115 protein-coding genes and 5 pseudogenes (2 of these 120 running past the window's edge) are annotated in these 113,675 nt (G+C 63.6%); 83 read left to right on the top strand and 37 right to left on the bottom strand.

Going from position 1 to position 113,675, the window contains the following annotated elements; all coding sequences use genetic code 11:
• Together IPP91_20005 and IPP91_20000 are read left to right on the top strand one after the other, a co-directional pair.
• Positions 1-495, top strand: the end of a protein-coding gene (locus IPP91_20005; GenBank protein ID MBL0144320.1) for a site-specific DNA-methyltransferase. It extends 786 nt beyond the left edge of the window; the window shows 495 of its 1,281 coding nt (coding positions 787-1,281); its start codon lies beyond the left edge, outside the window; it ends in the stop codon at positions 493-495.
• Positions 492-734 carry a hypothetical protein gene (locus tag IPP91_20000; protein MBL0144319.1) on the top strand — a complete coding sequence of 81 codons (243 nt, stop codon included), beginning with the start codon at positions 492-494 and terminating at the stop codon, positions 732-734. The genes IPP91_20005 and IPP91_20000 overlap by 4 nt, the downstream gene beginning before the upstream one ends.
• A 293-nt stretch (positions 735-1,027) precedes the next feature.
• On the opposite strand, the gene IPP91_19995 is transcribed toward IPP91_20000, so the two are convergent.
• Complete coding sequence (locus tag IPP91_19995) at positions 1,028-1,936, bottom strand: LysR family transcriptional regulator (protein ID MBL0144318.1); 909 nt, start codon at positions 1,934-1,936, stop codon at positions 1,028-1,030.
• Between the two features lie 100 nt (positions 1,937-2,036).
• On the opposite strand from IPP91_19995, the gene ttdA reads away from it, so the two are divergent.
• The 4 genes from ttdA (at position 2,037) to IPP91_19975 (ending at position 6,020) form a co-directional block, all read left to right on the top strand.
• On the top strand, positions 2,037-2,936 hold the full coding sequence (ttdA, locus tag IPP91_19990) for a L(+)-tartrate dehydratase subunit alpha (protein MBL0144317.1): 900 nt from the start codon (positions 2,037-2,039) through the stop codon (positions 2,934-2,936).
• Positions 2,855-3,544, top strand: a complete 690-nt coding sequence (gene ttdB / locus IPP91_19985) for a L(+)-tartrate dehydratase subunit beta (GenBank protein ID MBL0144316.1) — start codon at positions 2,855-2,857, stop codon at positions 3,542-3,544. The genes ttdA and ttdB overlap by 82 nt, the downstream gene beginning before the upstream one ends.
• Positions 3,545-3,553: 9 nt before the next feature.
• Complete coding sequence (locus IPP91_19980) at positions 3,554-4,981, top strand: anion permease (protein MBL0144315.1); 1,428 nt, start codon at positions 3,554-3,556, stop codon at positions 4,979-4,981.
• 61 nt (positions 4,982-5,042) lie between these two features.
• Positions 5,043-6,020: a tripartite tricarboxylate transporter substrate binding protein gene (locus IPP91_19975; GenBank protein MBL0144314.1), complete on the top strand. Its 978-nt coding sequence runs from the start codon at positions 5,043-5,045 to the stop codon at positions 6,018-6,020.
• 265 nt (positions 6,021-6,285) lie between these two features.
• On the opposite strand, the gene IPP91_19970 is transcribed toward IPP91_19975, so the two are convergent.
• The 3 genes from IPP91_19970 to IPP91_19960 form a co-directional block, all read right to left on the bottom strand.
• Complete coding sequence (locus tag IPP91_19970; protein MBL0144313.1) at positions 6,286-7,254, bottom strand: tripartite tricarboxylate transporter substrate binding protein; 969 nt, start codon at positions 7,252-7,254, stop codon at positions 6,286-6,288.
• An 11-nt stretch (positions 7,255-7,265) separates the two neighbouring features.
• On the bottom strand, positions 7,266-8,057 hold the full coding sequence (locus IPP91_19965) for an RraA family protein (protein ID MBL0144312.1): 792 nt from the start codon (positions 8,055-8,057) through the stop codon (positions 7,266-7,268).
• A 76-nt stretch (positions 8,058-8,133) separates the two neighbouring features.
• Complete coding sequence (locus tag IPP91_19960; GenBank protein MBL0144311.1) at positions 8,134-9,216, bottom strand: porin; 1,083 nt, start codon at positions 9,214-9,216, stop codon at positions 8,134-8,136.
• Positions 9,217-9,305: 89 nt separating this feature from the next.
• Here IPP91_19960 and IPP91_19955 point away from each other — a divergent pair, with 89 nt between their 5' ends.
• A complete protein-coding gene (locus IPP91_19955; protein ID MBL0144310.1) occupies positions 9,306-10,223 on the top strand; it encodes a LysR family transcriptional regulator in 918 nt (305 codons plus the stop codon).
• Positions 10,224-10,356: 133 nt separating this feature from the next.
• Here the strand turns inward: IPP91_19955 and IPP91_19950 are convergent, their stop codons facing one another.
• From IPP91_19950 to IPP91_19935, 4 genes and pseudogenes are all read right to left on the bottom strand, one after another.
• Positions 10,357-10,725: a hypothetical protein gene (locus IPP91_19950; protein ID MBL0144309.1), complete on the bottom strand. Its 369-nt coding sequence runs from the start codon at positions 10,723-10,725 to the stop codon at positions 10,357-10,359.
• Between the two features lie 92 nt (positions 10,726-10,817).
• On the bottom strand, positions 10,818-11,111 hold the full coding sequence (locus IPP91_19945) for a hypothetical protein (GenBank protein MBL0144308.1): 294 nt from the start codon (positions 11,109-11,111) through the stop codon (positions 10,818-10,820).
• A gap of 34 nt (positions 11,112-11,145) precedes the next feature.
• Positions 11,146-11,665 (bottom strand): annotated as a pseudogene (locus tag IPP91_19940) (DUF3489 domain-containing protein).
• 77 nt (positions 11,666-11,742) lie between these two features.
• Positions 11,743-11,967, bottom strand: coding sequence for a hypothetical protein (locus IPP91_19935; GenBank protein MBL0144307.1), 225 nt, complete (start codon positions 11,965-11,967; stop codon positions 11,743-11,745).
• Between the two features lie 94 nt (positions 11,968-12,061).
• Between IPP91_19935 and IPP91_19930 the strand changes: the two genes are divergently transcribed.
• The 16 genes and pseudogenes from IPP91_19930 (at position 12,062) to IPP91_19855 (ending at position 22,807) form a co-directional block, all read left to right on the top strand.
• Positions 12,062-12,589 carry an elements of external origin gene (locus IPP91_19930; GenBank protein ID MBL0144306.1) on the top strand — a complete coding sequence of 176 codons (528 nt, stop codon included), beginning with the start codon at positions 12,062-12,064 and terminating at the stop codon, positions 12,587-12,589.
• A 2-nt stretch (positions 12,590-12,591) separates the two neighbouring features.
• A pseudogene (locus tag IPP91_19925) lies at positions 12,592-14,560 on the top strand (phage terminase large subunit family protein).
• A gap of 19 nt (positions 14,561-14,579) precedes the next feature.
• Entirely contained in the window at positions 14,580-15,065 is a 486-nt protein-coding gene (locus IPP91_19920; GenBank protein ID MBL0144305.1) for a hypothetical protein, read from the top strand.
• Complete coding sequence (locus IPP91_19915; GenBank protein MBL0144304.1) at positions 15,065-15,460, top strand: hypothetical protein; 396 nt, start codon at positions 15,065-15,067, stop codon at positions 15,458-15,460. Before IPP91_19920 ends, IPP91_19915 begins: the two co-directional genes overlap by 1 nt.
• Positions 15,460-15,681, top strand: coding sequence for a hypothetical protein (locus IPP91_19910; GenBank protein MBL0144303.1), 222 nt, complete (start codon positions 15,460-15,462; stop codon positions 15,679-15,681). Before IPP91_19915 ends, IPP91_19910 begins: the two co-directional genes overlap by 1 nt.
• Complete coding sequence (locus IPP91_19905; protein ID MBL0144302.1) at positions 15,681-17,168, top strand: phage portal protein; 1,488 nt, start codon at positions 15,681-15,683, stop codon at positions 17,166-17,168. The genes IPP91_19910 and IPP91_19905 overlap by 1 nt, the downstream gene beginning before the upstream one ends.
• Before the next feature lies 1 nt (position 17,169).
• The gene (locus tag IPP91_19900) at positions 17,170-18,465 is read left to right on the top strand and encodes a S49 family peptidase (GenBank protein ID MBL0144301.1); all 1,296 of its coding nucleotides are present in this window, start codon (positions 17,170-17,172) and stop codon (positions 18,463-18,465) included.
• A 3-nt stretch (positions 18,466-18,468) separates the two neighbouring features.
• A complete protein-coding gene (locus IPP91_19895) occupies positions 18,469-18,846 on the top strand; it encodes a head decoration protein (protein ID MBL0144300.1) in 378 nt (125 codons plus the stop codon).
• A gap of 27 nt (positions 18,847-18,873) precedes the next feature.
• Positions 18,874-19,878 carry a major capsid protein gene (locus tag IPP91_19890; protein MBL0144299.1) on the top strand — a complete coding sequence of 335 codons (1,005 nt, stop codon included), beginning with the start codon at positions 18,874-18,876 and terminating at the stop codon, positions 19,876-19,878.
• 3 nt (positions 19,879-19,881) lie between these two features.
• Positions 19,882-20,184 carry a hypothetical protein gene (locus IPP91_19885; protein ID MBL0144298.1) on the top strand — a complete coding sequence of 101 codons (303 nt, stop codon included), beginning with the start codon at positions 19,882-19,884 and terminating at the stop codon, positions 20,182-20,184.
• 5 nt (positions 20,185-20,189) lie between these two features.
• Positions 20,190-20,635, top strand: a pseudogene (locus tag IPP91_19880) (hypothetical protein).
• Between the two features lie 5 nt (positions 20,636-20,640).
• Positions 20,641-20,829, top strand: a complete 189-nt coding sequence (locus IPP91_19875; protein ID MBL0144297.1) for a hypothetical protein — start codon at positions 20,641-20,643, stop codon at positions 20,827-20,829.
• Complete coding sequence (locus IPP91_19870) at positions 20,826-21,578, top strand: hypothetical protein (protein MBL0144296.1); 753 nt, start codon at positions 20,826-20,828, stop codon at positions 21,576-21,578. The genes IPP91_19875 and IPP91_19870 overlap by 4 nt, the downstream gene beginning before the upstream one ends.
• 11 nt (positions 21,579-21,589) lie before the next feature.
• The gene (locus IPP91_19865) at positions 21,590-21,985 is read left to right on the top strand and encodes a hypothetical protein (protein ID MBL0144295.1); all 396 of its coding nucleotides are present in this window, start codon (positions 21,590-21,592) and stop codon (positions 21,983-21,985) included.
• Complete coding sequence (locus IPP91_19860; GenBank protein MBL0144294.1) at positions 21,982-22,191, top strand: hypothetical protein; 210 nt, start codon at positions 21,982-21,984, stop codon at positions 22,189-22,191. The genes IPP91_19865 and IPP91_19860 overlap by 4 nt, the downstream gene beginning before the upstream one ends.
• Positions 22,166-22,807, top strand: coding sequence for a hypothetical protein (locus IPP91_19855; protein ID MBL0144293.1), 642 nt, complete (start codon positions 22,166-22,168; stop codon positions 22,805-22,807). The genes IPP91_19860 and IPP91_19855 overlap by 26 nt, the downstream gene beginning before the upstream one ends.
• A 20-nt stretch (positions 22,808-22,827) precedes the next feature.
• On the opposite strand, the gene IPP91_19850 is transcribed toward IPP91_19855, so the two are convergent.
• A complete protein-coding gene (locus IPP91_19850) occupies positions 22,828-23,190 on the bottom strand; it encodes a MarR family transcriptional regulator (GenBank protein ID MBL0144292.1) in 363 nt (120 codons plus the stop codon).
• Entirely contained in the window at positions 23,187-23,498 is a 312-nt protein-coding gene (locus IPP91_19845) for a transcriptional regulator (GenBank protein MBL0144291.1), read from the bottom strand. Before IPP91_19845 ends, IPP91_19850 begins: the two co-directional genes overlap by 4 nt.
• Positions 23,499-23,560: 62 nt before the next feature.
• Between IPP91_19845 and IPP91_19840 the strand changes: the two genes are divergently transcribed.
• The 12 genes from IPP91_19840 to IPP91_19785 all read left to right on the top strand — a co-directional run bounded on the left by IPP91_19840 (position 23,561) and on the right by IPP91_19785 (position 36,966).
• Positions 23,561-27,655 (top strand): phage tail tape measure protein, encoded by a 4,095-nt coding sequence (locus IPP91_19840; GenBank protein ID MBL0144290.1) that lies wholly within the window; start codon positions 23,561-23,563, stop codon positions 27,653-27,655.
• Positions 27,656-27,667: 12 nt separating this feature from the next.
• On the top strand, positions 27,668-28,075 hold the full coding sequence (locus tag IPP91_19835) for a hypothetical protein (GenBank protein ID MBL0144289.1): 408 nt from the start codon (positions 27,668-27,670) through the stop codon (positions 28,073-28,075).
• 3 nt (positions 28,076-28,078) lie between these two features.
• Positions 28,079-30,535, top strand: coding sequence for a hypothetical protein (locus tag IPP91_19830; GenBank protein MBL0144288.1), 2,457 nt, complete (start codon positions 28,079-28,081; stop codon positions 30,533-30,535).
• An 11-nt stretch (positions 30,536-30,546) separates the two neighbouring features.
• Positions 30,547-31,707 carry a hypothetical protein gene (locus IPP91_19825; protein MBL0144287.1) on the top strand — a complete coding sequence of 387 codons (1,161 nt, stop codon included), beginning with the start codon at positions 30,547-30,549 and terminating at the stop codon, positions 31,705-31,707.
• A 21-nt stretch (positions 31,708-31,728) separates the two neighbouring features.
• Positions 31,729-32,898, top strand: a complete 1,170-nt coding sequence (locus tag IPP91_19820; protein ID MBL0144286.1) for a hypothetical protein — start codon at positions 31,729-31,731, stop codon at positions 32,896-32,898.
• Position 32,899: 1 nt separating this feature from the next.
• Positions 32,900-33,244 carry a hypothetical protein gene (locus IPP91_19815; protein ID MBL0144285.1) on the top strand — a complete coding sequence of 115 codons (345 nt, stop codon included), beginning with the start codon at positions 32,900-32,902 and terminating at the stop codon, positions 33,242-33,244.
• A complete protein-coding gene (locus IPP91_19810; protein ID MBL0144284.1) occupies positions 33,241-33,630 on the top strand; it encodes a hypothetical protein in 390 nt (129 codons plus the stop codon). Before IPP91_19815 ends, IPP91_19810 begins: the two co-directional genes overlap by 4 nt.
• A gap of 3 nt (positions 33,631-33,633) precedes the next feature.
• Positions 33,634-35,439, top strand: coding sequence for a hypothetical protein (locus tag IPP91_19805; protein ID MBL0144283.1), 1,806 nt, complete (start codon positions 33,634-33,636; stop codon positions 35,437-35,439).
• On the top strand, positions 35,432-35,653 hold the full coding sequence (locus tag IPP91_19800) for a hypothetical protein (GenBank protein ID MBL0144282.1): 222 nt from the start codon (positions 35,432-35,434) through the stop codon (positions 35,651-35,653). Before IPP91_19805 ends, IPP91_19800 begins: the two co-directional genes overlap by 8 nt.
• A gap of 85 nt (positions 35,654-35,738) precedes the next feature.
• Positions 35,739-36,041, top strand: a complete 303-nt coding sequence (locus IPP91_19795; protein ID MBL0144281.1) for a hypothetical protein — start codon at positions 35,739-35,741, stop codon at positions 36,039-36,041.
• Complete coding sequence (locus IPP91_19790) at positions 36,038-36,514, top strand: hypothetical protein (protein ID MBL0144280.1); 477 nt, start codon at positions 36,038-36,040, stop codon at positions 36,512-36,514. Before IPP91_19795 ends, IPP91_19790 begins: the two co-directional genes overlap by 4 nt.
• Positions 36,511-36,966, top strand: coding sequence for a lysozyme (locus tag IPP91_19785; GenBank protein ID MBL0144279.1), 456 nt, complete (start codon positions 36,511-36,513; stop codon positions 36,964-36,966). The genes IPP91_19790 and IPP91_19785 overlap by 4 nt, the downstream gene beginning before the upstream one ends.
• Before the next feature lie 75 nt (positions 36,967-37,041).
• On the opposite strand, the gene IPP91_19780 is transcribed toward IPP91_19785, so the two are convergent.
• Positions 37,042-38,103, bottom strand: a complete 1,062-nt coding sequence (locus IPP91_19780; GenBank protein ID MBL0144278.1) for a hypothetical protein — start codon at positions 38,101-38,103, stop codon at positions 37,042-37,044.
• 11 nt (positions 38,104-38,114) lie between these two features.
• The gene (locus IPP91_19775; GenBank protein MBL0144277.1) at positions 38,115-39,017 is read right to left on the bottom strand and encodes a hypothetical protein; all 903 of its coding nucleotides are present in this window, start codon (positions 39,015-39,017) and stop codon (positions 38,115-38,117) included.
• A gap of 203 nt (positions 39,018-39,220) precedes the next feature.
• On the opposite strand from IPP91_19775, the gene IPP91_19770 reads away from it, so the two are divergent.
• On the top strand, positions 39,221-40,054 hold the full coding sequence (locus IPP91_19770; GenBank protein MBL0144276.1) for a hypothetical protein: 834 nt from the start codon (positions 39,221-39,223) through the stop codon (positions 40,052-40,054).
• A 148-nt stretch (positions 40,055-40,202) separates the two neighbouring features.
• Entirely contained in the window at positions 40,203-41,696 is a 1,494-nt protein-coding gene (locus tag IPP91_19765) for a multicopper oxidase family protein (GenBank protein MBL0144275.1), read from the top strand.
• 164 nt (positions 41,697-41,860) lie between these two features.
• Here IPP91_19765 and IPP91_19760 read toward each other — a convergent pair whose 3' ends face one another.
• The 4 genes from IPP91_19760 to IPP91_19745 all read right to left on the bottom strand — a co-directional run bounded on the left by IPP91_19760 (position 41,861) and on the right by IPP91_19745 (position 43,681).
• Entirely contained in the window at positions 41,861-42,178 is a 318-nt protein-coding gene (locus IPP91_19760; protein ID MBL0144274.1) for a hypothetical protein, read from the bottom strand.
• A gap of 22 nt (positions 42,179-42,200) precedes the next feature.
• Entirely contained in the window at positions 42,201-42,401 is a 201-nt protein-coding gene (locus tag IPP91_19755) for a hypothetical protein (protein ID MBL0144273.1), read from the bottom strand.
• 527 nt (positions 42,402-42,928) lie between these two features.
• Positions 42,929-43,135, bottom strand: coding sequence for a DUF2933 domain-containing protein (locus IPP91_19750; GenBank protein ID MBL0144272.1), 207 nt, complete (start codon positions 43,133-43,135; stop codon positions 42,929-42,931).
• A 207-nt stretch (positions 43,136-43,342) separates the two neighbouring features.
• Complete coding sequence (locus tag IPP91_19745) at positions 43,343-43,681, bottom strand: copper-binding protein (protein MBL0144271.1); 339 nt, start codon at positions 43,679-43,681, stop codon at positions 43,343-43,345.
• Positions 43,682-44,189: 508 nt separating this feature from the next.
• Between IPP91_19745 and IPP91_19740 the strand changes: the two genes are divergently transcribed.
• The 9 genes and pseudogenes from IPP91_19740 (at position 44,190) to IPP91_19700 (ending at position 54,300) form a co-directional block, all read left to right on the top strand.
• A complete protein-coding gene (locus IPP91_19740; GenBank protein MBL0144270.1) occupies positions 44,190-44,579 on the top strand; it encodes a hypothetical protein in 390 nt (129 codons plus the stop codon).
• Between the two features lie 111 nt (positions 44,580-44,690).
• Complete coding sequence (locus tag IPP91_19735) at positions 44,691-45,962, top strand: TolC family protein (GenBank protein ID MBL0144269.1); 1,272 nt, start codon at positions 44,691-44,693, stop codon at positions 45,960-45,962.
• Complete coding sequence (locus IPP91_19730) at positions 45,959-47,542, top strand: efflux RND transporter periplasmic adaptor subunit (protein MBL0144268.1); 1,584 nt, start codon at positions 45,959-45,961, stop codon at positions 47,540-47,542. Before IPP91_19735 ends, IPP91_19730 begins: the two co-directional genes overlap by 4 nt.
• A gap of 74 nt (positions 47,543-47,616) precedes the next feature.
• Positions 47,617-50,749: pseudogene (locus IPP91_19725) on the top strand (efflux RND transporter permease subunit).
• Positions 50,746-51,177, top strand: a complete 432-nt coding sequence (locus IPP91_19720; GenBank protein ID MBL0144267.1) for a DUF411 domain-containing protein — start codon at positions 50,746-50,748, stop codon at positions 51,175-51,177. Before IPP91_19725 ends, IPP91_19720 begins: the two are co-directional and overlap by 4 nt.
• Before the next feature lie 192 nt (positions 51,178-51,369).
• Positions 51,370-52,245 carry a patatin-like phospholipase family protein gene (locus tag IPP91_19715; protein ID MBL0144266.1) on the top strand — a complete coding sequence of 292 codons (876 nt, stop codon included), beginning with the start codon at positions 51,370-51,372 and terminating at the stop codon, positions 52,243-52,245.
• A 57-nt stretch (positions 52,246-52,302) separates the two neighbouring features.
• Positions 52,303-52,734 (top strand): disulfide bond formation protein B, encoded by a 432-nt coding sequence (locus IPP91_19710; GenBank protein MBL0144265.1) that lies wholly within the window; start codon positions 52,303-52,305, stop codon positions 52,732-52,734.
• Positions 52,735-52,781: 47 nt separating this feature from the next.
• Positions 52,782-53,468 carry a thioredoxin domain-containing protein gene (locus IPP91_19705; GenBank protein ID MBL0144264.1) on the top strand — a complete coding sequence of 229 codons (687 nt, stop codon included), beginning with the start codon at positions 52,782-52,784 and terminating at the stop codon, positions 53,466-53,468.
• A 49-nt stretch (positions 53,469-53,517) separates the two neighbouring features.
• The gene (locus IPP91_19700; protein MBL0144263.1) at positions 53,518-54,300 is read left to right on the top strand and encodes a thioredoxin domain-containing protein; all 783 of its coding nucleotides are present in this window, start codon (positions 53,518-53,520) and stop codon (positions 54,298-54,300) included.
• A gap of 615 nt (positions 54,301-54,915) precedes the next feature.
• Here IPP91_19700 and IPP91_19695 read toward each other — a convergent pair.
• The 3 genes from IPP91_19695 to IPP91_19685 form a co-directional block, all read right to left on the bottom strand.
• Complete coding sequence (locus tag IPP91_19695) at positions 54,916-55,233, bottom strand: CopK family periplasmic copper-binding protein (protein MBL0144262.1); 318 nt, start codon at positions 55,231-55,233, stop codon at positions 54,916-54,918.
• Between the two features lie 127 nt (positions 55,234-55,360).
• Positions 55,361-56,770: a heavy metal sensor histidine kinase gene (locus tag IPP91_19690; GenBank protein MBL0144261.1), complete on the bottom strand. Its 1,410-nt coding sequence runs from the start codon at positions 56,768-56,770 to the stop codon at positions 55,361-55,363.
• Positions 56,770-57,450: a heavy metal response regulator transcription factor gene (locus IPP91_19685; GenBank protein ID MBL0144260.1), complete on the bottom strand. Its 681-nt coding sequence runs from the start codon at positions 57,448-57,450 to the stop codon at positions 56,770-56,772. The genes IPP91_19690 and IPP91_19685 overlap by 1 nt, the downstream gene beginning before the upstream one ends.
• A 289-nt stretch (positions 57,451-57,739) precedes the next feature.
• Between IPP91_19685 and IPP91_19680 the strand changes: the two genes are divergently transcribed.
• From IPP91_19680 to IPP91_19625, 12 genes are all read left to right on the top strand, one after another.
• Positions 57,740-57,982 carry a hypothetical protein gene (locus IPP91_19680; protein ID MBL0144259.1) on the top strand — a complete coding sequence of 81 codons (243 nt, stop codon included), beginning with the start codon at positions 57,740-57,742 and terminating at the stop codon, positions 57,980-57,982.
• Positions 57,983-57,985: 3 nt separating this feature from the next.
• Positions 57,986-59,410, top strand: a complete 1,425-nt coding sequence (locus tag IPP91_19675; protein MBL0144258.1) for a TolC family protein — start codon at positions 57,986-57,988, stop codon at positions 59,408-59,410.
• A 16-nt stretch (positions 59,411-59,426) separates the two neighbouring features.
• Positions 59,427-60,836: a multicopper oxidase domain-containing protein gene (locus tag IPP91_19670; GenBank protein MBL0144257.1), complete on the top strand. Its 1,410-nt coding sequence runs from the start codon at positions 59,427-59,429 to the stop codon at positions 60,834-60,836.
• A gap of 25 nt (positions 60,837-60,861) precedes the next feature.
• Positions 60,862-61,368, top strand: a complete 507-nt coding sequence (locus IPP91_19665) for a cupredoxin family protein (GenBank protein MBL0144256.1) — start codon at positions 60,862-60,864, stop codon at positions 61,366-61,368.
• Between the two features lie 43 nt (positions 61,369-61,411).
• Positions 61,412-61,753, top strand: a complete 342-nt coding sequence (locus tag IPP91_19660; GenBank protein ID MBL0144255.1) for a copper-binding protein — start codon at positions 61,412-61,414, stop codon at positions 61,751-61,753.
• A gap of 18 nt (positions 61,754-61,771) precedes the next feature.
• On the top strand, positions 61,772-62,314 hold the full coding sequence (locus IPP91_19655) for a hypothetical protein (GenBank protein ID MBL0144254.1): 543 nt from the start codon (positions 61,772-61,774) through the stop codon (positions 62,312-62,314).
• A gap of 118 nt (positions 62,315-62,432) precedes the next feature.
• Positions 62,433-63,038 carry a class I SAM-dependent methyltransferase gene (locus IPP91_19650; protein MBL0144253.1) on the top strand — a complete coding sequence of 202 codons (606 nt, stop codon included), beginning with the start codon at positions 62,433-62,435 and terminating at the stop codon, positions 63,036-63,038.
• A gap of 101 nt (positions 63,039-63,139) precedes the next feature.
• Positions 63,140-63,604: a hypothetical protein gene (locus tag IPP91_19645; GenBank protein MBL0144252.1), complete on the top strand. Its 465-nt coding sequence runs from the start codon at positions 63,140-63,142 to the stop codon at positions 63,602-63,604.
• Positions 63,594-65,966 (top strand): heavy metal translocating P-type ATPase, encoded by a 2,373-nt coding sequence (locus IPP91_19640; protein MBL0144251.1) that lies wholly within the window; start codon positions 63,594-63,596, stop codon positions 65,964-65,966. The genes IPP91_19645 and IPP91_19640 overlap by 11 nt, the downstream gene beginning before the upstream one ends.
• Before the next feature lie 273 nt (positions 65,967-66,239).
• On the top strand, positions 66,240-66,491 hold the full coding sequence (locus IPP91_19635; protein MBL0144250.1) for a heavy-metal-associated domain-containing protein: 252 nt from the start codon (positions 66,240-66,242) through the stop codon (positions 66,489-66,491).
• Between the two features lie 291 nt (positions 66,492-66,782).
• The gene (locus IPP91_19630) at positions 66,783-67,079 is read left to right on the top strand and encodes a hypothetical protein (GenBank protein ID MBL0144249.1); all 297 of its coding nucleotides are present in this window, start codon (positions 66,783-66,785) and stop codon (positions 67,077-67,079) included.
• A gap of 255 nt (positions 67,080-67,334) precedes the next feature.
• Positions 67,335-67,655, top strand: a complete 321-nt coding sequence (locus tag IPP91_19625; GenBank protein MBL0144248.1) for a hypothetical protein — start codon at positions 67,335-67,337, stop codon at positions 67,653-67,655.
• Between the two features lie 42 nt (positions 67,656-67,697).
• Here the strand turns inward: IPP91_19625 and IPP91_19620 are convergent, their stop codons facing one another.
• From IPP91_19620 to IPP91_19605, 4 genes are all read right to left on the bottom strand, one after another.
• Positions 67,698-68,948 carry an HD-GYP domain-containing protein gene (locus tag IPP91_19620; protein MBL0144247.1) on the bottom strand — a complete coding sequence of 417 codons (1,251 nt, stop codon included), beginning with the start codon at positions 68,946-68,948 and terminating at the stop codon, positions 67,698-67,700.
• A 157-nt stretch (positions 68,949-69,105) separates the two neighbouring features.
• Positions 69,106-69,486 carry a hypothetical protein gene (locus IPP91_19615; protein MBL0144246.1) on the bottom strand — a complete coding sequence of 127 codons (381 nt, stop codon included), beginning with the start codon at positions 69,484-69,486 and terminating at the stop codon, positions 69,106-69,108.
• A 371-nt stretch (positions 69,487-69,857) separates the two neighbouring features.
• Positions 69,858-71,051: a porin gene (locus IPP91_19610; GenBank protein ID MBL0144245.1), complete on the bottom strand. Its 1,194-nt coding sequence runs from the start codon at positions 71,049-71,051 to the stop codon at positions 69,858-69,860.
• A 387-nt stretch (positions 71,052-71,438) separates the two neighbouring features.
• Entirely contained in the window at positions 71,439-71,930 is a 492-nt protein-coding gene (locus IPP91_19605) for a hypothetical protein (protein MBL0144244.1), read from the bottom strand.
• Between the two features lie 775 nt (positions 71,931-72,705).
• On the opposite strand from IPP91_19605, the gene IPP91_19600 reads away from it, so the two are divergent.
• Entirely contained in the window at positions 72,706-73,665 is a 960-nt protein-coding gene (locus IPP91_19600) for a hypothetical protein (protein MBL0144243.1), read from the top strand.
• 19 nt (positions 73,666-73,684) lie between these two features.
• On the opposite strand, the gene cadR is transcribed toward IPP91_19600, so the two are convergent.
• The gene (gene cadR, locus IPP91_19595; GenBank protein MBL0144242.1) at positions 73,685-74,149 is read right to left on the bottom strand and encodes a Cd(II)/Pb(II)-responsive transcriptional regulator; all 465 of its coding nucleotides are present in this window, start codon (positions 74,147-74,149) and stop codon (positions 73,685-73,687) included.
• Between the two features lie 114 nt (positions 74,150-74,263).
• On the opposite strand from cadR, the gene IPP91_19590 reads away from it, so the two are divergent.
• From IPP91_19590 to IPP91_19505, 18 genes are all read left to right on the top strand, one after another.
• Complete coding sequence (locus IPP91_19590) at positions 74,264-76,507, top strand: heavy metal translocating P-type ATPase (GenBank protein ID MBL0144241.1); 2,244 nt, start codon at positions 74,264-74,266, stop codon at positions 76,505-76,507.
• A gap of 746 nt (positions 76,508-77,253) precedes the next feature.
• Positions 77,254-77,979 carry a thioredoxin domain-containing protein gene (locus IPP91_19585; protein MBL0144240.1) on the top strand — a complete coding sequence of 242 codons (726 nt, stop codon included), beginning with the start codon at positions 77,254-77,256 and terminating at the stop codon, positions 77,977-77,979.
• A complete protein-coding gene (locus tag IPP91_19580) occupies positions 77,976-79,229 on the top strand; it encodes an NrdH-redoxin (protein ID MBL0144239.1) in 1,254 nt (417 codons plus the stop codon). Before IPP91_19585 ends, IPP91_19580 begins: the two co-directional genes overlap by 4 nt.
• A gap of 67 nt (positions 79,230-79,296) precedes the next feature.
• Positions 79,297-79,827, top strand: a complete 531-nt coding sequence (locus IPP91_19575) for a DsbE family thiol:disulfide interchange protein (GenBank protein ID MBL0144238.1) — start codon at positions 79,297-79,299, stop codon at positions 79,825-79,827.
• A gap of 164 nt (positions 79,828-79,991) precedes the next feature.
• Entirely contained in the window at positions 79,992-80,342 is a 351-nt protein-coding gene (locus tag IPP91_19570; protein MBL0144237.1) for a hypothetical protein, read from the top strand.
• Positions 80,343-80,525: 183 nt separating this feature from the next.
• Complete coding sequence (locus IPP91_19565) at positions 80,526-81,740, top strand: TolC family protein (protein ID MBL0144236.1); 1,215 nt, start codon at positions 80,526-80,528, stop codon at positions 81,738-81,740.
• A gap of 84 nt (positions 81,741-81,824) precedes the next feature.
• On the top strand, positions 81,825-83,030 hold the full coding sequence (locus IPP91_19560) for an efflux RND transporter periplasmic adaptor subunit (protein ID MBL0144235.1): 1,206 nt from the start codon (positions 81,825-81,827) through the stop codon (positions 83,028-83,030).
• Between the two features lie 7 nt (positions 83,031-83,037).
• Positions 83,038-86,145, top strand: a complete 3,108-nt coding sequence (locus tag IPP91_19555; protein ID MBL0144234.1) for an efflux RND transporter permease subunit — start codon at positions 83,038-83,040, stop codon at positions 86,143-86,145.
• Positions 86,142-86,492, top strand: a complete 351-nt coding sequence (locus tag IPP91_19550) for a P-II family nitrogen regulator (GenBank protein MBL0144233.1) — start codon at positions 86,142-86,144, stop codon at positions 86,490-86,492. The genes IPP91_19555 and IPP91_19550 overlap by 4 nt, the downstream gene beginning before the upstream one ends.
• Before the next feature lie 40 nt (positions 86,493-86,532).
• Positions 86,533-86,943, top strand: a complete 411-nt coding sequence (locus tag IPP91_19545) for a hypothetical protein (protein MBL0144232.1) — start codon at positions 86,533-86,535, stop codon at positions 86,941-86,943.
• Between the two features lie 58 nt (positions 86,944-87,001).
• Positions 87,002-87,358: a hypothetical protein gene (locus IPP91_19540; protein MBL0144231.1), complete on the top strand. Its 357-nt coding sequence runs from the start codon at positions 87,002-87,004 to the stop codon at positions 87,356-87,358.
• A gap of 30 nt (positions 87,359-87,388) precedes the next feature.
• Positions 87,389-87,790 carry a disulfide bond formation protein B gene (locus IPP91_19535; GenBank protein ID MBL0144230.1) on the top strand — a complete coding sequence of 134 codons (402 nt, stop codon included), beginning with the start codon at positions 87,389-87,391 and terminating at the stop codon, positions 87,788-87,790.
• Positions 87,787-88,521 (top strand): thioredoxin domain-containing protein, encoded by a 735-nt coding sequence (locus tag IPP91_19530; GenBank protein MBL0144229.1) that lies wholly within the window; start codon positions 87,787-87,789, stop codon positions 88,519-88,521. The genes IPP91_19535 and IPP91_19530 overlap by 4 nt, the downstream gene beginning before the upstream one ends.
• Complete coding sequence (locus IPP91_19525) at positions 88,518-89,165, top strand: SCO family protein (GenBank protein MBL0144228.1); 648 nt, start codon at positions 88,518-88,520, stop codon at positions 89,163-89,165. The genes IPP91_19530 and IPP91_19525 overlap by 4 nt, the downstream gene beginning before the upstream one ends.
• A 353-nt stretch (positions 89,166-89,518) precedes the next feature.
• A complete protein-coding gene (locus IPP91_19520; protein ID MBL0144227.1) occupies positions 89,519-90,742 on the top strand; it encodes a L,D-transpeptidase family protein in 1,224 nt (407 codons plus the stop codon).
• Entirely contained in the window at positions 90,729-91,049 is a 321-nt protein-coding gene (locus tag IPP91_19515) for a cytochrome c oxidase assembly protein (protein MBL0144226.1), read from the top strand. Before IPP91_19520 ends, IPP91_19515 begins: the two co-directional genes overlap by 14 nt.
• 2 nt (positions 91,050-91,051) lie before the next feature.
• A complete protein-coding gene (locus IPP91_19510) occupies positions 91,052-91,279 on the top strand; it encodes a cytochrome c oxidase assembly protein (protein ID MBL0144225.1) in 228 nt (75 codons plus the stop codon).
• A gap of 75 nt (positions 91,280-91,354) precedes the next feature.
• Positions 91,355-91,726, top strand: a complete 372-nt coding sequence (locus IPP91_19505; protein ID MBL0144224.1) for a hypothetical protein — start codon at positions 91,355-91,357, stop codon at positions 91,724-91,726.
• 820 nt (positions 91,727-92,546) lie between these two features.
• Here the strand turns inward: IPP91_19505 and IPP91_19500 are convergent.
• A pseudogene (locus IPP91_19500) lies at positions 92,547-92,684 on the bottom strand (helix-turn-helix domain-containing protein).
• Positions 92,685-93,736: 1,052 nt separating this feature from the next.
• Positions 93,737-93,922 carry a hypothetical protein gene (locus IPP91_19495; protein MBL0144223.1) on the bottom strand — a complete coding sequence of 62 codons (186 nt, stop codon included), beginning with the start codon at positions 93,920-93,922 and terminating at the stop codon, positions 93,737-93,739.
• A gap of 444 nt (positions 93,923-94,366) precedes the next feature.
• Between IPP91_19495 and IPP91_19490 the strand changes: the two genes are divergently transcribed.
• From IPP91_19490 to IPP91_19480, 3 genes are all read left to right on the top strand, one after another.
• Positions 94,367-95,212, top strand: coding sequence for a 23S rRNA (adenine(2030)-N(6))-methyltransferase RlmJ (locus tag IPP91_19490; GenBank protein ID MBL0144222.1), 846 nt, complete (start codon positions 94,367-94,369; stop codon positions 95,210-95,212).
• Positions 95,213-95,596: 384 nt separating this feature from the next.
• The gene (locus tag IPP91_19485) at positions 95,597-96,181 is read left to right on the top strand and encodes a hypothetical protein (protein MBL0144221.1); all 585 of its coding nucleotides are present in this window, start codon (positions 95,597-95,599) and stop codon (positions 96,179-96,181) included.
• A 212-nt stretch (positions 96,182-96,393) separates the two neighbouring features.
• Positions 96,394-99,156, top strand: a complete 2,763-nt coding sequence (locus tag IPP91_19480) for a hypothetical protein (protein MBL0144220.1) — start codon at positions 96,394-96,396, stop codon at positions 99,154-99,156.
• Positions 99,157-99,181: 25 nt separating this feature from the next.
• Here the strand turns inward: IPP91_19480 and IPP91_19475 are convergent, their stop codons facing one another.
• The 3 genes from IPP91_19475 to IPP91_19465 all read right to left on the bottom strand — a co-directional run bounded on the left by IPP91_19475 (position 99,182) and on the right by IPP91_19465 (position 104,914).
• Positions 99,182-100,195: a PrsW family intramembrane metalloprotease gene (locus IPP91_19475; protein ID MBL0144219.1), complete on the bottom strand. Its 1,014-nt coding sequence runs from the start codon at positions 100,193-100,195 to the stop codon at positions 99,182-99,184.
• Between the two features lie 19 nt (positions 100,196-100,214).
• On the bottom strand, positions 100,215-103,190 hold the full coding sequence (locus tag IPP91_19470; GenBank protein MBL0144218.1) for a hypothetical protein: 2,976 nt from the start codon (positions 103,188-103,190) through the stop codon (positions 100,215-100,217).
• A 113-nt stretch (positions 103,191-103,303) separates the two neighbouring features.
• Entirely contained in the window at positions 103,304-104,914 is a 1,611-nt protein-coding gene (locus IPP91_19465) for a hypothetical protein (GenBank protein ID MBL0144217.1), read from the bottom strand.
• Between the two features lie 120 nt (positions 104,915-105,034).
• Between IPP91_19465 and IPP91_19460 the strand changes: the two genes are divergently transcribed.
• Positions 105,035-105,307: a hypothetical protein gene (locus tag IPP91_19460; protein MBL0144216.1), complete on the top strand. Its 273-nt coding sequence runs from the start codon at positions 105,035-105,037 to the stop codon at positions 105,305-105,307.
• Here IPP91_19460 and IPP91_19455 read toward each other — a convergent pair.
• Genes IPP91_19455 through IPP91_19440 form a run of 4 tightly spaced genes read right to left on the bottom strand, consistent with a single transcriptional unit; the run spans position 105,285 to position 107,890 of the window.
• On the bottom strand, positions 105,285-105,833 hold the full coding sequence (locus tag IPP91_19455) for a sigma-70 family RNA polymerase sigma factor (protein ID MBL0144215.1): 549 nt from the start codon (positions 105,831-105,833) through the stop codon (positions 105,285-105,287). The two genes, IPP91_19460 and IPP91_19455, sit on opposite strands and share 23 nt — an antisense overlap.
• A 37-nt stretch (positions 105,834-105,870) precedes the next feature.
• Complete coding sequence (locus IPP91_19450) at positions 105,871-106,164, bottom strand: STAS domain-containing protein (protein ID MBL0144214.1); 294 nt, start codon at positions 106,162-106,164, stop codon at positions 105,871-105,873.
• Positions 106,164-106,625, bottom strand: a complete 462-nt coding sequence (locus IPP91_19445) for an ATP-binding protein (protein ID MBL0144213.1) — start codon at positions 106,623-106,625, stop codon at positions 106,164-106,166. Before IPP91_19445 ends, IPP91_19450 begins: the two co-directional genes overlap by 1 nt.
• Positions 106,622-107,890, bottom strand: a complete 1,269-nt coding sequence (locus IPP91_19440) for a SpoIIE family protein phosphatase (protein ID MBL0144212.1) — start codon at positions 107,888-107,890, stop codon at positions 106,622-106,624. The genes IPP91_19445 and IPP91_19440 overlap by 4 nt, the downstream gene beginning before the upstream one ends.
• A 63-nt stretch (positions 107,891-107,953) precedes the next feature.
• Here IPP91_19440 and IPP91_19435 point away from each other — a divergent pair, with 63 nt between their 5' ends.
• Positions 107,954-108,874 carry a GGDEF domain-containing protein gene (locus IPP91_19435; GenBank protein ID MBL0144211.1) on the top strand — a complete coding sequence of 307 codons (921 nt, stop codon included), beginning with the start codon at positions 107,954-107,956 and terminating at the stop codon, positions 108,872-108,874.
• 12 nt (positions 108,875-108,886) lie between these two features.
• On the opposite strand, the gene IPP91_19430 is transcribed toward IPP91_19435, so the two are convergent.
• From IPP91_19430 to IPP91_19415, 4 genes are all read right to left on the bottom strand, one after another.
• A complete protein-coding gene (locus tag IPP91_19430; protein ID MBL0144210.1) occupies positions 108,887-109,855 on the bottom strand; it encodes a tripartite tricarboxylate transporter substrate binding protein in 969 nt (322 codons plus the stop codon).
• A gap of 31 nt (positions 109,856-109,886) precedes the next feature.
• A complete protein-coding gene (locus IPP91_19425; GenBank protein MBL0144209.1) occupies positions 109,887-110,741 on the bottom strand; it encodes an isocitrate lyase/PEP mutase family protein in 855 nt (284 codons plus the stop codon).
• 4 nt (positions 110,742-110,745) lie between these two features.
• Complete coding sequence (locus tag IPP91_19420) at positions 110,746-112,347, bottom strand: gamma-glutamyltransferase family protein (GenBank protein ID MBL0144208.1); 1,602 nt, start codon at positions 112,345-112,347, stop codon at positions 110,746-110,748.
• A gap of 211 nt (positions 112,348-112,558) precedes the next feature.
• On the bottom strand, positions 112,559-113,482 hold the full coding sequence (locus IPP91_19415) for an aldo/keto reductase (protein ID MBL0144207.1): 924 nt from the start codon (positions 113,480-113,482) through the stop codon (positions 112,559-112,561).
• Between the two features lie 82 nt (positions 113,483-113,564).
• Between IPP91_19415 and IPP91_19410 the strand changes: the two genes are divergently transcribed.
• Positions 113,565-113,675 carry the 5' end (the start) of a CBS domain-containing protein gene (locus IPP91_19410; GenBank protein ID MBL0144206.1) on the top strand. Its footprint extends 369 nt past the window's final position, so only the first 111 of its 480 coding nucleotides appear in the window; its start codon is at positions 113,565-113,567; its stop codon lies beyond the right edge, outside the window.

The raw sequence follows: 113,675 nt of genomic DNA, 5'->3' as shown, positions 1-113,675 counted from the left end.
CTGCAGGCAGCCTTTCGCGCCGCGGGCGGCCATTGGTCCACCTTCATCATCTGGGCCAAGAACACCTTCACCATGGGTCGCGCCGACTACCAGCGCCAGTACGAACCGATCCTCTACGGCTGGCCGGACGGATCCCAGCGCCATTGGTGCGGCGACCGGGACCAGGGCGACGTGTGGCAGATCAAGAAGCCGCAGAAGAACGACCTGCACCCGACCATGAAGCCGGTCGAGCTGGTCGAGCGTGCCGTCCGGAACTCAAGCCGGCCAGGGCAACTCGTGCTCGATCCCTTTGGCGGATCCGGCACCACCCTCATTACGGCAGAGAAGGCGCAACGGCGGGCGGCGCTGATCGAACTCGATCCGCAGTACGTCGATGTAATCGTGCGCCGGTGGCAGGAATGGTCTGGAAAGCAGGCTACTCGGGAGAGCGATGGCGCGGCATTTGATAGTCTCACTGGCGACGGCAAGTCTCGGCCCTCGGAAGAATCGCCTTGATGCAGACCCGTTGGATGTCCCTGATGGAATCAATCGCCAACGTGATTGTCGGCTTCGTGGTGGCAGTCATTGCCCAGATCCTGGTGTTCCCGCTCTTCGGCATGCACCCGACTGTTTCGCAGAATCTCTGGATCGGGTTGATCTTCACGGCTGTGTCCCTCGTGCGCAGCTACTTGCTGCGCCGGGGCTTCGAGGTACTGCGGACTCGCCAGGCTGCCCGGCAACCCGCGCAGACCTAAATTTGTCGACGAGTTCGGCCAGCGCTGAGGGGCTGGACAGAGAAGCTCGTGCATCGCGAATGGCCGGTGCGCAGATGCGCCTGAAAGCAGTTATTCAAAGGCAGATCGTGAGCGGTCACGATCGACCCAAAACGGAAGTTCCAGGCTTCCACTGGACGCCGACTGCATGCACACAGGTTGATGATTAAGGCCACGCAGCACCGTAACTCCGGACTAGTCACAAATTGCTGCCGAACGGATTCGCTCGCCTGCCCGCTCGTGCCTTCAGGAATGCGATCGAGGCGAGATCGGGGTCACCACTGAATTCGCTCCTTCCCCGACCCTTGCCCAAAGTGCGCCACCAGGAATTCGACGAACACGCGCACCTTCGCGGCGAGGTTCTGCTTCTGCGGATACAGGGCATAGATGTCGGCCGGCGGTAGCCCATATTCGTCCAGCAGCACTTCCAGTTGCCCACTTCGAACGAATGGCGCCGCATCCCACTCAGAGCGCATCAGGATTCCCCGCCCCTTCAACGCCCAGACCAGGACCGCCGCGCCGTCGTTGCTGCTGAGGTTCCCGCGGACTTTGATCGTCTCGGACTTCCGCCCCTTGGTGAAGTGCCATTGCCCGTACGCTACGTCGTCCTGTCGCACGATGAGGCAGTTGTGATGCGTGAGGTCGTGCGGCACCTGGGGCCGGCCGCGTTCCTTGAGATAGCTGGGTGAAGCGAAGATCCGGCGTCGATGGTTTGCGATCTTGCGAGCCGTCACGCGGGCGTCGGGAGGCTCGCCGAAGCGAATGCCGATGTCGGCCGCCCCTTCGGCAAGGCTCAGCGGGCGGGAGGTCAGGAGAAGCTGGATCTCCAGGTGCGGGTATTGCGCCGAGAACTTCGAGATGGCCGGCGCGATGAAACTGCGCCCGAAGCCCAGCGTCGCATTCACTCTCAGAAGGCCAACGGGCGCCGCTTTGCTGCTCGCGATGGTTCTCTCGAGGTCATCAATCTCGGCCAAGATCCGCCGGCCTTCGGTCAGGTAGACCTCGCCCTCGTTCGTCAGGCTGATGCGGCGGGTGTTGCGCGCGATCAGCCTCACGCCTAGACGGGACTCGAGTTGCGCGAGCCATTTGCTCACGGCCGATGGCGTGACATCGAACTCCCTGGCCGCAGCGGTCAGGCTTCCGCTCTTGACCAACGTCGAGAAGAACGCAAGATCCGTCCGCATTTTGATTGTTTCCTAAATGGCACAAATAGCTTGCCTGATGGATGATTATATCTCCCAGGGAACGCGCTAGCATCCTTCTATCCCCAAGAGGAGGTCGCTAGTGGAAAACCAGGCAGCTGTCCGAAACCTCACCGACACGATGGCGAAGTTCACCGCCTACATCGGCAAACACCTACCCACCGACGTGGAGTCGAAGCTGGCGGAGCTTCGCGCGAAGGAAACGAAGCCGCTCGCCAAGGCGATCTACCTTTCGATGGCGGAGAACCAGGACGCGGCCAGCAAGCTCGATCGCCCGAGCTGCCAGGACACCGGCGTCATCCAGTACTTCATCACCGCCGGCGCGAAGTTCCCGCTGCTGGGCGAGCTCGAGGATGTCCTGCGCAATGCAACGCTTGAAGCCACGCGCAATTCGCCGCTTCGGCACAACGCCGTGGAGACGTTTGTCGAGAAGAACACCGGCACCAATACCGGCACCAAGGCTCCCTGGCTCGACTGGGAAATCGTCCCGAAGGACGACGGCGTGACCATCGACGTATACATGGCCGGCGGTGGCTGCACGTTGCCGGGGTCGGCTAAGGTGCTGATGCCCGGGGAAGGCTACGAAGGCGTGGCCAAGTTCGTGTTCGATGTGATCACGGCCCGCGGCGTCAACGCGTGCCCACCGCTCCTGGTCGGCGTCGGCGTGTCCACGGCCGTCGAAACGGCGGCCCGCCTGTCGAAGAAGGCGCTGATGCGCTCCGTGGCTTCGCATCATGCGGACCCTGGCGCGGCCAAGATGGAAACACTTCTCGAAGAAGGGCTGAACGAGTTGGGAATCGGCCCGCAGGGCCTGACCGGCAGCGCGAGCGTGATGGGCGTGAACATCGAGTCGTCCGCGCGCCACCCCTCGACGATCGGCGTGGCCGTGTCCACCGGCTGCTGGTCCCACCGGCGCGGCCGCATCCGCCTGCACGCCGATGGCCGCTACGACATCGTCTCGCACAAGGGAGCAGTGCTGTGAACAAGAAAATACTCACCACGCCCATCAAGGACGAAGACCTGGCCGACCTGAACGTGGGCGACGTCGTCTACCTGACCGGCCACCTCGTCACCTGCCGCGACGTCGCGCATCGGCGCCTGATCGAACAGAAGCGCGAGTTGCCCGTGGATGTCCGCGGCGGCGCCATCTTCCACGCCGGCCCCATCGTCCGGAAGAAGGACGACGGCAAGTTCGAGATGGTGTCCATCGGCCCGACGACCAGCATGCGCATGGAGAAGTTCGAGAAGGACTTCATCGCGCAGACCGGCGTGAAGCTGATCATCGGCAAGGGTGGCATGGGACCGGAGACCGTGGAAGGCTGCAAGCAGTACGGCGCCGTGCACGCCATCTTTCCCGGCGGCTGCGCCGTGCTGGCCGCCACGCAGGTCGAGGAGATCGAGGCCGCCGAATGGCAGGACCTCGGCATGCCCGAAACCCTGTGGGTGAACCGGGTCAAGGAATTCGGACCCCTGATCATCTCCATCGACACCAAGGGCAACAACCTGATCGAGAAGAACAAGGCGCAGTTCAATTCGAAGAAGGAAGCCATCCTCGAGCGGATCAACGGCCAGATTGGCTTCATCAAATAGGCACCGATCATGGACAAGAAGCGATTCGCGAGCATCCTGATTCCCCTGGCGGTATGGGCGGTTCTGATCCTGATTCCCGTGCCAGCGGGACTCGCCCCGACCGCCTGGTACTACTTCGCGCTGTTCGCCACCGTCATTGTGGCGCTCATCACGGAGCCGATCCCGGGCTCCGTCATCGGCCTGCTTGGCGTGTCCGTGGCGGCAATGCTCAACCTCATCAGCGGCAAGCCCTCCGAATCGATCAAGTGGGCGCTGTCCGGGTTCTCCAACAACGTGATCTGGCTGATCTTCGTGGCCTACATCTTCGGTCTGGGATACGAGAAGAGCGGGCTGGGCAAGCGCATCGCGCTGAACCTCGTGAAGCTGCTCGGGAAGAAGACCCTGGGCCTGGGCTACGCAGTGGCCTTGTCGGACCTGTTCCTCGCGCCCTTCATGCCGTCGAACACCGCGCGCAGCGGCGGCACGATCTTCCCGATCGTCAAGAACATCCCGGCGCTCTTCGACTCCCACCCGGGCGAGAGCGCGCGCAAGATGGGCGCGTACCTGATGTGGACGGGGCTCGCGGCCTGCGCCGTCACCAGCACCATGTTCCTGACTGCCAACGCGCCCAATCTACTGGGGCTGGAACTGGTCGCGAAGACACTCAAGCTGAACATCTCCTGGCGCGACTGGTTCCTCGGGATCGCTCCGCTGGGAGTCCTGCTGTTCCTCATGGTTCCGCTACTCAGCTATTGGCTGTATCCGCCCGAGATCAAGTCGAGCGAAGGAGCGGACACGTGGGCCGGTGATGCGCTGGTCAAGATGGGGCGGATCACTGGCAAGGAACTGCTGATGGCGGCGCTCGCGATCGCGGCGCTGCTCCTGTGGATCTTCGCCGACAAGTGGATCAATGCGACGATGGTTGCCATCGTCGTCTTCGTCGCCATGCTGCTCACCCGCGTCATCGACTGGGAAGACGTGCTCGAATACAAGCAGGCCTGGAACATGCTGATCTGGTTCGGCACGCTGGTCGCGCTTGCCGATGGCCTGAACAAGGTCGGCTTCCTGAAGTGGTTTGCCGGTTCCACCTCGGCGATGCTCGAGGGCCTGCCGGTCATGGGGATCGTGATCGCCATGGTGGCGGTGTATTTCCTGGTCCACTACATGTTCGCCAGCCTCACGGCCCATGCCACGGCATTGATGCCGGTCTTCCTGGCTGCGGTCGCCACGGTGCCGAACATGCCGCTCATGCTGGTCGCGATGCTGCTTTGCTACACGTCCGGCCTGAGTTGCCTGCTGACTCCCTACGCCAGCGGCCCCAGCGTCATCTACTTCGGCAGCGACTACATCAAGCGAAGCGACTTCTGGCGATTGGGCGCCATTTTCGGATTCATCTTTCTCGCGGCGCTGCTAGCGCTGGGAGTGCCCTACCTGAACTGGTATCTCGGCCTGTCGTGATGGCTTCCTCGAAGAAGGCACGCGCGCGCCGCCCACTTTCCAACCTATCTCCGGAGGAGAAATGAAAAGCATGGCTCGCAACATCGCAGTGGCCCTCGTGGGCCTTGTTGTCACCCTCGCCATTCCGGTTGCGCATGCGCAGGCGTATCCGGCAAAGACCATCACGCTGGTCGTTCCTTTTCCGCCAGGGGGCACGACGGATGTCCTCGCGCGGTCGATCGCCCAGAAGCTGGGCGAGAGCTGGGGCCAGTCGGTCATCGTCGACAACAGGCCCGGAGCGGGCGCCACAATCGGCGCCGCTCAAGTTGCCAAGGCCCCCGCCGACGGGTACACGCTGCTCATGGGGGCGGTGCACCATACGATCGCCACGAGCATCTACGCGAAGCTTCCTTACGACTTCCAGAAGGACCTCGCTCCAGTGACAATCGTGGCGATGGTCCCAAACATCCTTTGCGTGAATCCCGGCGTGCCGGCGAAGAGCGTCAAGGAACTTGTGGCCTACGGAAAGGCGAACCCGGGAAAGCTCAGCTATGGATCGAACGGGCAGGGAACGGCGCAGCACCTCATTGGCGAGCAGTTCAGCGCGCTCACCGGCGTGGACATGCTGCACATCCCGTACAAGGGCAGCGGACCGTTGACGTCGGACCTCATCGCCGGGCAGGTGTCGATGAGCTTCGACACGATTACGCCCGTGTTGCCTCAGATCAAGGCCGGCAAGCTGCGGCCCTTGGCGGTGACGACGGCGGCGCGCAGCCCCGCTCTTCCTGATGTTCCCACCCTTGCCGAAAGTGGCCTGGCTGGTTTCGACCAGGGCACGTGGTTCGGCGTGCTCGCGCCCGCGGCGACGCCGAAGGAGATTGTCGGCAAGCTGAATGCAGAGATCGTGCGCATCCTCAAGCTGCCGGACATCCAGAAGCGCTTTGCGGAAATCGGTGCCCAACCCATCGGGAACTCGCCCACGGAGATGGCCGCGACCATCAAGAGCGACACGGAAAAGTACGCGGTGCTTGCGAAGAAGGCGAACGTGAAGATCGACTAGACGCCTCGGACCCCGCTCAAGGGCGGGGTCCGATGACTGCCCTTGGCCGGACTCGGCTCAAGGGGGAGCGTTGGTCCGCTCTGGAATGTTCTGGGTTGGCCAAGGCAGTCCTGGACCGACCCGAAGCGGACGATGCTGCCGTGCGGTTTCCAACTCATTGCCGCATGCAAAGGTTTATTTCGTTGCCTCCGGCAACGATTCCCGTGCCTCGGTCGCTCCTGGCCGATTGACGAAGGACGCTTCCGACCCGAGGCGGGCCTCAGGGTCACGGCGATTCGGCCGTGATCTTGTTGGATTTGATGATCCCGGCCCACTTCTCGGACTCGGCCTTGAGGAACGCCTGGAATTCCGCACCGACGAGCGGCATCACGTCGCCGCCCAGCGAGCTCACGCGTTCCTTCAGGTCGGGCTGCTGCTGGGCTGCTTGAATGGCCTTCGCTAGCGCGGCGATCACCGCCGGCGGTGTCTTGGCCGGCGCGAACACGCCGAACCAGCCCGACGCCTCGAACCCCTTAAGGCCGCTCTCGTCCATCGTGGGCACGTTCGGAAGCGACGGGACGCGCTTTGCTCCCGTCACCGCCAGCGCCTTGGCCTTCCCGCCCTTCAGCATCGGTGTAACCGTGCTGACGTCGCCGACCATGAAGTCCACCGATCCGCCGATCACGTCGGTGAGCGCGGGGGCCGCACCCTTATAAGGAACGTGCGTGAACTCCGTGCCCGAACGCGCTTGGATGATCTCGGCGACCAGGTGCGCGGTCGTGCCGACGCCCGACGAGGCGTAGTTCATCTTCCCGGGCTCCTTCTTCGCCTGCGCCACCAGCTCCTGGATGTTCTTCGGCGCGAACTTGGTCCCGGCCACGACCACGAACGGCACCTTCGCGATGCCCGCGACCGGCACCAGGTCCTTGGTCGGGTTGTAGGCGAGCTTGGGGTAGAGCGCCGGGTTGATCGAGATGGGCCCGTTGCTGCCCAGCAGGATCGTGTGGCCGTCGGCAGGGGAGGCGATCGCCCCGGTGACGCCGATGATTCCGGCGGCGCCCGGGCGGTTGTCCACCACCACCGGCTTCCCCAGCTCCTTCTGCATGTTCTGGGCGAGGGAGCGCGCGATCGCGTCGGTCGCGCCTCCGGCCGAGAACGGGACGATCAACTTGATCGGAGCCGTGGGAAAGGACGCCGCGTCCTGCGCGCTCAGGACGCCTGCGGTTGCCAGCAAGGCAATGAGTGTGCGTTTCATGTCGGCCTCGATCAGTCGTAACGCTTGCGGAAGAGGGGGCGCAGCTCGCTGATCGGCGCCTTGCGCTTGATGAGGTCGCGCATCACGTCCTCAGCCTGCCCGATCCGCTCGGCCTCGTCGATCAGCTTCTCGACCAGGTCGGCGGGAACCACGCAGATGCCCGAGTCGTCGGCCACCATCAGGTCGCCCGGGTAGACCACGATGTTGTGCACGGTCACGGGACCATTGATCTCGATCGCCTCGATGCGGAACTTGCCGGTGATCGGCGTGACACCCTTCGCCCATACGGGATAGCCGATCTCGCGAATCGCCGGCAGGTCGCGCACGGCGCCGTTCACGATCGAGCCCACGAACCCGTTGGATTGCGCTACCAAGCACGACTGGCCGCCCATGTTGGACGTGTCCGTGTTCCCGCCGTAGTCGGCCACGAGCACGTCGCCCGGCTCGCCCATGTAGTAGACCTCACGCGTCGACATCTTGATCGGATCCTTGTCGATCGAGCCCTGTGTCGGCGTCTTCTGCACCGGCACCGAGCGCAGCGTCACCGCGTTGCCGACGATCTTCTTGCCTTCCTGCAGCGGCGCCACGAACGAGGCCGCGACCGTGCCGTGGATGCCATAGCTGTCGAGCAGGTCGGAGACGCTGGTCGTGAGGTCCGGGAGCGCCAGGTAGCGCTGCTTGATCGCGTCGCTCGTGCGCGGGAACTTGATCTTCTTGATGCGCTCCTTCGGCACCTGGCCCCAGATGCGTCCCGCCTGCTTGTACTCCTCGTAATCGGCCATGACTGTGTTGGCGTCGCTCATGATTCTCTCGAGTGGTAGGTGAACTTGGATCCCGGGCCGTGGTGGCAACTGCCACGCCCGGGATGACGAAACGCGATCAGAAAACGTGCCGCAGGCCGATGCCCATGCCCTGCGGGTCCTGGCCATTCGTGAGGCCCGCCAGCGGGCCGTGGCCGAAGTTGCAGGCGGAGAAGTTGTTGTTGTCGACCTTCGCGACTTCCGCGACGAAGGACGTGCGGCGCGAGAAGTCGTAGCGATAGCCGATGGAGTACACCTTGCAGTCGGGTTGCGCGGCGGCCGTGGCGAGGCCGCCGTCCTGGGAACGCTGGTACGAGACGATGACCACGTTCTTCCCGAAGGTCGCGTCGGCGGCCACCATGTAGCCGACGTTCTTCTTCGTCGCCACTGTGGCGGGGCCGTCGCGCTCATAGACGCCGTACTGGGCCATGAGGCGCGCGGGGCCGAAGGCGACGCGGCCGGCGAGCACGTTGCCCGTCTCGCGCAGGCCGGGGCTCGCGGTGCCGGTGGGCGTGCCCGCGGCGTCGCGATGTTCCTCGTAGGCGTAAGAGAGGAGGACGTTGCCCTTCGCGTAGCTCACCGAGCCGCCGTACGCCGTCGGGTTGGCGGTGGCAGACTTGGGTTCGTTGGCCACGTACATGAGGCGCCCCGAGAAGCCCGCCCAGTTGGGCGACCACCACTGCACGGTGTTGTTCATGCGCTGGTTGAAGTTGCCGCCGGAGCCGTTGGTGCCGATACGGCCGAGCGCCGCTGCCGTGATGTCCCCGAGGCCGATGTCGCCGAAGGGGTCGACCTGGACGCTCACGAACTTCATCGGGGTATCCCAGCGGCCGATGAGCACGCTACCGAAATTGCCCTGGAGGCCCACGCCGCTATTGCGGTTGGCGAAAGCGCTGCCGAGTTGGTCGGCGAGGAACGTGCTCTCGAGCTGGAAGAAGGCCTTGAGCCCGCCACCGAGGTCTTCAGTGCCGCGGATTCCGAAAAGCGACGACCGGTCCTGGACGCGCGTGCGCTGCGGCAGGGACGCGGTGCCGCCCTTGGCCTCCACCGACTCGAGGTTGAGGTAGACCCGGCCGTACAGGGTCACGGGGTTCGCGGTCTGCGCCGCTGCGTACGGAGCGGCGAGGGTAGCGACTGCGAGTGCGAGGGTTCTGACTTTCATGTGCTCCTCCTTAATTACCGCCAAGTTACTGATCCATAAGAGGTACAACAATTAAGCACGGGGGTCGTTCGTTAATGTAGGATTAACGAATGGCGATCGACGAGGAGGTGACGCTGAAGAAGCTCGAGGTGTTCCTCGAGTTCATGCGGCTCGGCAACATGGCCAAGGTTGCCGAGGCCCTGGACCAGAGCACCGTGAGCGTTCATCGGTCGCTCCACTCGCTGCAGGAGGGCCTTCGCTGCCCGCTTTTCAAACGCGATGGTCGAGCCCTTATCCCGCTACCCACGGCGCACGTGTTCGCTGAGTACGCCTCGCGGGCGGTGCGCGAATGCGAGGAGGGGGTGCGAAAGGCGCGGGAGAGCGCCGGGTTCGGCGCCAACCGGATCAAGATTGGCTGCTCGTACTCGCTCACCGTCCGCCCCATCCCGCAGCTCCTTTACGGTCTCAAGAGCCGGCGCTCGCAGCTGGACGTCGACCTCACCGTTGGCTCGACCCGGGAGCTCATACAAAAGCTGAAGGACGACCAGCTCGACGCGCTGATCGTGGTGATGGCCGTGGAATCGACCGACTCCGAGTTGACCGCGCTCACGCTCTTCGAGGATGAGGTCTCCTTCGCCGCACCTCTCGGATCGCGCTACGCCAAGCGCAGGACGATCGACCTGGCCGACGCGATGAACGAGCGCTTCGTGGCTTCCCGGGAGGACTTCCTCGCCGGCCAAGTCCAGCAGCAGACCTTCGAGCGAGCCGGCTTCGTCCCCAACATCGCGATGCGGGCGAGCAACCTCTTTTCGCTCGCCAACCTGGTGGCCCAGGGCGCCGGCTACGCCTTGCTCCCCAACCGAGTGGCCATGTTCACCTCGAACGTGCAGCTGATCCCGCTCGACCCGAAGTACCGCAGCAGCCAGAAGATCACGCTGCTCCTGCCTAAGGCTCGCGAGCGCGATCCCAACCTGCTCGCCCTTACAGCCGAGTGCCGGGCCTTTCAAAGAGCCGTCACCCCCGGATAGGCGCGGCAGCTAACGAGTTCAATCGATCTATCGGCTGACGCCTTCGCGTCCGCTTCTGGCCGTTAGCGCCATTTGGCGGAACGCAGTTGAATGACCGCTTCGACTGCGCAGGGAATTCGCGCGAATGCGCTGGTTAAGCGGCCAGTTCTTCCTCGATGATCTCGCAGTGGATCACGAAGCCCGTGAGGTAGGGCAACCCGCGGGGGATGCCGTACTGCTTGCAGGTCTGGCGCCCGATCTTCCAGCCCATCCACTGCTGGGTGGCGGCGCGGACCGCATCCGCCAGGGCGAGACCGGCGTGCATCTGGTTCAGGACGTCATCCGCAAAGTGGCGTCCGTGGCGGCTGTCGAGGAAGGCTCGAACCGCGTCCGGGGGCTGGCCCGTGGCCTCCGCAATCGCGGTCATGGCCATGGGCCACGCGGCGGCGGCGTTTTCGGTCATCGTTCCCCAAAAGCCCCACGCTTCGTTTTGGGTGGCGGGGATCTGTGTGGTGGTCGTCATCGTGGGCTCCGTTGGTGTCGTCGTGTCGATGAACACATGAACGCGCTGTTCAATCAGGAAGCCAAGCGCTTTCGAGGCGATCGAGCGGGAACTTAGATGCTTACGACGTCCAGGTTCCGGCCCCGAAGGCGCACCGGGACTCGGCCGTCGTATTCCTCGGTGCGCTCCTGGTAGTCGGCAAGCACGGCCTTGAGGACCGCCCGCAGGTAACGCTCGGGGCGTTGGTAGCCGCGCAGGGTCTCAAGTTGACCGGCAACGTCAGTCACTTTGAACCATTCATCTGGCATCACCGTGTCGCAAAGCTCCAGCCACACCGCCATCCCCTGCGTCTCGACAAACTGTTTGGCGCCGGTGAAGACGGTGGGTGTGGAGTCGGGGTAGCGCATCGCGGGTTGGGAAAGGCTTGGCACTCGTACCCCGCTATGCGCCGATCCGGTAGACCCGCTCCCGGCCTTCGACTTTCTCTGAGACGATGTTGAGGCCGAGCTTCTTCTTGAGCGCCCCGGCAAAGGCGCCGCGCACCGTGTGCGCCTGCCAGCCGGTGGCCTCGCAGATCTGCGAGATCGTGGCTCCCTTGGCGCGCTGCAGCATCTTGATGATGGCCGCCTGCTTGCTGTTCTCGCGCGTGCGGAGTCGGGCGGGTGCCATGTTCTTGCCGCTGCGCCGCGACGGGAGGCGCTTCGTTGGCGGTTTCACTGGAGGTGGCGGCAACAGGGGCCAGCGCGGGGCGCGGGCAGCCCAGGGCGTCGTAGCCCTCGGCGGCCGCGAACCAGTCGGTGCCGTCGGTGGTGATAAGGGCGCGATTGAAGAGCCCTTCCAGGACTTTCTTCCGGGCGCCGCCTTTGATGTTGTCCGGGAACCACTCGATCTTGCCGCCGGTGTTCTGGATGGCAGAGGCGAGGATGGCGTGTTGGGCGGGACTCAGGTCGGTCTTGCTCATGTGCGACTCCTTGGTGGTGGTTGATGGTGTGACGTGATGAACGCGCTCCTTCCGATGGAAGCCAAGCGCTTTCTGCTTCATTTCGACGATGTCCTTTGCGTGCCCGCGCGACGCGTTTTCGCGGCCTTGTGGGTGGGCACCCCCTGTTCCGCACCGGCCTTGTAAGCAGCCGCCAGGGCCTCGCGCAGGCTCCAGACCGCGACATCGTGGAAGTCCAGGCTGTCCGAGTTGCGGGTCTCCAGGGTCTGGATCCCGAGGTGGGTTTGGGCGATCTGGGTCAGCAGGGTTTCGATGATGTTCATGGGCGTTTCCGGGGGAGGTGATTGAAGTCGAACGTATGAACGCGCTTCTCTCGATGGAAGACAAGCTGAATCTGCAAGAGGATTGAAGGCTCCGATGGGGATCTCGATTCGCGCTTATGCCAGGCACCGCGGGGTCACCGATACGGCGGTTCACAAGGCGATTCGCGCCGGTCGCATTACCTCCGAGCCGGACGGCACCATCGATCCCGAACGCGCTGATCGGGACTGGTCGCGCAACACGGAGCCGCCGAAGGTCGGGCCGAACAAGACGGCGGCTCGGGCCGCAGTGCCGGACACGTCGGGCGATGCACCCACGGCGCTGCCGGCAGGGGGGACCTCGCTCCTGCAGGCCCGGACGGTGAATGAGGTCGTGAAGGCGCAGACGAACAAGGTGCGCCTCGCTCGGCTCAAGGGGGAGCTGGTCGATCGATCTCAGGCGATCGCCCACGTCTTCAAGCTCGCCCGGTCCGAGCGAGACGCCTGGCTCAATTGGCCGGCGCGGATCTCGGCACAAATGGCCGCCCGGCTCGCGGTCGACGCGCATGCCATGCACGTGGCGTTAGAGGCGGCCGTGCGCGAGCACCTGCAGGAGCTCGGTGACATGCGGCCGCGGGTGGATTGATGGTGGATGTGGATTACGAGGGTGCGATCGAGATCGAGCGCGCCTGGCGCGAGGGGCTCACGCCCGATCCGCTTCTCACAGTCTCGGAGTGGTCGGATCGGCATCGGATGCTCTCGAGCAAGGCCTCCGCCGAGCCGGGGCGATGGCGGACCAGCCGGACGCCCTACCTGAAAGCCATCATGGACTGCCTCTCGCCCACCTCACCGGTGGAGCGGGTGGTGTTCATGAAGGGCGCGCAGCTGGGGGCGACCGAGATGGGCTCCAACTGGATCGGCTACGTGATCCACCACGCCCCGGGACCGATGATGGCGGTCTGGCCAACGGTCGACATGGCGAAGCGCAACTCCAAGCAGCGCATCGACCCGCTGATCGAGGAGTCCGGGGTCCTCGCGGAATTGATCGCGCCAGCCCGTAGCCGGGATTCGGGGAACACCATCCTCGCCAAGGAGTTCCGCGGCGGGGTGCTGGTGATGACCGGGGCCAACAGCGCCGTGGGTCTTCGCTCCATGCCGGTTCGCTACCTCTTCCTCGACGAGGTGGATGGTTACCCGGTGGACGTGGAGGGGGAGGGGGACGCGATCTCGCTTGCAGAGGCTCGCACGCGGACCTTTGCGCGCCGCAAGATCTTCATCGTCTCAACCCCGACCATTTCGGGGGTGAGTTCGATTGAGCGGGAGTTCGAGGCGTCGAATCAGTGCCGCTACTTCGTACCCTGCCCGTACTGCTCGCATCGGCAGTGGCTGCGATTCGAGCAGCTGCGATGGGAAAAGGGGCAACCGGAAACCGCGGCCTACGTCTGCGAATCGTGCGACGTGCCGGTCGCCGAGCACCACAAAGCGTGGATGCTGGAACACGGCGAGTGGCGTGCGATGGCGCCGGAGAACGGAACCAAGACGACGGGGTTTCACCTGTCCTCGCTCTATAGCCCGGTGGGATGGCGCAGCTGGCGGGAGATCGCCACCGCCTGGGAGGCCGCGGTGAACAAGGAGACCGGATCGGCGGCCGCCATCAAGACGTTCAAGAACACCGAACTCGGCGAGACCTGGGTGGAGGAGGGCGAAGCCCCGGATTGGCAGCGGCTCCTGGAGCGCAGGGACAACTACCCGGTTGGCACGGTCCCCGCCGGAGGGCTCCTCCTGGTCGGAGGCGCCGACGTCCAGAAGGATCGGATCGAAGCCTCGATCTGGGCGTTTGGTCGCGGTAAGGCGTCCTGGCTCGTGGAACACCGGATTCTCATGGGCGACACCGCTCGCGAGGCTGTCTGGCGCGAACTTGGCGCACTGCTCGCCGAGCAATGGACGCACGCGTCCGGCGCCACGATGCCGCTGGCTCGTTTTGCGCTGGACACGGGCTTTGCCACCCAGGAGGCCTACGCCTTCGTGCGGGCCTCGCGGGATTCGCGCCTCATGGCCGTGAAGGGTATCGCCCGAGGCGCAGCCCTCATCGGCACGCCCCAGGCGGTGGATGTCTCGCAGGGCGGCAAGAAGCTCCGCCGGGGGATCAAGGTCTTCTCGGTGGCAGGGGGGATCGCGAAGCTCGAGTTCTACAACAACCTGCGCAAGATCGCAGACGTTGAGGAGGACGGGGTCACGATCCGCTACCCCGCGGGCTTCGTGCACCTGCCGCAGGTCGATGCCGAGTTCATTCAGCAGCTCTGTGCCGAGCAACTCGTCACCCGACGCGACCGCAATGGCTTTGCCCACCGCGAGTGGCAAAAGATGCGCGAGCGAAACGAAGCACTCGACTGCTACGTGTACGCCCGGGCTGCCGCGGCGGCTGCCGGGCTCGATCGATTTGAAGAGCGCCATTGGCGCGAACTGGAACGACAGCTGGGAATTGCACCTCCGGACGAGGTGCCGCCCCCGCTTCAAGCATTGGATCCCCACTGAGGCCACCCCTAGCGGTGGCCTCGGTGCTTCTGGGGTCCGCAAATACGGTCGGCGCGTGATCAAGAGCCGCTGGCTTTCCTAACCACGACAAAGGAACAACCATGAGTTTGCAGACCCGCATCGAAAGCCTGGTCGTTCGCATCGCCCAGGAGTTCAACGCCGTCAATACCAAGACGGGGGCTCTCGCCAACCTCACCACGGCCGACAAGTCCAACCTCGTTGCCGCCATCAACGAGCTCAAGACCATGGTGGCCAATGGCATCGACGATGCCAGCATCACGCTCACGAGCACGTATTCGTCGAGCAAGATCGTCTCCCTCCTGGACGCCCTCAAGACCGAGATCTTGGGTGGGGCGGACGCGGCCTACGACACCCTGGTCGAGATCCAGCAGTACCTGCAGAACAACACCTCAGGGCTCGACGCACTCCTTACCGCCGTCAACGTCCGCGTCCGCTTCGATGCGGCGCAAACGCTCACGGTCCTCGAGCAGCAGCAGGCTCGCACCAACATCGGTGCGGTCGCAACCTCAGCGGTTGGCGACACCGATACCGACTTTGTCGCGATCTTCGAAGCGGCGCTCGTCTAATGTCGCTCTCCGATCGCATCGCGGGCCTCGCCGCCCGTATCGGGTTCGAGGTCGGAACCAAGGTCGATGCCACCCACCCCGCGCTTGCGCGGGCGTGGGTGAGCTTTGGCTATGTGGCGGGCCAGACGGTCATTCACCACAGCTACGGCGTGGCCAGTGTCGAGCGCCTGGCGGCCGGCCAGTACCGCGTCCACTTTGCCTCCCCGCTCGCCGACGCCAACTACTGCTGGACCGCCACCGCGCGAAGCCCGAGCACATCGGGATCCCAGCGCCTGGCGGTCGCCGCCACTTCGACGGACGAGCGTGCGGCCGCCCACTTGGATGTGCGCTGCGTCAGCACGCTTGCGGGCTCTTCTGCCGACTCGACCGAAATCAACGTGGTGGTGTTTCGCTGATGGCGTATTCGCAAGCCCAACTTGACGCCCTGGAAGCGGCTCTCGCCAAAGGAGAGCGCCGCGTCACCTTTGGGGACAAGACCGTCGAGTACCGAACCGTCGAGGAGCTTGCGGCCGCCATCAAGGAGGTCAAGCGTGGCCTCTTCGATGATGCGGTGAATACCGGTCTCTGGCCCCGCTCCCCACGCCAGGTCCGCATCACGACCCGAAAGGGCACCTGATGAGCTGGGTGTCCCGAATCCGGCGCGGCCTCTTCGGTGGTGGCACACCAACCTATGACGGGGTGGGATCAGGAAGGCGCGCGATCGCCTGGCAGGTGGCAAACCCCGGCGCAGTCGCCGCGCTGGTCTTCAGCCAGAACGAGCTCCGCGCCAAGAGCCGTGACCTCGTGCGACGAAATGCCTGGGCTGCCGCAGGGGTGGAAGCCTTCGTAGCGAATGCCATCGGCACCGGCATCAAGCCGCAGTCGATGGTGGCGGACCTCACCTTACGTGAGGCGATCCACGCGCTGTGGTGGGATTGGTGCGAGGACGCAGATGCGGCCGGGCTCACCGACTTCTACGGTCTCCAGGCGCTTGCCTGCCGCGCCATGGTGGAAGGTGGCGAGGCGCTGGTGCGCCTTCGCTACCGCCGCCCCGAGGATCGCCTGCCGGTGGCACTCCAACTCCAGGTCCTGGAGCCCGAGCACCTGCCGGCCACCATGAACACGGAACTGCCCTCCGGCAACGTCGTACGCGCCGGCATCGAGTTCGACCGCCTCGGGCGCCGTGTCGCCTATCACCTGTACCGCTCGCATCCCGAGGACGGGGCGCTGGCGCCGATGTCCGGGACGGGCGGCATGCAGACCGTCCGAATCGCTGCCTCGGAGGTCATCCACCTCTTCCGGCCCTTGCGTCCCGGCCAGCTTCGCGGAGAGCCCTGGCTTGCCCGGGCGCTCGTGAAGTTGAACGAACTCGACCAATACGACGACGCGGAACTTGTCCGCAAGAAGACCGCTGCCATGTTCGCGGGATTCGTGACCCGCCTTGCCCCCGAGGACAACCTCCTGGGCGAGGGGCAGTCGGATGCCACAGGCGTGTCCTTCGCCGGACTCGAGCCGGGAACGATGCAGCTCCTCGAACCCGGGGAGGACGTGAAGTTCAGCCAACCCGCGGACGTGGGGGCGAGCTATTCCGAGTTCTTGCGTATGCAGTTCCGGGCCGTGGCGGCCGCCATGGGTATCACCTACGAGATGCTCACGGGCGATCTCACCCAGGTGAACTACTCCTCCATCCGCGCAGGGCTCCTGGAATTCCGGCGCCGTTGTGAGGCCATTCAGCACAGCGTCATCGTTCACCAGCTCTGCCGGCCAGTGTGGCAGGCGTGGCTGGAGCAGGCGGCGCTCGAAGGCGTACTGACGCTTCCCGCGTTTTCCAAGCGGCGCCGGGAGTACCAAGCCGTGAAGTGGATTCCCCAGGGCTGGCAGTGGGTGGATCCCAAGAAGGAGTTCGACGCGATGGTGACCGCCATCCGCGCCGGGCTCCTCTCCCGGTCGGAAGCCATCTCCGCCTTCGGCTACGACGCCGAGGACATCGATCGCGAGATCGCCGCCGACAACGCCCGCGCGGACGCGCTGGGATTGGTGTTCGAGTCGGACCCGAGGCACGACAAGGCCCCCGCGGGCCAGCAGTCGGCGGAAGCACCGCCGCAAGACCAACAGGACAACTGACATGCCGATGGTTCATCTGGCGTCCCGATTGTTTGGGACGCCGCTCCTCATTGCGCGCTCGAAACTGGATGTGATCTTGGCGGTCCTCGGACCCCGACTCGGGCTCCTCGAGTCGGAGGCCAAGGTAGCCCTACCGCCGGCGCGAAGCGCGGCTGCCCCGTCTCCCCTCGGGATTGCCGTGATTCCGGTGCACGGAACGCTGGTGCGCCGCTCCCTAGGAGTCGATGCGGCATCGGGCCTCACTTCCTACAGCGAAATCGGTGCTCGATTTGAGGCGGCGCTCGTCGACCCGCAGGTGGCCGGGATCCTCCTGGACATCGACTCGCCGGGAGGGGAGGCGGGTGGCGTGTTTGAACTTGCCGACCGGATCCGCGCGGCGAATGAACTGAAGCCGGTCTGGGCGCACGCGAACGACTCCGCTTACTCGGCCGCCTATGCGATTGGCGCGGCGGCTTCACGGCTGACACTTTCGCAGACTGGGGGTGTGGGCTCCATCGGCGTCATCGCGCTCCACGTGGATCAGTCCGTAAAGGACGCGAAGGACGGCATCGCCTACACCGCGATCTACGCCGGGAGCCACAAGAACGACTTCTCCCCGCATGCGCCGCTCTCGCCTGAGGCGGCAACCACCCTGCAGGTCGAGGTCGATCGCCTCTACGAGATATTCGTTGGGCATGTGGCCCAAGCGCGAGGGTTGGAGCCTGAAGCCATTCGCGGCCTCGAGGCGGGGCTCGTGTTTGGTGATGCCGCCGTTACGGCAGGACTGGCCGATGCCGTGACGAGCTTCGAGGAAGTGATCAGCGCCTTCGCCTTGACCCTTGAAGCCCGACGTCGCCTCACCGCCAACGGCGCACGCGCCTCGCCCACCGGAGCGAGCACAACCAACCCGGTTCCTCACAACCCAATCTTGGAGACCTCCATGAATCAAACGAGTACCACCGAACTACCGGATACGACGCCCTCGGAATCTGAGCCGAGCGTAGCCGCTCCCCAACCTACTCCCACGGATCCCGGCACGCCGATGGCTGCCGCCACGCCCTCCGCCCCGGCTGGTACGCATGCCCGAAGTGAAGCCCAGGCAATTGCGGAAATCTGCCTTATCGCCGGCTGCCCTGATCGCACAGCGGAATTCCTCGCGTCCAGCGTCTCGGAGGCGCAGGTGCGTCGCGCGCTCCTGGAAGCTCGCGCCCAGCAGTCCGAGATCAGCTCTCACATCACCGCCGATGCGGGTACCACCGCGCAGCCGGCGGTAAGCCCAGTCATCGCTGCCGTCAAAAAACTCATCTCCAAGGAGTAAGACATGCCTTCCATCACTGAACCCAAGAATCTCGGCGACCTTCTCAAGTACGAGGCGCCGAACCTCTACTCCCGCGACCGCGTAACCGTCGCCTCGGGACAGACCCTCGCTCTGGGGACCGTCGTTGGCGTGGTCACCGCCACGTCGAAGTTGAAGGCCCTCGACCCTGCGGCCACCGATGGCACTGAGATCGCCAGGGGCGTTATCGCCAACGACGTCGATGCCGCGCTCGCAGACCGTGACGACGGGCTCCTCATCGCTCGTCACGCTCTCGTCGCGCGCAATGCGCTGGTTTGGCCTTCCGGCATCACCGCAGAGCTCAAGGCCGCCGCGGAGGCACAGCTGAAAGCCATCGGCATCTTGGTTCGCGACGCCGCCTAATCGATTCTCACTTTCCAGGAGCACATCATGCAGAACCCGTTTCAGAATCCCGGCTTCTCGATGGCGAGCCTCACGGCGGCCATCAATCTCATCCCCAACCGCTATGGGCGACTCGAGGCGCTAGATCTCTTCCCGGCCAAACCGGTGCGTACCCGATCGGTCGTGGTGGAAGAACGTAACGGCACCCTGAGTCTCCTGCCGACGCTACCTGTGGGGAGCCCGTCGACCGTCAACGCCCGCGATAAGCGAAAGCTCCACTCCTTCGTGATTCCGCACGTCCCGCTCGATGACGTGGTCCTTCCCGAAGAGGTCCAAGGCGTTCGTGCGTTCGGCTCGGAAACCGAAATGGAGTCGGTCGCCTCCGTCATGGCCCAGCATCTGGAGTCCATGCGCAACAAGCATGCGATCACGCTGGAACACCTGCGGATGGGTGCGTTGAAGGGCGTGATTCTCGATGCCGATGGGTCTGAGCTGCATAACCTCTATACCGTGTTCGGCATCACGCCGGCGGCAGTGAACTTCCAGCTCAACACGGAAGCCACCAATGTGCGCGGCAAGTGCACAGAGGTGGTTTCGCACATTGAGGAGAACTTGCGCGGTGAGTTCATGACGGGTGTGCGCTGCCTCTGCTCCCCGGACTTCTTCGCAAAGCTCGTCGGCCACACCAAGGTCGAGAAGGCCTACGAGAACTACAGCCAGGGCGCCATGCTCCGGGATGACGTCCGCACAGGTTTCGCCTTTGGCGGCATCGTGTTCGAGGAGTACCGGGGGCAAGCGACCAACATCGCTGGCGATGTGCAGCGCTTCATCGCCCCTGGCGAGGCCCACGCCTTCCCGCTCGGCACGATTGATACCTTCGGGACCTACTTCGCACCGGCGGACTTCAACGAAACGGTGAACACGCTGGGTCAGCCGCTCTACGCGAAGCAGGAACCGCGCAAATTCGAGCGCGGCACGGACTTGCATACGCAGTCCAACCCGCTCCCGATGTGCCACCGCCCGGGCGTGCTCGTGAAGCTCACGATGGCCTAAGCCATGGGGCTCGTCGAGCGCATCTATGAGGCGGCGGCCAACGTTGGGTTTCTGAAGTCCTGCCGCTGGACGCCCTCCAGCGGTGGGGCACCGCAGACCTTCGATGTGGGCTTCGCCGCCCCGGACGAGACGATCCTCGAGGGCCTCACCGCAAGTACCGAGTACGTGATGTCCTACCCCGCCACGGTCTTTGCCGGCCTCGCCCCGCGTGAGACGGTCGAGATCGAGGGTGTGGCCTTCCAGGTGCGTGAGATCCGGGCCGTGGGCGATGGCTCGGAACTGCGCGCCAAGCTCACCCGCCTCTAACTCCCATGGCTGGCAACTCGATCCGGGAGCAGATCCTGCTCGCGGCGCTAGCGATCGTGCGGCCAGCAGCTGAAGGCTTGGGAGCAACCGTGCATCGGTCCCCCTCGGTGGCCGTGACGCGCGAGCAATGTCCGGCCCTCGTGGTGTTTCCCGAGTCCGAGGCGATCACCGAGCGGGCAAACGACCGGGTCACCCGGGAACTCACCGTTCGCATCGTGGCACTGGCACGCGCTGTCCTGCCAACCGCCCCGAGACCGAGGCCGACGCGCTCCTAACGGCGGCCCATGCCGCCTTGATGGCCGACGGAACCCTCGGGGGACTCGCGCTCGGCATTCGCGAACAGGAAACCGAGTGGGAGATGGAAGACGCCGATGCCGTGGCGGCGGCGATCCCCGCGCGCTACCGGATCACCTACCGGACGTTTGCCGCTGATCTTTCCATTCAAGGATGAAACCTATGACGCGAGTCGTATTGCTGCGCCCGCATACCCATGCGGGAAAGCTCTATGGGGTCCGCGATCGGATCGAACTGGATAGCGCTACTGCCGACTGGCTCGTAAGCCAAGGCATCGCCGCCCTCGATCCGGTACTCGCCGCGCTCCCCCCTGAACCCAAACCCACCTACCGCAAGGAACCCAAGCCATGAGCACCTATGCCTCCTTCCAGGGCCGCGTCTTTCTGGGCAAGCGTGACACCGCAGGCCTTCCCATCGAAGTGCGCTCGCCCGGCAACGTCGCGGACTTGAAGCTCTCGCTCAAGACCGACGTGCTGGAGCACTACGAGAGCCAGACCGGCCAGCGCTCGCTCGACCACCGCATGGTCAAGCAGAAGTCCGCCACGGTGAACCTCACCATCGAAGAGTTCACCAAGGAAAACCTGGCGCTGGCCCTCTATGGGAACCACGTGACCGGCAGCACCGGCAGCGTGACCGATGAGCCGGTGGGTGGAGCAACCCCTGTGGTGGGGGATCGCTACTTCCTCGCGCATCCCAAGGTGTCCGCCCTCGTGGTGGTGGATTCGGCCGGCACGCCGGCGACTCTCACTCTCGGCACGCACTACACCGCCGTCACCGACTTCGGCGCGATCCAGTTCCTGGATCTGACGGGTTTCACGGCACCCTACAAGGCGAGCTACACCTACGGAGTCGCAACCGAAATCGGCATCTTCACGCAGCCGCTCCCGGAGCGCTACCTCCGCCTCGAAGGGCTCAACACGGCGCAGGCCAATGCCAAGGTGCTGGTGGAGCTCTACCGCGTGGCCTTCGACCCCCTGAAGGAGCTCTCGCTCATTTCGGACGAGTACAACAAGTTCGAGATGGAGGGTTCCCTCCTCGCCGATACGACGAAACCCTACGACGCGCTCCTCGGTCAGTTCGGCCGGATCGTCCAACTGTAAGGCGATGACCCATGAGTGATCTGGAAACGCTCATCCCGCCCGGTGTGCAGATCACCGTGGCGGGCGAGACCCTCACCCTCAAACCGCTCAAGGTGGGGAGCCTGCCGGCGTTCCTGCGCGCCATCTCGCCCGTCATGCAGAGCCTCACCGCGCCGGCCATCGACTGGCTGGCTCTTTTCGGGGAACGGGGTGATGACCTCCTGGCGGCCATTGCGATTGCCGTCGGAAAGCCTCGGGAGTGGGTCGACGACCTCGCGGCCGACGAAGCCATCCTGCTGGCCGCCAAGGTGATCGAGGTGAATGCCGATTTTTTTACCCAGACGGTGATCCCGAAACTGGACGGCCTCTTCGCGCAGATGAAGCAGGCCCCAACGGTGGCTTCTGGTTCGACGCCATCCAGCGGCTGATCCGTCACGGCCACCGGCTCCCCGACGTCCTCGACTACACCCTGGGTCAGGTGCGCGGCTTCCTGGACGCAGTCGCGCGCGCCGAAGCGGCCGAGGAGGCCCGACTTCTCTCGGTGATCGCCATCGGCACCCGAGGCGAATCCCGGCAACTGGACAAGACCCTCGACCGACTGACCGACCGTGCGCATTGCCATCCGGATCGATAGCAAGGCAGCGGGCGCGCAGCTGCGTCGCTGGGGTGGCGAGTACCGCGACAAGGTGAAAAAGGCAGTCTCCCTGGCCATTCGTGGCGAGGCCGCCGAGCTACGTGAGGATGTGCGCAGTCACGTTGGCTCTCGTCTCGCCGTCGTCCGGAAGTCCTTCCTCAAGGGGTTCACGGCCCGCGTCCTCGACAAGGATCCGACGCGCCTGCCGGCGCTCTACGTGGGCTCGCGCATTCCCTGGTCGGGGATCCACGAGAAGGGCGGGGCCGTTGGCGGTCGGATGCTGATTCCGATCCACGGGCGCGTGGGGCGCAAGCGCTTCAAGGCGCAGGTGGCGGCGCTCATGCGCGGCGGTAACGCCTACTTCGTGAAGAACGCCAAGGGGAACATCGTCTTGATGGCCGAGAACATCAAAGAGCACGACCGGCCACTGGCGGGCTTCAAGCGTCGCTACCGCAAGGCCGAAGGGGTGAAGCGCTTGAAGCGCGGCGCCAGCATTCCCATCGCGGTCCTCGTGCCCAAGGTGGTCCTCAAGAAGCGCCTGGACGTCGAGCGGCTGGTCGCGGGCCGAATTCCGCGACTATCGGCGGCAATTGAGAAACAGATCCGGGCGCTATAGAAGTGAAGGCGCGGGATTGATCAGATGGCGAGCAAGACCTGGTCGGCGACCGCCCGGACTTCCTTCTTGCGACCATGTCCCGGGTGGGGGATTTCCTGAACTTCGATGAGACCGGCTCTTTCCAGTTCGTCGATGTCGCGCTTCACCGCGCTACGATCCCGGTGCAGCCGCTCCGACAATTCCGTGATCGAACCGGGGCTCTCGCGCACCGCCCGGAAGAGCGCCAGCTTGGCGGTGGTGATCAGACGAGCCATGTCCTCGGGATCCTCGAAAGCGATGACGCGCTCAAGAGGGATGGCCTTGCCTTGATCCGCGAGCCGCGCAGCCGCGCGGCCCCGTTCGAAGAACTTGGCTGGCTTGTCTACCTTGATGATCGTCTTCATGTCTTGCCCTTTCGGCGTAGCGCCAACCAATCCGCTTCGAATCGCTGCTCAATGTCCTCAAAGCTCGTGAACGGGACGCTTTCGACTTTGCCCTTCATGTGGCGGTGATGCGTCCCGTGCGCGTTGTCATATCCAAGAACCCTTCCGTTGTCCCGCTGGAAGATGTCGTGGTTAATGTAGGCGAGGTTATAGCGCACCACCTTGCCCTTGGCATCGACCCAGATCTCGCGTCGCAGGACTCCATTGCCGTTCTTCTTCGATAGGCGCAGCGAGACGTCCTGGATTTTGAGGTGCTTTGATCCAGCCATGACGCATTTTATCACGGCTGTCGGTCGCGACAGCGCCAGTTCGCCTCTCCACACGTAGCCCCATGGCCTCCAACCGAATCTCCATCCTCGTTGCTCTCGAAGGTGCCGACGAAGGGCTCAAGCGCGCCATCACGTCGGCCGAGCGTAGCCTTGGGGAGCTTGCGACCACGGCCAAGACTGCCGGCGACAAGGCCGCTGCCGGCATGGCCGAAGTGAAGGCAGGGATGTCGGCGTTCAGCGAGCAGGTGGCAAGCGCCAAGACGCAGCTCCTCGCCTTCCTCTCAATCAGCTGGGCAGCCGGCAAGGCGCAGGATGTGATCCAGATTGCGGACGCGTGGGCCATGATGTCCTCGCGCCTGAAGCTTGCCACCGCTGGCCAGCAGGAATTCACCACCGCACAGAAGGAGCTCTTCGCCATCGCCCAGAGGATCGGCGTGCCGATCCAGGAGACCGCCACCCTCTACGGGAGGCTCCAGCAGGCAGTGCGGATGCTGGGCGGCGAGCAGAAGGATGCGCTCGCCATTACCGAGAGCATTTCGCAGGCGCTTCGCCTCTCGGGAGCCTCCGCCACCGAGGCGCAGTCGGCACTCCTGCAGTTCGGGCAGGCGCTCGCCTCCGGGGTGCTCCGCGGGGAGGAGTTCAACTCCGTCGTCGAAAACAGCCCGCGACTGGCGAAAGCCTTGGCGGACGGCCTGAATGTACCGATCGGGCGACTGCGGAAGCTCGCCGAGGAGGGGCGGCTCACGGCCGACGTGGTCGTCAACGCCCTCATGTCCCAGAAGGACGCGCTCGCTACCGAGTACGCGCAGCTTCCGCAAACGGTCAGCCAGTCCTTCGAACGGCTTCGCAACGCCTTCGGCCAATGGGTCAGTCAGGTCGATGCCTCCACGGGCCTCACCCGCAGACTCGCGGAGGCCATGACGTGGCTCTCGCAGAACCTCGACACCGTGATGCAGTGGCTAAAGCGCGTCTCGGAGTTGGGGCTCGCCGTGCTCGCCTATCGCTTGATCCCGGCCGTCATCACCGCCTGGCAAGCCGCAGGTGCTGCAGCGGTGGCCGCCGCCAACGCGACGGTGGCGGCATGGGCCACGGTGAACCAGTCCCTAACGGGAGCGGTGGCCAGTATCGGACTCGTGAAAACTGCCTTTGGCGTCCTGGGGGCCCTCTTTGCTGGCTGGGAGATCGGCACGTGGCTCTCCGAGAAATTCGAGATCGTCCGTAAAGCCGGGATCTTCATGGTCGAGATCCTGATGCGCGGAATCGAAGAGCTGCGCTTTCGGTGGGAGATGTTCGCCGCCCTCTTCACCTCCGACACGCTTGCGCAGGCGACTCAACGCCATCAGGCACGGCTTGCCGAGATGAATCAGGTCTTCGCGCAGATGTATGCAGACGCCGGACGGGGAACGGAGGCCGCAAAAGGGGCGATGAACTCCGCAGCTTCGGCAGCCGAGGAGATCGCCAAGCGCCTGGAGGCCGTCCGGCAGGGCACTCAGGAGGCGGTTGCCCGGGGTGTGGAGGCCGTGCACGGAGCGCTCGAAAAGCTCAAGTCTCGGCTCGGGGAGGTTGAGCAGGCGGTCGGCAAGGCGAACCAGACCGTGGCCGATGCGACAGCCAAGATGGCGGAGGCCTACAAAGGGCTCACCTCGCTCGTGGAGGCAAACCTGCAACAGCAGGTCGAGGCCGTCAAAGCGCGCTACCAGCAGGAAGTCGCCGAACTTGCAGCGCTCCAGACGTCGGAATCCGCGGCGATCACGCGCTCCACACAGCTACTTTCGGAGTCGCTCACCCAGCAAGCACTCCTTCGCCGGCAGGCTTCCGCGGAAGCCCTGAAACTCATCGATGACGAGTCCGGCGCTCGCCTGGCGGCCGCGCAGCACCAGGGCCAGAGCGATGCCGAGCGCTCGGCCAACGTCCAGCGGGTCGAGAACGAGATCCTGGCCGCCAAGCGCCAGACGATGACCCAGGCGATTGCCGAGTACCGCAGCCACGTCGATGCCCTGAATGCCGAGGCGAACCGGCACTTGGCCGAGGTGAATCGGATCGAGCAGGAGAAGCGGCGCCTCTCCATGTCCACGGAGGAGCGGATCCGCGACATCCAGCGCCAGGGGATGAGCGAGTACGAGGCGACCGAGGATCGCAAGAGCCAGATCGCGGAGTACCAGGAGCAAGCGCGCCGGGCGCTGGCCAATGGCTCCTTTGAGGAAGCGCGAAGCCTCGCCCAAAAGTCCATGGACTTGGCCGCCCAGGTTGCGGCTAGTGAAACGAGTGAGGCCCGACGCGCCGAGGATGCCCGCCGCCAGGCGGAGCAGGGTGCCACTCAGATTGTCGCGCTCGAAGCGCGTGCGCGGGAAGCCTCCCGCAATCAGGAGTACGGCAAGTCCGAAGCCCTGATGCGGCAGGCAGATCAGCTGCGAGCCGAGATCTCTCAGCGCACGCAGGAGGCGGACGCCGCGATCGCCCGGGGCAAAGAAGGGGTCAACACGGCGGTCCAGAAGATCAAGTCCTCGGAGGAGATCCTCACTCAGACCCTGGACGCCGAGGCGAACGCGCACCGGACGGCCGCCCAGTCGGCCATGTCCGCCCGCGACCAGATCAAGCAGACCCTTACCGAGACCCAGACCCAGGTCGACCAACTCACGGCGAAGCTTCAGCAGGGCCTCAAGGTCACGATCGACGCCGATGCCTCTCGCTTTACCCAGGCTCTCGCAGATCTGGACAAGGCGCTTGCCGAGAAGAAGCTCCTCGTCTCGATTCAGGCCGACCTGCAGCAGGCGGAAAAGCAGCTGCGTGAGTACGAGCAGCTACTCAAGGAGGGCAAAACCCTTCCCATCAATGCCGATGTCGGCAAGGCGCGCGACGCGCTTGACAAGCTTCGCACCTACGCCGATCAGAACGCGCTCCTGGAATTGCGCGTCACGACCGAGAAGGCCCAAGCCTCGATCACCAACGTCGACGGGATGATTCGTGCCCTCGAGCGGATCCAGACGGAGTCGCGCCACCAGGTGAACGCCAACGTGGACACCGTGCGCTCCCAGATCCAGTCCTTGAACGGCGCGAATACCTCGAGCACCCACACGATCACGGTTCGCCGCGTCGAAGGAAACGCAACCGGCGGCCTCGTCGGCGCTGGCGCACGGCAAGGTGCTGGCGCAAGGCAAGGTGCTGGCGCACGGCAATTTGCTGACGGCGGGAGCGTGGCCTCCGCATTTCCTCGCATGGCGGGCGGCTCGGTGCCCGGATCCGGCCACCACGACACGGTACCGCGCACCCTGGAAGCCGGCGCCTTTGTGCTCCGCAAGGCCGCCGTCCGGAAGTACGGCGGTGGGACGCTCTCGCGGCTTGCCAATGGGGTCGCGCGCTTTGCGCTCGGCGGCCCCGTCGCAAAGTCCTCTGCCGCGAGGAAAGCCAATCGAGAGCGCCCCTCGGAGGATCGCGATCTGGGGCGGCCAACGCCTCCGAAGCGAAATCGCGAAGCGATCGAAGCTCTGAAGCTCATCGAACTGGGCCTCCGGGGGATGGACGAATACACCCTGTGGCTCGAGCGCACTTATAGCGGCGGGGTGAGTCTCGACATGCGCTACAAGACCATGGAGCGCTACCGCGCCGAGGCCGCAAAGGATCGCGACATCGTCCAAACCCTCATGGGTAGGAACCAGCTCACCGGCAATGAGCGTGGACACATGGCCCGCATTCAGCAGACGTGGCGCTCGGCCATGGCGCAGCCGCTGGCCTTCGGCAAAGACCTGGAGCGCGAGCTTGTCTCCTACATGGAGCAGAACGAGGCGCGAGGCTTTGCCGAAGGGGGCCCTGCGGCCTCCGACTCCGTGCCGGCCATGCTCACGCCCGGTGAGTACGTGGTGAACAGGGCCGCAGTCGCGCGCTTTGGATCCGGCTTCTTCGCAGCGCTCAATAGCCTGGCGCTTCCCGCCCGCGCGGTCGCTGCCCGGGTCCAGGGCTACGCCTCGGGGGGCTTGGTGGGACTGGGCCCACCCACGCTTTCACTAACGCGGCCTGTCCTGGAAGCCAACACCGCACCCACGCGCACCGTGCGGGTCGAGTTGGCGGCCGGCGATCGCCGGGTCAACGCCACCATCGACGCCGGAGATGAGTCCCGGCTCTTGCAGATCCTCGAAGTCGCCCGCGCTCGCGCGGCCTGAGTCCAAAACCACATGCAACTCAAAAACCTCACCGATGGGGTGGTGCTGGCGTTGCCAGACGACCTCCTGTGGACCGATGAGCACGCCTGGAGTCCAGTCGTCGCCAACATCTCCTATCTACTCACCGGCGCACTTCTCGTGCAGTCCGGCACCCGGCAGGCAGGCCGCCCGATTACCTTGGTGGGTGCCGCTGACATGGCGTGGGTGACGCGCGCCGTGGTGGAGACCCTCTACGGCTGGGCCGCTGATCCTCTGGCGGTCGACTCCGGGCGCTTCGAGCTCACGCTCGCCGATGCCCGCGTCTTCGTCGTGGCCTTTCGCTTTGGCGATACCGCGATCGAGGCCGAGCCCGTCCTAGGCTTTCCGGCGCGGTCGGGGTCCGACTACTACCGCCTGACACTTCGCCTGATGGAGATCTAGCAGATGGGCATTCTCGCAGGCGACGTAAAGCTCGTCGCATCGCAAGTCATGGACGACGTGGATAACGGCGGCGGCCCTCCGACGTCGAACGTCATCACCGATGGGGCGAGCAACTCCATCTTCAATGACATCAGCGAACTCGACCGCGCCGGCGGCCGGGTCAACTTCCGCAAAGTCTTCGCGAGCATCCAGACACCCACAGTGGATGGCTACTACGGGGGCAACGTCATCGTGGCCGACCCGCCCGACGACCCACGGGTAGCGGTGACGATATTCAAGACGGGCGATGTCTTTGATCAGCGCGAGGACGCGGCAAACCGCGTCGAGGCCTACCTCAACAAGGGATCCCTCTGGGAAGGCTACCTCTTCGAGAACCACATCACCGGCCAGCGCTCGATCCAACTCTTTCAGCGCGAAGGCTCCCCGCTGCCTCCGGTGGGGAAAACCCTCTACCTCGGCATGAACGAGGGGACCGGCACGGAGTTCTCGCAATACGTCCGCGTCACACGCGTTTCCGCAGAAGTTCGCACATTCACCTACTCCCAGAGCGGGACCTACACGGACTACAAGGCGAACGTAGTGACGTGCGAGCTCTCCGATGCGCTGCGCTACGACTTCCCAGGCTCGCCTCCCGATCGCACCTTTCAGCCGGCCACAGGCAAGACGCGCGTGCGCGACACCCTGGTCGCCAATGCCGCGAAGTACTACGGAGCGGTCGCGACTGTCACGCCGATTGACACCGGTGACGTGAGCGCCGAGGTGGAGACAATCTTTGCTCAGATCGTGCCTTCGGCGCAGACCGAGACACCCATTGTGGATGCCCGCTCCAACGGCCTGAGTGTCGCCTACACCCAGAGCGGCTCCCCGATCTCGCGCTCCATCACGCTCGCTTTCACCACCACCCAGGCGCTCTTCGTCGGCGGCGGGACCTTGCCGGGGAGCCTCACGGTCGTCCGCTCGGGCGTCACCCTCACCGATGCCGCTGGGCTTCTCCTCAATGGCTCGACCGAAGTCGGAACCGTCGACTATGAGAACGGGATCCTCCGGCTCGTAACCAACGTCTGGGGAACCTCGGCCGGTACGCAGGTGGTGACCTACACCCCGGCCGACATTCCGCCGCTCATTTCCGATTCCATCGGCATCAACGTCACGGCCGAGAGCCGCAGCATCAGCTACGCCCTCACGCTGCCTGCCATTCCAGCACGGGCCTCCTTAAGCGTGTCCTACCTCTCCGGTGGCACGTGGTACGTCCTTCGTGAGAACGGCACGGGCGCCATCAAGGGAGCGGATGCCGCCTACGGGGTGGGGACACTCTCGTATCTCACCGGCTCCGTCGCGCTCACCCTGGGCGCGCTGCCGGACGTGGGCAGCGCCATCATCCTGCAGTTCTATACGAACGCGGTCGTGGGTGCGGTCCCCAACACCGACCTTGTGAACGGCGCCAAGCTCTTTACCCCACTCAATACCTCCGGTGAGGCGAGCGATGCCCCGGGAGCCACGCGCATCCTCGCAGGCCAGCTCACGGTGTCCTGGACCAACGGCACGGTGAAAACCGCAACCGATGACGGCTACGGGAACCTCACGGGCGATGCGACCGGGGTCGTGAACTACACCAAGGGCGTGGTCTTCTTGAGCCCGAATGCGCTCCCGGCGTCCGGGACCATGTTTCTCCTCGACACGACCGGCGATACCCCGCTGTCGGCCGCTTCCGTCAATGTGTTCGGGGGCTTCATCGGGGCAGCGAATGTGAAGCCCGGCACCGTGTCCTTCACGCTTGCCGCGCAGTTCAACTACTCGACCACTTACCCCTTCGGTGATCTGCGGATCGACCCTGCGCAGAAGTCCAGGGCCATTGCTGTCACCGATGACGGCAATGGAAACCTGAACTTCGAGGACGACGTCCACGGCCGCACCGTCATTGGCACGATCGATTACGCCACGGGCCAGATCAACGTCAGCGCCTCGACCGCCCTCGGCAAGGCCGACGTGCAGGGCCCGGCGATCATCACCACGCCGCTCAACTTCCCGCAGTACTCCCAGACCTTCATCTGGAACGCTTCCCCCATCGGCGGCTGGGGCGGTGCGGGCGACCTGCGTATCCGCACGCTCACCGTCGCCCCGCAGACCGTCGACGGTGGCCTACATCGTCGCGGCGGGGTAGCGCCAATAGCGTCAGCATCCAGGTCAATCAATACGTCGGGCGAGCGGTCCTCGCGCCAAACTACCTACTGCGGGGGACGCGCTTCAAAATTGGGGCCGACATCTACGTCGGGCAGACGGACGGCTCGATCTCTCGCAACCCCGATCCGGCGACCGGTTCGGGCACCCCGGCAGGGGCAATCAGCGCTTCGCTTGGCGACTTCGCGATCACCGCCTGGACAACGAATGCCTCACCCGCGATCACCGAGTGGGCCGGCATCCAGGCACCCCCGACTGCGGGGCTCTCCGCGCCGTTCATGAATTCAGGCGTCATGTTCCGCACAGCCGCCTCTCCCCTTCGCCCGTCTTCCATTAGCGTGCAGGGCACGCTCCAGGACGGCACCGACTTTAATGTCACGGCCGATGCCAATGGCAAGTTCAACGCGACGCGTGTGAAAGGAACGGTCGACTACGAGTACGGCATCGTCCAGCTCTTCTTCGTAAACCCCGCCGGAGACCCGGGCCTCAACATCGACCTGACCCACTTGGGGATTGCAGGTCTCACCGTGCTGCCGGCCGACCTCTGCCGCGTCTCCACCATTCGCTACAACGCCGTTTCCTACTCCTACCTCCCGCTCGACGCCGAGATCCTTGGCCTGGACCCGGTGCGCCTACCCACCGATGGCCGGGTGCCGATCTTCAATCCTGGCGACTTCGCCGTCATCGGCCACGCCGAGACGATCGGCCCGCAGACGGTCTCCAACGCGCAGACGATCAACTGCGGCCGCGTGCGACTTTCGCGCGTTCGGGTCATCGGCAGCGACGGCAACGTCATCGATACCGGCTACTCGGCGAACCTCGAGGCCGGCACCGTCACCTTTTCCGATGTGTCGGGCTACGCGCAGCCGGTGACGATCGAGCATCGGATCGAGGACATGGCGCAGATCGCCGACGTCCAGATCAACGGCGCCATGGCTTTTACGCGGCAGATCTCCCACGACTATCCGGTTGGCTCGGTCGTGTCGTCCGCGTTGGTGGCGGGGGACCTGCGCGCCTACGTCCCGGTGCTCTTTGACCAGGCGACGTGGGCGGGCACTTGGCTCGATGACGTATCGGGGTCCCCCGCGACCGGGACCTACAACGACGTCCTGGCCCCGGTCGAGGTGACGAATGTGGGTGCGAGCACCGAGCGCTGGTCCATCCAGTTCACGAACACCACCGCATTCAACGTGATCGGCGAGCACGTGGGCCTGATTGCCACCGGCAACACCGCAACGGACGTAGCACCCATCAACCCCGCGACCGGCCAGCCCTATTTCACGCTGCGCGCCACCGGTTGGGGCGGCGGGTGGGCGGCTGGCAACGTCCTGCGGTTTAACACCGTCGGCGCCCTCTTTCCCGTCTGGGTGGTTCGCACCATCCAACAGGGGCCGGAGACCGTGCCCAACGACAGCTTCACGCTCCTCATCCGTGGCGATGTCGATCGCCCGTAATCGCCTTCCAGGGATCCGCCCATGACCGACACCACCGTCAAGATCTTCGACTCCTCGATGACGGGAGCGCCGACACTCACGAACGTCGCCGGCAACCTCCTCGCGGTCCTCGATGCCTGTCTCGTAGACGGCTTTGGCCTCAAGACCGTCGACTCGCTCGTCGTGGCGGGAGGACTCGCCACAGCCACCATCGCCACTGGCCACTCCGCGCGGGTGAATACCGTGGTACTGATTGCCGGCGCCACGCCGCCTGAGCTCAATGGCGAGAAGCGCGTCTTGAGCACCACCACCAATACGGTCGTGTTCGACGCGACGGGGATCACGGACCAGACCGCAACGGGAACCATCACCCTCAAACTGGCGCCCGCAGGGTGGGTGAAGGCCTTTACGGGCACGAACAAGGCCGCCTACAAGTCGGGCAACGTGGCCGCGACCGGTCTACACATCCGCATTGACGATGCGGGCACCACGTCGGCGCGCGCATTCGGCGCCGAAGGCATGACGGACGTGGATACCTATACGGCCAAGTTCCCGACCGAAGCGCAGATGGCCGGCGGCGCCTACATCCCCAAGGCGAACAGCGCGACCGCGAAGAAGTGGTGGGTGATCGCAAACGATCGCTTCTGCTACCTGGCCGTCGCGCCGAACTCGTCCTTGGTGGATGCCGTATTCGTGCTCGCCTGGGGCGATGTGGCCTCGAAGAAGAGTCCGGACAATTTCAAGTTCGCCGTGTACCTGAAGAACAGCGACGTTTCCGCGGCCACCCCTGAAGCGTCGAGCTCTCCCGTCGCATCCAACTACTCGGCGGCGATGAATGTCCGCTACATCGCGCGCTCCTACCTCGGCACGGGTGGGTCGCAGGCGATCACCTTTCGCTACGCACTTTCGCCGACTTCCACAGGTGTCCTTTACGAAACCTCTGGGTACTACAGTTCGAACCTGCCGTACCCGAACGCGGCCGACAACGGCCTGATTCTGTCGACCCCTGTGATCTTCGAAGGCGCGACCTACCGCGCGGAACTTCCCGGTGCGTACTTCACTCCGCAAATGACCTCGACCCTGATCACGCAGGACTCCGTCTTCGAAGATACCCCCGTAGCTGGCAAGAAGCTTCTCTACAAGCAGTTGGGCGCAGGCACCGCCTACGCGGGCGGGATGTTCTTCGATATCACCGGACCGTGGGCGAACTAGCATGGCCGCGACCCTGGTGGGACTCGCCCTCTTCTCCATTTTCCAGCCGGTGGGGAGCGGCAAGCTCTCGGCAAAGTACTTCACTGGCGACACGGCATATGGTGGACGCGGACGGATCGAGGGGACCGTCAAAGAGAAGGGCTCCCCCGACGTGCCGGTCGCACGCCAAGTGTGGCTGGTTGCTGAAGTTACCGGCACCGTGATCCGGGAGACGTGGAGCTCGCCTGACGGCGCCTACGCCTTCGACTACATCGACCACCGCTACAAGTACACGGTCGTCGCCTTCGATCACACCGGGAACTACCGGGCGGTGATTGCCGACAACCTTGCCCCCGTCATTCCGTGATTTCTGTTTCCGTCGCTCTCGCCAACGCCCGCCTGGACGCTGTCGTGACCTTCCTAGCGCTGGGCTCTGGGGCGGCGCGGGTAGACATCTTCGGAACGGTGCGTCCAGCAAACGGCGCCGATCCTGGGGGCGCGCCCCTGGTTTCGATCCCGCTCCTGGAGCCAGTCGGGATAGTTGCGGGTGCCGTCCTCACGATTACGCCGCCCGAGTCGGCCATGATCTCGGTTACGGGCACCGCCGTGTGGGCGCGGTTCGTCAATGGCGACGGCGCACCGGCGTGGGATTGCGATGTGTCGGAGGCAGGGGGCCCAGGGGAGGTCTGGCTCGACTCCGTGCAGCTATTCGCGGGCGGGAGGGCCACCATCACGGCCGGCACCCTGGGGTAGTCCGTGGCCGATGCCGATCTGCTTTTCAGCCTGCTGCCAGGGACAGCAAACCTCCTCTTCGGGGAGTCGTCGGTTGCGCCCGATGTGTCGCTTTCGATCTCGGGGATATTTCCGCCCCTCGAGATGGCGATTGAGGCGATCTACCGATCCGACACGGCCCGGCCCACGGTCAACCGCGCCGCCACGGCATGGGACACGGCCGAAAGTACCCGCCAAGGCGCGCAGGAACGGGCCTCCACAGCGCTTCCTGTAGCGGCGGCAGGAATGGCACCTTGGGAACTTGCTGCGCCGCTCACGGCCCGCGTCGCGTCCCTGATCCCCGATTCCTTCGACCCCGCGCCAGTCCGGTGCGCGGCAGGGCACCAGGACGCGGCCCAGGTGGGTGCCGGCGACCGCCGAGTGGTGTCGGAGGAAGCGCTCCGCGATCGTCGGATCTCCAGGGCGTCCCGCTTTGAGGGCGCCGTCGGAATCCGGCATTCCCGGTGCTCGCGCTTCGAGGACGCCGACCGCCGGCCGCGTAGCGGTCCACGCAGCCGTTACCAGCGGGCGGTCAGGATTTCCGCCGGACAAGTGGCGCTTCACGAGACGGCCGCTCCGTTCCCGATCGGCTGGCAGTCATGGTGGGGCGACGCGATTCGGCCGCGTGCAGGGCGGTTCGCGCTACCGCCAGAGCCGCAACATCCCGCTTGCTACACGCCAAGCGGGGTACTGATCTTCAAGGACGCCGTCGCACTGGATGGCGTTCTCATCTTCATCTGCGAGAACGCCGTACCGCCCGGGCCGGGCGATACGGTCATCGTCCCGATTCGGAGGGTCTACGTGGTCGTCAATGACGTTCGCCTAAGGCGGGTGGTCGGGAACATCGATATTCCGACACTCTCCCTGGATCTCAAGATCGACGCCGATTCCTGGACCTGGGGCTTTGATGCCACGGTTCCCGCTGAGGCCTTAGGCGATCTCGAGCCAGACTCGAGCGGTAATCCGGTCGAGCTCGAGGTCACGATCAACGGCACCGCCTATCGGGTCCTGGCCGAGCGCTTGTCTCGCGAGCGCGCCTTCGGGGAAGCTTCCGTGAAAGTCACCGGCCGCGGAAAGGGTGCTGTCCTCGATGCGCCCTATGCGCCGACGAAGAATTTCGCGAACACGGCGAATCGCACCGCGCAGCAACTCATGGCCGACGCCCTGCGGGTCAACGGCGTGCCGATCGGCTGGAGCGTGGACTGGGGCATTACCGATTGGCTCGTTCCCGCAGGTGTCTGGTCCCATCAGGGGACGTACATTTCCGCCCTCAACACCATCGCGGAGGCCGCGGGGTCCTACCTGCAGCCGCATCGCACGGCGCAAACAATTCGCGTCCTGCCGCGCTATCCGGTCCCGCCCTGGGAGTGGGGCTCTGTGGTGCCTGGCTTCGTGCTCCCCTCGGCCGCGACCGCCCGTGAGAGCTTGGAGTGGAAGGACGCAGCCCGCTACAACGGTGTCTACGTATCCGGTGTCTCGGCGGGTGTGCTCGGATGGGTGAAGCGCATCGGGACCGCTGGAGATGAACTGGCGCCGATGGTAGTGGATCCCCTGATCACCGAGGCAGTCGCAGCACGCCAACGGGGGATCGCCATCCTCGCCGATACGGGACGGCAAATCGACGTAACGCTTCGCCTGCCGGTCCTCCCCGAAACGGGCGTCATCGAGCCCGGCGCTTTCGTTGAGTACCAGGACGGCGGCGTGAGCCGGCTGGGACTTGTCCGTAGCACCAGTGTCCAGGCGGGACTACCCGAGGTCTGGCAGACGCTCGGAGTCGAAACCCATGCATAACGTCTACCAGCAGTTTCGCCAGCTGCTACCGGATCCGCCCCTTCAGGCGGGGACCGTCACGGCAGTGGGCGCCGGCGTTGTCACGGTGCAACTCCCCGGTGGCGGGATCCTCACCGCTCGGGGAGATGCCCAGGTCGGCCAAACCGTATTCGTGCGCGACGATGTGATCGAGGGTGTCGCACCCAGTCTCACGCTGGAGGTAATCGAGATTTGATCCACCCGTAGATCAATGCTGTGATTCAACCCAGAACCCGCCCGAGGTCAGCCCCTCGTGGCGGGTTCGCCTTTTTGGAGACCCAATGAACGCCGAACACATCACACCGCCCCCCGAAGACAACGTCCTCACCGTCCGCAAGGAGGATTTCGAGGACCTGCTCGATCGCGCCGCCGAACGTGGCGCCGAGCGCGCGCTCGTTCACCTCGGCCTCGAGGGCCCGCATGCGGCCGAAGACATTCGGGAGCTACGCGATCTGCTCGAAGCCTGGCGCGATGCCCGTCGCACTGCCTGGCGCACCGTGATCCGTGTCGCGACGACCAGCCTCCTGGTGGTGGCGCTTCTGGGTGCGGCGATCAAGTTCAAGTTCATGGGAGGCTCGCAATGATCGAGACCTTGTTGGGTGGTCTGTTGGGTGGCGTCTTCCGCCTAGCGCCTGAAGTCCTGAAATGGTTCGACCGACGTGGCGAGCGCGGCCACGAACTCGCGATGCAGGACAAGGCGCTCGAGTTCGAAAGGCTCCGGGGCGCGCAGAAGATGTCCGAGATCGGCGCGGCAGCCGATGCGGCCTGGAACACCGGTGCCATCGAGGCCCTACGTGATGCAGTTCGCACCCAAGGCGAGAAGACCGGTGTGCGCTGGGCCGACGCGCTCTCAGTGAGCGTTCGACCCGTAATTACCTACTGGTTCATGGCCCTCTACTGCGCGGCCAAGACGGCGGCCTTTGTGGGCGCATTGACCGCCGGGATCGGCTGGAGTGCCGCCGTCCTGCAGGCCTGGACCGAGGCCGACCAGGCCCTCTGGGCCGGGGTGCTCAATTTCTGGTTCCTGGGACGCGTGTTTGACCGGGTGCGGCCGTGATTGCGGTTCCGCCTGCCGCGGTGGAACTCGCAAAGCGGTTCGAGGGATTCCACCGGGTGCCAAAGGAGGACCAGGGGCGAGCGCACCCGTATGTCTGCCCCGCGGGTTACTGGACGATTGGGTACGGCCATCTTTGCCACCCTGATCACCCGCCGATTACGGAAGCTGAGGCAGAGTCCTACCTCTTGCAGGACCTGAAGACAGCGCTTGCGGCCACGCTGCGGTACTGTCCGATATTGGCCACGGAGCCTGCCGGTCGGCTGGCTGCCATTGTGGATTTCACGTTCAACTTGGGGGCGGGGCGGCTACAGACTTCCACTCTGCGAAGGCGGATCAATCAGAGGGATTGGGCTGGTACCACCGCGGAACTGGGAAAGTGGGTTTATGGAGGCGGGAGGGTGTTGCCGGGGTTGGTGACGAGGCGACAGGCTGAAGCAGTGCTTCTAGCCTGAGGCCCCGATTTCAATGCAAGACTTCCTCAATAAAGATTGTCGGGCTTTCCTGATTTGCATGAGTGCCCAAGTCAATTACCAAGGCTGCGGCTGGATAGCGGTCGTGCGCCCACCGGGAAGTCGCACGGTAGCGGATGTTGGTGATGAAAATTCAATAGAGAATGATCCGTCATTTCCAGCTAGGTTTGGTGCCATGTACCCACACGATGCGCATTGACCACCTCGATAGCGGTCCAGCGTTGAGGACATCGTGACGCCAGCGCCCGTGCTAGACAGGCGCCCAGGGGCGTAGTACCAGACGGGATCACCGGCTGAGGTGTAACTGAACATCGCGACAACCATCACGCCGCGTTGAGTCTGCAGGCTATAACCCGTACCCGACTCATTGGGGTTCCACCACATTCCATTGACTGGGGTAAATGGCAGCGCCGCGCTTCCCCCTGCAGGCTGGGCGACCGCACCAGGCATCGTGTAGCCGGAGAGCTTCATAACCTGCGTGCCGTCGTCCATCATGACCATGCCAACGCCGGATGCGTACCAGACGTCGCGCGAAATGCTCGATCCCGACCGCTCGCGGATATGAAGCACGTTGGAGAAGGTGCCTGCCGGTGTCACGACGGTTTCGAGAGCTTGGGCGGAGTAGCTGCTCATGTAGCTCTGCGAGCCCATCGTGCTGCCTGTACCCGCCACCCCCATTGACCACGACTCCGCGTTCGCAAAGCCGCCACCGCCCATCATCGTTCCCGGTGTTACCGGATTCTTCATTACCCACTCAGGCGATGTCAGGGTCATCATGGAGTATTGCGTACCCGTGGGATTCGCCCCCGTTCCCCCGAAATAATGAACGCCATCGGGTCCCATGCCGTAGAAGTGAGTCGCATCGGTCGCACAGGCCGCCCCGATGTTGCATGTGTAGGTGTAGTGCATCGCGTAGAGGCCGGCCTGACCCGCCCACGTCTGCCCGCTCCGCATTACTGCCGCGCTCATGGCTGTCGTACCGCCAGCATGCATGTATTCGTAGCGCGCCCCGTCAACCATCGGAAAGTAACTCGAGGTCGACATCTGTGCCCCCATCATCTGGCTGAATGCGGAGGCCGACACAGCTGCCATTGCCACGGTTGCTAGAAATCTCTTCATGACTATCTGCCCTATTCTAGAAAGCAAGTTGGCCGCTGGATGCACCAAGGCGCGCGATCAGGGACTGCATCATCGATGAGGTTATGCCCGACCTGTTCTGCGCTGAAACGGTGAAGGCGGACATCGCGCCTGCAAGATCCCTGGTGCCGGCGGAAGGGGGACATGGTGGTCCCCATGCCCATACCACCCATCATCACCGGCGATTGGCCCATTCGTCCGTTCATGAATCCGTCCGACGAATCATTCATGAGGGCAGTTACCATGGCGGAGGACGTGGTCATTCCCAGGCTCCTCGCGTACTCGGACATTGCAGCGATGGACATCCCGTAGTTCATCGTGTCCGTGGTGGCGGTACTACCAGAGCCTGCGACAAGCGGATTCATCGGAGACACCCGAAGAATGTCGCTCACCAAGAAGTAGCTGCCAATGGCTGCGTTGGCCGACATGATGTTGGCATCGGTCATTCCACCGGCTTGGTTCTGTGCCAATGTCTGCGCCATCGAGGTCAGTGGCGTGATCTGAATCCCGCTCATCGTGGCGTTTGCCGCGACCGTGGGGAGAACTGCCGTCATCACGTCTCCCGATGCCATGTTCATCGGGGAGCCCGTCGCCTCGTCCGTGTAGGTGCCCCCGGAAAGTTGCAGCATCACGGCCCCGGTGTGGCTCCCGATCGACAGCGTGAATCCTCCGCCAGCATCGGTCGTCGTAGTGCCTATCTGTGCGCCGCGTGATCCACCGCTCACGGCATAGGCAGTAACGGTTGCGCCACTCACCGGACCCTTGAATCCAGTTCCGCCGATCACCCCACCTGATGCCGAAGGGCTCGTTCCGCCGCCGCCGCATGCCGCAAGCGATAGCAGCGCGAAAAGCGCTAACGCATGGGAAAAGATTCCGGAGCAATGTTTACGGGTCATGGGTGAGCCTTGTGTGCTGTCGCATTGAGACTTGCGCGGATCGTGACTGTGGTCAGGTGAGACCTGAGTCAGATTCCCAAAGTTCATTAGGGAATACTGAAATAGGTTCTATGAGGGCACAATACGTGGGAAAATTTCCCACGTCAAGAGTTTCCTGTGCTAGGATCAAACGGCCAATTTCGCAAAGCCAAATCCATCTGCGCATGAGTTTGTTGAACACCACAGCCCCTGCACCGGCGCTTGTACGCGCGATCCGGCGCGCCCTGCGCCCGATGGTTCGCCTGATGCTAGCCAGCGGGGTGACGTATCCACTGATGGCCGAACTCCTCAAGGGCGTTTTCGTTGAATTGGCCGAGCGCGAGTTCCGCCTCGGGGCGCGGAAGATGTCCGACAGCCGTATCAGCCTTTTATCGGGTGTGCACCGCAAGGACGTACGGCGTTTACGCGGGTCGGATACGTCCGCGAAGGAAGTCGTGCCCGAAAGCGTTTCGCTGGGCGGTCGGCTCGTGACAACGTGGCTCTCCGACGAGCGCTTCCTCGATGAAGACGGGAATGCGAGACCACTGCCGCGTGCGCGCACTAACGGCGCACGAGTTTGCTTCGAGGACCTCGTTGCGAGCCGCAGCACCGATATCCGTCCGCGCGTCGTGTTGGATGAGTGGCTTCGCCTTGGGGTGGTTCGAATCGACGAACAGGACCGACTTGTGCTAAACGCCGATGCGTTCGTGCCGCCAGCCGGGCTTGACGAAAAACTCTTCTTTTTCGCGCACAACCTGCACGACCACGCGGCGGCAGCCACGGAAAATCTGCTGGGGAACCGCCCACCGCGGTTCGAGCGAAGCCTTATGTATGAGGGTCTCACGCAGTCCAGCGTCGAGCACGTGGAAAAGCGGGCTCACGGCCTCGGAATGAAGATGCTGACCGATTTGAACCGCGTGGCCACTACGCGCGAGGAGAGTGAAGCCGCGTCTCCTGAACCGCGTCAACGAATTACGTGTGGCATTTACTTCTACAGCGAGCCAGTCGGTCGCGAATGAGTCGACTTAGGCGCAGATCGATAGGCCGAGAGTCGCGATCACCGACGAAAGCTCGCCATATCTGCCTGAGCGCACCTTGACCTCTTCGACCGATAACGGATGTCGCACCATCAAGTACTCGAACCCTTTCATTCCCAAGGAGTAACACATGCGTCGTCGTCAGTTTATTCAAACAGTTGCAGCGGGCACCCTATCGACACTGTTTGCATCTCATAACCTTTCAGCACAAATGCGGGGCATGCCGCGTGTAGGCATGGGAGGCATGTTTGGTGGGACATCTGCCTTTGGATCGACAATTCCCACTGGACTTCCGTTGCGTCGCCTCGATGCACTTGCGAACACCAGTGCCGTCGAGGATGCCTTCCGGGGGGCGCTCACCGCCTCTCCATACCAGACCTCTTTGGTCCCCGGCCGTGTGACCGAGCTATGGGGGTACAACAACCAGTGCCCGGGCCCGGTCATCGAGTTACGCGAGGGACAGAACGTCAAGATTGACTTTGCCAATCGACTGCCCATCGAATCGACCATCCACTGGCACGGCCTTGCGGTTCCCGTGGACCAGGACGGCAGCCCAATGAACCCAGTGGCGTCCGGGGCCAACCAGATCTATTCCTTCGATGTGCCAATTGGCAGTGCCGGCACGTACTGGTATCACCCACACGCGCATCAGACGACAACGCTCCAGGTAGGCCACGGTCTCGCCGCCCCGCTCATCGTACGTGGTGCCGATGACCCGCTGGACGACCTCCCCGAGTTGACCTTGATGATCACGGAACTCGCGCTCGACCAATATGGGCAGGTGGCTTCCGGCTCCGTGTTGATGTCCGGCATGAGCGGGATGATGATGACAGGTGCGGGCACGTTGCTGGTGAACGGGCAAAGGCTACCGGTTCACGCGACAACACCGGGCGCCACCGAGCGTTGGCGGATCATAAATGCGACGGCCGACCGTTACCTGCGTCTCGGTCTCGACGGCCACCAATTTGCTGTCGTCGGGACTGATGGCGGCTTTCTGAGTCAGCCATTGCTAGGGCAGACGGAATGGCTTCTTGCTCCCGCCCAGAGAATTGAAATCGTCGTGACAGTCGAGACGAGACAATCGACACGCTATGTGCTTCGTGACCTTGGTTATGGCGGCGCGATAAATGGCAGGGCAGGTAGCGAATTGATGACGGTTCAGACGAGCAGTGCTGCAGCACTCGTACCTGTTGTTCTGCCGGGGTCACTGCGTCCGATTGCCGATCTTGGACCCGCAAGCATTCGGCAGCAAATTGTGCTTTCCGCCAGCGGCATGGGCATGATGGGCACGTTCCTTATCAACGGCAAGACCTTTGACATGAACCGCGTCGATCTCGAAGCGGTGGTCGGTCGCGTGGAGCTTTGGGACCTGGTGAACACCACGTTTATGGATCACCCAATACACATTCACGGGACTCAATTTCAGGTCGTCAGCCGGACAGCCCGGGGAGTTACCGTTCCAGCTAGCTATCTGGCGTGGTTCGACACCGTGAACGTCCCGGCTGGGGAGACGGTCACAATCAAGACACGGCAAATGCTGCCCGGAAAGCGAATGTTTCACTGCCACATTCTGCCGCATGAAGATGCAGGAATGATGGCTGTGCTGAATGTGCTGCCTTCCTGAATAGCCGGCAACGGTGCACCACCGTTGCCGGTCATCGCCTAAGCGAGACGCGTGGCTCTGGCCACGGGCCGTCGTGCGCATTGAGAGACCGGCCGGAATGGGCCATTCACCGCGTGTTTGCAGTGTAACCGTAGACCTCCCGCCACCGCACCATGTGACGTCCTCTAGTAAGGAATCGTCAGCCGCCGTAGATCAAGGGCGGTCTCGACGTTCATTGCCGGCAACTCGACGTGCAGCAACCCCAGCTCATCGATGAAAGCAATCGGCAGTAGGTCATGCCGCATCGCGATTACCTGGCCTAACTTGAGAAGGACCAGGCCGAGTTCCTCGAAGGCCATGCGCACCTTGCGCGGCGGTGGCCAACACTTCCTTCCGAAAAGAACACCCGCGAAGCCGTGTCGTACAAGCACGCGCAGGATCTGCTCCAGTCGTGGTGTCGTGCGCAGCAGGCCAATCTTCTGCGGCTCGATCCTCATGGCCATGACGTCCTTCTCTCGTCTGCGGTCACTTGTCCTTCTTGGCCACGGCCCACGCGACAATGCCGGCAACCAGGATCACGACGAGGAGCGGCACCCACATCCCGCCGTATCCCCCCATCCAGCCGTAACCGCTGCCACCGTCCATCATGGTTTCGCTCTGCGCCACTACTACACCGCTCGCCAACAACGACAACGTACCGACCGAAATGGTCTTGATGATCTTCATGGGTTCTCATCAGTAAAGCAGTGAAAACCAGGGCCGCCGTGGACAAAGTCGAAACGACGACACTGCATCCTGCTCCTTGCGACTGGCAGAATGGTACGCAGATGTGGTGGTAGTGTCGGTGCGGTAACAGACACTGTCTGTAATGGTCTATTCCGGAAGACTCCGGCAGACGGTCACATCGTGACGCGATCGAGCCGTAATGCGTTTGCGACCACGGAGAACAGACTTTGGGCCAGCGCTGCCCCGGCGAAGACGGGCGAGGGCATGAGGCTAGACATTGGGTAGAAGATACCTGCGGCAATGGGGATACCGAGCGCGTTGCAGCCGCATGCACATGCGAGGTATTGCCGAGCGTTGCGCATCGTGGTCCGCGATAGAACGGCCGCGCGTGCTCCGCAGAAATGTCAATGCCGCATGCAGGAGCCCTCATCGTGGCACCCAAACTAGTGGGCCGTGCGTTTGGCGGCGTCTGTAGAGGCTAATGAGCAGAGTGACTGCCCATTGCAAGACGCCAGCCTGCAGGCTCGTTACTTGTGTCCGGAATGGGGACTTGCAGGGCTCGGGGTCGTCGGCATGTGGTTTTGCCCCGCATGTCCATGCTTACCGTGCATGAACACGTGCAGCAAGGGGCAGGCAAGAAGCAGCATATAGGGCCATTTCCCCGCGACATGTTCCCAGTGCTCCCGCAGCATGAAGAACAATAGAATGAAAGCCAGCATGACGCAGGCCACCATCCAGGGACGCGCCGACCTTTGGTGAGCATCCGAATGATCGTGACCTGCGGGCGACATTGAAGTCATAGCGAAAGCCTCGCTTGGTTGCGCCAACCACATGGCGTCCGGGGGAAACCGTAACTATCGAGCTGCGACTGGTCCGTGACAGTTGAAGAGCTAGGCGGTGGTCTCACGGCAAACCACAAACGATTCAGTCAATACAGCGCACTAGTTCGCCTTCTCGATCGCGGTAACCATCATGGCGCCACTTCCGGTCTGCTGGACAAAAAACGTGACCTTCGCACCTGGTGTCAACGTGTCGAGAAGGGCACGCTCCTTCACCGGAAAGGTCATCGTCATGGGTGGCATTCCGATGTTCTTGATCTCGCCATGCTTCAACGTGATTTTGCCGGCGTCCTTATCGATCTTCTGCACCACGCCATCAGTGGCCGTGGGCTCGTTAGCGTGGGAGCTGGAAGTTGGTGGCGTGGCGTGATGGTGGTGTTGCGCAAGCGCGGTGCCCGACGCGAGAAGGGAAGCCAGGAGAGGAACGGCGAACCTGATCATGAAGCACTCCTAATTGGTTGGGGAGAGACTGGTGCAAGCATTAAGCGACGACAATGCGGCGGATCGCATTTCTAGTGTGAAAACAAACCGGGACGGTAAGCACGCTTGTAATGCGATGTGAGTAGTCCGCATGATGATCCCGTCACTCTGTCCACCGTCTGACGCAAACATTACAAAGACGACATAAATCATGTGTCGTGAGTCGCGCGACGATGCCAGCGTTGTCGCCTCTTTCACATAACACGGCGGTTGCGCGCGATGTGGTGATGTCCCCGTATCTTCATTGTCCGCGAGATGGCCGAGTGTCGTCGCGACTGCTTCCAATGTCTTTGCGCGGCATGTGAACCGATAGAGGGTGCCGGACGATCGTCAGGGCGAGGTGATGTTGAGTGACTGGAGACCTGAAGATCACACCTAGCTGACTATAAAGTTACAACTCTGTCATGTTCATCGGAGTTTGCGTTCCCTCAAGAGACTTTGCGAGCTGCTATCGGCATACTTCGCCACCATGAAACGACGACATCGCGCCCTGGCCGCCATATGTGCAATTGTCGCGATCGCGTTCGCGCAATTGGCGGTATCGGCACATGCCTGCGGTACGGTGACGCAGACGGTTGCCTCCAACGCCATAGCAAAGCACTCCTGCTGCGATGAAGCACATGGCTCCGATGGTCAGTTAAATGACGCCAATGTCTGCCTTGACCATTGCCACAATGATCCAGGGTTCTCGTCTGAAGGGGGGCACCCCCCCAACTCGGCCCTGGTTGGCAATAGTCCGCCCCGTGGCATTGAGGTGTCCGACGCCGCCGATACGACTGACCTGGATGTATCGAACGGCTTTGGGCCGCTACCGCAAGCGACGTCGCTTGCTATCTTGTACGGCGTCCTGCGCATCTGATTGACCGAAAGCACTGATCGCCCTCGATGCCCGAGGCCGATAGCTTTCGTCTATGGAGGAGTCATGGTTTTGAACCAATTGATCCGCAGTGAGCGGAGCCCCCGCCGAGCTATGCCAATTGCGCTCGTTGTGAGTGCCTGCTTGGGATTTCCCTTTCTAATGTCCACTCAGGTTTTGGCGCAGACAACGCATCCCGGGCGCAATGTCGAGAGCCTGCTCGATCTCGCTCGAGAAAGAAACCCGGAGTTCGCGTCCATGCGGTTCGAGGCCGCCGCGGCCCGCGAAAAGCCCGAATCCGCGGGCGCGCTTCCGGATCCGACCTTCCGCGTCGAATTGATGGACATCACCAACGCGGGCATGGATGCTCCCCCGAGTCTCAATCCCTCGAAAATCGGCGGCACCAAATACACAGTCATGCAGATGTTGCCGTGGTTCGGCAAGCGTGACGCAATGCGTGAAGTGGCGGAGGCCGAAGCCCAAGTGGCATCGACGAGAGTGGATGCCACCTGGCTAGAGCTTTCCATGCGTATCAAGGCGGCCTTCGCTCAGTACTACCTTGCCTTTGAGAACGAGAAACTCACGCGGGAGGTTCTCGATCTGATGGCTCGCCTAGAGAGAGTTGCCCAAGCGCGTTATGCCGGAGGACTTGCGGCTCAGCAGGATGCAATTCGAGCCCAAGTGGAGCAGACCACCATGCGGACGGATTTGGTAATGATCGAGGCGGAGAAGCGTAGGCTGGCTGCGCGCCTCAATGCGCTTGCTGCCCGACCGGCTTCCGCGCCCCTTGCCTCGCCAGAGCGGATCCGACCTCTGCCACCGCCCGTGCGTCTCGTGGCGGCGGATCTTGAGGGGCGTGCACGGCTGCGCAATCCCATCATTGCCACGGAAGCGGCACGTGCTCGATCTGCGGGAAAGATGGTTGAACTTACGGATCTCAATCGCTACCCCGATTTCACCGTCGGTATCTCGCCGACGCAGATGGGAAGGAAGATCGGGGAGTGGGAGCTCATGTTCGAGGTCAGCATCCCCCTCCAGCAGGACAGTCGCCGCGCCAAGGAGCGCGAGGCACGCACCATGCTCGATGCAGCCAATGCAAAGCGTGAAGCCGCCGCGTTCAGTGTGCATGGGGAGCTGGCGGAGAGCCTTGCCGGGCTCGAAGCCGCGCGCAGTACGGAGGTACTGGCAGCAACCAGTCTCCTCCCACAGGCGGAACTCACTTTTCAGTCGGCACTTGCCGGCTATGAGAACGGCAAGGTCGACTTTGCCACCCTGCTCGATGCGCAGCGCCAGATCCTGCGCGCCAAGCAGGAGCGGCTCAAGGCACAGGCGGAGGCGCAGATGCGCCTCGCGGACATCGAACGCATCGTGGGAGAAGAACTATGAAAAGCGGCATTGCGGCACTTGTAGGTGTTGTGGCGGTCGCGGCGGCAACTGGAGGGTACTTCTTTGGAAATCGCCAAGGTGCGACGCATTCCGCCGCGGCGCCAGCGTCGAGTACATCTACCGGCGGAGACGTCAAGAAGGAGAGGAAGCTCCTCTACTACCGCAATCCCATGGGCTTGCCGGACACCTCGCCTGTGCCCAAGAAGGACTCCATGGGCATGGACTACATCGCGGTATACGAAGGCGAGGAACCGGCGTCGTCCGGGTCGGAGCTCAAGATCTCCACGGATCGGTTGCAGAAGCTCGGCGTACGTACGCAAGCCGCGGAATTGCGCGCCATCGACCGCATCGTGAAGGCGGCCGGCCGTGTAGAAGTCGACGAGCGGCTCCTCGCGACAATCGCGCCCAAGTTCGAGGGGTACGTCGAGCGGCTGCACGTGAACACGACGGGGCAGCCCGTCTCCAAGGGGCAGCCTCTCTTCGAGGTCTACAGTCCTGAACTCGTAGCCGCCCAGCGAGAGTACGCCATCGCGGCGCAAGGCAAGAAGTCACTGAAGGACGCGGGTGCGGAAAGCCGCTCCGGCATGGCGCAGCTCGCGGAGTCGAGCCTCACGAGGCTGCGCAACTGGGACGTCTCGGAGGAGCAGATCGAGGCCCTAGAGAAGTCCGGCGAAGCAAAGCGGACCGTCACGTTTCGCTCCCCTGCGACGGGGATCGTGATGGAGAAGAAGGCCGTCTCCGGCATGCGCTTCATGCCAGGCGAAATGCTCTACCAAGTGGCGGAGCTTTCGCGAATCTGGGTGCTCGCCGACGTGAGCGAACAGGACATCGGACTGGTGACGAGCGGGCGAAAGGCGCAGGTGCGCATCAATGCGTATCCGGACAAGTGGTTTGAGGGCGTAATCACGTATGTCTATCCGACCCTCAAGGCAGAGACGCGAACCGTACCGGTCCGCTTGGAGCTTGCCAATCCCGGGGGGCTCCTCAAGCCCGGCATGTACGCCCAGGTCGAGCTCTCCTCCGGCAACGCCGCAAAGGTGGTTGCCGTACCGGTATCGGCTGTCATCGACTCCGGTGTCCGAAAGGTTGTCCTTGTACAGCCGGGAGAAGGCCGCTTCGAGCCACGCGAGGTCCAGCTCGGAGCGCGCAGTGCGGACTGGGTTGAGGTGAAGGGCGGAATCGCCGCGGGCGAGATTGTCGTTGTATCCGCGAACTTCCTCATCGACGCGGAAAGCAATCTTCGGGCTTCACTTGGGGGTATGGGCTCGGTGTCGAAGTCCGCTGACGGCACGAGGGCATTGAGCCATCAGGCTGCCGGTACGGTTGACGCGCTGGGACCGAACGAAACCGTTACGGTGTCACACGAACCGATCGCGAGCCTGAAGTGGCCTGCAATGACAATGGACTTTGCATTCGCTAACGCCGCGTTGGCGGGAAGTGTGAAGCCTGGAACGCGGATCGAGTTCGAGTTCGTAGAGCGCAAGCCCGGCGAGTTCGTCATCACGAGCGTGAAGTCCGCCTCCGGCGCTGCCAAGGCCAAGGACTCCCCCGCACCGGCCGACAGCCACAAGGGGCATTGATCGTGACTGACAAAGTAACCGGTAACGTGAAGGAGCCCGAGGACCGCGCGGGGGGTGGCGTCCTTGGCGGCCTCATCGAGTGGTCGGCGAACAACGGGTTCCTCGTCCTGCTCGCGAGCCTCGCGGTGACGCTGGCCGGCATTCTCGCTGTTGTGCGAACGCCACTGGACGCCCTCCCCGATCTCTCCGACGTCCAGGTGATCGTCTACACGGAGGTGCCCGGCCAGGCGCCACAGGTGGTTGAGGACCAGGTGACCTATCCGCTCACGACGGCCATGCTGTCGGTGCCCAAGTCGAAGGTGGTGCGCGGCTTCTCATTCTTCGGCGCCTCTTTTGTCTACGTGATATTCGAGGACGGCACCGATCTCTACTGGGCACGCTCGCGCGTTCTGGAGTACCTCAACTTCGTTTCGAGCAAGCTGCCGAGCGGGGTAACGCCACAACTTGGGCCTGATGCGACGAGTGTCGGGTGGGTGTACCAGTACGCGGTGATGGGCAAGAACCGCACGCTTGCCGAGCTGCGCACGATCCAGGACTGGTTCCTGCGCTACCAGCTCACGAAGGCCTCGGGTGTCTCGGAAGTCGCCTCGGTCGGCGGCTTCGTGCAGCAGTACCACGTGATCGTCGATCCGGTGAAGCTGCGCAGCTACGGCGTGCCCCTGATGAAAGTGTCCCAGGTCATCCGCGATTCGAACCGCGACGTCGGCGGGCGCGTGATAGAGATGGCCGAGGCCGAGTACATGGTCCGCGGCCGCGGTTACCTACGGGGTAAGGCGGACATCGAGGAGTTGGTTGTCAAAGCGGAGAAGGGAACGCCTGTGCTCGTTCGTGACGTGGCTCGCGTGGAGCTTGGGCCCGACGAGCGTCGCGGGCTCGCGGAACTCAACGGCGACGGCGAGATCGTGCAGGGCATCGTCGTGGCCCGCTTCGGTCAGAACGCGCTGGAAGTGATTCATAACGTCAAGGCCAAGATCGAGGAGATCAAGAGCGGCCTGCCAGAGGGGGTCACGCTGCAAACGGTATATGACCGATCGGATCTCATTCACCGTGCCATCGACACATTGAAGACCACACTTCTCGAGGAAAGCGTGATCGTGGCGCTGGTCTGCATGGTGTTTCTGCTACACGTTCGCAGTGCTCTTGTGGCAATCGTCATGCTGCCCATAGGCGTCCTGATTGCCTTTCTCTGCATGCGCGCTCTCGGCATCAACTCGAACATCATGAGCCTTGGCGGCATTGCCATCGCCATCGGTGCGATGATCGACGCTGCGATCGTGATGATCGAGAACGCCCACAAGCACATCGAGCGACTCAAGCCCGGCGAGTCGCGCGCGCAGGCGATGGTCGATGCGTGCAAAGAAGTGGGGCCCGCGCTCTTCTTCTCGCTCCTCATCATCACCGTGTCGTTCCTTCCGGTGTTTACGCTGGAGGCCGAGGAGGGTCGCATGTTCGCGCCGCTCGCGTTCACGAAGACCTTTGCGATGGCCGGGGCCGCGTTTCTCTCCGTGACTCTAGTCCCGGTGCTCATGGGGCTCTTTATCCGGGGCCGAATCCTTCCTGAGGCGAGGAACCCGGTAAACCGCATCCTCATTGCGCTCTATCGGCCTGTCATCGCATGGGTGATGCGCTGGAAGAAGACGACAATTCTGATTGCGGCAGTCGTACTTGGTGTGACCGCCCTCCCGGCCTCGAAGCTGGGGACGGAATTCATGCCCACGCTCAACGAGGGCACGATTCTCTATATGCCTGCGTCCCTTCCGGCCATGTCGGTCACGAAGGCGGGCGAGCTCCTGCAGATTCAGGACCGGATCCTCAAGAGCTTCCCGGAAGTGGCGAGCGTGGCTGGAAAGGCCGGACGCGCGCTAACCGCTACGGATCCTGCGCCGCTTGAGATGTTCGAGACGGTTGTGAACCTGAAACCGGAAAGCGAATGGCGTCCTGGCATGACGATGGACAAGCTTATTGCCGAGATGGATAAGGCGATGCAGTTCCCCGGGGTGTCCAACGCCTGGACGATGCCGATCCGTGCGCGTATCGACATGCTCGCAACCGGCATCCGCACCCCGATCGGCATCAAGGTGTTCGGCAAGGAACTGGGCGAGATGGAGCGCATCGCGAGGGACATCGAGCGGGTTGTCAAAGAAGTTCCTGGCACGACCAGTGCCTACGCCGGAGCGCCTGACGGGTGGCTACTACCTGGACATCGAGCCGGATCGCGCGGCGCTCGCCCGCTACGGGCTCGCCGTGGGCGAGTTGCAGGACGTGATCCTTACCGCCCTGGGCGGCGAGATGGTGACCCTCACCGTGGAAGGTCGCGAGCGCTTCGGGGTGATTGTGCGCTACCCCCGCGAACTGAGGTCTGACCCACAAGCCATCGCCACGAACGTCCTAGTTCCAACGATGGCGGAAGCCGGGCAGGCACCCGCGATGGTGCCCCTTGGCCAGGTTGCGCGAGTGAAGGTGACGAAGGGTGCGCCTGGTATCCGTACCGAGAATGCACTGCTATCGGCCTACATCTACGTGGATCTTCGCGGCCGTGACATTGGCGGCTACGTGACAGATGCGCGCAAGGCAGTCGCAGAGAAGGTTGCTCTTCCGCCGGGCTACTTCATCGCCTGGAGCGGGCAGTTCGAGTACATGGAGCGGGCTATCGCCAAGCTCAAGATAGTCGTGCCGTTAACGCTCTTCGCGATCATGGTGCTTCTGTACCTGAACTTCCGGCGCATGACGGAGACGCTCATTGTGATGCTCTCCGTGCCGTTCGCGCTTGTGGGTGGTGTCTGGCTGATTTGGTGGCTCGGCTACAACGTGAGCGTGGCGGTGGCCGTCGGATTCATTGCGTTGGCAGGCGTGGCCGCCGAAACCGGCGTCGTGATGCTCATTTACCTTGAACATGCTTGGGAGCGTATCCGCAAGGAACGCACTCAGCCAACTGCAAGCGATCTTTATGAAGCCGTGATGGAAGGTGCCGTTGAGCGGGTACGTCCCAAGATGATGACGGTCGTGGCGATTATGGCGGGGTTGCTGCCAATCATGTGGAGCACCGGTACCGGCTCCGAAGTCATGCGGCGCATCGCCGCTCCCATGGTGGGGGGGATGATCTCCTCGACCATTCTTACTCTCGCGGTCATCCCTGCGATCTACGCGTTGGTCAAGGGCCGCGGTCTTGTCCCGAAAGCGCTTATCCAACCAGGAGAGTCAAAGTGAAGACTGGAACACTGTTGTTCACTGCCTTGTTGTCTATCTCAGAGGTGTCGCTCGCCGCATCGCCGATTGTGCATATCTACAAGCGTGAGCAATGTGGATGCTGCGACCTGTGGGCGGCCCATCTCGAACAGCACGGCCTGAAGACGCGAGCCAACGTGGTTGATGAGGTAAGCATGATTCGCGGCAGCACTGGGATCCCCGAGGCCTTGAGTAGCTGCCATGTCGCCACCATTGGTGAATACGCCATCGAAGGACATGTCCCGGCCTCCGCAATCAAGCGTTTGCTTAAGGAGAAGCCGAAGGCGGTGGGCCTCGCGGTGGCCGGAATGCCAGCGGGCTCGCCTGGCATGGAGGCTGCCGGAAAGGTCCCCTATTCGGTGCTCCTAGTTCTCGAGGATGGATCTACGCGTGTCTTCAGTCGCCACTAGCGAGAAGACAATCTAAGAGAGATGGCTTCCCGGCTCCCTTTCGGGTTCATCGCGATACGCGCTCGCCGTGCATTCGCGTTGGTAGCTATCGTGACATCCGGAGTGATACTTACAGGGTGCATGGCTTTGGGACACATGCTTGTCCTTCCTGCCGCAGCGGCGGCTGCAGGGTACATGCCGCACCCAGAACCGATGGAGCGCGCGAATGCGCCTGGAACGCGAGCAAATGCGCGGGCACTGGAAGGTAGTCCTCGTGTTGCTCTGGTACTAGGGAGCGGATCACTGCGCGGATATGCGCATGTCGGTGTCCTCGCAGCAATCGAAGAGGCGGGCATTCGCCCATCACTCATCGTCGGCAGCAGCGCCGGTAGCATCGTTGGTGCACTTTGGGCCTCAGGGATGACCGCCTCCGACATTGGGCATGCGTCCCAGGAACTGGACTGGGTTCTCCTGATGCCCAGTGGGATACCACACCGCGGCTTGGTGGGAGGGGAAGGCCTGGAAGACTTCGTACGCCGCCATCAGGGCGGGCGGGAACTTGACGCGCTGCCAGTGCCGTTCGCCGCCGTGGCTACCGACGTAATGACGGGTGAAGCCGTCGTGCTTGACCAGGGCGATACCGCAATTGCTGTGAGAGCCTCCAGCAGCATTCCCGTAGTGTTCGAGCCAGTACGCGCTCGTGGCCGTTTGCTTGCGGACGGCAGTCTTTCGGCACCCACGCCGGTGCGAGTTGCCAGAGGACTCGGCGCCGACATTGTTATCGCCGTCAACGTCGCATGGTCTCCCGAGAAGGCCTCGCTGCGGACGCCTATGGACATGCTCTTCCAGTCGATGCAGATCATGGCGCATAACCTTAACCGGGCTCAACTGGCCGAAGCGGACGTCGTGATCGCACCAAATATCCGTAGCGTTGGAAATGTTGGTCCTGAGAGCCGCACCACTTTGATTGCCATTGGGACGTCAGCAGGTCGAGCATCCATTCCATTGATACGGGATGCTATTCAAGCGTGGACTACGCGAGCCCAAGTGACGGCAGAACACGATCGAAGTGGTCAGCGAAAGGAGTAGAGGTGCCGTGGCATTGCGGTCATTGCGAGGTGCACTTCAAGTGAAAGTACGCCGGTCGTGAGCGATCAGAGACGCAATGTGGGCTGGCCCCTGGTGTTTGCGAGCTGGACCATTGCGAGCGTGTCTACCCTTGGTGCCTTGTTCTTCAGCGAGGTCATGCAGCTGCCACCCTGCGTCCTATGCTGGTATCAGCGCATCTTCATGTTTCCGCTCGTCGTGGTTCTGGCGGTGGGACTTTTTCCATTTAGCGGAGATGTGTTCCGATTTGCCATACCCCTAGGAATTGGTGGGTGGCTTGTGGCTCTCTTTCACGTACTTCTCGTTGCAGGTGTGATTCCAGAAGCCATCAGGCCCTGCAGTCAAGGTGTTCCCTGCTCAGAGGTACAGCTTCAGTGGCTGGGCTTCCTCAATATCCCTGTGTTGTCGCTTCTCGCATTTTCAACCATGAATGCATTACTGATTACGGCCTACGTTCGGAGCAAGCCATGAGCGGAAAGAGCAAGCACCAGGTGTCCTCCTCGGTAGCGTCCGCGGAAATGCCCCCCGAAGTACGAAGCAGCAAGCGCACCGTCATCTTTGCTGCCGCGATCGCCGTCATAATGATTGTGTTCATTGCTGCTTCCCTTGTTTATAAGAATCAGAAAGAGAAGGCATTGCAGCAAACGGCGGCAATGAATCAAGCGCTTCTCGCAAGCGAGCATGCACCCTCCCTGGGCAAGCCGGACGCAAAAGTTCACCTCGTGGAATTTCTCGACCCGGCGTGTGAGACGTGCGCGGCGTTCTATCCCCACGTGAAAAAACTAATGGCAGCCAATCCCGACCGGATACGCCTATCAATGCGACATATTCCTCTTCACCAAGGATCAGAGCATGTGGTCAGGATTCTGGAGGCGACTCGCAGTCAGGGAAGGTACTGGGAAACACTGGAGGCTGTGCTTACCGCGCAAGGGCAGTGGACCATGAACCACCGCGTCTACCCAGAAAAGGTCTGGCCGGCCTTGGAGGCACTGGGTCTGGATCTGGAGCGAGTCCGGCGGGAAATGAACTCACCGGAGATTGCTCAGCGCATGGACAAGGATGCTGCCGATGCGCGGGCTCTCGGCGTAACCAAGACGCCAGAGTATTTTGCTAATGGCCAGCCGATGCCGCGCTTTGGCCTTGAGGAGCTTCAGGATCTGGTGAGGAAGGAGCTGCGAAAGGCGTACGGCGCGGATGTGCGGTAGCCCCGAAATGAAGCACACACCATCGGAACGAGTTAGGTAGGGGAATGGCATGAGCCGCAAGCGCAAAAAGCAAGGGCATCACAAGGCTCTGAACATATCCCAGGCGTCGGTTGAGGCCGATGTCGTACGTGAAGCAGAAGCTGATCCAGACGCGAGCGATGCTACTCCGTCGCCGTCCAGTGGAGTAAGCCTCAAGTGGCTCGTGGCTGGCACAGGCGTGCTGCTCATCGCTATATTCGTTGCGGTCATCGTCTATTACGATAGCGGAGCGCAGCAGTTCACGAACGAAGCCGTTGCGAGAAACCGGAAAGTCCTCGCGAGCGATGTGGCACCATCACGCGGCAATGTGCAGGCGAAGGTGCATATCGTTGAGTTCCTCGATCCAGCGTGTTCCACGTGTGCAATATTCTATCCGCATGTTAAGCGGATGATGGCCGTGCACCCCGACTCCATCCGTCTTTCGATTCGCTACGCAACGTTTCACCAAGGATCCGAAGACCTCGTGAGGATTGTCGAGGCAGCGCGCAGTCAGGACAAATACTGGCAAGCGCTGGAAATGGTTCTGGATACCCAGGAGCGATGGCTTGTTGACCGAAAGGTTGTGCCGGAAAAGGTCTGGCCTGCGCTTGAGGGAGCAGGCCTCGATCTGGAGCGTATTAAACGCGAGATGAATTCGCCGGAGATAAGCCAGCGCCTAGAAGATGATGCGGCGGTGGCAAAGACGGTCGGTGTGACCAGAACCCCACAGTTTTTTGTCAATGGCCACCCGTTGCCGCGACTGGTGGTGAAGGAGTTGCAGGAGTTGGTGAAAAGGGAACTGAAGAGGTCCTGATTGCCGCGGAAGCCTTATCGGAGACGTAGCTCTGACACAAACGTCTGATCCAACACTAAGCGCTGTCCCTCGCGCACGTCTACTTCCTCGAAGCGATAGCTATCCGGCGGAAATACTGAGGTATTGCCACGAAGGCGCACGAAGCGGAGGGAACCACCCTGGCCGTCCAAAGCGAATGTAGCCGAACTGCCGCGCCCTAATGCGGACAGGCTATGAAGGCCGGGCGTAAGCTCGACTCGCGCGAAAGAATGGGGGATTGTGTCGAAAGACTCTTGTCCGTCAATAACGAGGGGTACCCGACCGAACGCGTCAGGCCTGTCGTTGCGTATGACATAGAGGGTGATTGCCTCGCTACGCGGCGAGAAGGTCAACGCAGCTTTCGCGGACGCGGCACCGGGAATGGGTCGTGTGGTACAAACAAAGCGGTGGTTGGACGATTTGAAGCAGTACCTGCCGTCTTCCTCTACCTTGCGCATCGGGCTGGAAGTGCATCCCAATGTCATGAGTGACATTGAGAGCTGTGCGACGAGTGCCACGACTAGAATTTGAGGCACGGAAACTCTGCTGGCAAGATCGGTGCAGATGCAGCACCTGAACCGATCCGCTCAGCCTCGATCAACGCGACGGCCGCAGCGTTCCGTATAGTCGCAGTTGCTTCCAATTGGCGTCTTCCTTCATCACGATGGTGTCGCCATCCTTGGTTTCCATGATAACGCCGTCCTTCATGTTCAGCCGCTGGCCCTCGGCCGTAAACATCCGCATCCAGCCATTCTTTGCTACGGACAGCGTCGTACCGTCCTTGAGAATGAAGGTGCCAGGAGTGGGCTGTTCAAGCCTTGCGGCACTTGCGGGGAGTGCCACCATTGCAGTGGCGAGTACTCCAGCTAGTAGCACTGAGAGGCGGAGAATCTTCGTTGGTTGAGTGGCGTTCATGGTCTGTCTCCTTTGATGTACGCGTTTGTACATCGCCATGGTGCGCCAAGGTGCCTTTCAGTCGACTGACACCAACATTACATCGGTGAGAACTTCAGTGGGCATGGGAGTCTGTAGCAGACACGAGCTAAGAACCCGGGCGAGTCCTTGCCGGCAGCGTCATTTCAAAGCGGGTAATGCCATGGTCAGACGAGACCGACATCGCACCGCCATGTGCTGTCACGATTGACTTTGTTATGGCGAGTCCGAGACCCACGCCACCGCGGCTGCGCTGGCGTGCCGGGTCCACCCGGTAGAACCGATCAAACAGCCGGGGAAGGTGTTCGGATGGGATCGACGGGCCAGGATTTTCAACGGCGAGTGTGATCACATCCGCAGTCGTGCTGGTCAATGAAACTGTGATCTGGCCACCAGGCGCCGTATGGGCCACCGCGTTTGAGAGCAGGTTGCTTATTGCCCTACGCAACATTAACCGGTCACCGTGGACCACTCCGCTGCCTTGACGCGCCAGCGTGACGCCGCGCTCTTCCACAAAAGCGTCGTAGAACTCGAAGAGTTCCTGAACTTCAGTGGCGAGATCGATGATCTCTATCGTGGGGACGACCTGTCCATGGTCGGCTTTGGCGAGGAAGAGCATGTCGGAAACAGTGCGCGCAAGGCGATCGCACTCCTCAAGTCCTGAATAAAGCGTCTCCCTGTAATCCTCCTCGGACCGCGACTTGGAGAGCGCGACTTCAGATTGCATCATCATGTTGCTGAGCGGAGTCTTGAATTCATGTGCAAGATCAGAGGAGAAGTCCGAAAGACGCCGAAAGGAGTCCTCGAGGCGACTGAGCATGTCGTTGAAGGCAAGTGCAAGAGCGGTCAACTCAACCGGCAAGGTGTCGACCTGCAGGCGATCATGAAGGCGACTCGCACTGATGTTTCTTGCAACCGCTGTCAAGTCGCTTATGGGCCTCAGTCCGCGGCGTGCGGCGATCCAGCCGAGAACCCCTGTCAGCAGCGCGCTTAGCGCAATCGTGAGCCAGAGACTGTGCTTGAAGGTGTCCAGAAAGGCGATGTGGTGATTGATGCTTACTGCGACGGCAACATTCGCCCTGGGCATACCAGCGAACGCCGTAGGCACGGATGCCATGGTTCCCCGGAAATAGTGATCGCCGTGGCGCCATGTGGCAATGGATGGAGGTGATTGTTGATCCTCGGCCAGGCGCAGAGGAAAGTCCGCGTCCGGAAAAGAGACATTGGGCGATGCGTAGAGCAGGGCTCCGTCTGGAGAGGAGAGTCGTACGCCCAGGTGAGGGTGGCCAATCAGTGCATCGTCCATGCGGCCAGGCATTGCGGCAAACTCGTCGACTGTTTCAATTTTGGCGAGCGTGTGACGCACGAGCGCGACCTTGCCTAGAAGTTCGTCCCGATCGATTTCCAAAAAATGCATCTGCACTGATCGGGACACGAGGTAGCCAAGTGCCACGAGAACTACTGTCGATGCAATCCAGAATAGCAGTGTGAGACGTAAGGTGAGGGAACGCAGTCGCATCAGTCGGGACCCGGAGTTTCGAGGACATATCCCATGCCGCGGACAGTGTTGATGAGTTTGACCTTGTAGCCGTCGTCGATCTTGGCTCGGAGCCGTCGAACTGCCACCTCGATTACGTTGGTGTCGCTATCGAAGTTCATGTCCCAAACCTGGGAGGCGATGAGCGAGCGGGGAAGTACCTCATCGTGGCGGCGCATCAAGAGCTCCAGGAGGAGGAACTCCTTGGCGGTAAGGTCGATGCGTTTCCCGGCCCGATGGACGCGCCGGCGGAGTAGGTCCAGCTCTATGTCGGCCACCCGAAGCACCTCGGGTTCTGATACCCGACCCCGGCGAAGTAGGGTACGTACCCTTGCCAGGAGTTCGGCAAAGGCAAATGGTTTCACTAAGTAGTCATCGGCACCCTGTTCAAGCCCTTTGACGCGATCCTCGACCTGTCCCTTTGCCGTCAGGAAAAGGACTGGCATCGACCGACCTTCTTCCCGCATGGCGCGCAGAACTCCCCAGCCGTCCAAGCCTGGCAGCATGACATCGAGAATGACGAGGTCGTAGCTTTCGGTCCGGGCCTGGTGAAGTCCGTCGACGCCATTGCGAGCGAGGTCAACGACGAAGCCCGCTTCCGTGAGACCTTGCTGCAGGTAGTTGCCGGTCTTGAGCTCGTCTTCTACAACTAGAATTTTCATTGACGTTCCCGAAGCGTGTCTGCAAGGGCTGCCATTGTGCGTCTGGCACTGGTCAGGGAAACTGTCATTACAGCATTGTAATTTTGGCGTAAGGAGGATGTAGGCTTCACGTCGTCACCATTCGTCCCGCACGCCGCTTTTTCCCCCCCCAAAAAAAGAATACCCGCTCAATGCAAAGTGCGAGCCGCCAATGAGAGAGCAGACAGCTACATTCATGATAGGCCTAGCTTTAATTATTTCTCCCGTGATGGCCAAGGACTCGAAAGAGAGTGCGGTATCGAATGAACCGTTGAATGCCAATGTTGACATCCAGCCGTTGCGCTACGAAACGCCCTTCGTGAACTACCGCTCTTACCAGGGGATTCCGGTGGCTTCGTGGCGGGAGGCGAATGACGAGGTGGGGCGCATCGGAGGCTGGAAGGTCTATGCGCGCGAAGCCTACGAAGCGACCAACCAGCCTGCATCGACCACCTCGGGGAAGAGCGTGCCCGTTGGTGCGCCCAAGAACCCGGGCGAAGCCAAGGCGAAATAGGCGATGAACGGGACATTACAGGGGTTGCAAGGACGCGCCTCCGTCTTCGTGGGTGCCATGATCCTGGGCGGGTGTGCCACGTTCACGCCCGACGGCGGCTTTGGGTCAGTCGAACAGGAGGTGAGGCAACGAATCGGCAAGGACGCGATCTGGCCACGAACCGACGCCGAACGTGAGGCGCTCGAATCTCGAGTAGCGACACTGCTCAGCAAGCGGCCTCTGTCGGCCGACGATGCGGTACAGGTGGCCATTCTGAACAATCGCGACCTGCGCGCGGCATTCGCCGAATTGGGCATAGCCGAAGCCGACCTGGTGCAGGCTGGGCGGCTGCCGAATCCGCACTTCTCGATGTTTCGTGCCAAGCTGGGTCACGACTACAAAATCGAACAGGCGCTCACCTTCAACGTGCTTTCGCTCGTGACCGCCCCGCTTGCGTTCGAGGTCGAGAAGCGCCGGTTCGCGCGGGCGCAGCAAAGTGTTGCTGTCGAAGTGCTGCGTCTCGCTTCCGAGACGCGCAAGGCCTGGATTGCCGCGGTCGCTTCGGAGGAGACCGTGCGCTACATGCGCCAGGTGTTGCGCGCGGCGGACGCGAGCGCCGAACTCGCGAGGCGGATGGAGCAAGCCGGAAACTGGAGCAGGCTCGCGCGTGCGAGAGAACACGGTTTCTACGCGGATGCCGCGCTTTACCTGGCGCGCGCGGAGCACGCGCAGAGCGCCGCCCGGGAACGCCTGACGCGACTGATGGGATTGTGGGGCGGGCAGGCCGGCTACGAGTTGCCGGAGCGCCTTCCCGACCTTCCGGGCACCGCCTCCGAGCGCCCGGACATCGAGCGCCAGGCCATCGCGCAGCGTCTCGACATACGGGCCGCCATCCTCGAGACAGAGGCCGTGGCTCGCAACCTCGACCTCACCGAGACGACCCGGTTCATCAATGTGCTCGAGTTAGGGCCCGCCCGCGTTCTCGAAGGCGAAAAGTCGGATCCGTACAAGAAGGGCTACGAAATCGCACTCGAACTACCGCTCTTCGATTGGGGGACGGCCCGCGTGGCCAAGGCCGAGGCAATCTACTGGCAGGCCCTCGACCGCGCCGCGCAGACCGCCATCAACGCGCGCTCGGAAGTGCGGGAGGCCTACCGCAGTTACCGGCTCACCCACGACATCGCTAAGCACTACCGCGACGAAATCGTGCCGCTCAGGAAGCGCATCGCCGAGGAGAACCTGCTGCGCTACAACGGCATGCTGATCGGCGTGTTCGACCTGCTGTCCGACACGCGCTCGCAGATACTTAGCGTGACCGGCTATGTCGAGGCACTGCGCGACTTCTGGGCGGCGGACGCCGACCTGCAAATGGCGATGATCGGCCGGGTGGAAGGTACCTTGGGGCCGAAGACGCTGCTTACCCAACCTGAAGCGGCCGCGGGCCACTGACCGAGAGGATTCGACCATGGTTACGCGACGCGACTTCTTCCGGGGCGCCGGAGTTGCAGGGGCGACCCTTGCAGCCTCCGCGGTTAGCCGGGTGTCACTTGCCGCCCTGCCGGAGCCGGTGACGATGGACAAGGCCGACACGCAGCCGCCGCTCTTGCCGCCCAACGGGCGTCCCTACAACCCGGTGGTGACACTGAACGGCTGGACGTTGCCGTGGCGGATGAACAAGGGCGTGAAGGAATTCCACCTCGTCGCCGAGCCGGTGGTTCGCGAGATCGCACCCGGCATGAAGGCGCACCTGTGGGGCTACAACGGCCAGAGTCCGGGGCCGACGATCGAGGTGGTGGAGGGCGACCGCGTGCGCCTCTTCGTCACCAACCGCTTGCCGGAGCACACTACCATCCACTGGCACGGCCAGCGCATCCCCAACGGCATGGACGGGGTCGGAGGGCTCAACCAGAAACAGATCCCCGTGGGCAAGACCTACGTCTACGAGTTCGTCGCGCGGCGTCCCGGCACTTTCATGTACCACCCGCACGCCGACGAGATGACGCAGATGGCCATGGGCATGATGGGCTTCTGGGTCACGCATCCGAAAGGGCAGCACCCGCTCATCGATCCCGTCGATCGCGACTTCTGCTTCCTGCTCAACGCCTTCGACATCGATCCGGGCAGCTACACGCCGAAGGTCAACACCATGCTCGACTTCAACCTCTGGATGTGGAACAGCCGCTCCTTCCCCGGCATCGACTCGCTCAACGTGCGCCTGAACGACAAGGTGCGCATCCGCATCGGCAACCTCACAATGACCAACCACCCCATCCACCTGCACGGCCACGAGTTCCTGGTGACCGGCACCGACGGCGGGCCGACGCCGGTCTCGACCCGCTGGTACGAGGTGACGACCGATGTCGCGGTGGGGCAGATGCGCCAGATCGAACTGCTGGCGGACGAGGAGGGGGACTGGGCCTTCCACTGCCACAAGTCGCACCACACGATGAATGCCATGGGCCACGACGTTCCGACGATGATCGGCGTGGACCATCGCGGGCTCGCGAAGCAGATCACCTCTCTCATTCCGGAATACATGGTAATGGGAGAGCGCGGCATGGCCGACATGGGAGAGATGGAAATGCCCCTGCCCGACAACACGCTGCCGATGATGACTGGCACAGGCCCCTACGGCCCGGTGGAGATGGGCGGCATGTTCACCGTGTTCAAGGTGCGCCGCGAGCAGAAGCCCGGCGACTACAAGGATCCCGGCTGGTACAAGCAGCCTCCCGGCACGCAGGCGTACGAATGGACGGGACCGTTGGCGGAGCCCGCGCGGTTCAGGTCCGAGGGCGGGCAGTCGATGCCGCTCGCGACGAAGTCCCCAGGCGCCGAATTCCAGGTGCGCAAACCCAAGGACCATTCCGGCCATTGATCGGCCCAGACAAGGAGAAACAACAGTGAACCGTCTTGCACTCAACGCCGTACTTGCTGCGGTGCTTGTCGCGACCGCGCCCGCAGCCCTTGCCCACGGCGACAAGCACGACGACAAGAAGTCTTCGAAAGCCCAAGCGATCTCGACCGAGGAGCATTCCTTCGGCCGGCAGGGGGATCCGAAGAAGGTATCGCGCACGGTGACGGTCGACATGAGCGACGCGATGCGCTTCAGCCCGTCGGAAGTGCGCGTGAGAGAGGGCGAGACCATCCGCTTCGTGGCGAAGAACGGCGGCAAGGTCATGCACGAGATGGTGCTCGGCAACCTTGCGGAGCTGAAGGCCCACGGCGAGATGATGAAGAAATTCCCGAACATGGAGCACGACGCGCCTTACATGGCACACGTGCCGCCGGGCACGAAGCAGGAAATCGTGTGGACGTTCACAAAGGCCGGCGAGTTCCACTACGGATGCCTGCTTCCCGGCCATCTCGAGGCCGGGATGATCGGCAAGGTCATCGTTGCCGGGAAATGAAGCCCGACTGCCCCGTTCCCACAATGACAACAGGAGCCACGCCATGAAACGCCTCGCCACTGCACTCCTTCCCCTTGGTCTTCTCGCGATCGGAGCCGCCCACGCGCAGACCGACGCGCACGCCGGCCACCACGCACAAATTGCCGCATCGCCGGCCGCCACCGCCCTGGCGGACGGCGAAGTGCGCAAGATCGACAAGGATGCCGGCAAGATCACGCTCAAGCACGGCCCGATCAAGAACCTCGACATGCCGCCGATGACCATGGTGTTCCAGGTCAAGGACCGCGCGTTCCTCGACATGGTGAAGACGGGCGACAAGGTCCGCTTCGCCGTCGAGGAGAAGTCGGGCGCCTATGTCGTGACCGCCATCGAGGCCGCGAAATAAGGCGCCCCGGGGACCTCGATGCGGCGATTCGGCGCCCGGATACGGTGGGCGCTGCCGTTGGCGATCCTGGCGGCGGGAATCGCCATGCGCGACTGCGTGATCATCGCCGCTGCCGGTCCGCTGGCGTTGTACGCATTTCTCGCGGGGATGGACGAAGAGGCTCCCATGGACGCGTTTCGCGCGGCCATTCGTAGCGCGCTAGCGGGGGTGGCGTCGATCCTGGCGGCAATTGCGCTTGCCGTCATGGTCCTGGCTGCCGTTCACGGGTACTGGCAGCCGATTCACGAGTGGTTGTACGCGGACGTCGGGCTCCTGGCCATCTCGTACGCGACATTTGTCCTATACGCCCGGGGTGAGGGCTACGCCACGCTTTCAGGTCGACAGTGGATGGTCAGGTGTGCCGCACTTGCGGCGGGAGCTGCGGTAGCGGCAATTACATGGAATGCCGAGTGGAGCGTCTGCGCACTTCCTCTCGCTATCGCGACGCTGATGGCGCTGGCGGGTTGGCGGTTGCTGCGCGAGGTCGCCTCGGAGTTCCTGGCAATCAGCCGGGAACGCTAGGGGGCGCCGGGATCTCCCAGCCGGAACGCGAAAGGGCAATGCGGTGGAAACGACAAAGAAGGCGAAGATCGTACCGGCGTTGGGCGTTGCGTGGCTGACGCCCCTCTATGACATCGTGATGGCGGCTACGATGAGGGAGAAGACGTTCAGGCCGGCACTCATCGAGGCTGCCGCCATTCGTTCCGGGCACGATGTCCTCGATCTGGCCTGCGGGACCGGCACTCTCGCGACCATGATCGGTACACGGGTTCGCGAAGTGAGGTTGCAGGGTTTCGATGCCGACACGCGGATCCTCGCGATCGCAGAACGCAAGTCGAAGGCGGCGGGCGTGGCCGTGCGCTTCGAGCAAGGCTATTCGAGCCGCCTCCCGTACCCCGATGGGAGCTTGGACCGCATTGTCTCGAGCCTCTTGTTTCACCACCTTTCCTTGACGGAAAAGCAGGAGACCGCAAGGGAAGCGTTGCGTGTACTGCGTCCCGGCGGCGAGCTGCACGTCGCGGACTGGGGACGCGCAGCGAACTGGCTCATGCGGGCGCTGTTCGTGCCGGTACAGTTGCTCGATGGGTTCGCGAATACCCGCGACAACGTCTCGGGCGGGCTGCCAGCGGTATTCGCGGACGCGGGCTTCGCGGATGTCCGGCAGACGCAGACTTTCGCGACCGTGTTCGGAACGCTCGCGCTCTACCGGGCCGTGAAGTTCCCGGACCCGAAGAGCGGCAAGTGACGCGACATGCGAGCGGATGGCCGCAATTGAGAACAGACCGAAATACCGAGAAGGCAGGCGTTGGTCCACGCAGTGCGGCCGCGATTGCAGGGCCGGGATTCATGGCCCGAGCAGGAATCTGGTCGGCGCTCGCGTTTGTCTCGAATCTGGTGTGGGAAATCGCGCACGTAAGGCTTTATACGATCTGGGCCGCGGCGGACGGACCGAGCGTCGCATGGGCAGTGCTGCATTGCTCCCTGGGCGACGTCCTGATCGCTCTCGCGATGTTCGCGCTGGCCGGCATCGTGCTTGGGCGCGCTGATTGGCCGGCGTCGCGCCCGTGGACAGGCGGCACAATTGCCGTCGTGGGCGCGCTGGCCTACACCGCGTGGAGCGAGTGGTACAACGTTTATCGCGCAGGCGCTTGGGGCTACACGACGAGCATGCCGATGTTCTTCGGCATCGGTCTTTCCCCGCTGCTCCAGTGGCTGATCCTGCCGCCGGCGATGGTGGCCGCCTATCGAGCGCTGGTACCGGTGCTGTTGGCCGGTTCGACAAGAAGACGAGGTAATGACGATGGCGACTGATCCCGTATGCGGCATGCAGGTCGACGAGGGCACGGCGGCAGGCAGCAGCGTGTTCGAGGACCGCAATTATTACTTCTGTTCCGCGGGTTGCAAGAAGAGATTCGAGGCCGCCCCGACCACGTACATTGGCGCGTCATCTGCCGGTGATGCGACGCCGACCGGACACGCACACCGCCGCGTTCGAGAGACGCCGGCAGTACCGGGTTCGGTCGGCGGGGAGCCTGCCGTCACGGGAGCGGCGCAGTCGGGAACAGCCTTCACCTGCCCAATGCACCCGGAAATCGTGCGCGACAGGTCGGGCGATTGCCCGATCTGCGGCATGGCACTGGTGCCGATCGCAGGCACGGGCGCGGGCCAGACCGACGATTCCGAGTTGCGCGACCTCACGAGGCGGCTGTGGATCGGTGTCGCGCTGTCGATCCCGCTCGTGGTGTTGGCGATGTCGCCGATGATCGGCTTCCATGACCTGTTCGGCCTCCAGCCACGGGCACGCGGCTGGATCGAGTTCGTGCTAGGCACGCCGGTCGTGCTGTGGGTGGGATGGCCGATCCTGCGCAAATTCTGGTTCTCACTCGTCCATCGCGCGCTCAACATGTACACGCTGATCGGGCTGGGGGTGGGACTCGCCTACCTGTTCAGTCTCGCCGCAGTGCTGGTGCCCGGCTGGTTTCCGGCGGAGTTCCGCGAGCACGACGGTGCCGTCGGCACCTATTTCGAGGCGGCGGCGGTGATCGTGACCCTGGTGATGCTGGGGGACGTCCTGCAGTTGCGGGCGATGGGGAAAACGGGCCGGGCGATCCAGCAATTGCTGGAACTCGCGCCCAACCTCGCGTGGCGGTTGCGCGACGATGGCACGGAGGAACAGGTACCGCTGGAGACCGTTACCGTCGGCGACCGGCTGCGCGTGAAGCCGGGCGAGAAGATTCCGGTCGACGGCTCGGTACTCGAGGGCACGAGTCGTGTGGACGAAGCCATGCTCACCGGCGAGCCCGTGCCGGTCGCCAAGGCGGCGGGCGACAAGGTCACCGGCGCAACCGTGAACGGCAACGGCTCCCTGGTGATGCGTGCGGAGCGCGTGGGCGCGGATACGCTGCTCGCTCGCATCGTTCACATGGTGGGAGAGGCGCAGCGCACGCGCGCACCGATCCAGAAGCTCGCCGACATCATCGCGGCCTGGTTCGTGCAGATCGTCGTGGCCATCGCCGTGTTGACGGCGCTCGTGTGGTGGTTCGTCGGTCCGGAGCCGAGATTCGCCTACGCGTTCCTGAATGCCATCGCCGTGCTGATCATCGCCTGCCCGTGCGCCGTCGGCCTCGCCACGCCCATCTCGATGACCGTCGCCATGGGTCAAGGCGCGCGCAGCGGCATCCTGTTCCGCAACGCCGAAGCGATCGAACGCATGCGTGACATTGACACGGTCGTGGTCGACAAGACCGGCACGCTTACGCTCGGCCATCCGGCGCTGACTGGCTTTGTAGCTGAGGGCATTCCGGAAGACGAAGCGCTCGCCCTGGTGGCAGGTGTGGAACAGCTTTCCGAGCATCCCATCGCGATGGCGATCGTGGCAGGCGCGAAGGCGCGTGGCCTGGTACCAGGAACGGCCACGGCGTTCGAGGCCGTGAACGGTCTCGGCGTGCTGGCCGAAGTCGACGGCAAGCGCTTGCTGGTCGGCAGCCGTGTCTTCCTCGCGCAATACAAGGTGGACACCGGCCGCTGGGAGGAACGCGCGAACGGCTGGCGTGCGGACGCCAAGACGGTGGTGTTTTACGCCATCGACGGCGCGGCAGCGGGGATTGCGGCGGTGGCCGATCCGATCAAGGAAGGCACCCCGGAAGCCATTGCGACCCTCAAGAAAGCCGGCGTTCGAATCGTCATGCTGACCGGCGATTCGCGCGGCACCGCAGAAGCGGTTGCCCGGCAACTCGGGATCGACGAGGCGCTTGCCGAAGTGCTCCCGGAGGACAAGGCCGGTCACGTGAAGCGCCTGCAGGTCGAAGGGCGCAAGGTGGCGATGGCCGGTGACGGCATCAACGATGCGCCGGCGCTCGCGCAGGCCGACGTGGGCATCGCCATGGGCACCGGCACCGATGTAGCGATGGAAAGCGCGGGCGTCACGCTGGTGAAGGGAGACTTGCGCGGCATCGCGCGCGCCGCCGTTCTGTCGCACGCCACGATGCGCAATATCCGCCAGAACCTCGTCTTCGCGTTCGGCTACAACGCGCTAGGTATCCCGGTTGCCGCGGGCGTTCTCTACCCGGTGTTCGGGCTGCTTCTCTCGCCCGTCTTCGCCGGCGCAGCGATGGCGCTGAGTTCGGTGTCCGTGGTAACCAATGCATTGCGGCTCAATCGCCTCAAGCTGTGAGGGGTGCTCAACAACGAAAGCCGCCAGAAGGCCTTCCCGTTCCAGCGCCCGTGAACAGGCGGGGTGGCATCGACATTTCAATCTTCACAGCCTCGCAAGGGAATACAGGAAACGCAATGTCTATGCGGCCCGAACAGAGTAGGCAGTGCCGTGATGACCAAGTACGTCGGCGCGAACTTGGTCATTTCTGCGCTCGTTGTGGGCAGGGACAGAACCGCGTCGAGGTGTACTCCCGGGTCAATGTCAATCGTTACCTTGAAAAGAGGCATGAACATGCAAACTGAACATCTGAGAATATCCGGTATGACTTGCGGTGGTTGCGTCAGCACAGTGACACATGCGTTGAAGGCGATTGCCGGAGTTGGTGACGTATACGTGTCGCTCACGGCGGGCGAAGCCACGGTGCAGTATAGCGAGAAGCTGACCTCGCCCGAGAAATTGAAATCGGCCGTGAAGGGCGCGGGCTATGGAGTGGATGTGGCCGCCGCTCACGGTCACATGGCCAAGGGTGGCTGCTGCAGGTGAAGCGACGATGGCCATCGTGGGGAAAGCGACAACCGCGACCTCGCTTCAGCGGGGCAAGCAGATGTTGGGTACGCTGGCGCACAGACGTTGGAAGCATTGCCGAATAGATTTGCTTCCAGCGGTGGGGCAAGCTGATGATGCGGTTACATGCCCGTCATCTCCGCGTAATCGAACCGTCATGTCCACGCGCGCAAACTTAGCTCTGGTGGCGCAACGCATTACCCGCGCCGTGCTGCAGCGAAGCACACGCGTCGGACAGGGCTTCGCTTCCAACCACGAAAGGACGATGCAATGAAACTTTTGAATGTACTTGCTGGCTCGATGGTCGCCGTGTCGCTGATGGCGGCGCCCGCGGTCTTTGCGGCGGAGCCGATGAAGAAACAGGACATGGGGATGATGAAGCACGACATGGACGCCTTCATGAAGGCCTGCGACATGGATCACGACGGCATGGTGTCCAAAGCCGAAATGATGAAGCACATGGAAAAGATGTTCGACAAGATGGACACCAAGAAGACGGGCAAGCTCGACAAGAAGCAGACGGAGGCCTTCCTAAAGGAATTCAACAAGGAGAGCTTCGGCGGCTGAACGTTCGCTGGGTCGTCTTTCCGGCAAGCGCACGGGATGGCTGGTCGAGGGCGAGATTGACCAGCCATCTGGGCGCGCCGTGACCGGCAAGCGGCTGGCTCCTGTTGCATATGATCGCTGCGCTCGCGATGAGCCCGAATTCGGCGTCCATCATCACTGACACGCTGCGACTGCGCAAGGAAAACTGAGATGCATTTGTTTCGATCGAGATTTCGCGGTCTGCCACTCTTGATGATGTTGGCAATGGCGAGTGCGGTGCGTGCCGAAGTCGTCACGATCGCCTGGGATGCTGTCGGCAAGTTCCAGCACGGGCAGGACATTGCGCCGGGGAAGTTTGCCGAAGTCTGCGGCAAGCTGAACAGGGATCAAGCCATACGCTGGAGCTTCCAGGCGAACGCTCCGCTCAACTTCAACATCCACTACCACGAGGGCAAGAAGGTCGAGTATCCGACCAGGCAGGATGGTGTCCACGAATCGCAGGGCACGTTGACGATACCCCTGGATCAGGACTACTGCTGGATGTGGGTCAACAAGTCCAGCGTTCCGATCTCCTTGCAGGTGCAGATGGCGCAATGATGACGGCCACACATAGCGCGAAAGGAAATCCGAGCGCGCGGCTCAGACCGCAACCCGGCTATCGAAGTAACGTGTGAGCGCCTCGCGCAGCATGGTACGTAGCCTGTCGATGTCCGCTGCGGATATCACCTGGAACATTGCTGGTGCAACGCGTTGAAACGCCTCAACGGCTGATGGATCGAAGTGTCGTCCCGAGTCGCTCGCTATCACGTCTAGCGCTTCGGCCAACGGCAATGGACGTCTATATGGACGCTCGGAGGTAAGTGCATCGAACACGTCGACAATGGCGAAGACCCTTGCGACCAGCGCGATGTCCTTTGCGCGCAGGCCTTGTGGGTAGCCCTCTCCATCGAAGTGCTCATGGTGCTGTGCGATCGTCAATGCCGCTCCATCCAACCAGGGATTGTCGGCAACGATTTCAAGTCCTAGCCTGACGTGGGTAGTCATAACCTCCCACTCGCCCTGGGTCAGGCGGCCGGGTTTCAGAAGGATGCTGTCGGGAATGCCGATCTTGCCGACGTCGTGGAGGAATGCGCCGGTGACAAGGTTCGCGATGTCGCTCCTGGGCAGGCCCATGTGCTCCGCGAGGCCGACGGCGTAGAGGGTTACGCGATAGTTGTGGGCGTCCGTGTCGGAATCGCGCTTGGCAACAGCGTTTCCCAGCGAACGCAGCAGGGACAGATTGGAATTGAGGAGGTTGCGCGATAGTTCCGAGGATCTGCGCAGCAACGCAAGCATCATTGGATACAGCAGGAACGTGGCGAGGCCTACCGACGTGACGGAGATCAGGGCCGCGGTGCGTGCATGTTGCCTTTGCACGTCGACCGCTTCGCCGTCCACGCGCGTCACACCATCTATGTAACCCACGAGACGACCATCGTTGGCGGTCAATGGCAGCCTCACCAGGATTAGCCGTTCTCCGTCGAAATCGACTCGGAGGCGACGACTTTGGCCCGTTGCGGGCCAGTCGAGAGAGGTACTGCGCGATGCCGCGATGAGTGCGGGCGGTATCTTGGCCCACGCTTCGAAAGCGGTGGCCATGTCCGGGCGAAATACGCGTATGCCTACAAATCGTGTGCGGTCGAGCAGCGCCGTCAGCTCCGCGTGGTGTTCTTCTTCTCCGTCGAGCAGTGCCTGCATCGCCGGGGTTGCAAAGTGGCGGGCGCCAGATGCCGCGTGATCCCACGCGAGTGTTTCGAAGCGGTAAGTCTCGAGCCAGTAGGAGGTGGCTCCACCGGCCAACCCGATAATGAGCCCTGCAACACCGAGCCGCCAAGCGAGAAAGCGTCGCAAGTCTTCGGGGCCCGCGGGCAACGGTCTATGCACAGAAGCGCATCGCGAAACGAAAGCGTTGGCAGTCGCGAACCTGACTAGTGAGTGGCTGTGCCTGGCGATGTGAAGAAGCAGCCGCGGCCTCTTAGTCGCGGCTGCTTCTCATGCTCCTCGGCCCCTAGCTTCCAGACGAGCGCTCGAGCGCGGCGCGCTGCTCCGCCGTCAGGGGGCGGGTGTCCGCGGTCCGGTGCATGTGGCCGACGGGATCGTCGACGTGAACCAGGCGGCCGCCCTGGTACACGTACGTCATCTGGCGGGGCGCCCAGTCGCTTTCGCCGCCGGTGTACACCCATTCGCGATCGGTCGAGAGGTCGCCGATCTGCAGGGGCTTCACGGCCGGCAGCGCCGGCGACGCCTTCACGCTTCCGAAGGGCGCCGGAACGTATTGCCAGCCGGCCTCGTCGTTGGACCTGATCCAAGTGCCGTCAGCGACGGCAGACAGCGGCGTGCCCAGGGTCATCATCATGCCGAGTGCAAATAGTGCTTTGTTGGATTTCATGTGTATCTCCCGCGTGGGTTACTCCGTCGTTCGACGGGAACCGGCGATTGCCGGTATGGAACCCACTTTACGGCTCGGGTGCTGACAGTACCCATACGCTGCGATTACAAAAGTGTAGGAAAGGCAAATGATCGAACGGTGATAACGTCATCGAAAAGGGTAGCGTCTGGTTCTGACGGACACATCCTGCGAGCTCCGTACGGAGGATGTGCGCGAATGGCGTGGCAGACGAAAAAATGTCGGGAGTGCGGGACGTCAACCTTACGCGCTGGAGAAAGGTTGCGCCACCCACTCCCGACGGCCTCAAGCGGAAGTTGTGAGCGCCACGAGCTACTCTAGTGCCGCAGTAGCGCTCCGAGCAGTACCTGCTCTCAGAACCTGTAGCGAATGCCGAGAGCCACGCCTTGCGGATCGGCGCCTACACCGGCCGCCGGGGCCCCGGACACTCCGAAGTTGTACGCCGCCGCCTCGTCGTTCCTGATCTGCGTCCAGAAGGCGTACAGGGAGGTCATGGCATCCAGATCGAAGACGTATCCCGCGGCCCACTGCTCCGCGCCCAGGCCGCGTGTCGAGCAGGCGGCGCCGGATGCGAGGCTGCAACTGCCTTCGTCAGCCTTGCTGTAGCTCAGGATGGCGCGGTGCCGGCCCATGCGATGATTGACCGAGCCCACCCAGGCGTCACGCTCGAATTCGCGCATGGTCCCGGTGTTCGTCGTGTACTTGAGGTTCTCCCAGACGAGCAGCAGTTCCGTATTGGAAAAGAGCTTGTAGCCCACGCCGACCTTGTTGGCGCTGTCCTTCGACGTCGCGCCGGCAGGGGGAACGAACAGCGCCCCCGTCGATCCCGTTCCGGGAGCGAATGTCTGCAGCGAGTTCAGGCCGAACACATCCTCGCGCTCCTCGTAGGCGTAGCTTGCGAACCAGGGGCCGCGCTCGTAGCGGACCTGCGCCGATATCACGGTCGGGTTGATGCCGCTCGAGGTCTTATTCTCGTTCATGCCGTAGGAAATCTCCCCGGCGAAACCGGAGTAGACCGGGCTACGGTAGATGACCACGTTGTTCTGCCGCGCATCGAAGCCGGCGTTCTGCTGTTGCGCGCCGGCGGCATTGCCGCCGACGGCCGATCCGCCGACGGCGTTCACGCTCGTGACATTGAAGCCGGGACTGCCGAGTATCCCCTTCTGGGTCGCGATTCCCGTGGCGAAGAATGGGTCCTTGCCCTGGACGCTGCGCTTGTAAGGGCTGTCGATGTTGCCCCCATAGAGAAGAGTGCCGAAATTCCCCTCCAGGCCGATGAAGGTGTCGCGACCAGCCAGGGTTCCCGCGCCCCCGTCCGTGCTGTACCCGGACTCGACCTGAAACACCGCCTTCAGGTCGCTGCCGAATTTGCGCGAGCCGCGGATTCCGAAGTTCGTCGAGTTCGAACGCAGGACCGACCGTGACGATACGTTCGCGGGCGTAAGCCCCGGCGCGCCGACCATGCTGTTGAGCCCGCTCGTGCCAGCGGTGGCGCCAGTGCGCTCGACCGTCCCTGCGTCGGTATTGATCGTGCCGTAGAGCGTCACAGTGGCACCGAGGACGGTTGCGCTGAGGTCGCGTGGGCCTGCGGACTGCGGCGCCGGCGCTGGTGCTGCCGGCGGTGCCGTTCGTTGGGCCTCCTTGATTTCGCGTAACTCCCTCTTCAGTGTCTCGATCTCGGCTCTCAGGCTCTGCAGGTCATCAGCGGCCCCGGCGGCCGATGAGCCCAGCAAGGCGATCGCGCCAAGGGCAATAGCGCTCGTTCGACTTAATGCAAATCTCATTGTCGTGGTCCCTCCGGATCGTTACCGCCGCGTGGGCGGCGCATACCGCCAATGGCCAGTACTCTGCTGACTCTATGGAGATACCCTTAACAAGAGGAAGACCATCGCATTACATTTGCGTACCCTTGTAAACAGGTGCATGCAAGGAAGTTACCCTCCGCCAGAGCTCTCGAGCGCTCTGCGCTCCGCTTCTGTCAGTGGCCGAGTGTCTGCTTGTCGCGTCATGTGTCCAGGCGGATCGTCGACGTGAACCAGGCGGCCACGCTCGAAAACATATTGCATCGGGCGAATCTGCCAGCCCCCTTCCTCGCCCATGAAGACGTATTCACGGTCGAGGGAGATGTCACCGAGCTTCAGAGGCGTTGATTCTGCGGCAAGGGATTGCATATGGCCACTGGGCGCATTGACGAGAAGTAGCCGGCCATTGTCGAAGCGATACTCTATCGGACGAAGTTGCCAGCCGGACTCTTCGCCCTGCCAGATGTATTGGCCGTCGGGGGAAAGGTCTCCCAACTTCAATGATCCTGGCGCCGCGCTTGAAGTGACGCGGCCTAAGGACTGGCCAGCGTCAGCGAGCGATGCGAGTGGAAACGTTAGGGCGAGCGTTAGTCCAAGAGCGGTGAAGAGAGTGCTGAGCGTCATGTCTGTCAATCTCCTTTGTTGTAGTCACCTGACGGTGTCAGGGTCCGGCTCCGGCCGGCACAAGTCCGACTCTACAAAGGCGAGAGTGACGAGAGACCTACTAGGAAGTTACAAACGTGTTGCTCCATTGACCATAGATGGCACGTCGCTATGGTTGTGTCACATTCAACATGGGGCCGAGTGGCAGACCGCTATTGTGGCGTGCAGTGCGCGTCCTGCGGCTATTACTGTCGCGGGGAGCGACGGCACGTTGACGATTGTCTTCTCATCCCCGTCGACGGCAACGATTCAACTTCCGGGCGGCCGGACCACGGCCATCCAGCCGCAGCCCTGGTAGGTCCAGCCGGGTCGCGCTTTCAGGAGCGGCCGGGTTTGTGGGCGCCGCAGATGTGTCTTGCGGCGCCACCCTTCCCCAAGGATTCCTGCGGGTACCTTCTGTCAATCCCTTCAAGATGCCGCAGTGCGCTGAGTCCCGCGTGATCCGGCACGTGTCGCGCAGGCTCCTGAGTTGCTTCTCCAGATGCCGCAGCTACTTTCAATGCGTGCCCTTAGTCGTGGGCCAAAGGTCCCACGAAAGCGTGACTTAAGTAGTTATTGCTTGTCCTCGATCAACTGGAAATTGTCGCGGGCGAAGAAACTGCTGGGCACGTTGCGTAACTACGTCTAGAGGCTAGTCATGAAGCTCGTTCTCGCCAGTTGCCTTGCAATGGTGATCTCCACTGTGAGCCAGGCCCAAATGATGCATGGCTCGCTAGGCACGTCGGGATACTTCCCAATGGTCGATGGCGCGCGCTATGAGTACGTGCACACCGGTGGTGTGTGGTCATCGAGCGCGATGGTCGTTCGGGCCGGGCAGAATTGGGCCGACCAGTCCGGTCTTTTCGCGATGCACTACACCTACGAGTGCCGTGCAGGTGTCAGTTGCGCGACGTACGCTACCGACTTCTACGGGATGAGGCCGGGTGGCGTCTACTACTACGGCGGCACCGGGGCAGACCCCGCCGGGACGCGCTTTTCGACCACGGTTCTCTCGTCCCCGGAATGCATTCTCCGAGACACCGTGTTCCCTGGGACGATGATGGGATCCGGGAGGTACGCCAACGCGGGTAGCTGGACGAGCAACGTGTACGGTGTCTGCAATATGTGGGGCTCGAGCAGTTACGCGAGCACCTACTCGGCCCAGAGTCTCGAGACGGTGATTACCCCGGCCGGGACGTTTGCCAACGCGCTCCATGTGCGCGAGCAGCGCGGCTCCGGCGAAGCGCGCGACGTTTGGTATGCCCAAGGCGTGGGCATTGTCATGATCGACGACGGCACCCAGGTCGTGCGGCTATCCGGCTACACGATGCCGGGCGGGGCGCAATCTGCCGGCGCCAATGCCGTGCTGCCGTTCACGCCGTTCACCGGCATGTGGTGGAACCCCAACGAGTCGGGGACGGGCTACAACCTGCAGGTGCAGCACGGCGTGATGGTCGTGACCATGTTCAGCTACAACTCGTCGGGTGATCCGGTCTGGTACTACGCGCCGGGCCGCCTTGTGAGCAACGGCAACACCATCACGATGACGGCGACCCTGGACCGCTATCGCGGCGGGCAGTGCGCGTCCTGCGGCTATTCGCGACCCGCTGTGGCAGGGAGCGACGGCACGTTGACGATTGTCTTCTCATCCCCGTCGACGGCAACGATTCAACTTCCGGGCGGCCGGACCACGGCCATCCAGCCGCAGCCCTGGTAGGTCCAGCCGGGTCGCGTTGTCAGGAGCGGCCGGGCTTGTGAGCGCCGCGAATGTGCCTTGCGGCGCCCCCCTTCCCCAGGGATTCCTGCGGGGCACCCTCGGTGAGCCCCTTCAGGATGCCGCAGTGCGCTGAGTCCCGTGTTATCCGGCACGTGTCGCGCAGGCTCCTGAGCTGCTTTTCCAGTTGCCGAAGTTCTTCCACGCGTTCGGCCACGTGGCCGATGTGCTCGTCGAGAAGCGCGTTGACCTCGCCACAGTTCTCGTCGGGCAATTCCCTGAAGCGCAGCAGCACCCGGATCTCGTCGAGCGTCATGTCGAGGTTCCTGCAGTTGCGGATGAACGCCAGCCGCTCGACGTGGGATTCGCCGTAGATGCGGTAGTTGCCATCACTGCGTGGTGCGGCCGGCAATAGCCCCTCGCGCTCGTAGTAGCGGATGGTTTCCACCTGCGTGCGGGTCAGGCCCGCCAGCTCACCGATCTTCATCCTCGCCCACCTCCGCGTCGACGGCTCCGAACTGGCGACCATGGCGGCAATTATAGGCGCTTGACCCTCTAGTGGCTTCAGGGTTTCCAATGCGGGTGTATCCAGGAGACCTCAATGAGCGCGCGTGCAGATTCCGCCGTTCCACCGGCCGCCCCCCCGGAAACCTGCGGTTGCCGTGGCGGCTGCGCCACCGCACCGGTCAGTGATGCCGCCCTGGCCGTGACAGAGCGCGCCCCGGGAAAGCAGGTCTTCCGGATCTCGACGATGGATTGCCCCTCGGAGGAAGGCGACATTCGCCGCGCGCTCGAAAAGGTATCCGGCCTGAAGGGGCTCGAGTTCCGATTGGAGGCGCGGACCCTTGCCATCGATGCGTCGCCCGCCGTCATTCCATTGGCGCTCGACGCGATCCGTCGTGCCGGGTTCGACCCCCAACCCGTCGCCCCCGCTGCCTCGGACGAGCATGACCATGATCATCCTTCCGAAGGACTGTGGCGCCTGGGCCTCGCGCTGGCGCTCGCAATCGCAGCGGAACTGGTCGACTTCCTGGCACCACGAACGACGTCATTCGAGGTCGTAGGGATCGCGCTTGCCGCGGGAGCCATCTGGCTGGCCGGATTCTCGACGTACGGCAAGGGGCTGGCGGCACTGCGCCAGGGGCGCCTCAACATCAATGCGCTCATGAGCGTTGCGGTGACCGGCGCCTTCCTGATCGGCCAATGGCCGGAAGCGGCCATGGTGATGGCCCTCTATGCCATCGCGGAACTCATCGAGGCGCGGGCCGTGGACCGCGCGCGAAACGCCATCAAGGGCCTCCTCGACCTGACTCCGGATACGGCCGAGGTACGCCAGGCGGATGGGAACTGGCTGGAGGTTCCCGCGCGGGAAGTCCCTGTCGATGCCGTCATCCGGGTGAAGCCCGGCGCGCGAATCGCGCTCGACGGAGTCGTGGCGGCAGGAACGAGCGCGGTGGACCAGTCCCCGGTGACCGGCGAGAGCATTCCGGTCGACAAGTCGAAAGGCGACGTGGTCTATGCAGGCACGATCAACCAGGTCGCGACGCTGGAACTGAAAGTCACGGCTGCAGCAGGTAACACCACGCTCGCTCGCATCATCCACGCGGTCGAGCAGGCGCAGGGAGCCCGTGCCCCCACGCAGCAATTCGTGGACCGGTTCGCGGCGATCTACACGCCTGCCGTATTTGCCCTGGCGCTCGCTGTGGCTGTGCTGACGCCGTGGCTCATGGACCTGACCTGGACGCAGGCGCTTTACAAGGCTCTCGTCCTGTTGGTCATCGCCTGCCCTTGTGCCCTCGTCATCGCCACGCCGGTTACGGTGGTCAGCGGACTCGCGGCCGCCGCGCGCCGCGGCATCCTGATCAAGGGCGGCATCTACCTCGAGGAAGCGCGCAATCTCAAGGCGATCGCTTTCGACAAGACCGGCACGATCACCGAAGGCAAGCCCAGGCTGGTGGCGACGGAGATCCTGCCATCCGACTCGCCGGATGCCCTCGTGTTGCGCTGGGCCGGCGATCTGGCCGGGCACTCGGATCATCCGGTCGCGAAGGCCATCGCGGCAGGGTTGGAGAAGGGCAATGGCTTGCTGCAGGGATTCACTGCGCTGCCGGGGCGCGGCATCGAGGCCCGTGTGGACGGGCGTACGCTGGTCCTCGGCAACCATCGGCTGATCGAGGATCGCGGCCTGTGCAGTGCGCAGATCGAGGCGCGTCTCGCGGTGCACGAAGCGCAAGGACGCAGCGTCACCTTGCTGGCGACCGAGTCACGGGTGCTCGCGATCTTCGCCGTGGCGGACACCATCAAAGAGAGTTCGCGGCAGGCGCTCGCGGAACTGCATGCGCTCGACGTGAAGTCGGCGATGCTCACCGGCGACAACATGGCGACTGCGCAAACCATCGGCAAGCTCGCGGGCATCGACGATGCGCGCGGGAACCTGCTCCCTGAGGACAAGCTGGCAGCCATCGCGGACCTGCGAGAGCGCCATGGACCCGTCGCGATGGCCGGCGACGGCATCAACGATGCGCCCGCGCTCGCGCGCGCGGACATCGGGATCGCCATGGGGGCGGCAGGCACCGACATCGCGATGGAGGCCGCCGATGTCGTCATCATGAATGACGACTTGCGCCGCATACCGGAGACCATCCGCCTGTCGCGTCGGACGCATGCGGTCCTGTGGCAGAACATCGTCCTCGCGCTCGGGATCAAGGCGGTGTTCCTCGTCCTGGCGGTGCTCGGCAGCGCGACGATGTGGATGGCCGTGTTCGCCGATATGGGGGCAAGCCTGATCGTCGTGTTCAACGGGCTGCGTTTGCTGAGAGCAAACAGGATTGGTGAAAAGGCATGACGCGGCGCCCGCGTCTCGTGGAGTGGTCTGGAGTCACTTTGCCGCGGGAGGCGCAAGGCTCCATCGTTTGCGGCCGATCAAGAGGCGAGGGTGATGCACAGGCACAATCGCAGCTTCTTGCCTACTCCGCCCTGCGATCCGGGGCGCCCAACCCGATTCATCTGCGATCGACAGTCGACTGCTGAATGTCTGAAGCCTCTCCATCGTGAACAGGGCGCTCGCTATTTTGTTGCTCGTTGCGCTACCGCTGCAGTGGGCTTGGACGGCGCAGTCCTTCGGCTGCGAGAGCCAAGGCCCAGCGGCAACCCTTCGGGTGGCGCTGCAAGTCGACGACTTTGGACCTGCGGCAGTGGGCGTTGCGGGCCATGAATGCTGCGCACACAGCGAACCCACCGAAGTCCAATGCAGTCCGGATTGCACCGATTGCCATGGTCTTGGCATCAATGCCCTCGTAGTCCTTCCTTCCACGATCGGCGTGATTGCCGGCACTCCGGGGACCAGCACGCATTCCTGTCGCGCCCCGAACCACATCCCGACACCCCCTACGGCCGCCGCCCTCGTCGCTCGCCTGAGGGATTGAAAGGGCCAATCGTGGGCCGTCGCCCGCGAACGTCGGCCCGGATGTGATGCGAGCGGACGAATCGATTCACCATCGATCGCCGGCCATGTTCCAGGCCCGCCGTTTGCACACGTCGCCAGATTGACGTGCAGCGGGTCGCGGCGCGCGGCCAGAACCGGAGATTGGGATGAGCAAGAACTCGAAGTCCAGAACAGTCGATACGAAAGCTACGGCACAGCAGGAATCGCAGGAACCGCAAACGATTCCGCAATCCCGCCCGACCGGCGGAAGGACGGTCCTCATCGTGTCAGGTGTCGCCCTCCTGTTGGCCATCGTGGTGGGGATATTCCTGTACTCGCAGTCGTCATCGTCGACAAGCCGGCCGGGACTCGCGAGCCAGCATTCGCCGACGATGGGCGACCCGGGAGCCAAGGTCCACATCGTTGAGTTCCTTGATCCGGCGTGCGAGACGTGCGCCGCGTTCTATCCCTTGGTCAAGCAGATGATGGCCGACAACCCGAACAGGATCCGGGTTTCGATCCGGCACGTCGCATTCCACAAGGGTTCCGATTACGTGGTCGCGCTTCTGGAGGCGAGCCGCAAGCAGGACAAGTACTGGCAGACGTTGGAGGCGGTGCTGGCCACCCAGGAGCGCTGGGCCATCAATCACGCGGTCGAGCCCGAACTCGTCCGGCAGGCCATTGCCGGCGTGGGACTCGACATGCAGCAACTTGCTGCCGACATGAAGGCGCCGGAGGTCGAGCAGCGCGCGACGCTGGACCGCATCGAGGCGGCCCAATTGAAGGTGACCAAGACGCCGGAGTATTTCGTCAACGGTCGCCAGATGCAGAGCTTCGGCCGGCAGCAACTGCAGCGCCTGGTCGCCGACGAGATCGCGAGAGCGTACAAATGAGCCGCCCGCATGGGGCGGAACGCGCCTCGGCCGCTGCGCGAGGGCTCGCCCATTGGGCCTGCTTCTTCCTGGTGGCGTGCCTGGCCTGGATCGCTTCCGCTCCCGCGCTGGCGAACGCCCCGCAGGCTGCTGGTGCAGCGAGCGCCAGCGCGGGAAAGCAGGTCATGGAGGTGTTCGTCCGCGAAGGCTGCCCGCATTGCGCGAAGGCCGAGGTCTTCCTGGGCGGCCTCGCCAGGGAACGACCGGATCTCGACATCGTCATCCGCGACGTTCTCAAGGAACCTTCCGCGCTCGAGCGCCTGCAGGAGATCGCGAAGCAGCAGAAGGCGGGCAATGCGCGCGTGCCGGCGTTCTTCGTGAACGGACAGCTGATCTTCGGGTTCTCGACGGAGGCGTCGACGGACAAGCTGATCCGGGGCGCGCTTCAGGGACAGGCGATCAAGCCCGGAGAGGGCGGTGTCCAGGGTGAGAGTTGCGCGGCGCAGGAGGGCTCCACCTGCAGGGCGGAGGAGGAAGCCGGCGCCTTCGAGGTGACCCTCTTCGGCAGGACGGTGACGCTCGAGGACGTGGGCCTGCCGGCCTTCACGGTCGCCATGGGGCTGCTCGATGGTCTGAATCCCTGCTCGATCTGGGTCCTGATATTGATGATCTCGCTGCTCTCCACGCTCAACGACCGCAAGCGCATGCTCGCCATCGCGGGGACATTCGTCCTGGTGGAGGGCATCGCGTACTTCGTCTTCATGGCGGCGTGGCTCAACCTGTTCCTGCTCATCGGCCTGTCGCGCGCCTCCCAGATCATCGTCGCCCTGATCGCCATCTTCGCCGGCCTGATCAACCTCAAGGATTTCGTGGCGCCCGGCGTCGGCTTTTCCCTTTCCATTTCCGACAAGTCCAAGCCGGGAATATACGCGCGCATGCGGGCCATCCTGCACGCGAAGAGCCTGCCGGCCGCGATCGTCGGCGTCATCATCCTGGGGCTGCTCGTGCAGGTCGTCGAATTCCTTTGCACTTCAGGCTTCCCGGCACTCTTCACGCGCATCCTCACGCTGCGCAACCTCGATACCGCCAGCTACTACGGCTACCTGCTCCTCTACAACGCGGCCTACATGTTTGACGACATGATCGTGCTGGCCATTGGAGTGACCACCCTGTCCCACCGCCGCCTCCAGGAGAAGGAAGGTCGCTGGCTGAAGCTCATCAGCGGCGTGGCGATGGTCGGCCTGGGCATCTACCTGATGGTGACGGAGTGAGGACGTGCGGAAACAGCCAGTGCCGCCATGGGATCCACCGTGGCGACGACGACAGGAGACCGAGACAATGAAGGCGCTCAAGTACATCGTTCCGCTGGCGATCTTTGCCGTGATGTGCGTTTTCCTCGGCATCGGACTGACCAGGGACCCGCGACAGATTCCTTCCCCATTCATCGACAAGCCCGCGCCCGTCTTCACTCTGACCCAGCTCCACGATCCACAGGTGACGTTTTCGCCGGAACAGATGAAGGGCAAGGTCTGGTTGCTCAACGTGTGGGCATCCTGGTGCCCCGCCTGCAAGATTGAGCACCCTGTGCTGAACGACATGAGTCGCCGTGGCATCGCTCCCATCGTCGGCCTCAACTACAAGGACCAGCGCGCCGATGCGAAACGCTGGCTGCAGCAGAATGGCGATCCCTACCAACTGTCGGTGTGGGATTTCGAAGGCAAGGTCGGCATCGACTATGGCGTGTACGGTGCGCCGGAGACCTTCGTGATCGACAAGCAGGGCGTGATCCGCTACAAGCAGATCGGTCCCATTACTCCGGAAGTGCTGGAAAAGACTCTGCTTCCCCTTATCGCCAAGCTCAATGGGTGAGCTTGATGCACTTTGTCGGACAGCTTGTAGGGGCATTTTTCTGGTAGAGTGCCGCCGCGCAATCGAAGTCGATGGGTATGCATTGAATTTGGTACGCCGCCATCACGAACGCGTTTGCGGATGTCTCCCGCCGCGATACTGAACGAGCACTGAACTCCTGCCTCATGCGACGTCTCCTGGCCATCATCGTGTTGTTTGTCCTCCCCCTGCAGTGGAGTTTCGCTGCTGTGGCGGAGTACTGCCAGCACGAAACGCCTCCCGCTGCGCAATCACACCTGGGGCACCACGAAAAGCAAACCGTGGACAAGGCAGCCGACACGGACAAGGACAAGTCGGGCGTTCCTGGCGACTTCGAATGTCCGATGTGTCACCACCTGTGCGCCAGTGCCGTGGTTGTGGATGCTTCGACGTCGATTGCGGAAACAGGGGGAAGCCCCCAGTTCCAGTTGCACGACTCCTTCCCGCAGCACCCTCCAGAAAATCCTTTCCGTCCTCCACTCGCCCTCGGCGCGTAAGCCCCGGCGAGTCTCCTACCTTTAGTCGCTAGCGCTGACCCAAGCGCGGCGTCCTCTCGCCGGATTCCTTCTGGATTTCCGCTGGCGTCGCTTTGCCAGAGTTCGATCGAGGACACGATGAAGAAATTGTTTGGGATTTCCTGCCTGCTCTGGATCGCTGCCGCGCACGCTCAGGGCACTGAAATGCCGGTGACTCCGGCCAAGCCGCTCACGCTTCAGGAAGCCTGGACTCTGGCTGAGCAGAACAGCATCAGCTTGAAATCGGCACGCGCCGCCGTGGCTGCGGCCGAGGGCCACGCCGAAGATACTCGCGGTCTCCTGTGGAACAACCCTGAGTTCAATGCCGAGGGCCTGCGTCGCCAGCTACCGCCATCGGATATTGGCACCACCACGAACCGCGAATGGGGTGCTGGAATCACCCAGGCCCTGGAGATCGGCGGGCAGCATGGCCACCGACGCGAAGCGGCGCGGCAGGAGCTCATTGCCGCACAACTGCTCGCGCAGGAAGCCGAACGCGAGGTGCGCGCGGATGTCGAGAGGCGCTTTGTGCAGGTACTCGCCTTGCAGGCCCGAATTGGCATCGAACGCGATTCACTCACGCTGATCGAGCGTACATCCAGCTTCGCGGGTAAGCGCGTGGCAGCCGGCGAGGACAGCAGGCTGGATGGCAATGTGGCGCTCATCGAAGCAGGGCGCGCCCGTAACCAGCTTGCCGCGCTGACGGACCAACTCCTGCAGGCCCGCGTCGAACTGGGCGAACTCTTGCAATGGCCATCAGCGACTCTCCCGGACGTTGTCGGTGATCTCGAATCCAGGGCGACAGTGCCAGCGCTAGAGCGCTTGCTCGAAACAGCCGCCGAACGCTCGCAACTGAAAGCAATTCAGGCCAAGGAAGCGGCGGCGCGAAGCAAGCTCGATCTCGAACTCGCGGCGCGCATTCCGGACATCACCGTAGGACTCGGCGTGGGACGCGAGGGCCCGCAAGACTTCCGCGAGAACATCACGCTTCTCAGCGTCTCCGTGCCGTTGCCGCTATTCAAGCGCAATAGCGGCAATGTGGCGCAAGCGCAGGCTGACCTCGCTCGCGCGCAGGCCGAGCGCCAAGGGCTCGAAAGGGGCCAAGGCGCCAATGTGCGCGCACTCTGGCATCGCTATCAGAGTCTCAGGAGTCGCGTGCAGAACTTACGCGACGCTGTGTTGCCCGCACTCGAGGAGAACCAGCGTCTGTCACAACAGTCTTTGCGCGAGGGCGAAATCGGCGTGCCTCAGCAGGTTCTTGTCAACCGGCAGCTGCTCGATGGCCGCCGTGACCTCCTAGAGGCGATCACCGAGTTGCGCCTGACTCGCATCGCCCTCGATCAAATTGCCGGAAGCGCAGCAGAGACTGCTGCTCGCTGATCGCTGATCGTCATGACCCACATTCTCGAATTCTTCAGGAGCACCCCATGCAGCAGTCTTTAAACGAATCCCCGGCATCGCGTCTTGCGTTGGCCGCATTTCTCGGTGCCGTCTCCCCTTGTTCTGGCCGGATGCGATAGCAAGGAAGCAGCCACGCCGGACAAGGGCGCAACCACCAAGTCCGCCAATAAGTCTGCGCCTGCCAAGGGCGACAAGCATGACGAGAAGGGATCCGAAGCCGCTCACACGGAAGGCCAGGCCATCAAGCTGTCGGACGAGGAACTGAAAGTCGCCGGCATTCGTGTCGAGCCCGTGCAGGAGCAGGAGGTGTCCGACCAATTGGTGGTGACCGCCACCATTCAGGCCAACCAGGACCGCCTCGCCCGCCTGGCGCCGCGGGTGCCCGGCAAGATCGTCAACGTGAGCGCCAATCTCGGTGATCAGGTGCGCGCGGGTCAGGTACTAGCCAGCCTCGACAGCATCGAAGTGGGCGAGGCGCGTTCGGCCTATGTGCAGGCAGAAAGCGAAGCGCGGGTCGCCAAGTCCAATCTGGAACGCGCAGAACGGTTGCAGGCTGAGCAGATCGTCTCCCAAAAGGACTTCCTGCGCGCCAGGGCTGAGCATGAAAAGGCTCGGGCGGCCTTGCGAGCCGCAGCCGACAAGGTGCAAATGCTCGGGATTGGAATCAATGGCGACAATGTCTCGGTGTTTCCGCTGACGGCACCCTTCGCCGGCACGATTATCGAGAAGAAGGCCGTTCTGGGTGAACTGGCGCAGCCAGATAAGCCCCTCTTCGGAATTGCCGACCTGTCCGTCCTCTGGATCGAGGCGAATCTCGCGGAGAAGGACCTTTCCCGCATCAAGGTAGGCGATAGCGCGATGGTGACCGCCTCCGCCTACCCAACGGAGCGTATCCCCGGAAAGCTCACCTTCATCGGCGCCACGCTCGACAAGGAAACGCGCACCATCCGGGGTCGCATCGAGGTCCGCAATCCGGATGGGCGCCTGAAGCCGGAGATGTTTGTCACCGCCGCCATCCAGACCTCCGGCAAGTCGAAGGCCATCGTGTTGCCCGACGAGGCTGTCGTGCTTATCTCCGCACAGCCCACGGTTTTCATTGAAGACCATGACGGCTTCGAACCGCGCGCCGTGCAGCTGGGCGAGCGCCTTCAGGGGCGAGTCGTGATCAAGGCCGGCCTCAAGGTCGACGAGTTGGTGGTGGTGGGCGGCGCCTATGCATTGAAGGCCCGGTCGCTGAAGTCGCAGATCGGCGAAGGCCACGCGCACTGACCCGACCATGCTAAATCAAATCGTCAATGCGGCCTTGCGCTACAAGGTCCTTGTGCTGGTGGGCTTTGTCCTTCTGGTGGTCTTCGGCGTGCGTGCGTTCCAGCAGGTGCCTGTGGACGCCTTTCCCGACGTCACGCCAAACCAGGTCAGCATCTACACCGAGTCCCCCGGTCTCGCCGCCGAAGACGTGGAGCGCCTGCTTACGTCGCCCATCGAGACTTCGATGGCGGGGCTGGCTGGCGTGGAGTACATCCGCTCCATTTCCCTCTTCGGCCTCTCCTACGTCGGGGTGTACTTCAAGGACAACGTCGACATCTACTTTGCCCGTCGATTGGTCGGCGAGAAGCTCCAGGAGGCCAAGGAGAGAATCCCGCAAGGCTACGGGGAACCCGAGCTTGGGCCGAACAGCTCCGGGCTGGGGCAGGTGTTCTGGTACACGATCGAATCGGCAGACCAGAAGCTTTCGGCCATGGATCTGCGCACCATTCAAGACTGGAACGTGCGCCTGATGCTTCGCACCGCCCCGGGTGTGGACGACGTGACCTCCTGGGGTGGGTTTGAAAAGCAGTTCCAGGTTCAGATCGATCCCAACAAGCTCATCAAGTATGGGTTGACCTTCAAGGCCGTGATGGAGGCAATTACTGCCAACAACCGCCAGGTGGGCGGGCAGTTCGTAAACCTCGGGCAAGAGCAGTTCCTGGTACGTGGTTTGGGACTGGTCAGCACAGCCGAGGAAATTGGAGACATCGTCGTAACAGAGCGGGAGGCCACGCCAATTCACGTGCATGACGTGGCCGAGGTCAAGGAAGGTCCGGGCTTGCGTTTCGGCGCGGTCACTCGCGATGGCAAGGAAGTCACGCTCGGCATTGCATTGGCCCGCATCAACGAGAATGCCAAAAACGTTGTCGAGTCCGTGAAGGCAAAGCTCGCACTTGCCCAGCAGTCCTTGCCCGCAGGCGTGAGCATCAACCCGGTTTACGACCGGACGGAGATCGTCGACAAGGCGATGAGCACGGCGGAGCGCGCCTTACTGGAGGGCTCCATCCTGGTTGCCGTGGTGCTGTTCTTATTCCTTGGCGAGATCCGCTCGGCGATTGTTGTGATCGTGACCTTGCCGCTTTGCATGCTGATTGCTTTCATGCTCATGCAATATTTCGGACTTTCGGCCAACCTGATGTCCCTTTCTGGCCTGGCCATAGGCATCGGCATGATGGTGGACGGAGCCGTGGTGATGGTGGAGAACAGTTTTCGACTGCTGGCGCACAAGGTCGGGGGACCCCCAGTCAATCGCACCCACGTGATTCTCGAAGCGGCGCGCGAGGTCATGAACCCGATCGCGTTCGCGATTCTCATCATCATCGTCGTGTTCCTGCCGCTCTTTTCGCTGACCGGACTGGAGGGCAAGCTCTTCAAGCCCATGGCGCTCACCATCACGTTCGCCATGGCGGGCTCGCTCTTTCTCACCATGACGCTCGTCCCGGTGCTTTCTGCACTCATCCTGAAGCCGATGGAGGAGCGAGACACCTGGCTGGTAGCGCGCGCCAAGCGGGCCTTTCTGCCGATCCTGGATTGGGCCCTCGAGCGAAAGCGTTTGGTCGTGGGTGGCGCCTCAGTCCTTCTCGTCATCTCGTTGGCGGCCTTTCCGTTTCTTGGCAAGGAGTTCATGCCGACGCTGCAGGAGGGCGCCATCATGTTTCGGGTCACGGGCATACCCTCGACCTCGCTGGAGGAGTCCGTACGCGTGTCGCAGCGCATGAATGATGTGCTCAAGAAGAGCTACCCGCAAACGAAGTCGGTTCTCGCCACCATTGGCCGCGCCGAGAAGGGCGAGACGACGGACGCCAATTACATGGAGGTCCTGGTCGATGTGAAACCGGAATCGGAATGGCCAAAGCGCATGTCCATGGCTAAATTGTCCGCCGCCATGCAGGAAACGCTTGAGGAGGCCATGCCGACGGTGGTCGTGGCTGCCACACAACCCATTCAGATGCGCGTGGAAGAACTGATCTCCGGCGTTCGGGCAACGCTCGCCTTGAAGGTCTATGGTCCCGACCTTGAAGTCCTCGATCGCCTCGGCGCACAGATCAAACCGATACTGGGGGCTGTGCCTGGTGTGGCCGATCTATCCCTGGAGGCAAACAAGGGCAAGCCACAGATTGTCGTGAAGGTCGACCGGCAGGCCGCATCGCGTTATGGCATCAGTGCCGACGACATCCTGGAAATGGTGCAGGCCGGCATCGGAGGCAAGGCGGTCAGCACGCTCCTTGATGGAACACGCCGCTTCGATATCCAGGTGCGACTGGACCTGGCATCGCGGGACAGTCTGCGCTCCATCGGCAACATCCCGCTGCGCGGTCCCGGCGGCGCGTTGGTTCCGCTGTCGCGCGTGGCGAGCATCGAGACGGACGAAGGCTACACGTTCGTCCGGCGCGAGCAGCTCCAGCGGTATGCAGTGATCCAGATGGATGTGAAGGGACGCGACGTCGATGGTTTCGTGAAAGAGGCCGACGCGAAGCTGAAGGCACAGGTGAAGCTGCCGGAGGGCTACTGGGTAGAGTGGGGCGGCGCCTTCGAGAACCAGCAGCGCGCCCTGAATCGCCTGGCGATCATCGTGCCGCTCACCATCGGGCTGATCTTCATCCTGCTGTACACGGCCTTCAACTCCGTGGCGCATGCGACTCTCATCATCGCCAACGTGCCCTTTGCCATCATCGGCGGCGTGTTCGGGCTCGCCGTCACCGGCCAGTTCGTTTCGGTTCCCTCGGCGATCGGATTCATCGCCGTATTCGGCGTGGCCATGCTCAACGGCATCGTGTTGGTGACGTTCCTCAACGACTTGCGACATCAGGGCTACAGCGTCCGGGACGCGGTCCGGCAAGGGGTCGCCCTACGGCTCAGGCCTGTGCTCATGACCGCCTCCGTGGCCATCCTCGGTCTCGTGCCGATGCTGATCTCGACCGGAGTGGGGGCGGAGACTCAGCGGCCGCTGGCCACGGTGGTCGTAGGGGGGCTCTTCACATCGACGGCACTAACGCTGCTGCTGCTGCCCCTGCTCTACGAGTGGCTGGAGACCCGTCGCGAACAAGCACGCACCCGAGAAGGAGATGACGCGTGAAGGAGATCAAAGCCTATGTGCACAGCAATCGCATTGCCGACGTAATTGCCGCCATTGAAGAGTCGGGCTTGATGTCGAGTGCCACCCTGCTCGGCGTACGCAACATCAACGCAACGTCGGTCCAAAGCCTGCTGAAACCGGTGGACAGTGCCGAGCAGAGGTACTCGCTGCAGCTCGGCGAAGCCGTGATCGACGAAGTTCGCCTTGAGCTGCTTTGCGAGGACGACCAGGTGGAGCCGTTGGTTGCCCTGATTGATCGCACGGCGCGCACCGGGCAGCGGATTGCCGGATGGATTCTGGTTATCGATGTCTCGAAGGCGGTAGTCATAGGCGGGCCCCATGTCTAGTCATTCAGAGTGTTTCCAACTACCAACAATGGAGAAGTTCATGAAAGTTGTGTCATTCCTGGGTGCCGCCTCAGCTGTCCTCGTCATCACGTCGGCCATTGCCGCCGAGGAGCATCCCAAGTACGGCGGTCAGGTACGAGAAACGGTCAGCTTCGACCTTGAGCTAGTGGCAAAAGACAAGGAGCTCGTCCTCTATGTCACCAACCACAAGGGCAAGGCCATCGAAGGGCCGGACGTCGCGGGCTCCGCGACGGTCCTCTCCGGCAAAAGCAAGGAAACGGTGAAGTTGAGTGGTTCCGGGAAGGGTGTGCTCAAGGGAGTGGGCAACTTCACCATCACGGATGACACCAAGGTCGTTCTTTCGGTAACGGCAGGTGGCAAGACCGAGCAGGCAAGGTTCGCGCCTCGGCAGAAGGACAAGGCCGAGGACCACAAGGGACACAAGCACTGACTCGTTCGCCCGACTCCCGATTTGCGTACGAGCCAGACAGAGCATGGGAAAGCGGATCATGAAGACTCACGTTGGCGTTGCCGCTATTGTTGCAGCGGGAATCTTGACCGGCTGTGCCGGTGCGGGCTACGACCCATCCCATTCCTGGGATGAAGGGTGGCGCAAGGGAACGATCGTCGAAATGGGTGAAGGTGTCACCCTCGCGGAAAAGGTGGCGGAGAAGTGCAAGCAGCCTTCCTCGGCGACGTCTTCGACGACGCGATACGCCACCATCAAGTATCGCCGGGATCGGCGTAACGCCTGGCGTACCGTGCCCGTTTCAGAGGACTTCGCTTTGAAAGTAGGTGATCCGGTCTTCATCAATGCGAGTGACTGCAACGCGCCCATCGAACTTCGACGTCTGGACGGGCAATAGGTGACGGAACGCTCATCCGAGTCCGCCTGGATGCTCGTTTTCGGCTGCTGGGCGATCGCAAGCGCCTCGACGCTGGGAGCCCTGTTCTTCAGCGAGATCATGGAGCTGCCGCCCTGTGTTCTCTGCTGGTATCAGCGCATCTTCATGTTCCCCCTGGTGCTGATCCTGCCACTAGGACTCTTTCCCTATGACGCGAAGGTCATTCGTTACGCCTTGCCGCTCGCGTTGGTCGGTTGGGGAATCTCACTTTTCCAGGTGCTACTCGTAGCAGGCCTGATTCCGGAGGGGCTGAAGCCCTGCTCGCAAGGGGTGCCCTGCTCGGAAGTCCAGATCCAGTGGCTTGGGTTCGTGAACATTCCACTGCTGTCCTTCATCGCCTTTTCTGTCATGAACGCGCTGCTGATCGTGGCGCGCAAACGGAGCCTCACATGAGTAGAACGTCCAAGCGCAACCAACGGACATCGGCCAACCAGGAACCGCAGGCGCCTGAGGCGCCTCCGGTGAGTCGCTTCAACCGAATCGGTATCTTTGTTGGTGCGGTGGTCGCCCTATTGCTCGCCTTCGCGGGGGCGGCCCTGTTCTACAAGGGTGAGAAGGCACAGTCTGCGCAGACTACAGTCGCAAAGAATCAACCGGCGCTGGCGAGCGACCAGTCGCCGACGTTTGGCAATCCGGATGCCAAGGTGCACATCGTGGAGTTCTTCGATCCCGCATGCGAAACGTGTGCCACCTTCTTTCCGTACGTAAAGAAACTGATGATGGACAATCCGGACAAGATCCGACTGTCCGTTCGCCATGTCACCTTCCACAAGGGCTCGGAACATGCGGTAAAGGTGCTCGAGGCCGCCCGCAGTCAAGGCAAGTACCTGCCGACACTGGAGGCGCTCTACGCTTCGCAGGAGCAATGGGCCGTAAATCACGAAGTCCGTGCGGACCTGGTTTGGAACGCTCTTGGGAGAGTCGGACTTGATCTCGAGCGGCTGCGCAAAGACATCGGTGGGGCAGACATCGCCCAACGCATGGAGCGCGACATGGCCGATGCCCGCGCCCTGGGCGTCACCAAGACTCCGGAGTTCTTCATCAATGGACGTCCGCTCCCCAAATTCGGTCTCGAAGAGCTGCAATCATTGGTGAAGGAGGAACTGCGAGGTGCATATCCATGACGCCGCATACTCGTGCCAGTAGTTTTGCAGGAGCGCCTGCGCCGGTGGTGACTCGTCGCGCGCTACTCGGCTTGGTGCTGGCGACGTTCGTGACTGCGGGGTGCGACAAGTTTCTGCCCGGGTCTAAGACGCCCTTCAATGGTGTCGACATCACTGGCTCCAACCTCGGTCCCGACTTCCGGCTGACCGACCACAACGGCAAGGAACGCTCACTCGCGGACTTTCGCGGCAAGGTCGTAACGCTCTTCTTCGGTTATACCAATTGCCCGGACGTCTGCCCGACGACGCTCTCGGACATGGCGCAAGCGGTAAAGCTGCTAGGGCCGGACGGAGCGCGGGTGCAGGTGCTGTTCGTGACCGTGGACCCGAAGCGCGATACCCCGGAGCTCCTCCGCAACTACGTGCCCGCGTTCAACCCGGCTTTCCTGGGACTTTACGGCGACGCGGCGGCCCAGGCCAAGGTTACGCAGGATTTCAAGATCTACGCGGCCGAGCGCCCGGGGAAGACGCCGGAGTCGTACACCGTCGACCACTCGGCACAGTCGTTGGTCTTCGACACCAAGGGCCGGCTACGTCTCATGCTCCCGTACGGCACTGCAGGCGACAAGATTGCTTCGGACCTGCGAGTCCTCCTGAACTCGTGAGGCGTGGGTTTGAAAGCTTCCTCCACATCTTGTGATGCCATCAGCGCTTACCAAGAGGAGATCTGAGGTGGGATGGGTATTTCTGGAAGTATTGGCTGCTCTCCTGATTGCCGTGGGAATCGTCTGGTGGACACTGCCCAAAGCACCGAAAGCTGGTGTGGAAGGAGCGAAGGAGGAACGCGCCGACGATCCCGGTCAGAAAATGAGCGATGACACTGCGCCGAGGAAGGTACGTGACCAATGACAAATGACCTTGCCCTTGGGACAGACGCGATGTCGTGCTCTCGCGATCTAGCCGCAAACGTGCGCAGGAAATGCTGGCTTTAACGCCGCTTACGCTTCTTCGACGCGCCGTGTTGTTCGTCGCGCTCTCGTTGCCTGTAGCAACTGTGCACGGACGAGATGTGCGCGGCGAATCATCGCCGAACGACCCGGAACGCCAACTCCATCGGGCACTCGAACTCATGGAGGGTGGCCAGCTCGACGCCGCGATTCAGGAAGTGGACCAGCTTGTTTCGAGTTTTCCAAACTTCCGTATGGCGCACATGTTGCACGGCGACCTGTTGCTCGCGCGGGCAGGTCGCCCCACGCTTGCGGGTCCGACAGGTGCGGACCCGGACCCATTCGCGGAGTTACGTGCGGAGTTTCGCGCCCGGGATCGCAACCGCAGGGACCCGCCGCCCGCCGGATTCGTACCTCGCAACCTGATGCGGCTGACCTCCGGACAGCACGCTATCGTCATCGACGCAAGCCGGTCGCGCGTCTATCTCTACGAAGAACAGAGCAAGACGTTGCGCACGGTGCGCGACTACTACTCGGCCATTGGCAAGCTGGGAACGGCCAAGGAGCGAGAAGGTGACAAGAAGACGCCCATTGGCATCTACTTCGTCTCGTCCCACATTCCGGGGGCGCGATTGCCTGACTTGTACGGCTGGGGCGCCTTTCCCATCAGCTATCCCAACGAGTGGGATCGCCGGCTCGGGCGAACCGGAAGCGGAATCTGGCTTCACGGTGTACCGTCGGACAACTACGCGCGCAGTCCTCTCTCAACCGATGGTTGCGTAGCACTTGCCAACGGGGAAATCGCCGATCTTGCTCCGCGGGTCCAACCAGGCATTACTCCAGTCGTAATCGCCGAGCGCATCGAGTGGATTGCACCGGAAGCCCTTCGACAGGAAAGTGAGGATTTCCAACAGACATTGGAGCAATGGCGTCGTGACTGGGAAAGCCGCAATACAGAGAACTACCTGGACCACTACTCGCGCAACTTCCGCAGCGATGGCATGGATCTCGCCACATGGAAGGCGCGCAAACGGCGCGTGAACGCCGACAAGTCGTGGATCAAGGTGGAACTTGGATCACTCAGCATCTTGCGCGATTCTGGCACCGAGCCGCTCGTGGTCGTGACCTTCGAGCAGGACTATCGTTCGAGTAACCTCTCCACCCGACTGCGCAAGCGCCAGTACTGGATCGTGGAAGATGGCCGCTGGAAGATCGCCCACGAGGAAGGTGTCGGACGAAGCACGAACAGCCTTCCCGATTCCTTTCCCGACCGGAGGCGTTATGCCCGCCAATGAGCTGGAACGTCAGAACAAGCGGTTACTGGCGAAGCTCCTCGTGATCGTAGTCATGATGGGGGGCGTCAGTTACCTGATGGTTCCCATGTACCGCCAGATTTGCGAATCTCTTGGGATCACCCAGTCCCGCGTAGTATCCACCGCCAACACGCAAGTGGACATTTCGCGCACGGTCACCGTGGAATTCGTGGCCTCGAGGTCGAACCTGCCTTGGCGATTCGAGGCGCTGGAGCGCTCAGTCAGGCTGAATCCGGGCGCGCTGGCCACAGTGCGCTGTGAGGTCGAGAACACCTCGACAGGCCGGTAACCGTGAACGCGATCATGAACACGGCGCCTGCAGTTGCGGCACGGTGGATCGAGAAGCTGGAGTGCTTCTGCTTTACGAGCCAGACACTGGCGGCGGGCGAGAAGCGACTCATGCCGGTCGTTTTTCGGGTGAGTGCGAAGGCACCCAGGGATCTTGATACGGTGTCAGTTTCGTACACCTTGTTCGAGGCGCCTTCGCAAGCCAATGGCACAAGTGCCAGTCGACTGTAAGGGCCTCATGCAGCTACCAGGGAATGTTCGGTCCTCGTCCTCCGGCGTCACTCCGTGAGGAAGACATCGACCGTCATGCGCGAAATCCGCGAGCCTCGTCAAATCAAAGGTGAGCCGCGCCGGCGATGGTTCTATACCGCCACCTGCGAACTGGTGGTGTGGCTCGGTCGTGGCGATGTTGTCGTCGGATTCCAGTTCACCTACGACAAGGACACCGTCCCGCACGTGCTCACGTGGCAGCATCCGGACAAGTTCATGCACACTGGCGTCGACACCGGGGAAGTTCATCCGCTCAAGCCGAAGGCCTCGCCTATTCTGGTAGCGAATGGCCTCTTCGATTGCGTGAGAATCGGTGAAATATTCAAGGAGGCGTGTGGCATGGTGCCCTCGCGCTATGTAGATGAGGTCGCCAGACGGCTCACCGAGATTGCAGATTTGCGAGGGTGAGCATGAATCATCTCTCACCCTTGCGCATCGCTCGCTTCGGGTCGAACGCGGAAGAGCCGAGCATCGCGCGGACGCACTGGTGTCTGGCGGGCGCCGAAATCACAAGAGACCTACGAGAAAGCCCTTAAGTTTGTACTCCCTCTGGGGATTTTCGTGGCCCTTTGCCTGAAAACGTGTTCAAGCGGACCCGGCTGCTAGGCATATGTGCAGCGCTCAAGCTGCCGGACTGCCCCCGGGGACGGTGAGGGAACTCGGGCGGGATATGCCGGTCTTTGCCTTGGGCCGCAGGTAACAGGGCCGTGGCGGGTGTGAGGAGGGGGATCGCGCCTCTCCCCGGGGTCCGTCGCACATAAGGAGCCAATTGCACTCCGTGCGTCATGGCAAATCGACGGCATTGCGCTGGTAATTGAAAGACGAGGAGGGCCTTACTTGAGTGCCAAGAAAACTTGATCCAATCGGCAATCGCAGGCGTTATTGCATTGGGCGCTACGGTGGCGGTTGCGCACGACCCGGAAGCGGCAGACGGCCAGGAAAAGTGCTTCCGCGTAGCCAAGAAAGGACAAAACGATTGTGGAAACCTCGACTCACGCCTGCGCTGGGTTCGCGGCCGGACAACCTGCCCGACGAGTGGAAATTCGTCACCGAAAGGCACCTGCGAAAAATTGGGCGGGATGTGTCAAGGCTCCCAGGCAACATCGCAAGACCCAACGGCAAAGCCGAAGACTTTCGCGATGAAGCCGCTCGTCCACTCCCGGGAGTACCTGGACGTCGCGCATTGAGTGCTCGAGCTTCAGTTGCATCTGATGAAATGGCGGGCTATAGCCGGTTCCAGGACCGCGTTGCGCAGGTAGCGCTTCACAGTGTTGCGCGACAGCCCCGTCTCCCGCGCGATCCTGCTGATGCTCTCGCCCTTGACGAAGTGCCGCCGCCGGACCTTGCCGACCGTTTCTACCGTGATCACCCCAGGTTCTCTCCAGCGCCGCAAAAGCGCCGAGGTCAAGCACACCGGGTGTGGTCAGATGGCGCGCCGACCCGGGTTATTGAGCGAAGAGACTTTCGCGATGTTCGTATCCCATCCGGACATCACAATCGTGAACCTCTGGACTTCAGCCCGTTAGCGCTGTGGCATTTCCTCCTCCGCCAGTATCCTGATCTCCAAAAGTCTCTCGACCCTTGGAGACCGCACAGAACCCCGCGCCACGCGGGTTTTGTGTGCATCAAAGCCCGACCACGCTGAACTCTACACCACGCCTGGACACAGCCTGGCGGCTGGGAGGTTCCCTGCACAAACGCAATCGAGCGCGAGCGTGAGCATGAACAGTCCGAGCCCCTGATCAGCAATCCCGTCCTTCCCATCAAGTCCGGCATCCCGCGATCGAGCACGGTGCCTGGGGTGCTTCGGTCGTAGAAGTCTGCATTTCCGACGCGACCGGATAGCGCCCACGACGCGGCGGGCGACTCTTCGTTGCTGCCGCACGCCGTCGGCCTCGAGACTGGATGCCGGTGCTGTAGTACCGCTTGATCCGACCGAGTATTCATAGCGGACGAAGGGCCAGAAGAACGTGATAGCGACGGCTCGGCTGATCGCATTGCTTATGTTGGGGTCGGTGCGCACTTCCGACAGCACATCGCTTGGAGGATCGGGCGTTCCCGCGACCACGCGCATTGCCGGAACGTGCTTGCTCGTCCAGGATGTAGGCCACTCCCGCTCGTGATCCCCAGGTGATGGCCACCGGAAGAGCGTCGAGAGCAGGTTTGCCTTCACGCGTAGGGATTCCGGAATCACACCGGGCAGGAAACGTTTCGCAGGAAGGCCAGGGCGACCAACTGCGACCAACAGGCAGATGAGGACGGTCGGCGGTCCACGGAGGTTCCGGCTCCTGATCACCCTTTGAGTTCGCTCCAGCGGCAAAGCTTCCGCCACCGTTCGTCACCGGCGCCGTAGTGCGACACCGAGCCAAAGCAGCGCTTCGTCCACCGGGTCCAGCACGCGCGATATCCAGGGAACCTTCACTCCCAGCGCTTCGGTTTCTCGTCGACCGCAAGGCGCACTTCGCCATCCACGATCGAGGCCGACAGCACCTTGCCTGAGGAGTCGAGCGACAACTCCTGCCGCCTGGCCGGGGTATGTGCTGCCGCCTCGATGGCCTCGGGGTCGGGGGCCCGAGGATGGACTTGTCGGCAAGCTGAGTTCATCGACACCCCTGCTGTGGAGGACGTGGATGGGTGCAATACACCCGAAACACGGCGAAGGTCGAAGTTCAGCGGGGAGACCTGCGCCCGACGGACGGATGTCCTGGTGACGGCTTCCCGCAGTCGCTGGACTTCGTAATGCAACGCGATCCGGATAGCAGGAAATCTGCGGGCTGGGGCGGACCCGGTCGACCGGACTGCTGGATCTCCGATTGGTACGCTCCTGGCCTGGCTCAAGGTGCTGGCCTTTGTCGGCACCAACATTCAGAACGCCAGAATTGCGGCGCCAGGACTGGAGACACTGAGTCCAGGCGCGAGATTGCGCTCGTCGTCCCCATGGGCTCGTCGCCGGTCGCGCGTACTCGCCGTTACAATGCATCGCATGGCCGTGCGCCCCGTGGTCATGCGCCGCGCTGGCGTTCCCCGCCGAACCCGGATATCCCCCAGATGCTGAGCTATCGCCACGGCTTTCATGCCGGCAACCACGCCGATGTCCTGAAGCACGTCGCATTGCTAGCGCTATTGCGTATTCTCACTCGCAAGGACAAGCCGCTCGTCGTGCTCGACACCCACGCTGGCGCCGGCATGTATTCGCTCGAGCATGGCTTCGCGGTGAGGAACGCAGAATTCCGCGACGGCATCGGCGCGCTCTGGGAGCGCAACGATCTGCCGGCGCCGGTGGCCGATTATCTCGACCAGGTCCGCGCCGTGAACGCGGACGGCGTGCTGCGGCAATATCCCGGGTCACCCCGGATTGCACTGGGGGTGCTACGGCCTCAGGATCGCCTGCGACTGTTCGAGTTGCACAGCACCGAGGGGAAGATTCTCGCCGGGCAGTTTGCGCAGGACGGTCGTCGCGTGGCGGTGACCGTCGGGGACGGGTTCGCCGGCCTGAAGGCGGTGCTGCCGCCCCAGTCACGTCGCGGACTCGCATTGATCGATCCATCGTACGAGCTCGCGTCCGACTACCGGGCAGTCGTGGACGCGCTGCGCGACGGAATGCAGAGGTTCGCAACCGGCACTTACGCGGTGTGGTATCCGCTTCTTCAACGTCGCGAAGCCATCCAGCTGCCCGACAAGCTCCGGCAGGCGGTGGGCGTGGACTGGGTGGACGTCGCGCTGCAGGTGAAAGCGCCCTCGCCCGCAGGGCTGGGTCTCCACGGAAGCGGCCTGTTCATCGTCAATCCGCCGTGGACGTTTTCCGAACAGATGCGTGGCATCATGCCTTGGCTCACGCATGCGCTCGCGCAGGATGCGACCGCAAGTTTCCGGCTCGATGCACGCGAGACGTAGGGGCCGGCGAAAGTGCGTAATCGATCAGCAGCACTTCGCTGCCCGCCGTGCCCGTCCGGAATGCAGTACGTGCCCGCACTGAAGTGTTGCCGTGCACGTCTGAATCCCAACCGGGTATCATGCGCTGGCGCCCGGTGGATTCGCCCGGGATTGCGCCCCTCTCGCGGACACGCGACGACCCGCACCGGCCTCGATACATGACCCCCTCCCACGGAACAAGCGGCCGCCTGCCTTGCGCAACCTGGCTGGAGTGATCATCGCCGGTGCTATTTGCCGGCTTTCCTTGCCGCGAGCGCGGCACCGGAGGCCGATCCGTTCCCCAGGCGGCAGCCACGGGCTCTGGCCAGCGCGCCCGGAGGTCTTCGTGAGCTTCCTGACCGGGACGTGGAACGGCGCGCCGGACAAGCAGGGCCCGGCCGATGTGACGCCGACCACCTTCGCCAGGCGCGGATCTGGGCGGAACGCGCCGGCGAGTCCTGGATCTCTGCGGAGTTCGTCCATCCGGAGGACGAGGCCCGGCCCTTTCGCCAGCGGATTTACCGGATCGGCGAAGGTGCGGGCCTGATCACCGCCATCGTCTATCGCCTGCCCGGAGATTCCATCCGCTACGCCGGCGAGTGGCGCAAGCCCCGGCCCTTCGAGGCCCTTTCTCCTGCCGACCTGACGGAGCGCAAGGGGTGCCGGATCGAGATCCCGCCGGGAATGCCGATCGCGTTTGCCGGAAGCACGCCGGGGCGTGAATGCGCGCCGGAATCGCCCGGTGCAGCCTACGAGGAAGATCGACTTCCTCCCCCCCGGCCACCTGGAAGTTCTGGGAGCGGGGATTCGACGCCACGGGCGCCCAGGTCACGGCTCCACGGTGGGGCCGCTCAACTTTCTCAGGGCTTCGGAGAGTGCCAGGTAAAGGGCGCGATGCGCCGGACTGTTCCGGTGGGAATGCGGGTTGGGTCTGCGTATGATCGCAATTGAATTCGTCGGGCGGTGGCCGGCAGCCGTGCCGGTCCGCCTACTGCCATTCCAGGAATGAAACGGGAGTCCCCATGTAACGTTCAGGCGCACGGTTAGTACGGTTTCTGCTTGCACTGGCGTCGTTCGCGACGCTGCCCGCCTTCGCGGCGGACTGGGCCCCTTCGGCGGCCGCCCCTTACTCCCCGAAGGCAACACGGGTCGAGGAGTTCCGGATGGCGCCGGGCGCGAAATCGGCGCTCCGAATCGAGCTGGGTGAAGCGGACGCCGACGAAATCCTCTCGGTCCGGAAGGCGAATGCCGAGGCGTTCACCAAGCGTCTCCAGATCGGCGTGGGCAGGACGGTCGAAGGGCAGGACGACGCGCGCAGCAGCGCCCTGCGGTGGGAAAGCGTGCCGGGCGGAATGGCTGCGCAGTGGGAAGTTTCCGCACTCGGCGCGCATGCCCTTCGGGTCGGGCTCGCAGCGGGTCGTCTGCCGTCCTCGACGGAAATTCGCTTTGCGGGCAGTGGCGACATCGGCACCGTTTACGGTCCCTTCGCGGCGACGGATGTCCTCCAGGCCCAGTCCGTGTACTGGAGCCCGGTGCTCGAGGGCGAACGCGCCATCGTCGAGGTGTTCGTCTCGTCGGCGGATTCGCCGAACGACGTATCGGCCTCGATTTCCGCGGTGTCGCACCTGTTCGCGAGCCCCACGGAACGGAACATCGATGCGCTGGCGAAGGCGTCGGAATTCTGCGAGGTCGATCTCATCTGCCGATCCGCCAGCGACCCGGCCCTCGCCACCATCGGCAAGGCGGTGGCGAGGATGACGTTCACCGATGGGAGGACCTTCCTGTGCACGGGGACGCTCCTCAATTCGGCGGGCGGCGCCTTCGTTCCCTACTTACCCGCGGCCCACTGCTTCACCACGCAGTCCGTGGCCAGCACGCTGACCACGCACTGGTTCTATGACCGGACGGTCTGCGGTTCGGGCAGCGAGGGACCGAACTACGTCCAGGTGACCGGCGGGGCGACGCTGCTCTATGCCAATGCGACCTCGGACGCGCTTTTCGTCCGGCTGAACAACACGCCGCCCCCGGCAGCGATCTTCGCGGGTTGGAACGCGGCCACGATCACGGTCGGCGTTGCAGCGACGGGCCGTGCATCACCCGGCGGGCGACTTCAAGAAGGTGAGCCTTGGAACCGTCGGCGGGTTCGGACAATGGCCCGGGTCCCGCCGAACGACCATATCCTCGTGCAATGGAATTCAACGGCGACCGGTGTCACGGAAGGCGGAAGCAGCGGGTCCGGCATCTTCACGCTGGCGGGCTCCGATTTCCAGTTGCGAGGGGGGTTGCACGGCGGGTCGTCGAAGTGCACAGCCCCGGAGTCGGAACGGAATGACCTGTATTCCCGATTCGACCAGGTCTATCCCTTCATCTCGCAGTACCTCAACGCGACGACGTCGTGCAGCTACTCGCTTTCGTCCACCGGCACGTCGGTCGGCGCGGGCGCGACATCGGGATCGTTCTCCGTCACGACGTCGGCGGGCTGCACGGAGCGCCTCGTCGGGCGCCAGCTGGATCACCACCAGCAGCAGCGGCAGCGGCAGCGGCACGGTGACCCTATTCCGGTCGGCGCGAACACCGGGGCCGCGCGGGCTGGCACGATCTCCGTGGGCGGGCAGACCTTCACCGTCTCGCAGCAGGCGGGGTCGGGCGGCTCGTCCACCAGCGTCATCTCCAACGGCGGCTTCGAGAGCGGTGCGGCGTCATGGACGCAATCGAGCGCGAGCGCGCAGCCGCTCATCTATGGGGATGGAGCTCACTCGTACACGGGCAGCGGCTACGCCTGGCTGGGCGGCTACCCCTCCGGGACGGACAACCTCTACCAGAACGTGACGATCCCGGCGGACGCCTCGCAGGCGACGCTCCAGTACTGGTACCGCATCGCGACGGAGGAGACGGTGCCCGGTGCCTGGGACACGCTGGTGGTCGGGATCCAGAACCCGACCACCGGAGTCACGCTCGCGACGGTGGCGAGTTATTCCAACCAGAACGCGAGCTCGGGCTGGATCCAGAGCGCGGCTTTCGACCTCACGGCCTACCGGGGACAGACGGTGAGACTTCTGTTCCAGGCGAAGACCGACGCGACGTTCAACACCAATTTCTTTGTGGATGACATCACCTTCACCGTGGTGACGTCGGGCACGCCTTCGACGGCCAACTACACGGCCCTGTGGTGGAACCCGGCCGAATCGGGGTGGGGCGTCAACCTGAACCACCAGGGCAACATCGTCTTCGCCACGCTCTTCACCTACGACTCCGGCGGAGCGCCGATGTGGCTCGTCATGTCGGGAGGCCAGATGCAGTCCGACGGCGTCACCTTCGCGGGCGCTCTTTACCTCACGACGGGCCCGGCGTTCAACGCGGTGCCCTTCACGCCCATCACCGGGGCGAACCTCACGACGGTGGGCACGATGACGGTGTCGTTCTCGGGGACGAACTCCGCGACCCTTACTTACAGCTACAACGGCACGACGGTCACGAAGTCCATCCAGCGGCAGGTATACGGATCGCGGGCCGCCACCTGCACGCCCACGACCGCCAGCCGCGCTTCCCTCACGAACTACCAGGACCTCTGGTGGAACGCGCTCGAATCCGGATGGGGCGTGAACGTGACGCACCAGGACAACACGCTCTTCGCCACGCTCTTCACGTACGACCCGACCGGGCACAACCTGTGGCTCGTCATGTCGGGGGGCGTGCGCCAGTCGGATGGCTCGTATCTCGGGGATCTCTATCGGACCTCGGGGCCACCGTTCAACGCGAACCCGTTCACGCCGATCACGGGCGCGAACCTGTCCACCGTGGGCACGATGCGCTTCCGGTTCAGCGACGGGAACAACGGCACGCTCACCTACACCTACAAAGGCGTCACGGTCACCAAGTCGATCACGCGGCAGGTGTTCTCGAGCCCGGTTCCCGCCTGCAGTTAGGGACAGCCGGGCGGGGACGCCCGGCTCACTTCCCGAGCATGTAGAGCTGCCACAGGTCCTTGTGGCTCATGTGCAGCATCGGCTGGATGGCGAGGAGCCCCGTCCGGCCGATGCTTCTTTCCAGGTAGCGCATCTCCGCGAACTTCTCGTGCGTAGCCTCGTCCACGGGGACGTCGAAACCGTTCTCGCGCATCATCAGGATGCCCTTGGCGCGCAGCGCCAGCTCGGTGTAGAGCCGCAGGTAGCACAGCAGGTCGGCCACCACCGGCCCGTGAAACCTGTCCTTGAGCGTGTGCAGGTAATGCCCGACCGGTGAATCGGAGAGGCGGCCGGAGTTGATGAGCCCGAGCATCTCCGTGTCGGCATCGAACCCCTGGCCCAGCCAGCGCCCCACGGCCTTCTCGCTGTGCAGGAACACGGCGTGCAGGAGCGGCGGCAGGACCACGATGATGCCCAGCGTGGCGATCTGCGGGGACTGCAGCAGGTGATTGAATGCCGAGTGCAGAACGACCGCGACCGCGAATCCCGGGAAGAACGCGGAGTAGCCCGCCTCGCGCGACCGTTCCAGCAGCGCGAGCCCCATCACCGAGAAGATCGCCGTGGCTCCCCCGTGCATGAGAGCGGTGCCGAAGCCGCGCACGACCCAGGTGCCCATGCCCGCCTCCGGAAACGCCTGCAGGTAGGAAAGGTTCTCCACGGTTGCGAAGCCGGCGCCCGTGGCAAAGCCGAAGATCGCCGCATCCACCAGGAATCCCACGCGATGGCTGCGCACCAGGGCGACGACGACCAGTGCCTTGAGGAACTCCTCGGTCAGCGGCGAGACATAGCGCGTGAAGGGCCGGAAGCCGATGCCGGTCAGGTCGAGGAGGCGATCGCTCAGGAAATAGCTCGCCATGGCAACGAGCGCGCCGCCGGCGACCACCGCGACCACGGCGCGCAGCTTCACCAGCTTGTAGCTGTCGAGGACGAGCAGCGCGGCGAGGAAGCTCAGGACCGGCAGCAGGCCCACCAGCGCGGGCATCAGGGCTTCGCGATGCATGTCGGTTCGCGTGCCGGCCTCACATGATCTTGAGGGAGACCATCCACTCGTCGCCGGCGCGGCGCCCCTCGCGGTAGCCCACGGCGTAGCCGGCGGAGAGGGTCATGTCGTACCAGTGCAGGATGCTGAACCGCAGGTCGACCTGGGCGCCCGTGCTCGCGTAGTCCTTGCGCCAGGTCGAACTGGTCGGGTCGGTCCAGAGGCCGCTCACGAAGACGGCCGGCCGCAGCCAGGCGAGGTGGAAGCTCGGCGTGCCGAGGGTCTCGAAGACGACGGGGGGCAGGTTCCATTCGACGAGGGTGCGCGCGAAGCTCTTTCCCCCCACCTCGTTGATGCCGAACCCCGGCAGCGCGTAGTACTCGCGGTAGCGCTTCACCTCGCCGCTGTCCACGTAGTTGTTGCCGAAGCCGCCGAAGTAGAAGTTGGCGAGCGTATCGTCGCGGTTGCCGCGGGAGGCGCCGGCCACGGTGCGCAGCCAGATCGAGGAATGGTCGATGGGCAGCGCGAACCCGAAGTCGAGCCGCCCGCGCAGCTGCGGGACGGTCTCGGTGCTCACGTGGTTGGTGCTGAGCACGGCGTCCCAGAGGAAGCCCTTCTCCTCGTCCACCGCGCCCAGGGAACGGCGCGTGTGGGTGAAGTAGAGGCCCACCTGGGCCGTGAGCAGCTTGTCGAACGTCGTCTCGACGTTCTGGTAGTTCGGCAGGGCGTCGATCTTGTCGTAGTAGGCGACCTCGGCCTTGGCGTCGAACTTGCGCGGGCCGTCGAAGATGATCGAGTGGTCGTAGCCCAGGATGGCGGCGTAGCCCTTGCGGCTGCGGATCGTGGGCCCGAAGAGGTCGTAGAAATCCGACCGGTTGTAGGAAAGCGCCGCGTTCCAGCCGAGGTACTTGTATTTCGCCTCGATGTGGGCGCGTTCGTTCGAGGGCAGGCCCGTGTCCGGCGTATAGGCCGCGGTGATGCCGATGCTTGCGATCCGCAGGGCGTCCTCGATGTTGAGGTGATAGCCGATGCCGGCGGAGTTCTTGTAGCCCTGCAGCACCGGGTATCCGCTTTGCAGGTCGAGGTTTCGCAGCGGGGCGTAGACGCCCGTGCCGGTGACGAGCTTCTCGTAGTCGACGTTGGAAGGCGGCGGCACCTGCCAGGTCTTGACCACGGGGTGCCTGGCCGCCACCTCGGCGCCCAGGAAGCTGATGGCGCTCACGTCCTTCAGCGGCTTCGGTTCGATGACCGTGGGAACGAATCCCTGGCCCGTGTAGTTGAACACCACGAGCTTGCCGTCGGCGAGCGTCGCCGGGCGGAAGAATCCCGTGGCCGCATTGGATACCGCCTCGACTTCGCCGGTCGCCACTTCGTAGCGGAAGATGTTGGAGGCGCCCGTGTAGTAGCTGCTGCCGTACAGGAAGCGTCCGTCGCGCGAGAAGACGAACCCTTCCGGCACCGATTGCCCGAAGCTGTACTGGCTCAGGGGCTTCAGGTCCCCGGCGCGCACCTTGTCGAGTTGCCACACGCGCAGGAACTGGTCGCCGTTCACCTCGGCCACGGAACCCGAGAGCAGCCGCCCGTCGGGCGAGATGTCGAGGTCATAGGGGACGACGCCGTAGGGGAAGGTGTGGATCTGGCTCCACTCCGTGTACGGGGGCGGGATCCGCACCAGCGTGGCCAGCCCGTTCTGGTGGCGCACCCCGAGCAGCGACCGGTCCACCGGATTGAAGACGATCTCGCCGATGCGCGCGTCCTCGAGGAGCATCTTCTCGTCGCCCGTCTTCACGTCCACCGCCATCAGGTCGCGAAGGTTGTAGTTATCGGCGGTGTAAAAGATCGTCCCGGCAGGGTCGTACGCGAGCGAGGTCACGCGGTAGAGCATTGCGCCCTTGATGTCGGTAAGCCGCCGGATCGAGCCGTCGCGTGTGTTGAGGACGCCGACGTGCTCCACCACGCCGGGGTAGCGGAACGCGCCATAGAGGTTGCCGGTCGCCTCGTCGTAGAAGGCGCGCGAGGTCGAGCCGACCGCCTTCGCGACCAGGTCCCGTTGCGGCGTGAGCGGGTATTTCGCCACCGCCTCGAGGTTCTTCCTCTGGAACTCGCGCTCGAAGGCAATCCAGTCCTGCCACGCCTGCTCGATCGGCAGGCCGAAGACCTGCTGGAAATGGTCCGAGTAGTAGCGCTTGCTGTCCTCGTCGCGCCGCAACCACTTCACGACCTTCTCCGGCGAATAGGCGTAGGCGAGGTAGGTGAAGAAGCGCGTCCCGTAGAGGTAGGCGTTCACGCCCACCTGGAAGTCCACGCGGGTGCCGCGCGAGACGAGCCCCAGCGCGTCGTAGAAGGGCGCGTTGTCGCGCACCATGGCGCGGAACACCATCTCGTCGTAGCCGCCCTGCGCGCGCCCCAGTCCCCCGCCCATCCACGTTTCCATGAAGACGGCGCTTCCCTCGAGGTACCAGCGCGGCACGGTGAAGCGCGGCACCGTGAGGTAGCTGTAGAGCATCGTCTCGGGATTTTCCCCGTTGGGATAGACCTTGCCGAGGAAGAACCGCCGCCACGACCGGTCTTCGGCGGAGGACATGTCCATCGTCGAGACATGCACCAGCTCGTGGTTCATGAGCGAGTACATTCGCTCGCTGGCCGGGTAGGTCTCGAACGCGAGCGACAGCGGGGCGATGTCGAAGGTGAGGGCGTTGCGCGGCGCGGCGCCGGCGGAGGCGTTGCCGTAGTCGGAGAAGTCCTTGAGGAGGACGGTGGTCGGCTGCGTGGGGTTCCAGCCGAGTACGCGGCGCTGCCAGGACATCGAGTTGGCGAAGGTGCGCACCGCGTGCGGCACGAGATACGCGAGGGCCGGATCGATGTAGATGAGCCGCATGTCCGGTATATCGACGTAGGACAGGCCCAGCGGGCTGTCCACCTCGGCCTGCTCGATCGGTTCCGGCTGGGGAACCGACTCGGCCTGCGCCGCCGGCACAAGGGCAATCAGCAACGGAAAGAACAGTCGGGCACGCATGCAGTCGCCTCAAGGCTGGCATGGACCGACGAAGCATAGGGACCATTGACCCAAAAGGAAACCGCCGGCCCTGGGGGCCGGCGGTTTCGGGAACAGCAGGGAAGCCGGATTGCCTACTTCTTGGCAGCAGCCTCGCCCTTCTTGGCCGCCTCGGCCACGTTCGACTGGGCGAGCGCCTTGGCGAACCCGGGGTTGGCGGCGAGCGCCTGGAAGCCCGATTCCCTGGCCAGCGCGGAAAACGCCTGCGGATTGCGCGCCAGCACCTGGAGCGCCTGCGCGTTGTTCGCCAGCGCGGCAAAGGCCTGCGGGTTGCGGGCCATGGCGGCGAAAGCCTCGGGTTGGCGGGCGAGGACCTGGAGAGCCTGCGCGTTCTGGCCCAGGGCCTGGAAGGCCTGCGCGTTCTGGCCGAGCGCGGCAAAGGCCTGCGGGTAGCGCGCCATCGCGGTGAAGGCCTCGGGCTGGCGGGCCAGTGACGCGAGAGCCTGGGGCTGGCGGGCCAGCGCCGCGAACGCATCGACGTTCCTCGCCATCGCGGCGAAGGCTTCCGGCTGGCGTGCCATCGCGGCGAAGGCTTCGGGCTGGCGAGCCAGGGCCGAGAACGCTTCGGCGTTTCTCGCCATCGCGGAGAAGGCTTCGGGTTGCCGCGCCAGGGAGGCCAGGGCCTGCGGATTGCGGGCAAGGGCCTGGAAGGCTTCGGCGTTGCGCGCCATCGCCTGGAAGGCCTGCGGCTGCCGGGCCATCGTGGAGAACGCTTCCGGCTGCGCTGCCAGGGCCTGGAAGGCCTGGGCGCTGCGCGCCATCGCGGCAAAGGCCTGCGCATCCGCGGCAATCGCGTTCATGTCGGCCTTGTTGGCCGCCATCGCCTGGAAGGCCTGGGCTGCCTGGGCCATGGCTGCGATCGACTGGGGATTGCGGGCGGCCGCGGCGAAGCCCTGGGCATCATTCGCGAAGGCGGCGAATGCGGCGGGGTTCCTGGCCATGACGGCGAATGCCTCGGGGTATCGGGCCATCGCGGTGAACGCCTGCGGGTGATTCGCCATCGCGGAGAAGGCTTCGGGCTGGCGGGCCATGACGGCGAAGGCTTCGGGCTGGCGCGCCATCGCGGCAAAGGCCTGCGGCTGCTGCGCCATGGCCGCGAACGCCTCCGCATTGTTCGCCAGGGCCTGCAGGGCGGCGGGATTGGTCGCCAAGGCGGCAAACGCCTCGGGCTGGCGCGCGAGGGCCTGGAAGGCTTCCGGCTGGCGAGCCATGGCGGCGAACGCCTGCGGGTTCCTCGCCATCGCGGCGAAGGCCTCGGGCTGGCGCGCCATCGAGGCGAACGCATCGGCGTTTCTCGCCATCGCCGCGAACGCTTCGGGCTGGCTCGCCATCGCGGCGAAGGCCTCGGGATTGCGCGCCATGGCCGCGAGGGCCTCGGGCTGGCGCGCAAGGGCCTGGAAGCTGGCGTCGAGGACGAGCGCGCGGAAATCCTGGTCCTTCAGGATCTTCTCGTAGATATCCGTCTGCATGAGCTGGGTGATCGCCTGGTCGCCGAGCTTCACGTCCTCGGCCTGGATCTGCTGCGCGCGGTAGCGCTGCGCCGGCGCGATCGTGCCGGTGAGGTTCTCCCCGGAATTCGGGAAGTCGAAGGCGTAATGCCCGACCACGGCGATGACGGCAGCGGCCACGCCCGTGACGATCCAGACCTTGCCTTTGCCGGTGGAACGCGTTTCTTGCTGGCTCATTGTCGACTCCCCAAAATGTTGACCCCGCCCGGAATTCCGATGGGCCCTGGCTGAATGCCCCGGCCTGATGCCCCGGGATCCGTTGGAACCTTCACCACTTACACGTGAAGGCGAAAAAAGTTGGCGCCAGCCCCTGGCCCTCGGGGGGCGAAGGGCGACCCGTTCCATGACGACCGACTCGAATCCATCGGGCGGCTGCACCCGCGGCACGCCGCCCAGGTCGCGGAACAGGCGCGTGAGTTCCTCGAAGCGGGCGCGGGCGGTGGGGTCGGCGGCGAGCAGACCGTCGAGATCGCGGGCTTCCTCGGCGGTGGCCTCGCCGTCGAGTACCGCGTGCATGAGTTGATCGATTCGATTCTGGTCCATGGTCTCAGTGGTCCTGCAGGTCCTTGAGCATCCCCTTCAACCGGCTCCTCGCCTCGAAAAGGCGCGACTTGACCGTCCGTTCGTCCAGCTCGAGGATGACGCCGATCTCCCGATAGCTGCACTCGGAAAAGTGCCGCAGCGTGATCACCACCCGGTCGTCCGCCTTGAGCCGCATCAACGCTCCCTGCACGCGCCGCGAAAGCTGCGCCTCGTTCAGTTGCCATTCCGGGTTGGCGCTCTCGGCCCCCGGAAGTTCCACTTCCTCGTCGAGCGGATCCTCCCGCTTGTTGCGGCGCAGCAGGTTCAGCGACTCGTTGACCGCGATCCGGTACAGCCAGCTGAAGAACTTGTACTGCGGGTCGTAATCGTCCAGCTTCTCCGCCACCTTGAGGAACACGGCCTGGGCGGTGTCGGCCGCGTCGTCGGCATTGCCGAGCACACGGTAGGCGGCGTTGTAGATTGGCCGCTGGTAACGCGCCACCAGCGCCCCGAATGCCGCCCGGTCGCCGTTACGGCAACCTTCCACCAGTGTCTGGTCGGGGTCCTTGTCCACAATTACACGGGAGCGTCCGGAAAGTTGGCTCGGGGGGCTAGGGCGCGGGCTCGATCTCGAAGATCTGGTCGAAACCGGAGTACTGGAAGATGTCCTGGAGGTGCCGGTTCACGCCGGCCAGGCGCAGCTTGCCCGCGGAGGCGATGAGCCGCTTCTGGGTCTTCAGGAGCACGCCGAGGCCGGCGCTCGAGATGTATTCGAGGCCGCTGCAGTCCAGCGTGACCTTGCCCTGGACCTTGTCGAGGAACGACTGGGCCGCCGGGCACTGCGCGGCGTCCAGCCGCCCGGTGATGACGACCATCCCCTGCGCGCCATATTCGATTGCCAGCATCACGCTTCCCCTGTCGTTGGAGCACTGCCCGGCGCCGGCTTTCCCGCCAGTGTTTTCCGGAAAGTGATCCGGCTTTCGCGCGTTTCCTTCCGGTATTCGTAGCCCCACGAATCCACCAGCCGCCGGATGAGGTGCAACCCCAGGCCCCCGGGCCTTCTCTGCTCGATGGGCAGGTCGATGTTCGCGTCGGGCGCCTGCGTGACATCGAAGGGCTCGACGCCGAAATCGGTCAGCGTCACCTCGATGCCGCCTTCCACTTTCGCCATTTCGATCCTCACCTCGGTGCCCGGATCGGCCGCCGCGCCGTATTTCACCATGTTCGTGAACAACTCTTCCACCACCAGGTCCACGGAGGGCAGGAGCCGCGGGTCCACCCCCTGGCGGGCGAAGTAGCCGGAGGTGAACTCGAAGATCCTGCCGATGGAGTCGAAGCTGCGCCCGAAACTGCGGACGGCGTTCATGCCCGGGCCTCGCGCTTGACCAGCACCACGGTCATGTCGTCGTCCTGCGGGGCATCGCGGGCGAAGCCCTGCACCGAGTCGAGCAGGATGCCCGAAAGTTCCGCCGTGGACTTGCCATGATGGGCGCGGACGATCTCCCGGACACGCTCCTCGCCGAACTCCTCGTTCACCGCATCGTGGTACTCGTAGATGCCGTCGGAGAGCAGCACCAGGATATCGCCGGGCTGCATCTCGAGCGACACCGCGGGCCGAAGCGCAGCAAGCGGCATCGCCGCCAGCGGAAAACTGGTGGGCTTGTAGCGCGTGCAATCCCCGGTGGCCGCATGGAAGTGCAGGATCGGCCCCTGCCCGCCGCTGTGAAAGCGGATCCGGTGGGCGGACACGTCCAGCAAGCCGATGAAGGCGGTGATGAAGCGGTCGTCCGGCAGCGTGTCGGCGAGCTGGTTGTTCACCTGCGTGAACGCCGTTTCCAGGTCGGCCCCCAGCCGGAACGCCATGCGCAGCATCGCCTGCATCTGCGTGACGGACAGCGCCGGGCCCATGCCGTGGCCGGTGGCGTCGCCCAGGACGGCGAGCAGTCCCTGGTCAATGATCGCGAGGTCGAAGGTGTCGCCGCCGGTGAGCCCTGCGGGCTGGCACATGCCGAACACGTCGTAGCCGGGCACCAACGGCATGCGCGAGGGCAGGGTGCTCATCTGCACGATGCGGGCCATCTCCAGCTCCTGGCGCATCTTCTCGCCCTCGATGAGGGCCGCGGTCATGCGCACCCGCTGCAGCGCCACGGCGCACTGGGCCGCCAGCGCCGTGGCGAGCACCTCGTCATCCGCGTCGAAGACGCCATCGGCCTTGTTGAGCACCTGCATCACGCCCACGAGGACATCCTTGTGGTCCACCAGCGGCAGCGTCAGCATGCAGCGCGTTCGGTAGCCCGAGCGCCTGTCCACGTCCGGGTTGAAACGGTGGTCGGCGTAGCAGTCCGGAACATTGATGATCTGCCGGTCGCGCGCGCAGGCGCCCACGATGCCCGTGCCGGCGGGAACGCGCAGCGGCTCGATGCCGGTGGCTACCTCGAGGATGAGCTCGTCGGTGGCCGGGTCGTACAGCCACACCGAGCCGCCGTCCGCCTGCAGGACCTGCTTGGCGGCGCTCACCACCTCGGCGAGCATGGTGAGCAGGTCGAACGGGGCCGCCAGCTTGCTGGTGACCGCGAGGATCGCTTCCATGTCCCGTGCGGAAAGGCCGCGCTGGTGGGGCCGTGCGCTCATGCGGCAGAATGTAACAGAGCCACCCGGGGCATGCCGGGGATTCCTCCCGAAGGGACGCAGGCCATGGACGAACAGACCGCACAGGCAGTCCTCGCCCTGCTCTCGGGGCTGGATTCCGTATCCGCCGCGAGAATCTCGCGCGAGGGGCGACTCGTCGGCGCCCGGGGGTTCCTCGCCGAGATCCTTCCCCACGCCGATGCCTCCCGTTGCTTTTGCGTTCCGCCCTGGGCGCAGTTGCAGGAAGGTACGGGCGGTGATGACAGGGCCCCGCTTTACCAGGGTTCGCTCACGCTCGCGGGCGAGCGCGGCGTCGAGCATGTGCTGAAAGGCTCCCTGTGGCGCGACGGGACGGGCGTGCTGCTGGTCGCCGAGCGTCCCGGGGACGACATCGAGCACCTGAGCAAGGCCACGGTCCGGCTGTCCAACGAACTCGCCGCCGCCCGCCGGGAACTGAGCGACGCGAGGGGCGATCTCACCGACCGCGATGAAAAGGTGCGCGTGATGTCCTTCGTGGACGGCATCACCGGGCTGGGCAACCAGCGCGCATTCAACCAGGCGCTCGCCTCGGAAGTCCTGCGCGCCGAACGCTACGGCGACCCGCTGTGCCTCGTGCTGGCGTCGATCGACGCACTGGAGGGGGTCGCCGGGCATTTCGGCGACGACCGTGCCGACGACGTGTTGCGGTGTTTCGCGCGCGTGGTGTGCAACGAGACGCGCAAGACCGACCAGGCGTGCCGCATCGGCGCGAACCGCTTCATGCTGCTGCTCACGCATACGCCGCCGCAGCGGGCCGCCGCCGTGACCGAGCGGATTCGCGTGGCCTTCGCGGCAGCCTCGCCGGGCATGGTCGCGACGACGGTGACGGCGAGCTTCGGGCACGCGGACTGGAAGGCGGGCGACGATGTCGCCTCGCTCACCGAGCGCGTGGAAAAGGCATTGGTCGCCGCCCGCGCGGCAGGCGGCGATCGCGTGGAGGCGGCCTGACGGGTCCCGCGGTCAGTCGGCCTTGATCCCCGCGGCCTTCACCACCGGGCCGTACTTCGCCAGGTCGGATTTCATCTGCTCGCCGAATTTTTCCGGCGTGCCGGGCGTCGCCACGATGCCCAGTTTCGCGAGCCGTTCGATGACTTCAGGGGTGGACAGGAGCGCGTTCAGCTCGCGGTTGAGCTTGTCCACCACGGGCCGCGGCGTTTTCGCCGGTGCGAGGATCCCCACCCACGAGCTGACCTCGAAATCGGGCACGCCCGACTCGATGAAGGTCGGCGTGTCCGGCAGCGACGGCGAGCGCGTGCGCGAGGACACCGCGATGGCGTTCAATTTTCCGGCCTTCACGTGGTTGATCGCGCCGGCCACCGCCGTGTACACGAGCGGGATGTTGCCGCCGAGCGCGTCGCTCATCGCCTGCCCGCCGCCCTTGTAGGGCACGTGCACCAGCTTCGAGCCGGTGCGCAGGTTGAGGAGCTCGCCCGCGATGTGCGGCGTGCCGCCGATGCCGGAGGTGCCGTAGGAAGTGCCCTTCGGATCCTTCTTCGAGATCTCGATCATCTCCTGCAGCGTCTTGCCCGGGAAGGACGGGTGCGCCACGATGATGAGCGTCGCATCCCCGATCTTGCCCACGGGAGCGAAGTCCTTGAGGGTGTCGAACGGAATGTTCGTGAAGACGTGCGGGTTGATGACCATGGTGCCGTCGAAAGCGAGCACCAGCGTGTAGCCGTCGGGCGAGGCGATCGCCACCGTTTGCGTGCCGATGTTTCCCGAGGCGCCGGGCTTGTTCTCCACGACGACCTGCTGGCCGAGCCGCTTCGACAGCCCTTCGGCGATGAGTCGCGCGCTCGTGTCCGTGACGCCGCCGGGGGCGAAGGGCACGATCAGCTTGATCGGGCGGTCGGGATAGATGCCCTGCGCCCATGCGGCGAATGGAATGGCGAGCGCGGCAAGGGCGGCGAGCAGGCGTTTCGAGACCATCGGTTCTCTCCTCGAGTTGTTCGCGGACGGGTCAGTCCGCGTGGTTCTTGTCGAAATCCCAGATGTCCTGGAAGCCCATGAGCCGCGACAGGTCGGCGAAATCGTACAGCGGCGCGTGGCAGCCCTGCGTGGAGCCGGTGGCCTTGAGGTGGCCGTAGACGCCGGCCATGGCCTGGATCGCGGCGAGCAGCGCCGACACCGGAAAGATCGCAATCCGGTAGCCGATCGATTCGAGCTCGGCCTTCGTGAGCACCGGCGTGCGCCCCTTCTCGACCATGTTGGCCACGAGCGGCAGGTCGAAGGCGCAGCCGATGGCGCGCATTTCCTCTTCCGACTCCGGCGACTCGACGAAGAGGATGTCGGCCCCGGCCTTCGCATAGGCTTCCCCGCGCCGCAGCGCCTCGTCCAGGCCGAGCGTCGTTCGCGCATCGGTGCGGGCGATGATGAGGAAGTCGCGGGACGACCGTGATTCGGCGGCGACCTTGATCTTCTTCACCATGTCCTCCATGGGGATCACGCGCCGCCCCGGCGTGTGCCCGCATTTCTTGGGGAACTCCTGGTCCTCGAGCTGGATCGCCGAGGCCCCCGCTTCCTCGTAACCGCGCACCGTGTGGCGCACGTTGAGGAGCCCGCCGTAGCCCGTGTCGCCGTCCGCGATGAGGGGAGCCGCGGCCTGGGAAGCGAACGCCTTCACGCGCCCCACCATGTCGGTGTATGTCGCGAGCCCCGCGTCGGGAAGTCCCATGTGCGAGGCGACCGTGCCGTAGCCGGTCATGTAGAGGGCCTCGAAGCCGAAGGTGTTCGCAAGGCGCAGCGACACCATGTCGAAGATGCCGGGCGCGACGAGCAGTTCGCGCGCCTGCAGCCGTTGGCGGAGCGGGGTCATGCGCTCATTGTCCCATGGCCACGCCGTCCCGCCGCGGATCGGCGGCGCCGATCCAGCCTTCGCGTGTGCGCTTGAGGAAACCGAGGCCGCTCAGGAGCCTTGCTTCCTCTACCGTGTGCCCCTTGGCCGCGAGGGCGGGGGCGAGCGCGGTTGCAGGCGTGCCGGATTCCAGTTGCACCTTGCCGGGGATGGCCGTCGTGACGTGCCCGCGTGCCAGCGCCTCGGCCGGCGTGCGCCCGTTGGCGAGCATCTCGATGAGGCTCATGGCGATGTAATCCACGATGGGGCCGCCGCCCGCGGAGCCACCCACGACCACGGGCAGGCCGTCGCGGTCGAAGACGATGGTGGGGGCCATGGACGTCACGGGCCGCTTGCGCGGCGCCATCTGGTTGGCGATCGTCTCGCCCGGCTTCGGCGCGGCGGAGAAGTTGGTCAAGGCGTTGTTGAGGACGAAGCCGTCCACCATCAGGCGCGAGCCGAAGTTGAGGTTGATCGTGGTGGTGATCGAGATCGCATTGCCTTGGCGGTCGGCGATGGCCATCTGGCTCGTGGCGGATACGGGATCGCCGTCGTCGGGCGTGTGCGAGGCGACTTGCACGGCGGGGGATCCCGGCTTCACGTCCTTCGCGGCCCGCGCCGGGTCGATGGCGGCGGCGCGCGAGCGGACATAGTTCGCGTTGACGAGTTCGGCCACGGGCACCTTCACGAAATCGGGATCTCCCACGAACCGGCGGCGATCGGCCTGCGCGAGTTTTCCGGCTTCCGCGTACAGGTGCGCGAAGGCCGCATCGTCGAAGTCGAAGCGTCCGCCGGCGCGCGCCTCCACCATCTGCAGCACCTGCAGCACGAACAATCCGCCGAAGGAGGGCGGCGCCATGGTGCAGACACGATAGGCGAGGAAAGGCGCGCAGACCGGATCGCGCTCGGCGGCGCGGTAGTCGAGGAGGTCCTCGCCGGTCATGAGCGTCGGCTTGAAGCCGCGCTGCGCCGACGCGACGATCGCCTTCGCGCCGTCGCCCGCGAGGAAAGCCGCCGGGCCGCCGAGGGCGATTCGCCGCAGGGTCTTCGCGTACGCGGGATTCCGGATCGTCGCGCCGACCGGGTGGGGCCGGCCGTCTGCGGCGAAGTAGAGCGAAAGCATGTCGGGATGATTCGATGCCGCGCCGGGCTGCGCCAGGATCGAGTGCAGGTAGCGCGGCATGGGAAAGCCGTTCTCCGCCAGGTCGATGGCGGGCGCGAACATCTCCTGCCACGCAAGCCTGCCGTAGCGCGCGTGCACCTTGGCGAGGACGGCAAGCGTGCCCGGCACGCCCACGCTGCGGCCGCTGCGCTGCAAAGGCTCGCTCGGGAGAAGCTTGCCATCGGTATCGGTGCGCAGGCTTGCGGTGGCGCGCGACGGGGCGGCAGCCAGGCCGTCGAAGGAGGCGAGCCGCTTCGAGGCCGCATCCCAGTTCATCACCAGCGTGCCGCCGCCCAACCCCGAGGACTGCGGCTCCACCAGGCCCAGCACCATCTGCGCGGCGATGGCCGCATCGATGGGCGAGCCGCCCTTGTCCAGCATCGCGAGCGCGGCGCGCGTGGCCAGGGGGTGCGCCGTGGCCGCCATGCTCGCGCGGGCGGCCTCCGGGGCAGGGGCGGGCGGGCGCGTATCCGGCGGGAAGGCGCAGGAGGAGGCAAGCAGTGCCAGGACAATCGCGAAGCGTCGGGGACTCATGGGGTCGAAGGAATCGAACGGCAGGGCGGCCAAGCGTACCCACGACTCGGCCGTGCCGCAATGGCGCTGCCCCGCACAATTCGCCACTGGGGCGGTAAAACCGCTAGAGACGGTCGAAATCGGCGGACATACGCCGCCGCAATGCCGCATCGGGCAGACGCCCACTGCAGGCGCCGATATTCTCGCGCATGTGCGCGGGGTTCGAGGTCGCGGGAATTGCGCAGGTCACGGCCGGATGCGAGACCACGAACTTGAGGAAGACCTGCGCCCAGTTGGCGCAGTCGATTTCCGCTGCCCAGCCGGGCAGGGGCTTGCCCTTCACCTTCCCGAACAGGTCGCCGCCGTCGAACGGGCGATTGATGATGACCGCCGCGCCCCGATCTGCCGCCGCGGCAAGCAGGCGCCGTTCTGCGCTGCGGTCGGCAAAACTGTAGCTGAACTGCACGAAGTCGAAGCGCTCGCGCAACATGGCGGCTTCGAGCGCCTCGTGCCTGCGCCCGTGCGAAGTGGTGATGCCGACGTAGCGGATGCGTCCGGCGGACTTCCATGATTTCAGGGTGACGAGGTGCGTCTCCCAGTCGAGCATGTTGTGAACCTGCATGAGGTCGAACTGCTTCACGCCCCAGTGTTCGAAGGACTCCTCCATCTGCTTCACGCCCAGGAAGCGCGTGGGCGTCCAGACCTTGGTCGCGTTGAAGACCTTCGCAGGCCTCGCCTTGGGAACCAGCTCGCCGAGCACGGCCTCCGCGTAGCCGTACATGGGTGAGGAATCGAGCAGCGCGCCTCCTCCGGCGAAGAACTCGCGCAGCACGGGCAGGCGCGCATCTCGCTCGGTGCCTCGGGCAACGTCGAACGTGAGCCACGTTCCCATGCCGATGGCGGGGACTTGCTCGCCCGTGGCGGGAATCGGGCGCCGGAGGATGGCCGGGGAGGCTGCACGGCCGGCACCCGGCAGCGCCGCTCCGCACGCCAGCGCTGCGAGGCCTGCCAGGATGCTTCGACGACCGGACGGGGGCTTCGATTCCATGGGATTTTGTTCCGGGGGATCTCCTCAGTCTGCGCCCGTCGGCGTAGCATTGGGCGACCCCTTGGAGGAGGAGAATGCAGAAATGATCGATCGTCCGGTTGGCGACATCCTGAAGAGCAAGGCGAGTCCGAACCTGCTGTCCGTTGCCGCCACGGCCACGGTCGCGGAAGCCGTCGCCCTGATGGACGAAAAG

Source organism: Betaproteobacteria bacterium, assembly GCA_016720855.1.
Lineage (GTDB): Bacteria > Pseudomonadota > Gammaproteobacteria > Burkholderiales > Usitatibacteraceae > FEB-7.
The sequence above is the reverse complement of the archived record's forward strand: the minus strand, read 5'-3'. Positions and strand labels throughout refer to the sequence as shown.

Bases quoted from the DNA above. Each gene is read 5' to 3' on its own strand.
- IPP91_19695 (MBL0144262.1), bottom strand. From the start codon at position 55,233: ATGAACGCCACTCAACCAACGAAGATTCTCCGCCTCTCAGTGCTACTA.
- IPP91_19950 (MBL0144309.1), bottom strand. From the start codon at position 10,725: ATGACGACCACCACACAGATCCCCGCCACCCAAAACGAAGCGTGGGGC.
- IPP91_19415 (MBL0144207.1), bottom strand. From the start codon at position 113,482: ATGGAATCGAAGCCCCCGTCCGGTCGTCGAAGCATCCTGGCAGGCCTC.
- IPP91_19470 (MBL0144218.1), bottom strand. From the start codon at position 103,190: ATGCGTGCCCGACTGTTCTTTCCGTTGCTGATTGCCCTTGTGCCGGCG.
- IPP91_19895 (MBL0144300.1), top strand. From the start codon at position 18,469: ATGCCTTCCATCACTGAACCCAAGAATCTCGGCGACCTTCTCAAGTAC.
- IPP91_19445 (MBL0144213.1), bottom strand. From the start codon at position 106,625: ATGAACGCCGTCCGCAGTTTCGGGCGCAGCTTCGACTCCATCGGCAGG.
- IPP91_19935 (MBL0144307.1), bottom strand. From the start codon at position 11,967: ATGAACATCATCGAAACCCTGCTGACCCAGATCGCCCAAACCCACCTC.
- IPP91_19875 (MBL0144297.1), top strand. From the start codon at position 20,641: ATGACGCGAGTCGTATTGCTGCGCCCGCATACCCATGCGGGAAAGCTC.
- IPP91_19645 (MBL0144252.1), top strand. From the start codon at position 63,140: ATGGCCCGAGCAGGAATCTGGTCGGCGCTCGCGTTTGTCTCGAATCTG.
- cadR (MBL0144242.1), bottom strand. From the start codon at position 74,149: ATGAAGATCGGTGAGCTGGCGGGCCTGACCCGCACGCAGGTGGAAACC.
- IPP91_19945 (MBL0144308.1), bottom strand. From the start codon at position 11,111: ATGCGCTACCCCGACTCCACACCCACCGTCTTCACCGGCGCCAAACAG.
- IPP91_19555 (MBL0144234.1), top strand. From the start codon at position 83,038: ATGCTAAATCAAATCGTCAATGCGGCCTTGCGCTACAAGGTCCTTGTG.
- IPP91_19790 (MBL0144280.1), top strand. From the start codon at position 36,038: ATGATCGAGACCTTGTTGGGTGGTCTGTTGGGTGGCGTCTTCCGCCTA.
- IPP91_19525 (MBL0144228.1), top strand. From the start codon at position 88,518: ATGACGCCGCATACTCGTGCCAGTAGTTTTGCAGGAGCGCCTGCGCCG.
- IPP91_19475 (MBL0144219.1), bottom strand. From the start codon at position 100,195: ATGCATCGCGAAGCCCTGATGCCCGCGCTGGTGGGCCTGCTGCCGGTC.
- IPP91_19435 (MBL0144211.1), top strand. From the start codon at position 107,954: ATGGACGAACAGACCGCACAGGCAGTCCTCGCCCTGCTCTCGGGGCTG.
- IPP91_19635 (MBL0144250.1), top strand. From the start codon at position 66,240: ATGCAAACTGAACATCTGAGAATATCCGGTATGACTTGCGGTGGTTGC.
- IPP91_19915 (MBL0144304.1), top strand. From the start codon at position 15,065: ATGTCGCTCTCCGATCGCATCGCGGGCCTCGCCGCCCGTATCGGGTTC.
- IPP91_19965 (MBL0144312.1), bottom strand. From the start codon at position 8,057: ATGAGCGACGCCAACACAGTCATGGCCGATTACGAGGAGTACAAGCAG.
- IPP91_19905 (MBL0144302.1), top strand. From the start codon at position 15,681: ATGAGCTGGGTGTCCCGAATCCGGCGCGGCCTCTTCGGTGGTGGCACA.
- IPP91_19865 (MBL0144295.1), top strand. From the start codon at position 21,590: ATGAGTGATCTGGAAACGCTCATCCCGCCCGGTGTGCAGATCACCGTG.
- IPP91_19495 (MBL0144223.1), bottom strand. From the start codon at position 93,922: ATGAACTCAGCTTGCCGACAAGTCCATCCTCGGGCCCCCGACCCCGAG.
- IPP91_19685 (MBL0144260.1), bottom strand. From the start codon at position 57,450: ATGAAAATTCTAGTTGTAGAAGACGAGCTCAAGACCGGCAACTACCTG.
- IPP91_19585 (MBL0144240.1), top strand. From the start codon at position 77,254: ATGAGCAAGAACTCGAAGTCCAGAACAGTCGATACGAAAGCTACGGCA.
- IPP91_19955 (MBL0144310.1), top strand. From the start codon at position 9,306: ATGGCGATCGACGAGGAGGTGACGCTGAAGAAGCTCGAGGTGTTCCTC.
- IPP91_19825 (MBL0144287.1), top strand. From the start codon at position 30,547: ATGTTCCGCACAGCCGCCTCTCCCCTTCGCCCGTCTTCCATTAGCGTG.
- IPP91_19465 (MBL0144217.1), bottom strand. From the start codon at position 104,914: ATGAGCCAGCAAGAAACGCGTTCCACCGGCAAAGGCAAGGTCTGGATC.
- IPP91_19440 (MBL0144212.1), bottom strand. From the start codon at position 107,890: ATGAGCGCACGGCCCCACCAGCGCGGCCTTTCCGCACGGGACATGGAA.
- IPP91_19575 (MBL0144238.1), top strand. From the start codon at position 79,297: ATGAAGGCGCTCAAGTACATCGTTCCGCTGGCGATCTTTGCCGTGATG.
- IPP91_19995 (MBL0144318.1), bottom strand. From the start codon at position 1,936: ATGCGGACGGATCTTGCGTTCTTCTCGACGTTGGTCAAGAGCGGAAGC.
- IPP91_19650 (MBL0144253.1), top strand. From the start codon at position 62,433: ATGGCGGCTACGATGAGGGAGAAGACGTTCAGGCCGGCACTCATCGAG.
- IPP91_19590 (MBL0144241.1), top strand. From the start codon at position 74,264: ATGAGCGCGCGTGCAGATTCCGCCGTTCCACCGGCCGCCCCCCCGGAA.
- IPP91_19780 (MBL0144278.1), bottom strand. From the start codon at position 38,103: ATGAAGAGATTTCTAGCAACCGTGGCAATGGCAGCTGTGTCGGCCTCC.
- IPP91_19850 (MBL0144292.1), bottom strand. From the start codon at position 23,190: ATGAAGACGATCATCAAGGTAGACAAGCCAGCCAAGTTCTTCGAACGG.
- IPP91_19760 (MBL0144274.1), bottom strand. From the start codon at position 42,178: ATGGCCATGAGGATCGAGCCGCAGAAGATTGGCCTGCTGCGCACGACA.
- IPP91_19675 (MBL0144258.1), top strand. From the start codon at position 57,986: ATGAACGGGACATTACAGGGGTTGCAAGGACGCGCCTCCGTCTTCGTG.
- IPP91_19700 (MBL0144263.1), top strand. From the start codon at position 53,518: ATGAGCCGCAAGCGCAAAAAGCAAGGGCATCACAAGGCTCTGAACATA.
- IPP91_19490 (MBL0144222.1), top strand. From the start codon at position 94,367: ATGCTGAGCTATCGCCACGGCTTTCATGCCGGCAACCACGCCGATGTC.
- IPP91_19425 (MBL0144209.1), bottom strand. From the start codon at position 110,741: ATGACCCCGCTCCGCCAACGGCTGCAGGCGCGCGAACTGCTCGTCGCG.
- IPP91_19770 (MBL0144276.1), top strand. From the start codon at position 39,221: ATGAGTTTGTTGAACACCACAGCCCCTGCACCGGCGCTTGTACGCGCG.
- IPP91_19715 (MBL0144266.1), top strand. From the start codon at position 51,370: ATGGAGCGCGCGAATGCGCCTGGAACGCGAGCAAATGCGCGGGCACTG.
- IPP91_19765 (MBL0144275.1), top strand. From the start codon at position 40,203: ATGCGTCGTCGTCAGTTTATTCAAACAGTTGCAGCGGGCACCCTATCG.
- IPP91_19890 (MBL0144299.1), top strand. From the start codon at position 18,874: ATGCAGAACCCGTTTCAGAATCCCGGCTTCTCGATGGCGAGCCTCACG.
- IPP91_19820 (MBL0144286.1), top strand. From the start codon at position 31,729: ATGACCGACACCACCGTCAAGATCTTCGACTCCTCGATGACGGGAGCG.
- IPP91_19540 (MBL0144231.1), top strand. From the start codon at position 87,002: ATGAAGACTCACGTTGGCGTTGCCGCTATTGTTGCAGCGGGAATCTTG.
- IPP91_19420 (MBL0144208.1), bottom strand. From the start codon at position 112,347: ATGGCGGCCACGGCGCACCCCCTGGCCACGCGCGCCGCGCTCGCGATG.
- IPP91_19545 (MBL0144232.1), top strand. From the start codon at position 86,533: ATGAAAGTTGTGTCATTCCTGGGTGCCGCCTCAGCTGTCCTCGTCATC.
- IPP91_19740 (MBL0144270.1), top strand. From the start codon at position 44,190: ATGAAACGACGACATCGCGCCCTGGCCGCCATATGTGCAATTGTCGCG.
- IPP91_19830 (MBL0144288.1), top strand. From the start codon at position 28,079: ATGGGCATTCTCGCAGGCGACGTAAAGCTCGTCGCATCGCAAGTCATG.
- IPP91_19745 (MBL0144271.1), bottom strand. From the start codon at position 43,681: ATGATCAGGTTCGCCGTTCCTCTCCTGGCTTCCCTTCTCGCGTCGGGC.
- IPP91_19960 (MBL0144311.1), bottom strand. From the start codon at position 9,216: ATGAAAGTCAGAACCCTCGCACTCGCAGTCGCTACCCTCGCCGCTCCG.
- IPP91_19930 (MBL0144306.1), top strand. From the start codon at position 12,062: ATGGGGATCTCGATTCGCGCTTATGCCAGGCACCGCGGGGTCACCGAT.
- IPP91_19910 (MBL0144303.1), top strand. From the start codon at position 15,460: ATGGCGTATTCGCAAGCCCAACTTGACGCCCTGGAAGCGGCTCTCGCC.
- IPP91_19630 (MBL0144249.1), top strand. From the start codon at position 66,783: ATGAAACTTTTGAATGTACTTGCTGGCTCGATGGTCGCCGTGTCGCTG.
- IPP91_19840 (MBL0144290.1), top strand. From the start codon at position 23,561: ATGGCCTCCAACCGAATCTCCATCCTCGTTGCTCTCGAAGGTGCCGAC.
- IPP91_19730 (MBL0144268.1), top strand. From the start codon at position 45,959: ATGAAAAGCGGCATTGCGGCACTTGTAGGTGTTGTGGCGGTCGCGGCG.
- IPP91_19690 (MBL0144261.1), bottom strand. From the start codon at position 56,770: ATGCGACTGCGTTCCCTCACCTTACGTCTCACACTGCTATTCTGGATT.
- IPP91_19605 (MBL0144244.1), bottom strand. From the start codon at position 71,930: ATGACGCTCAGCACTCTCTTCACCGCTCTTGGACTAACGCTCGCCCTA.
- IPP91_19480 (MBL0144220.1), top strand. From the start codon at position 96,394: ATGGCGCCGGGCGCGAAATCGGCGCTCCGAATCGAGCTGGGTGAAGCG.
- IPP91_19835 (MBL0144289.1), top strand. From the start codon at position 27,668: ATGCAACTCAAAAACCTCACCGATGGGGTGGTGCTGGCGTTGCCAGAC.
- IPP91_19615 (MBL0144246.1), bottom strand. From the start codon at position 69,486: ATGAAATCCAACAAAGCACTATTTGCACTCGGCATGATGATGACCCTG.
- IPP91_19640 (MBL0144251.1), top strand. From the start codon at position 63,594: ATGGCGACTGATCCCGTATGCGGCATGCAGGTCGACGAGGGCACGGCG.
- IPP91_19800 (MBL0144282.1), top strand. From the start codon at position 35,432: ATGCATAACGTCTACCAGCAGTTTCGCCAGCTGCTACCGGATCCGCCC.
- IPP91_19580 (MBL0144239.1), top strand. From the start codon at position 77,976: ATGAGCCGCCCGCATGGGGCGGAACGCGCCTCGGCCGCTGCGCGAGGG.
- IPP91_19705 (MBL0144264.1), top strand. From the start codon at position 52,782: ATGCCCCCCGAAGTACGAAGCAGCAAGCGCACCGTCATCTTTGCTGCC.
- IPP91_19980 (MBL0144315.1), top strand. From the start codon at position 3,554: ATGGACAAGAAGCGATTCGCGAGCATCCTGATTCCCCTGGCGGTATGG.
- IPP91_19515 (MBL0144226.1), top strand. From the start codon at position 90,729: ATGCCCGCCAATGAGCTGGAACGTCAGAACAAGCGGTTACTGGCGAAG.
- IPP91_19505 (MBL0144224.1), top strand. From the start codon at position 91,355: ATGCGCGAAATCCGCGAGCCTCGTCAAATCAAAGGTGAGCCGCGCCGG.
- IPP91_19450 (MBL0144214.1), bottom strand. From the start codon at position 106,164: ATGCTGGCAATCGAATATGGCGCGCAGGGGATGGTCGTCATCACCGGG.
- IPP91_19970 (MBL0144313.1), bottom strand. From the start codon at position 7,254: ATGAAACGCACACTCATTGCCTTGCTGGCAACCGCAGGCGTCCTGAGC.
- IPP91_19660 (MBL0144255.1), top strand. From the start codon at position 61,412: ATGAAACGCCTCGCCACTGCACTCCTTCCCCTTGGTCTTCTCGCGATC.
- IPP91_19750 (MBL0144272.1), bottom strand. From the start codon at position 43,135: ATGGTGGCCTGCGTCATGCTGGCTTTCATTCTATTGTTCTTCATGCTG.
- IPP91_19920 (MBL0144305.1), top strand. From the start codon at position 14,580: ATGAGTTTGCAGACCCGCATCGAAAGCCTGGTCGTTCGCATCGCCCAG.
- IPP91_19430 (MBL0144210.1), bottom strand. From the start codon at position 109,855: ATGGTCTCGAAACGCCTGCTCGCCGCCCTTGCCGCGCTCGCCATTCCA.
- IPP91_19735 (MBL0144269.1), top strand. From the start codon at position 44,691: ATGCCAATTGCGCTCGTTGTGAGTGCCTGCTTGGGATTTCCCTTTCTA.
- IPP91_19845 (MBL0144291.1), bottom strand. From the start codon at position 23,498: ATGGCTGGATCAAAGCACCTCAAAATCCAGGACGTCTCGCTGCGCCTA.
- IPP91_19655 (MBL0144254.1), top strand. From the start codon at position 61,772: ATGCGGCGATTCGGCGCCCGGATACGGTGGGCGCTGCCGTTGGCGATC.
- IPP91_19975 (MBL0144314.1), top strand. From the start codon at position 5,043: ATGAAAAGCATGGCTCGCAACATCGCAGTGGCCCTCGTGGGCCTTGTT.
- IPP91_19670 (MBL0144257.1), top strand. From the start codon at position 59,427: ATGGTTACGCGACGCGACTTCTTCCGGGGCGCCGGAGTTGCAGGGGCG.
- IPP91_19535 (MBL0144230.1), top strand. From the start codon at position 87,389: ATGCTCGTTTTCGGCTGCTGGGCGATCGCAAGCGCCTCGACGCTGGGA.
- IPP91_19795 (MBL0144281.1), top strand. From the start codon at position 35,739: ATGAACGCCGAACACATCACACCGCCCCCCGAAGACAACGTCCTCACC.
- IPP91_19570 (MBL0144237.1), top strand. From the start codon at position 79,992: ATGCGACGTCTCCTGGCCATCATCGTGTTGTTTGTCCTCCCCCTGCAG.
- IPP91_19815 (MBL0144285.1), top strand. From the start codon at position 32,900: ATGGCCGCGACCCTGGTGGGACTCGCCCTCTTCTCCATTTTCCAGCCG.
- IPP91_19530 (MBL0144229.1), top strand. From the start codon at position 87,787: ATGAGTAGAACGTCCAAGCGCAACCAACGGACATCGGCCAACCAGGAA.
- IPP91_19755 (MBL0144273.1), bottom strand. From the start codon at position 42,401: ATGAAGATCATCAAGACCATTTCGGTCGGTACGTTGTCGTTGTTGGCG.
- IPP91_19775 (MBL0144277.1), bottom strand. From the start codon at position 39,017: ATGACCCGTAAACATTGCTCCGGAATCTTTTCCCATGCGTTAGCGCTT.
- IPP91_19565 (MBL0144236.1), top strand. From the start codon at position 80,526: ATGCCGGTGACTCCGGCCAAGCCGCTCACGCTTCAGGAAGCCTGGACT.
- IPP91_19885 (MBL0144298.1), top strand. From the start codon at position 19,882: ATGGGGCTCGTCGAGCGCATCTATGAGGCGGCGGCCAACGTTGGGTTT.
- IPP91_19870 (MBL0144296.1), top strand. From the start codon at position 20,826: ATGAGCACCTATGCCTCCTTCCAGGGCCGCGTCTTTCTGGGCAAGCGT.
- IPP91_19600 (MBL0144243.1), top strand. From the start codon at position 72,706: ATGGTCGATGGCGCGCGCTATGAGTACGTGCACACCGGTGGTGTGTGG.
- IPP91_19900 (MBL0144301.1), top strand. From the start codon at position 17,170: ATGCCGATGGTTCATCTGGCGTCCCGATTGTTTGGGACGCCGCTCCTC.